Source organism: Pseudolysinimonas kribbensis (assembly GCF_030161895.1).
GTDB classification, from domain to species: Bacteria; Actinomycetota; Actinomycetes; order Actinomycetales; family Microbacteriaceae; genus Pseudolysinimonas; species Pseudolysinimonas kribbensis.
Genome location: NZ_BSVB01000001.1, coordinates 1791312 through 1903380, shown reverse-complemented (window position 1 = coordinate 1903380; position 112069 = coordinate 1791312). Strand labels below are relative to the sequence as shown.

The following is a 112069-nucleotide window of genomic DNA, read 5'->3' as shown; positions in this document are numbered from 1 at the left end:
CGATCAGCCGCGGCCCGAGCGGGGTGAATCCGTCGCCCCCTTGGAGCGGAGGTTCGATCCCCGGTCGGCGGTGCGCAGGTCGTAGAGCCCGAGGTCGTTCGCGGCGGTGACCGCGGCGACGTGACGCCAGCCGTCGGCGGGGGCGACGCGGCGGGCGGCGGTGCCGATCACGATCGCCACCTCGCCCTCGAACCCGAGCAGCTCGGTGCCCGCCGGGCGCTCGACCGTGCCGTCGCTCTCGGCGAGCGAGCTGGAGGGCTTCAGGAAGTAGGAGGGCTGGGACGGCGTCCTGCCGCGCTGCGCGGCCCGGCTCGCATAGTTCAGGTGGACCGCGACGACCTTGCCCGGTCGCGGGAGCTGCTCGGCCACGGCGCCTCCTCGGACGAGATCGTATACGACCCGAGCGGCGATTGTATATGATCCCCGCAGGAGGCGACGATGCAGTTTCACCATCACGGGTACGTGTCGGGCGACCCGCGGGTCCAGCCCGCGGCGGGCACCGGCATCGACCGGCCCGCGGAGCTGCCCGACACGGTGGACGTGCTCATCGTCGGCACGGGGCCCGCGGGCATGATCGCCGCCGCGCAGCTGTCGCAGTTCCCCGGCATCACGACGCGGATCATCGAGCGCCGCGAGGGCCGGCTCGTCATCGGGCAGGCGGATGGCATCCAGGCCCGCAGCGTCGAGACGTTCCAGGCCTTCGGCTTCGCCGGCCGGATCACCGAGGAGGCCTACCGGATCACCGAGATGGCGTTCTGGAAGCCCGACCCCGCCGCCCCGTCGAACATCGTGCGCACGGCGCGGCCGATCGACGACCCGACCGGCATCAGCGAGTTCCCGCACCTCATCGTCAACCAGGCACGCGTGCTCGACTACTTCGCCGAGGTGATGGCGAACTCCCCCACCCGGATGACGCCCGACTACGGCTGGGAACTCGTCGGCCTCGACCTCACCGACGACGCTGAGCATCCGGTGCACGCGCGCGTCGTCCGGATCGCCGACGGTGGCAGTGCCGCCACGGGCGGGGGCGAGGAGCGCACCATTCGCGCGCGCTACCTGCTCGGCGCCGACGGGGCCCGCAGCCGGGTGCGCGAGGCGATCGGCTGCACCCTCGACGGCACGCAGGCGAACCACGCGTGGGGCGTCATGGACGTGCTTGCCGTGACCGACTTCCCCGACATCCGGACCAAATGCGCGATCCAGTCGGAGGCCGGCAGCATCCTGCTGATCCCGCGCGAGGGCGGGCACCTGTTCCGCATGTACGTCGACCTCGGCGAGGTGCGCGAGGGCCACGAGGCCGCGGTGCGGGCCACCACGATCGAGCAGATCATCGTGAAGGCGAACGAGATCCTGCACCCCTACACGCTCGACGTGAAGGACGTCGCCTGGCACAGCGTCTACGAGGTCGGGCATCGGATCACCGAGCGGTTCGACGACGTGCCGCCCGAGCAGCGCGACCGCCGCACGCCGCGGGTGTTCATCGCGGGCGACGCCTGCCACACCCACAGCGCCAAGGCCGGCCAGGGCATGAACGTGTCGATGCAGGACGGCTGGAACATCGCGTGGAAGCTCGGGCACGTGCTCGAGGGGCGCGCGCCCGCGTCGCTGCTGGCCACCTACAACGCCGAGCGTCGGGTGATCGCACAGGACCTGATCGATTTCGACCGGGAGTGGTCGAACCTCATGGCGGCGCGGCCGGAGGAGCTGGCCGACCCGACCGAGCTCGAGGACTTCTACGTGCGCACCGCGGAGTTCCCGGCCGGCTTCCTGACCCGGTACGCCCCGTCGCTCATCGTCGCGGACACGCGTCACCAGGAGATCGCGACCGGCTTTCCGATCGGCCGGCGCTTCCGCTCCGCGCCCGTGGTGCGGGTGTGCGACGGCAACCCCGTGCACCTGGGGCATCACGCCCGGGCCGACGGGCGGTGGCGCATCTATGTGTTCGCTCCGGCGGACCGCGCACCGCTCGAGCGGTTGGCCGGATGGCTGGCCGACGACCCCGCGTCGCCCCTCGCCGCGACCCCTCCCGGGCTCGACCGCGACCACTGGTTCGACGTGAAGGTCGTGCACCCGCAGCCGCACACCGAGATCGACCTCCCCGCCGAGCCGGCGGTCTTCCTGCCGCGCAGCGGGCCGTTCCAGCTCATCGACTACGAGAAGGTCTATGCCGCCGACCCGCGCGACGACATCTTCGCGGCGCGGGGCATCCACCGCGACGGCGCGATCGTGGTCGTGCGGCCGGATCAGTACGTGTCGGCGGTGCTGCCGCTCGACGCGACCGACGAGCTCGCGGCGTTCTTCGCGCCTCTGACCGGGGCGCCCGTCGACTGACCGGCTCCCTGCGCGACGACCTCGTGCCAGAAGGGCGCGACGACGAGCGGCGAGATGCGGCAGTCCAGCAGGAGGAAGGGCCGTTCCGCGGGCGGCATCGAGGTCCAGGTGCGCAGCGGTTCGAGATCGGCGAGGTCGCGCACGACCACCCCGTGCGCACCGGATGCCGTGGCGAGCGCCGCGAAGTCCGCCTCCGGGATGCGCGTCGCCGCCTCCGCGACGCCGCGATCGGCGTAGGCGTGCACCTCGGCGCCGTACGCGGCGTCGTTGAAGACGACCGCCATGCCCCGGCCGCCGGCGACGCGCACCGCGGTCTCGAGGTCGGCCAGCGCCATCAGGCTGCCGCCGTCGCCCGCAGCGAGCACGATCGTCGTGTCGGGGCGGGCACGCGTCGCGCCCACGAGGCTCGGGAACCCGACGCCGATGGTCTGGATGGCGGTGCCGACCATGATCATCCGCTCGGGCGAGGCGACGGGCCACGCCGTGTTCGGCCAGCCGATGAAGTGGCCGCCGTCGGTCACCACGATGCGGTCCTCCGGCAGCAGAGTCGCCAATCGTTCCGCGAGGGCGCGCGGGTGCAGCCGGCCGTCGGCGGCGTGCTCGGGGTCGGGCTCGGGGTCGGCCTCCGGATGCCGGGGCACGACGCGCGCGTCAGGCGACCCTGCGCGCACCAGCTCGGTCAGCGCCTCGGCGGCCACGCGTGCATCGGCGCGAATGTGCACGTCGACCCGCTCGTCGCTCGACGCGTCGGCGAGGTCGATCCGGATCACGTGCGCAGCCGGGCCGAAGAGCCGACCGAACCGCGTCGTGAACGGGCTGAGCGAGGCGCCGACGACGAGCACGGCATCCGCGTCGTGGATGGCGTCCATGGCGGCCGGGTCACCGAACCCGCCGGTGACCCCGAGGTCGTGCGCCGCGTCGGCGAAGAGGCCGCGGCCGAGCGCCGTGCTCGACGTCGTCGCGCCGAGCGCCGCTGCGAGCCGGTTCAGCTCGGCTCCGGCACCGGCCAGCCAGGCGCCGCGCCCGGCGAGCAGGTGGGGACGCTCGGCGGCGGCCAGCACCGCGGCCGCGCGCCGCAGCCCCGCGTTCGCGGCCTCGTCGAGCGGCGGCGGCGCGAGCGGCGCGTCGGGCGGGACCGGCTCCTCGTCGCCCGCGGTCGCGGTCGCCAGGTCGTACGGGATCGCCAGCACGACCGGGATGCGCTCGCGCACCGCGCGGTCGAAGGCCTCGAGCGCGCGCCGCTGCGGCGTCGCGGCGTCGACCGTCACGGTCGGCACGCCGAGGGCGAGGGCGAGCGCGTGCTGGTCGAGGTCCCAGCCGCGCGGCCCGGTCGTCGGCGCCGCGCCGGTCAGGAGCACGAGCGGGATCCGGGCGTGCGCCGCCTCGGCCAGCGGCGTGAGCGCATTCGCGAAGCCGGGGCCGTACGTGGTGGTGGCGACGGCGATGCGGCCGGAGGCACGCGCGTAGGCGTCGGCGGCCACCACGCCGCCGGCCTCGTGGCGCACCGCGGTGAAGCGGGCCGTCGTGCGGGTCAGCGCGTCGAGGACGTGCGCGTTGCCGTTGCCCATGACGCCGAAGACGTCGTCGGCCCGCGCGGCGATCGCACGGGCGACGGCGGAGGAGACGGTGGATGACGATCCGGACATGGCGCTCCTGAGGGAGAGACGGGATCGCGACGCGTGACGGTCGCGAACGATCCGTATGTGTCTCCCGGCCCCGCCGGATCGCGCCCCTTTTCCGAGCGCCGGCGGCATGGCCGCCTGACCGGATCAGGCTACAGCGGGCTGAGCGCGCGCCGCATCGTGCTCATCAGGGTGGCGATCGCGGAGTCGAGGTCGGCCGGCGGCCGGGTGATGAGCCAGGAGTCCATCGCCTGCCCCATGCCCATCGCGAGAGCGATGATTAGGTCGGCGGCGAGGTCGGTGCGCACCGCGCCCACCCGCTGGCCCGCCTCGATCGTCTGCAGCAGCCACGGCGTCGTCGCCTCGGTCGCCTCCTGCTCGGCCTCGCGCAGCGAGGGCCCCCGGAGCCCGTGAGCCAGCCCCGCAGCAGCGCGGCGGTCTCCGGCGTCTCGCCCAACCGCCGCATGAGGCGCAGGTAGAGGCCCTCGAGCTCTGACCAGAACGCGTCGGCATCCGCCGGATCGGGTACCGAGATCGGCCCGGAGTGCTCGAGAAGCTGCTCCAGCTGCATGCGGATGACGTCCGCGTAGAGGTCGTCCTTGCCGTCGAAGTAGTAGTACATCGAGCCCTTGGAGATGCCGGCGGCATCGATGATCCGGTTCAACGATGCGGCGGCGAACCCGTGGGCTGCGAACTCCTCGAGGGCGGCGGCCATGATCGCCCGTTGCTGCTCGGCGGGGAGCCGGTGGAACCGCGGGCGGGCCATGACGCCATTCAATCGGACGGCGGCGGCAACTCGATCGGGTCGCGCAGGCTCCGGCCGGTCACGAGGTTCGCGACGAACGGGATGCCCATGAGCCCGACGAGCGCATCGCGCACGATCAGCTGGGCACGGGTGCGGGGCGCGAACGCGGTGCCGAGCCCGATCGCCGCGTCCTGCTTGGTGCGCACGACGGGAGCCAGGCGCTGCTCGTACGCCGCGAACGCGGCGGCATGGTCGCCGTGCGCGTCCCGGAGGGCGCGGGCGAGCACGTACGCCTCGACCATGGCGAGCGCCGACCCCTGACCGGCCAGCAGCGACGGGCTCGCGGCGGCGTCGCCGATCAGGGCGACCCGTCCGCGCGACCAGGACGGCATCCGGATCTGGCTGGCCTTGTCGAGGTAGAAGGTGCGGGCGGTGGGCATGAGCTCCAGGATGCGCGGCACCTCCCAGCCGAGGTGGCCGAGCCGCCGACGCAGCAGCTCCTGCTGGGCGGTCACGTCGTCGATCGGTACGGCGCCCTCGTGCCGGAACATGAAGCAGAACATCGTCACGTCGTCGCGCAGCGCGATTCGCAGCGTCTGAGCGCCGACCTGCGTGCGGGTGATCGCGATGAGCTCGTCGCGGGGACGATAGCCCCGGATGTCGAAGGCGGCGACGGCGATGCCGAGGTCGCGCTCGTACCCGGCCTCGGGCCCGAACGCGAGGGCGCGCACCCGGGAGTGCAGGCCGTCGGCGCCGATCACGAGGTCGAAGGCGCGGGATCCACCGCTCGTCAGTTCGACGCGGACCCGGTCGCCGTCGTCATCGAGCCGTTCGACGGTGTCACCGAAGAGCATCTCGATGCTGCCGGCCCCGCCGGCTTCCACCACGTCGCGGACCGCGTCGAGGATCGCGGCGGCCAGATCGGATCGGGCGATGGTGACGTAGCGCCCGTCCGCCCCCGCGATGAGACGCTCGGCGTCGAGCTGCGTGATCTTGCGGCCGTGGTCGGAGACCTCGCGCATGGTGCGGAAGTGGTACCCCTCGGCGAGGAGCCGGGGCACGAGACCCATCCGCTCGGCGACCGTGTACCCGGTGCCCCAGAAGTCGACGACGTAGCCGCCGCGGCGGGGCTCGGGCGCGCGCTCGAGCAGCGTCACGTCATGGCCGTCGCGCGCGAGCCAGTAGGCGAGGGTGGGCCCCGCGATCCCGGCTCCGACGATGAGGACCTTCATCCGCGCTCCCTAGTCCGGTGGTTCGACCGCTGGTCTAAGAATGGCACGAGGACGGCCGCGCCACCACCGTTTCTTGTGACGGCCGCTCGGGATAAGGTGCCCGCGTGACCGAAGACGCTCGCTCCCATGCCGAACTCGCCGCCGCACTGCGGGAACGCGTGCTCGCCTCGGGGGTCCTCGCTCCGGACCTCCGGCGCGGCATCCTCGCGCGCGGAGGCGGCGGCTCGATTCCGGTCGACGCGCCGTACGACGAGCTCGTGCGGCAGATCGCCGGCGCCTCCTTCCGCGTGGTCGATCGTCAGGTCGACGAGGTGCGCGAGGCGGCCGGATCGCAGAAGGCCGCATTCGAGGTCGTGCTCACGGCATGCATCGGCGCCGGGCTCTCCCGCTGGGACGCCGCGTCCGCGGCGATCGACGAGGCGACCGATGCGCCTGCCTGAGATCGAACGCGGCGACGACCTCCGGCACCGCGCCCTCATCCGGATCATCTCGGCCGTGTCCGGCATCCGGCTGCCCGACGCGGCCCGGGTCGCCTTCTACGACCGCGCCTTCGCCGGTCCCGCACTCGGCGCGTGGACCCAGCGAGCGCTGCGCGGTCCGAGCACGTGGAGCGTCTCGGAGCGCGAGCTCATGGCCTCGATGGTCGCGACCTGGAACAGCTGCCCGTTCTGCATCGGCGCCCACCGCGCGGTCGCGGTGAAGGGCATGGATCCCGAGATCGCGGACGCCGTCCTGACCGACTACCGCACCGCCCCGATCCCGGAGCGCCTGCGGGCGGCGCTCGCCTTCCTCGAGCGGATGACGACGGCACCGGCCGAGCTCGACACCGACGACGCGCGCCGCGCCCTCGCGGCCGGCGTCACGGTCGACGAGCTGCGGGATGCCGCCGCCGTCGGCACGATCTTCAACGTGATCGCCCGCTACGCCAACGCGCTCGACTTCGAGATCCCGAGCGTCGAGGAGTTCGACACGGCGGCAGGCATGCTGCTCAAGCGCGGGTACAGCTGACCGGTCAGGCGCCGGCTGCCACGTCGAACACGACGATGCGGGCGGCGTTCTCGCCGAGGAAGTCCGCCACGACGGCGTGCGACGGATCGGGCAGATAGGCGTCACGATCGGCGACCGTGGCGAACCGGACCACCATGCCCCAGTCGTGGTCGCGCTCGAGGCCCTCGGTGCTCACGCTCGTTCCACGATCGATCGCCGTCACCCCGCGGATGCCGCGCAGGTGCTCGTCGACGAGCGCATCGGCCCGCGTGCTCGACTCGGCGGCATCGCCGCGCCACCCGACCAGGACCACGTGCGTCACGCCGCTCATCCCTCGACGATACGTGCCGCGCGGTTGCCGTCGCGCGCATCCCGGATCGACAATCGGAGGATGCGCGCGGGACAGGTCTGGTCGGTCGCCGATGCGGAGCCCGAGACGTGGACCGTCGGGATGGGCGCCGAGCAGTAGATGACGTGACTGATGTTCTTGCCCGACGGGTGGCTGAAGGTCGTGGCCTGCAGACTCTCGACCTGGTTCCAGGTGGTGCCGGCGGCGTCCGCGGGGTACTTGTAGGTCGCGTTGCTGTAGTAGGCGTTGTTCTCCGCCTCGACGCTCTCGCCCGTGCTGCCGGACTTGATGACGACCTTGGTCCACTGGGAGCCGGCCGGCGGCTGCCCGAGCGTCCAGGTCGCGCCGCCCGGGTCGTCGATCTTGGCGCAGACCTCGTTCGTGCCGGGGGTCTGCCAGTAGGACGGCGCGTTGCTCTGATCGGCGGGCGGATCGGCCGCGGCCGGTCCCGTTGCGGCGAACACGAGGGCGACGGCTGCCAACACGGTGGCAGCGGCCGCGACGATACGGCGGGGCATGGGGATGCTCCTTGATGAGGGCGACCGCGAGCGCGCCGCATCGTATGCGGAGAGATTCGGGTCTCAGGGGGATGGGGGTGACGGTGGCCCTGGTCAAGCGGGGGTACGGGTTAGGCCACCGTGCCGCTGACGCTACGTGTCCGCCGAAAGGGGGACCACCCCTCGTTGGGTAAGACTTCTCTCACGCGGCGGTGTTCGCGCCCTCTCAGCGGGTCGGCCAGCTCCAGGACGGCTCGTCGAGGGTTCCCTGACCGGCCACCTGCGTCTCGCCGGCGACCTTCCGAAGCTCCGCGACGCGCCCACCGCCCTGCCGCAGCGCGTCGACGATGACCGCCGCATGCGAGACGACGACGAGCTGCGACTCCCGCGACGCCACGCCGATGAGCCGGGCGAGCGCCGGCAGCAGCTCCGGATGCAGGCTCGTCTCCGGCTCGTTGAGCACGATGAGCCCCGCCGGACGTGGTGAGAGCAGCGCGGCGACCCAGACGAGGTAGCGCAGCGTGCCGTCCGAGAGCTCGGCCGCGCTCAGCGGGCGCAGCAGTCCGGGCTGGGCCAGCGTCACCTCGAAGCGGCCGTCGTGCTCCCGGATGTCGAGCCGGCTGCCCGGGAACGCCTCGTCGACGGCGGCATCCAGTCGCTCGCGCATGCCGATCTCCCGGATCGTCTGGAGCGCGCCGGCGAGATCGCGGCCGTCGGAGGCGAGCACCGGCGTGCGGGTGCCGATCTCCGCGGCGCGCACGGGCGACTCCGGGTCGGCCCGGATGTGGTCGTAGAACCGCCAGCCGCGCAACGCCCTGCGCACAGCCCGCACCTCGGGCGAGTCGACCTCGTCGAGCATGCTCTCCCACGGCGCGAGCGCGCGATCGGCGGATGTCCACCCACCGTCGTCGCGCAGCCGCACGTGCGGCCCGATGCGCTCGGCGAGCGCCGTGGCCGGCCGCGGCACGGAGCCGTGCCAGATCGACTCGGCCTTGATCTCAGGGTCTCGTCCGAACAGCGACCCCTCCTGCGGGATCGGCAGACCGAGGTCCACCGCGTAGCCGAACTCGTCGCCGGCGAATCCCATGCGCAGCGAGACCGGGCCGGTGCGCACGGTGCCCTGAGCGGGGGCGCGACCGGCGCGCACATCCCGACTCAGCGTCTCCGGCCCCGCCCACAGCGTCGACGAGAGGCCCCTTCGCGCGCGAGCGCCGCGACCGAGCCGTCGCGCCCGGCGGCGGCCAGCAGGCGCAGTGCGCGGTACAGGCTCGACTTGCCGCTGCCGTTCGGCCCGGTGATGACCGTGACGGGAGCGAGATCCAGCCGCAGCCGCCGGATCGAGCGGTAGCCGTCGATCGCGAGCGCCGTGAGCACGCCCTCAGTGTAGGAACGGCCACGGACGCGCTCTCACAGGGCGAGGGCGACCTCGGTGAGATCGTGCCCCGCGACATCCGGACCGTGCGGCAGCATCGGGTGCAGCTCGAAGGTCATGCCGCGCTTGACGAGCATCGCGACGTACTGCAGCGCGCCCTTGCCGTAGACCAGCCAGCGCTCACGGCCGACGTTGATGAGCCGGTACGCGCCACGGCGACCGGTGAACTCCACCTCGGCCGTCTGGCTCGACGGCAGCTCCATCTCGTTCATGCTTCGATGCTCGCCCGTTGCGGGCGCGGAGGCATCGGTCTGGGGGTGGATTCCGCCGTACTCCCGCGGGAGTAGGGCGCCTCAGGCGCCCGCTTCCCGACGAGGGCCGCTTCGGCTGGGACGACCTTCGCATCGCCCGCGCACTCCGCCGCCGCACCGTTTCCGAAATGCAGGAGCAGACGGCCCTCGAGCCAGGCGCAGGCGACCTCTCGTCCGACGCCGCCCGCACGTTCTCCTGCATTTCGGAAGGGGGCGACGCGGCGAGAACGGAGGCGGCGCGCCTAGCGCTCCGCGGGGTGCGCGTCGCGCGCGAGCATCGCGGTGCCGCGCAGCAGCGTCCACGTGTAGAGGGCGTCCGCGACGACGTGGAGCACGGCCCCGAGGATCACGATCCCGAGGGCGAGATCGCGCAGCAGCAGATTGTCGGGCGCGATGGCCGCGACGAAGAGGATGAGCGGCATCCCGATCATGAGCAGCGCCGTGCGGATCCGGCCCACCCACCGCACCGGGATCGCGCGGTCGCGGCTGCGCGCGAACACCGCGATGCCGAACACGAGGTCCGGCACCATGATCGCCAGCAGCAGCCACCACGGCAGGTACCCGCCGATCACCATCGTCACCGCGATGACGATCTGGCTGAGACGGTCGGCGATCGCATCGAGCTTGCGGCCCAGCTCCGACACCTGGTGGAAGCGCCGCGCGACGTAGCCGTCGATCCAGTCGGTGGCGGCGAGCGCGAGCGCGGCCACGAGGGCGCCGAACGGCGAGTGCAGCGGCAGCAGCAGGATGACGAACAGCGGCGCGAAGAGCACGAGGCGCGCGAGCGAGATGACGTTCGGCACCGTCAGGACACGGTCGCTCGCCTCGGGCATCACCCCCGTATCCTGCCCCATCCCCCGATGCGGCGGACCGGTGCTCAGGCGGCGTCGAAGTGGCGCAGCACCCGCAGGGCGCGGAGGGTGACCATCCGGCTCGGCTCGCCCGACGGCTCCACCTCGCCGATGCCCGGCTCCGGCGGGGCGTTCTCGGCGATCCAGCGGCCGTCGGCGCCGCGGCGCGTGCGCACGATCTCGAGGGCCTCGTCCAGGCGCGGGTCGGTGCCGCGGCCGGCATCCCGCAGGTGGTCCAGGCCGCGGAGCACGTCGTAGAGCCAGCGTCCCGGCCAGCCGAAGCGCAGGAAGCCCTCGTCGACGAGCTCCCCGGTAGACCGGCGCCGCAGCATCCCGCGCTCGAGCAGGTACTCCTCGCCGCGGGCGCGGGCTGCCGCCGCCGGCTCCCAGCCCCCGACCGCGCGCTCGTAGGCGAGCAGCCCCTCGAGCACCCGGATCGTCGAGTTGAAGGAACCCCGGGAGCTCTGCGGCGCCTCGCAGTTCCAGCCGCCGTCGGCCAGCTGCTCCGACACCAGCCGTTCGGCCAGCGACCGGGTCGGCTCGCCGAAGAAGGCGCCCTGCGAGAGCACCTCCCCGTTGATGCAGGCCTCCACCTCGCCCTCGAAGTACGGGGGCGACCCGAACTCGTCGGGCCAGTGCACGAGGTCACGGGTGAGCTCGATCCGCCGGCGCACCTCCGGGTCGGCGGGATCGGGCCCGAGCAGCCGGATGATCTCCAGGATGTCGAGATTGAACCTCCACGTCGGCTCGCCCTCCCCGCCGCCGCCCCAGGTGCCGTCGGGGCGCTGGCGCGCCAGCCATCCGGGGCACCAGCCCTCGTGCGCCACGCGCGCCCGCTCGGCCGCCACGGCATCCGGGCTCGCGTCGGTCAGGTCGCGCATGGCCTGCCAGCGGACGGCGGGATCGCCCTCCAGCAGCCAGTCGATGACCTCGTCGTCGCGGCTCATGCGCCCCACCCTGCCGTGGACCGCCGACGGCCGGAAGTCTTTCGTTCTTCCCAAGTTCACCCATCGGGTGTCTCATGGGACTGTCACCTATCCGGGGGTAGAACCGTGTCCCACCTCATCCGCTCCATCGCCGTCGCCGCCGCCACCGGCGGACTCGTCCTCACCGGGATCGCCGTCGCGGCCCCCGCGAACGCCGCGAGCACCGACATCGTCATCAACGAGGTCTACGGCGGCGGAGGCAACAACGGCTCCACGCTGACCAACGACTTCATCGAGCTCAAGAACCTCTCGGGCGCGGCCGTCGACGTCGACGGCTGGACCCTCGAGTACCGCTCCGCGAGCGGCTCGTCCGGCGGCAGCACGACGCTCGCGGGGTCGATCGCCGCCGGTGCGACGTACCTCGTGCAGGAGTCCGGCGGCACGAGCGGCACCGTCGCGCTCCCGTCCCCGGATGCCACCGGCACCCTCGCGCTGAGCGCGAGCAACGGCACCGTGGTGCTGCATCACGACGCCACCACGGTCGACCTCGTCGGCTACGGCACCGCGACCGTCTCGGAGACCGCGCCCGCGCCCGGCCTGAACGCCGCGACCTCGGACGCCCGCACCGGCGCCGACACCGACGACAACGCCGCGGACTTCAGGGCCGGGATCCCGACCCCCACCAACGCCGCGGGGCAGACCGTCGACCTCGGCCCGGGCGACGGCGGCGGCACCCCGCCCACCCCCGGCGACGTGCGCATCCACGACATCCAGGGCGACTCGTGGGTGTCGCCGCTCGACGACCAGAAGGTGCAGAACGTTCCCGGCATCGTGACGGCCGTGCGCAACACCGGATCGAGCCGGGGCTACTGGATCCAGGACCCGACCCCCGACGCCGACACCTCCACGAGCGAGGGCGTGTTCGTCTTCACGAGCACCCCGACCGTCGCCGTCGGCGACTCCGTGCTCGTCTCCGGCACGGTCAAGGACTACTACCCGCTCGCCGACGGCGACACCCTCGCCACCACCTCCAACCTCTCGACCACCGAGATCGGCAGCTCGAGCGTGTACGTGCTCTCGCACGGCAACGCCCTGCCCGCCCCCGTGCTGCTGACGCCGACGACCGTGCCCGACCGGTACGCGCCGGACCTCGGCGGCGCGAACATCGAGACCACCGGCATCCAGCCCGCGCGCTCCGCCCTCGACTACGACGAGTCGATCGAGGGCATGCGCGCCGAGGTCGACGACGCGCGGGTCGTCGGCCCGTCGAACCCGTACGGCGAGACGTACGTGACGACCAAGCCCGACCAGACGGTGACGCCGCGCGGCGGCACCTTCCTCACGGGCGAGAACCAGACCCCGTCGGGACGCCTCGAGGTCGTGCCGATCGACGGCTCCGATCCGGCGGCGAACGTCGGCGACGTGCTCACCGGCGCCACCGTCGGCCCGATCGACTGGTCGAGCTTCGGCGGCTACCTCATCGCCGCGACGAAGCTCGGCACCGTCGCCCGGCACGGCCTCATGCCCACGGTCGCGTCGAAGCAGGCCGCCGATCAGCTCGCGGTCGCCACCTACAACGTCGAGAACCTCGCCCCCGGCGACCCGGCCGCCAAGTACGCGCGGCTCGCGGCGGGCATCGTCACCAACCTCGCCTCGCCGGATGTCGTGGCACTCGAGGAGGTGCAGGACAACGACGGCGCCGCCGACTCGGGCACCGTGGCCGCCGATCAGACCCTCCAGAAGCTCACGGCCGCGATCGCCGCCGCGGGCGGGCCGTTCTATCAGTGGCGCGAGATCGACCCGGTGAACGACCAGGACGGCGGGCAGCCGGGCGGCAACATCCGGGTGGCGTTCCTGTTCGACCCGTCGCGGGTCTCGTTCGTCGACGCCGGATCGGCATCCGTCGACCGCTCCACGACCGGCACCGCGGTCACCAAGACCCGCGGCACGGTCGGCCTCACCCTCTCGCCGGGGCGCATCGACCCGACGAGCCCGGCCTGGCAGGACAGCCGCAAGCCGCTCGTGGGCGAGTTCGTCTTCCGCGGGCAGCACGTCTTCGTGATCGGCAACCACTTCGACTCCAAGCTCGGCGACCAGAACGCGGACGGCCGGTTCCAGTACCCGGCGCAGTCCTCCGCCGTGCAGCGCAAGGCGCAGGCGACCGAGGTGCACGATTTCGTCGCCTCGATCCTGAAGCGCGATCACAACGCCAAGGTCGTGGTCGCCGGCGACCTCAACGACTATCAGTTCAGTCCGGCGTTGCAGACGCTCACGGGCACCGGCCCGCACCGGGTGCTGACCGACCTCATCACGACGCTGCCGCAGAACCAGCAGTACACCTACGTCTACGACGGCATCTCCGAGGCGCTCGACCACATCCTCGTCACGCGGGGCGCCGGCTCGGTGCGCGACGGCTCGGTGCAGTACGAGGTGGTGCACCTGAACGCGGAGTTCGCCGACCAGGTGAGCGACCACGACCCGCAGCTCGTGCGGCTCCGGATGGCGAAGCGGCCGACCCTGCCGATCTGCTCGCCGGATGCGCTGGCCGTCTCCTACACCGACGCGCTGAACAAGCAGCAGGTCGACGGCGCCACGGTGGGCGGGCTCTCCTCGCTCGCCTACGACGCGCGCACCCGCTCCTACGTCTCGGCGGTCGACAACCACGCGGCCGACCCCGCACGGATCTGGTTCATCGGCAGCCCGACGCACCCGACCGCGACGCACGCTCCGCTCGTGCTGAAGGCTCCGGATGGCACCCCGTACACCGGCGAGACGGCCGACGACGAGGGCCTCGCCGTGCTGCCGGACGGCGACTTCCTCGTGAGCTCGGAGACCGAACCGTCGATTCGGATCTTCGGGCGCGACGGGGTGCAGAAGGCGTCGCTGCCCGTGCCCGCGCGATTCGCGGTGACCGGCACGACATCCGATGGGCAGGCCACCGCCAATGCGACCCTCGAGGGCCTGACGATCTCGCCGGACGGGAAGACCATCGTCGCGGCGATGGAGGGCGCGCTCTCGGGCGACGTCTCCGCCTCGGGCGACGCGACGATGCACCGCTTCCTCGTCTACACGGCGGGTCGGCACGGCACGTGGTCGCTCTCGAAGCAGATCGCCTATCGCGCGGAGGCCGGTCAGCGGATCCCGGAGGTCGCCGCCTACGGCCGGGACTCCCTGCTCGTCGAGGAGGCGTCGTACGACCCGGCCACCGGCAACGCGGTCTCCCTGTACGCGGTGACGAAGGCGTCGAAGGCGACCGACGTCTCCGGCGTCGCCGATCTCTCCGCCGCGACCGGCGACGCCGTGGCGAAGAAGCTCGTCGCGGATCTCGTCACGTGCCCGACGCTCGGTGCGACCGCGCTCGAGCCGCAGGCGAACCCGCTCCTCGACAACTTCGAGGGCATGGCGGTCACCGGCAGCCTCGGCATCCACGGATTCCACGGCGCGGCCATCAGCCTCATCAGCGACGACAACTTCAGCGCGACCCAGCGCACGCGGGTGCTGAACCTCGTGGCGAAGCTGCCCTGACCCGCGGGGTGCGGCGCCGGGGCCCGACGTCGAGGAATGCGCCGCTACCTGCCGGTCATCCCCGTCAGCGGCGTCAGCTACCGATCGCGGCGTATTCCTCGACGCGGGGCGAGCGCCTCCGCGATGTCGGTGCAGATCCGCTCGAGGAAGGAGGCGGCATCCGGATGCGCGCAGTGGTCGAGCGCCGACATCCCGCTCGTCCCCGCATGCCAGGGGTTCAGCGCTTCGGCGCGGCGGCCTTCTTCTCCATCGTGGGCGCCGTGCCCGCCGCCTCCTGGGCCGCGAACCAGGCGCGGGCCTCGTCCTGGCGCTCGCGCTCGACGCCGCTCGCGACCGAGGCGCCGAGGTGGGCCTGCTCGAACTCGAACGCGTCGACGAGCGCCTGCGCGTGCGGTCGCAGCCGCGGCAGCAGCCGGTCGTCGATGTAGTCCGTGATCGCCTGGGCGCGCTGGCCGGAGATCCGGCCGTTGATGAGGTGCCACGCCGCGTGCTTCTCGATGAGCCCCAGGCCGAACAGGTCGCGCAGCCAGGTGAGCACCTTCCGGGTGCCCGGATGCGTGACGCGCGCGAGCCCGGCGGTGAACGCCTCCCACTCGAGCAGCTCCGCGTGCGCGTACGCCGCCTCGATGAGCTCGTTCTGGTTCGCGTTGAACAGGGCGGCGGCCTCGGTGGGAGAGAGCTTCGCGACGCCGCGCATGCGACCCGCGATGTCGCCGACCATCGTCTCGACCCGGTCGGTCAGCAGCGCGCGCTGCGCGGCCGCCGACTGCAGCCGTCCGATCGAGCGGGCCGTCGATCCCAGGTCGCCGATGCGCTGACCGAGCGCGCGGAGACCGGAGCGGTTGATCGCCACCTCACCCACCTGGGCGGCGACGAGTCCGGCGATGGCGGCGGCATCCGGCTTGGAGAAGCGGCGCGCGTAGTCGCTCAGCAACCGCTTCGCGACGAGCTGCAGGAGCACGTTGTTGTCGCCCTCGAACGTCACGTACACGTCGAGATCGGCTCGCAGCAGAGCGACGCGGTTCTCGGCCATGAAGCCCTGACCGCCCATCGCCTCGCGGGTCTCCTGCAGGATGTCGAGGGCCGCCCACGTCGAGAACGGCTTGAGCGAGGCCGCGAGGGTCTCGAGCTCCTGCCGGTCGGCGTCGGTGTCGTGGGCGCCCGAGAAGACGTCGTGGAACTTGGCCAGCAGCTCCTCGTGCGCGAACGACATCGCGTAGACGGTTGCGAGCCGCGGGAGCAGGCGGCGCTGGTGGCGCTGGTAGTCGAGGAGCGTGATCTCCTCGCCGTCGGCCGAGTCGGCGAACTGGCGGCGCTCGTTCGCGTAGCGGATCGCGATGGCCAGCGCCAGCTTGCTCGCCACCGTCGCCGAGCCGTCGAGCGAGACGCGGCCCTGCACGAGGGTGCCGATCATGGTGAAGAAGCGACGGCCGGGGCTGGCGATCGGCGAGCTGTAGGCGCCGTTCTCGTCGACATCCCCGTAGCGGTTGAGCAGGTTGGTGCGCGGCACCCGCACGCCGGAGAAGTGCAGACGCCCGTTGTCGATGCCGTTGAGGCCGCCCTTGAGGCCGTCGTCCTCACCGCCGATGCCCGGCAGGAACTCGGCGCCGTCGCGCAGCGGCACGTACAGCGCGTGGACGCCGTGGTTGACGCCCCGCACGATGAGCTGGGCGAAGACGACCGCGCCCTTCGCGTCGATCGCGGCGTTGCCGATGTAGTCCTTCCACGCCGCGCGGAACGGGGTGTCGATCACGAACTCGTCGGTCGCGGGATCGAAGGTCGCCGTCGTGGCGATGGAGGCGACGTCGGAGCCGTGCCCGGTCTCGGTCATCGCGAACGCGCCGGGGGTCGCGAGGCTCATCGCACCCGGCAGGAACGCGTCGTGGTGGCGCTCGGTGCCGAGGTGCATGATCGCGGCGCCGAACAGGCCCCACTGCACGCCCGCCTTGATCTGCAGCGACGGGTCGCCGATGAGGAACTCCTCGAACGAGGCGATGTTGCCGCCGTGGTCCTCCTCGCCGCCGAGGCGCTTCGGGAAGGCACGGTGCACGGCGCCGTGCTCGACGAGCAGCTCGAGCTGATGGAAGACGCGCTTGCGGTGCTCCGGCATCGGCAGCCCGGGCTCGCGCTGGAACTCCGGCCGCTTCACCAGGTCGCGCGAGTGGCGGCGGGCCGCGGCCCAGCGCCCCATGAGCAGCTCGCCGAGCTCCTCGACATCCACCTCGCCTGCGCCGCCCCCGGTCTCCACGCGATCGACCACGTCCGTCATGACATGCCTCCCGATGATCCTTCTCCGACGGTAGGTCGGCCGCCGCAGGGGGTCGAATTCGTGGTCCGACCCCACGAACCGGCCTCGGCGCCCGGTCCGGGCGGGATGGCGGAACCCTACAAATGACGGACGCCCCGCTTAGCGTGGCCGCATGAATGTGATCCTGATCCCCGGCTTCTGGTGGGATGCGTCGCTCTGGCGCGACATCGAGCCCGCGCTCCGCGATGCCGGCCACTCAGTGCGCTCCCTGACCCTCCCCGGCCTCGCCGCCGGCGACGACCCGACGGCGATCGGGATGGCGGACCAGATCGACGCGGTCGTGGCGGCCATCGACGCGGCCGGCTCGCCCGTCGTGCTCGTGGGCCACTCCGGCGGGGGTCCGATCGCGTGGGGCGCGGCGGACGCGCGTCCCGACCGCGTGAGCCGGGTGGTGTTCATCGACGCCTTCCCGCTGCCCGAGGGCGGCAGCATCAGCGACGAGTGGAAGGTCGTCGACGGCGTCATCCCCGTGCCCGACTGGAGCGACTTCGGCGAGGGCGACCTGCTCGACCTGACCGACGAGCTGCGCGCGGAGTTCCGGGAGCGCGCCCTGCCCGAGCCGGCACGGGTCGCGAGCGACGCGATCCACTACGGCGGCGACGCCGAGGTGCGGCACCGGATCCCGGCCACGCTAATCGCGACCGGATTCCCGGGCGACGACATCCGGGCCGCCATGGCCGGCGGTCACCCGTTCATGGCGGAGCTGAACGCGCTGAGCGATGCGCAGATCCGCGACCTGCGGACCGGCCACTGGCCGCAGCTCACGAAGCCCGCGGAGCTGACCGCCGAGCTGCTCGACGTACTCGGCTGAGCCTCAGAGCTCGCGGCCGGAGACCCCGAAGGTGTCGCACTGCACCCGGCCGCCGGTCTGCTCGTCGTAACCCTCGGAGAACCACCGGTCGCGCTGGGCGCTCGTGCCGTGCGTGAAGCTCTCGGGGTCGACCTGACCGCTGCCGAGAGTGGATTGGATGCGGTCGTCACCGACGGCGGCCGCGGCATTCAGCGCGTCGCTCACCTGGGCGGTGGTCGGCGGTTTGAGGAACGGCGTGCCGTGCTCGTCGGTGGTGTGCGACGCCCCCGCCACCCACGACCCGGCGAGACAGTCGGCCTGCAGCTCGAGACGGACGCTGTCGGACGTGGGGCCGGATGCGCGCAGATCGAGTCCGTCGGTGATCCCGGTGATGTTCTGGATGTGGTGGCCCCACTCGTGCGCGACCACGTACAGCTGCGCGAGCGGGCCGCCCGACGCGCCGAACCGGCTCCGGAGTTCGTCGTAGAACGCGGTATCGATGTAGACGGTCTCGTCGTTCGGGCAGTAGAAGGGCCCGACGTCCGCGGTCGCCGCGCCGCAACCGGTCGAGGTCGCACCGTCGAACAGGGCCAGCTGCGGCTGGGTGTACGTCGAGCCGAGGGTGTCGGCCCAGTAGGCGTCGAGCGAGGTCGCCGCGGCCTGCATCCGGCAATCCATGTCGTCATTGGCTTGGGCGCCGGTCGCGCACTGATTGAGCGCGGTCGCGCTCGAGTCGGGCACCGAGCCGGTCGTCGGCACGACGCCCGACAGGTCGACACCGAACAGCTGCGCGATGAGCACCACCGCGACGACCACGATGCCGCCGCCGCCGAGTCCGGCGCCGATCGCGACGTTGCGGCCCCGTCGGCTGACCCGTCCGCCCCGGATGTCGGCGTCGTCGTTGAACGTCATGGCGGGACGCTACTCCGCGGCTCGCCCGCCCCGGCCGCCTGCTCGGATGATCGCCAGCTCCGCCGCGCGGGGGCCCGTCGCCGGCTCAGAGGAACGGCTCGAGCAGACCCTCGAGCACGTGACGGGGCTTGGCACCGATGATCGTCTTGACGTCGCCGCCACGCTCGAAGACCTTGATGACCGGGAGGGCGAGCGCGCGGTAGCGCTCGACCGACTCCGGGTTCTCGTCGGCGTCGAGCGCGTACATGGTCAGGCGCGGATGCTCGGCGGCCAGCTGCTCCAGCAGCGGGCTGAGAGCGCGGCACGGCGGGCACCACGCCGCCCAGAAGTCGACGAGCACCGGCCCGTCGGCCTGCAGCACGAGCTCGTCGAAGGTCGCGTCGGTCACCTCGGGCAGGGCGGACGCATGCGCGGTCACGCGATCGCGTCCCGCGCCTCGGCCTCACGCAGCAACTCGGAGATCGTGTCGCGGCGGCGGCCGAGCTCCGTGATCCTCGTCTCGAGGTCGTCGACGACCGTCCGGTAGACGGCGAGCGGCGCAGCGCAGTCGTCGCCCTGCTCATGGCCCGAGATCAGGCACTCGACGAAGGGCTTCGCCTGCTCCGCCCGGATGCCGACGGCGCCGAGGGCCCGCACCTCCTTGACGAGGCGCACGTCGCGTTCGTCGTAATCGCGGTACCCGTTGGCCAAGCGCTGCGCCCCGAGCAGACCGACCTGCTCGTAGTAGCGCAGGGCCTTCGGGGTCGCGCCCGTCTGACGGGCCAGCTCGCCGATCCTCATGCCGCGACGCTAAACCCTGCCCCCGGGGTCAAGGTCAAGCACCCAGTTCCGCGTCGCGCGCCCGGCTCCCCGACGGCCCGCTACGCCGCCGGCTCCTCCGCGCCGACCACCTCGAGCACGCCCGCACCATACGACTCGAGCTTCTTCTCGCCGACGCCGCTGATCGTCGCGAGCTCGTCGCGGCTCGACGGGCGGGTGAGCGCGATACCGCGCAGGGTGGCGTCGCCGAAGACGATGTACGCGGGCACGCCGGCCTCGCGTGCCACGCCGGCGCGCCACTCGCGCAGCCGCTCGAACAGCGGACGCGCCTCGGCCGGCAACTCGGCGCCTGCCTTCTGCTTCGACGCGCGGGTCGGTCGGGGCGCCTCGCGTCGCAGCATCACCGTGCGGTCGCCCGACAAGACCGCCGAGGAGGCCTCCGTGATCACGAGGGTGCCGTAGCCGTCCGAGCCGACGGCGAGCAGACCCTGCGCGAGCAGTTGCCGCACGACGCCGCGCCACTCCTGGTCGCTCAGCTCCGTGCCGATCCCGTACGTCGTCAGCTCGTCGTGGCCGTGCTGGCGCACGCGGTCGGTCTCCTTGCCGAGAAGGATGTCGATGAGATGTCCGGCGCCGAAACGCTGGTGCCGCTCGCGCCACAGCCGCACGACCGTGGAGAGCAGCTTCTGGGCGGCGACCGTGCCATCCCACGACTCGGGCGGCGCGAGGCAGGTGTCGCAGTTGCCGCATGGCTCGCTCTGCTGCCCGAAGTAGCCGAGCAGCTGCTGGCGGCGGCACTGCACCGTCTCGCACAGCGCGAGCATCGCGTCGAGGTGCTGCGACTGCCGGCGCTTGTGGGCCTGGTCGCCGTCGCCCTCGTCGATCATCCGGCGCTGCTGCACGACATCCTGCAGGCCGTAGGCCAGCCACGCGGTCGACGGCAGGCCATCGCGGCCCGCGCGGCCGGTCTCCTGGTAGTAGCCCTCGACGCTCTTCGGCAGGTCGAGGTGGGCGACGAAGCGCACATCGGGCTTGTCGATGCCCATGCCGAACGCGATCGTCGCGACCATGACGATCCCGTCCTCGCGGAGGAAGCGGGACTGGTTGCGCGAGCGCGTCGCGGCGTCGAGGCCCGCATGGTAGGGCAGCGCCTCGATGCCCGCCGCGACGAGGGCGTCGGCCGTCTTCTCCACGCTCGCGCGCGAGAGGCAGTAGACGATGCCGGCGTCACCCGGATGCTCGGTGCGGATGAGCTGCAGCAGCTGGCCCAGCGGCTGGTTCTTGCTCTCGATCCGGTACTGGATGTTGGGCCGGTCGAAGCTCGCGACGAACTGCTCGGCGCCCTGCAGCTCGAGGCGCGAGACGATCTCCTGCCGCGTCTGCGCGGTGGCGGTCGCGGTGAGGGCGACGCGCGGGATCTGCGGCCACCGCTCGTGCAGCATCGACAGCTGCAGGTAGTCCGGACGGAAGTCGTGCCCCCATTGCGACACGCAATGCGCCTCGTCGATCGCGAACAGCGCGATGCCCGGCCCCGCGATCACCCGGTCGAGGAGGGTGCGCGTCGACTCGAGCGACAGGCGCTCCGGGGCGAGGTAGAGCAGGTCGAGGTCGCCGTCGAGGAGCGCCTGCTCGACCCGACGGCGCTGGTCGGCATCCTGCGTCGAGTTCAGGAAGGCGGCCCGCACGCCGACGGCCTCCAGTGCCGACACCTGGTCGTGCATGAGGGCGATGAGAGGCGAGACGACGACACCGGTGCCCGCACGCACGATCGCCGGGATCTGGTAGCACAGCGACTTGCCGCCACCGGTCGGCATGAGCACGAGCGCGTCGCCTCCGCCGATGACGCGCTCGACGATGGCCGCCTGCTCGCCGCGGAACGCGTCGTAGCCCCAGACCCGGTGCAGGGTCTCGAGCGCGGCGGGGCCGGCGGTGGCGGGAGCGGGGGTCATGGCCTCCAGGCTACGGTCCGCCGGCGACGGTTCGCCCGCGGGTCGACCCTCATGCGGGTGGCACCCCAAGACGTGATGCCGTGGAGGGATGGCGACGGGTTACGGTCGTCTCGGCTCGCTTCCCGTACGCCGCGTTCTTGCGCTCCGCGGTCCACAGCCTCCGACCCGGCCCCACCCGAAGGGGCCGGGTCTTCTGCTTTCGGCGCACCGGCGCCGTCCCACGTCGGGCAGAAACGGGTCCTTGTCGACGAGGCGCGCGGGAGCGTGGCCGGCTGCCCGACTTGGGCGCGCGAGCGTCGCTCGGGCCCCCGGACGCACGTCAGCGCCCGGCGAGCTCCGCGATGACGTCGTCACCCGGCACGACGGAGGTCCACTCGGCGTCGATCTCGGCGCGGGCGAGCAGCTCCTCGGTGCGGCGGCGGCGGTTGCGCGGCACGAGGGTCACGACGGTGCCCTCCTTGCCGGCGCGACCGGTACGCCCCGCGCGGTGCAGGTAGGCCTTGTACTCGTCGGGCGCGTCGGCCTGGATCACGAGCGCGATGTCGTCGACGTGGATGCCGCGGGCCGCCACATCGGTGGCGACCAGCACATCCACGCGGCCGCTCGTGAGCTTCTCGAGCGCGCGCGTGCGACGGGACTGGTTCAGGTCGCCGTGGATGCTCTCGGCGCGGATGCCGGCGTCGTCGAGCACGTCGGCGAGCTGCTCCGCGAACGCGCGGGTGCGCGCGAACACGAGCTTGCGGCCCGGGCCGGAGGCGAGCTCGATGAGCACCTGCTGCTTGTCGCGCTGCTCGAGCAGCAGCACCTGGTGGTCGATGGTCGAGCTGGCCTGGTCCTCGCCGGCCACCTCGAAGACGGCCGGGTCGACGAGGTAGCGGTCGACGATGTCGGCCACCCCTTGTCGAGCGTCGCCGAGAACAGCAGCTTCTGGCCCCCGGCGCGGTGAGGTCGAGGATCTCCTGCACCGGCTCGGCGAAGCCCAGCTCGCACATGTGGTCGGCTTCGTCGAGCACGGTGATGACGGTCTTGGAGAGGTCGAGCTTGCCCTGCGCGGCGAGGTCGCCGACGCGGCCGGGCGTGCCGATCACGATGTCGACGCCGCGTTGCAGCGCGCCGAGCTGGCGCGCGTACGGCACTCCGCCGTAGATCTGCGTGGTGAAGAGGCCGACGCTGCGCGCGATCGGCTGCACGGTGCGGTCGATCTGCAGCGCGAGCTCGCGGGTCGGCGCGAGGATCAGCGCGCGGGGTGCGCGACCGAACTCGCGGCGGGCGCCGGGGCGGTCCGCGTTCAGCTGAAGGAGGCGCTCGACGAGCGGGGCGCCGAACGCGATGGTCTTGCCGGAGCCGGTGCGACCGCGGCCGAGCACGTCGCGACCGGCGAGCACGTCGGGGATCGTCGCAGCCTGGATCGGGAACGGCTCGGTCGCGCCGAGCTCGTTGACGGCGCGGACGATGTTCTGGCCGAGGCCCAGGTCTTCGAAACCGAGGCCCTCGACCGCGGTGGCCTCGACGGCCTGCGCGGTCAGTCGCTCGAGGACGACGTCCTCGGGGAATGGGTTGGGGAGGCGGCACGGTCCTCATGGTCGCGGCGCGGTGCCGGACGGTCGTCGTACGAGCGACGCGGCGCGCGGTCGTCGTACGAGCGACGCTCTCCGCGCGCGGGGCGCTCATCGGAGCCGCGGCGGGCCGGACGGTCGTCATAGGAGCGGGCCGGGCGGTCGCTGCGGGCCGGACGGTCGTCATACGAACGGGCCGGGCGCTCGCTGCGGGCGGGGCGATCGTCGTACGAGCGCGCGGGGCGCTCAGTACGGGCGGGACGGTCGTCATAGGAACGCGCCGGACGCTCACTGCGGGCCGGACGATCGTCGTACGAGCGCGCCGGGCGCTCAGTACGGGCGGGACGGTCATCGTACGAACGCACCGGACGGTCGCTGCGGGCGGGACGGTCGTCGCGGGCCGGCCGGGCATCCCGGTCGAACGGCGGACGGGCGGAGCGGCGCCGCTCCTCGGGAGCGCGCTCCGGGCGGAACTTCGCGTCCTTGCCGCGGGGCTCCCACATGGGGCGGCCGTCCTCGGCGCGTTGCGGGCGACCGGGCCGGCGCTCGGCGGGGGCGGCACCGCCGCGCGGACGCTCGGTGGGAAGTCCTCGGGCGGAGCGCTTCTCGGAGCTCCAGCGCGGCTTCTTGGAGGAGGACGCGCCACTCGAGGCACGGGTGTTCTTGGGCATGGTCGATGTCATTTCGGATTCGCACTGCAAGGAACCCGAGCGAACGATGGTCGGGCCGTGGATGGACGGCCCGCACGACCTACAAGAAGAACGTGACGCGGACGCAGCCGCATGGTCGAGAGCCGACTGACCCACGATACACGATCGGATGAGCTGGATTCAGGCATCACGATTAGGCTCCCGCCGTGCCGACCCGACCGCTGCTCGTGACGGTCGTCGGCGTCCTCGCCGCGGCGACCCTCCTCGCGGGGTGCGCGACGGGCACCACGCCGAACGTCGAGATCACCCCCAGGACGCAGGTCAACAACCCGGCGCTGGCCACCCTGCCCGACATCGCGGTGATCTCGGATCTGGCCTACACGACCGACGCCGGGCAGCCCCAGCGTCTCGACGTGTGCATCCCGCCGCGCGACGTGGAGCGGCGCGACGCGGGGCCGCATCCGGCGATCATCGAGGTGCACGGCGGCAGCTGGGCGCGCGGCGACAAGGCCGACCTGGGCTATCGCGCGGTGTGCCAATGGCTCGCGTCGGCCGGCTACCCGACGTTCGACCTGAACTACCGGCTGGCGCCGCAGTTCCCGTTCCCCGCGGGGTTCGACGATGTACAGGCCGCAGTCCGCTGGATGCGCGAGCCCGCGCAGGTCGCGCGCTTCGACATCGATCCGGATCGCATCGGTACGTTCGGCGGATCGGCCGGCGGCAACCTGGTCTCCTCCTCGGCACGACCGGCAGCGGCGCCTGGGCCTCCGGCTCGCGCGTCGCGGCGGTGGTCGAGATGTCGGGCCCCGCCGACCTCTCCGGCGTCGACGTCACACCCGATTTCCTGCCGGCCCAGCTGAGCTACCTGGGCTGCACGAGCGAGGCCGACTGCCCCGCCGCGATCCGCGCCTCGCCGGTCGAACAGGTCGACACGAGCGATCCGCCCTTCTTCATCACGCACTCCAGCGAGGAGAGCAAGATCCCTCTCGCGCAGTCCAAGGCCTTCGTCGCGAAGCTCCGGCACGCCGGCGTCGACACGACGTTCGTCGTCGTGCAGGGGCGGGCGCACTCGATCGCCATGCTGAACGACGATCTCAAGAACCGGATCGTCGCCTTCTACCACCGCACGCTCGGCGCCCAGCCGGTGGGCGTGCTCAACTGACCGTTACATCCCCCGCGCCCCGCCCCGCCTTGCTTCGTCCCGCCCATGGCCCCGCCCCGCGGTCCCGCCCCCGGCCCCGCCTCACGACGCCCCCCGCGGTCCCGCCCCCGGCCCCGCCTCACGACGCCCCCCGCGGTCGCGCCCGCGGTCCCGCGTCCCCGTGGCTCACGCGGCTTCCGTCGAAAGTTCAGGAGGGCAGCGGCGCGGCGCGCCCGCGTGGGCACGGATCGCCGCGCGGCTCCTGAACTTTTGACCATGGGGCCGACACGAGGACGACCTCGAGCCGGCAGGGGGCCGAGACGAGAGCCGGCAGGGGCCGAGACGAGCGCCGACGTGGGGTTGGCGGCCGGGGCGCAGGGGCGCTACGCGCTCGGAAGCTCCTGCACGACATCCGGATGCTGCTCCCGCCGCGCCCGGCGGCGGTTCAGCCCGGCGCGCACCAGGTAGACGAACGCGGCCGCGACCAGCGCCGCGGCGCCGACCTCGGCGAGCAGCAGCGCCCCGCGGAATCCGCGTGACGTCAGCCCGAGCCCCCACGCCGTGCGGGCGAGCACGGCGAGCACGACGCCGGCCGCGAGCACCACGAGGCCGGCGATCGCGACGATGCGTGTGGCGATCGACCGCCGCAGCGGCGGGTACTGCCCGCGCCGCTCGCGCGCGCCCTCGACGAGCACGTAGAGCGACGGCAGCACGATGAGCGTCAGGAGCGTCGACGACACGAGACCGCCGATCACGACGATCGCGAGCGGCTGCGAGATGAACCCGCCGTGCCCGGTGAGTCCGATCGCCATCGGCAGCAGCGCGAAGATCGTCGCGAGTGCGGTCATGAGGATCGGCCGCAGTCGCCGGGCGGCGCCGTGCACGACGGCATCCTGTACGTCCATCCCGCGCCGGCGGTACTGGTTGACGAGGTCGATGAGCACGATGGCGTTCGTGACGACGATGCCGATGAGCATGAGCACGCCGATGAGCGACGCGGCGCCGAGCGGGATGCCGGAGAGGTACTGCAGCACGATCGCGCCGGTCGCGGCGAACGGCACCGACGCGAGCAGCAGCAGCGGCTGCCGCAGGCTGCGGAAGGTCGCGACCATCACCGTGTAGACGATGAGGATGGCCGCGAGCAGCGCGAGCCCGAGCTGGCTGAACGCGTTCGCCTGGTCCTGGGTCGCGCCCCCGAGCGACGCGGTCGTGCCCGAGGGCAGCTTCACCTTGTCGACGGCCTTCTGCACCTCGGCCGACGCGGTGCCGAGGTCCGCGGTCTTCGGGGTGACGGTGACGGTCGCGGTGCGCTGACCGCGCTCGGTGCTGATCGACGCCGGACCGTTCACCTGCTCCACCGTGGCGAGGTCGCCGAGCGCCACCGGCCCGGCCGCGGTGGGCACCTCGAACGCCTTCAGGGCGTCGATCGTGGTCGGCGCCTTCGGGTCGGTGATGTAGATGTTCAGCGTGCGGTCGTCGAGTTCGACGGAGCCCACCGACGTCGGCAGCATCGCCTGCGACACGAGCCGGCCGACCGCGACCTCGCTGAGGCCGACCTTCGCGGCCTGGGCGCGATCCACCTTGATGGCGAGGTAGGGCTGGGTGGCGGAGAGATCGCTCGTCACCTGCGCGGCCTGCGGGAGCTTCGTCAGCCTGGCCAGGATGTCGTCCGCCGCCGTCTGCAGATCGCGCGCGCTCGAGGACTGCACGTCGACCTCGATGTCGGTGCCGCCGAATCCACCGCTCCCGCTGGAGAGGTCGACCTCGCCGACGCCGTTCAGCTTCTTGACGGCGGAACGCACGTCGGACTGGATGCGGTCCTGGTCCTTCGACGGATCCGTCGTGATCGAGAACGTCACCCCGCCCCCGCGCCCGAACGCCGCGGCGATCCCGCCGCCGCTCGAGCCGATCGAGGTCTGCACCGTCGTCACGCCGTCGACGCCCCGGAGCGCCTTCTCGACCTTCGTGGCCGCCGTGTCGCTGGCCTCGAGGCTCGTCGACGGCGGCAGCGTCTCGGTGACGGTGAGGGTGTTCTGGCCGCTCGACCCGATGAAGTTGGTCGTCAGCAACCCGCCGAGCGCGGCCGAGCCGACCAGGACGACGACCGCCAGCACGACCGTCACCCAGCGGAAGCGGGTGGTCCACCGGATGATCGGCAGGTACCCGCGCTGCAGTGCGGTCGGGCGGTCGAGCTCGTCCGCGGCCCGCGCACCGCCGTCGTCGGTCGGCCGGCCTCCGGACTCGCCCGCCGCGGCATCGTGCCTGTGCGGATGAGCGCGCGGCGACTCCTTCAGGAACCAGAACGCGAGCACGGGCACGATCGTCAGGGCCACGAACAGCGAGGCGAGCAGAGCGATCGTGACGGTGAGCGCGAACGGGCGGAACAGCTCGCCGGTGATGTCACCGACCAGCGCGATCGGCAGGAACACGGCGACGGTCGTGACCGTGGATGCCGTGACCGCCACCGCGACCTCGCGCACCGCGGTCGTGATGGCCGTCAGCTTCTCCTCGCCGAGCGTGAGATGCCGCTTGATGTTCTCGATGACGACGATGGAGTCGTCGACGACGCGGCCGACCGCGATGGTGATCGCGCCGAGCGTCAGCACGTTGAGCGTGTAGCCGACGCCCCACATGACGACGAATGCGATCAGGAGCGAGACCGGGATCGAGATCGCCGTCACGATCGTCGAGCGGAAGGAGAGGAGGAACAGCAGGATCACGATGACCGCGAAGAGCAGGCCGAGCGCCCCCTCCTCGGCGAGCGAGTTGATCGACTGCTCGATGTACGGCGCCTGGTCGAAGACGACCGTGAACTTCGTGTGCGACCCGAGGTCCTTCTCGAGCTTCGGGATCTCGGCGTTCACCGCGCGCGAGACGTCGACGGTGTTGCCCGCCGGGGTCTTCGAGATCGAGACGGTGAGCGCGGCTTTGCCGTTGACGCGCGAGATGCCTGCGACCGGATTCGGCACCGTCTTCACGGTGGCCACGTCGCCGATGGTCGGCACGGCGGTGCCGGGCGCGACCCGCGCGCCGACGAGCGGCAGCGCCGCGAGCTGGTCGGTGGAGGCGATGCGCTGACCCGCCTGCACGTCGAGGGTCTTGTCACCGGAGGTGATCGAGCCGGAGGCGAGCAGGATGCCGTTCTGCTGCAGCGCCGATGTGATCGCCTGGGTGCTGAGCCCGGCCTGCGCGAGCTTCACCGTGTCGGGCGTGATGGTGATCCGCTGCCCGCGGTCGCCGAGCACGCTCGCCGCGCGCACGCCCTCGAGCTGCTGCAGGTCGGTGACAGCGGAATCCTGCAGCCGGGATGCCAGCGTCGCCGGGTCGAGGTCGCTCGTCACCGCGAGCTGGATGACGGGCAGATCGCTGATGCTGAACGCGATGACCTGCGGCGTCACCCCGTCGGGCAGCCGGGACTGCAGGCGGTCGACCGCGAGCTGCACCTTCTGCTCGGCGGTCGTGAGGTTCGTGCCGTAGACGAACGCGGCGGTCACGGTCGACTGGCCGGAGCGCGAGGAGGAGTGCGTGGAGTCGAGCCCCTCGACGCCCTGGATCGCGTCCTCGATCGGGGTCGACACGTCGTTCTCGACGACCTGTGGACTCGCGCCCTGGTAGCTGGAGATGACGGTGATCTGCGGCAGCGAGAGCGACGGGAAGAGCTCCTGCTTGAGCTGCCCGAGGGCGACCGCGCCGAACACGGCCACGACGATCGTGAGCAGGGCGATGAGCGCGCGGTTGCGGAGGCTGAAGACGGACAGCAGGTGCACGGGGAGTTCTCCTCGGTGGGGGGTCCGTCATCAATTCTGCTGAAGCGGCCGCGGGGCACCGTACTCCCCGTGGATGAAAGGACGCCCGTCCCTCCACCTCCGGGTGGAGGCGGGGGTGGATCTCGCGGACTCAGGGGTGCAGGCGTGCCGGCTTGGTGATCCGGTCGACCGCGTTGCGCGGTCCGTGGATGCCGGCACCCACGAGGTCGAGGTCGGCTGCGGCGACCGCGGCGACCGCCTCGCGATTGGCCGCGTCGTGCCCCGTCGAGAACAGCTGCGCCGTGTAGACGGCGACGCGCATCCCGCGTTCCACGGCCCGCGCGCGGGCCGTGGCGATCGTCGCGGCGTCCGCGGAGAAGACCAGGATCGGCTGGCGCAGCATCGGCAGGTAGGTCGTGCCGTCGGCGTCGCGATAGGGCTCGCCGATCAGCTCGGGATCGCTCGCGATGCCGCTCGCGAGGAACGCGGTCACGTTGAGCTCCTGCCAGGCGGGCAGATCGTCGCGCACCAGGATCGCGACCTTCGTGTCGAAGCGCATCTCGTCCATGGCGCCCATCGTCCCGGTGCGCGTCCCGCGACGTCTTGTACGTTTCGAGCATGCGGGAGCGGGAGCGGGTGCGAGCGTGGCGACCGGCGGTGCCCGGCATCCACGAGGTGCTGCATGCCGAGTTCCACGAGCACGCCTATCCGCTGCACACCCACGCCGAGTGGTCGCTGCTGCTGATCGACGCGGGCGAGGTGGCGTACCGGCTCGAGGGGCGGGCTCGCCGGGCGCCGACGGCGACGCTCACGATCCTGCCGCCCGGGGTGCCGCACGACGGACGCTCGGCGGGAGCAGGCGGGTTCCGCAAGCGCGTCGCCTACGTGGAGGCGGGCTGGCTCGACGACGACCTCGTGGAGCGCAGCGTCGACGCGCCGCTGCTGGCGCACCCCGCGCTCGCCGGCGCCGCCGCCCGCATGCACCGCGCGCTGGAGGCCGGCGGCGACGGGCTGCGCGCGGAGAGCGAGCTGCTCGCGATCCGCGGTGTGGTGCTGCGCGACCTCGGCGGCCGGCGGATGCGCGAGCGGCGCGACGACCCGCTCGCCGCGCGGTTGCGCGCGCTGCTCGACGCGCGGCTGACCGGGGCTCCCACGCTCGCCGACGCCGCTCGGGAACTCGAGGCGAGCGCCTCGCGACTCGTGCGGGCCTTCACCGCGGCGTACGGCATCCCGCCGCACCGCTATCTCACCGGGCGACGCGTCGACGCTGCCCGCCACCTGCTGCTGCGCGGCACGCCGCCCGCCGAGGTCGCGGCCGCCGTCGGGTTCTACGACCAGGCGCACCTGACGCGGCACTTCGCGCGCACGCTCGGGGTCACGCCGGCGCGCTTCCAGCAGGCCGCGTAGCCGGGCCGGCCGCGTACCTCAGACCACCGCCGCGAGATCCTCGACCCCGATGTCGAGCGGATGCCGCGTCACACCCGACCAGGCGGCGGCCAGCCCGCCGACCGCGTCGTCGAGCACCTGCGACGGGAAGCTGAACGGCACGCGCAGGAACCGCTCGAACACGCCGTCGATCCCGAACCGCGGGCCGGCCGCGATCACGACGCCCTCGGACCGCGCGGCGAGCGCGAGCTGCGAGCTGATCGGCGCGCCGAGCTCGACCCAGAGCGTCAGGCCGCCCGCCGGGTTCGGCGCGTGCCAATCCGGGATCCGGTCGGCGAGCAGCAGCCGCAGGTGGTCGCGTCCGGTGCGCAGCAGCTCGCGGCGCTCGAGCAGGATGCGGTCGTAGTCCGGCAGCAGCTCGTTGACGATGAGCTGCTCCAGGATCGGCGTGCCCAGGTCGCTGCCGAACCGCGCGCGCGCGAACCGCTGGATGAGGTCGCGGTCGGCGCGGATCCACCCGATCCGCAGCCCGCCCCAGAGCGTCTTCCCGACCGACCCGACCGTGACCACGCCGTCACTCGCGGCGTGCACGCCGAAGGGCACGACCGGCTGCCCGGGCTCCAGGTCGAACCCGAGCTCGCCCATCGTCTCGTCGACGATGAGGGTCGTGCCCTGGCGTGCGGCGATCGCGACGAGCTTCTCGCGCAGCTCCGGGCTCATCGAGCGGCCCGTCGGGTTGTGGTAGTCGGGCTGGAGGTAGGCGAGCGCGGGACTCGTGCGCTGCAGCACCTGCTCGAGCGCCGCGGCATCCCAGCCGTCGTCGGTGGTGACCGCGACGGGTTCGAGACGTCCGCCGGCCTGTCGGAGCGCCTCCATCGCGTGCGGGTAGGTCGGCGATTCGACGAGCACCCGGTCGCCGCGGCCGAGGATCGTGCGGGCGATGAGCGCGATCGCCGCTTGCGCGCCGTTTGTGACCAGGATCTCGTCGGGGTCGGTGGGGAGGCCGCGCGCGGTGAAGCGGTCGGCGAGGGCGCGGCGCAGCATCCGCTGACCCACGACGTCGAACCCGGAGTCGCCGAGGAACGACGGCAGGAGCGCGGCCGCCCGCACGGCGGCGTCGGCGACCTGCGGTACCGGGGGAGCGTGGCCTTGCTCAGGTCGATCATGTCGGTCTCGAGCGGCGGCGCCTCGGCCTCTGCTCGCGACGGCAGCCGCACGACGCTGCCCGAGCCCCGGATGCTGTCGAGGTATCCGGTGTCGCGCAGCTGTGCGTAGGCGGCAGTGACGGTGGTGCGGCTGAGGGAGAGGTGGGATGCCAGTTCCCGCTCCGCCGGAAGCCGCGCCCCCAGCGCGAGGCGGCCGTCGAGCACGAGCAGCCGCACCCGGTCGGCGAGCGCGAGGTACGCGGGCCCGCCGGTGCGCCAGCTGCCGAGGGACGCGGCCAGTTGGCGGGCGGTGAGGGTCGTCATCAGGCCACCGTACCGCGATTGGCCCTTTGTAACCAGTCCAATCGCTGGGTTGGATGGTCATGTGGCCCTCTCCATCGCGTTCCCCACCCGGGGCGACCGCCCCGCCATCCGGGCGCGGCGGTTCACCCAACTGCTGAGCGGACTCGTGCTCTACGGCATCGCGATCTCCCTCGAGGTGCGCGCGGGCATCGGGCTCTCGCCGTGGGACGTCCTGGCACAGGGCGTCTCGAATCGCACGGGGATCGCGTTTGGGCTGGTCACGAACCTGGTCGGGGCGCTGGTGCTGCTGTTCTGGATCCCGCTGCGTCAGCGTCCCGGCCTCGGCACCGTGCTCAATGTGCTCGTCATCGGGCCGAGCGCCCAGCTCGGGCTGTGGATCGTGCCCCAGCAGACCGAGCCCGTGGTGCAGGGCCTCGTCTTCGCGGCCGGACTGCTGCTGCTCGCGTTCGCGACCGGCCTCTACATCGGCGCCCGCATGGGCCGGGCCCGCGTGACGGGCTGATGACCGGACTGCGTGCCCGGACCTCGTGGCCGATCTGGGCGATCCGGACCGGTCTCGAGGGCTCCGTGCTCGTGATCGGCTGGCTGCTCGGCGGCCAGGTCGGGCTCGGCACGGTCGCGTTCGTCGTCTTCGTCGGACCGCTCGTGCACGTCGCCATGCCGCTGCTGCGGGTGCCCGGCGGCGAGCCGGAGAAGCCCGCCGCGCGCGCGCGCGCCCGTTCGTGCTGAGCGCGTGGAGCCCCGCCGGGCTGCTCGCCGGCGGTCGGAACGCGAACCGCGACGATGCGCGCGGCTATGCCGACCTGCGCGCGATCGCGCAGAGGGACGAGCGCTAGCAACTCGTCCCCCGGCGCGCCCTACAGGTTCGCCTGGGCGAACGCGTGCATCGCGTCGCGCACGAAGGTCGCGCCCTCGACGCCGCCGTAGTGCCGGCCGAACCGCGGGTCTGCGACGTACATGTCGCCGAGACCCATGAAGTAGGCCTTCGTCGGCCGGCCGTCCGCGGTCTGCGGGGTGCCGGGCATCCCGCTCAGCCAGTCGTACTGACGCTGCGCGAGCGCCTGGGCAACGCCGGAGTCCGGGGTCGCCCCGCTCTCCCACGCCTCGATCCAGTCGGACTGCAGCAGCGCGACCCGCGCCTTCCACGCCGCGCGCTCGTCGGCCGACAGGCCGCGCCACCACGCGTCGCTCTTCGCGTACGCCTCGGCGCCCCAGCGCTCGGTGACCTCCGCCTCGTACTGCGTGTGGTCGAATCCGTCGAACATCGTCTCCGCCATGATCTGTTCACCTCCTTCCATTCCTCGGATGGTGCGCTCGACGCTCGCGATCTGCCGCCCGATCCGCGCCTGCTCGTCGTGCAGCCACCGCAGGTGGTCGCCGAGGGCGTGCGCGTCGTCGGTCTGGCCCGCGAGCACCTCGGCGACGCCTGCGATGCCGAGGCCGAGCTCGCGCAGCAGCAGTACGCGCTGCAGCCGCACGAGCGCGTCGGCGTCGTAGTAGCGGTATCCGTTGGCGCCCACCCGGCTCGGTTGGACGAGCCCCACGTCGCCGTAGTGGCGAAGGGTGCGGCTCGTCGTGCCGGCCAGGCGGGCGACCTCCTGGATGCTCCACTCCCCCGTCGTGCGCTCCACACCCCGACGCTACAACTTGACGCAGCGTCAACCTCAACCCCCGGCACCCGCTCGCGAATGACCACGATTTGCAGGTCCGAGTGACACGGGCCTGCCAAATTCGGTCATTCGCGGGCGACGGGTTGCGTCAGGCGGAGGACGCGATATATCTTGAGTGGGACGAGACGCGATATATCGCGAAAGGAGGGCCGTGATGGCTCAGGACAAGTGGCTCCTCGAGGGGCCGAAGACCATCGACGTCGAGGGCATCCGCCGCCTCAAGGTGGGCCTCATCCGCGGTCAGGTCGACATCATCGGGCACGACGAACCCGGCACCCGCGTCGAGGTGCACTCGGTCAGCGGCCGCGACCTCAAGGTCGCCGTCACCGGCGACACCCTCGAGATCGACCACCCGCAGATCCGGTGGGACAACTGGATCGAGGCCTTCAAATCGTTTCGTGGGACAGCGAGTGCGGATGTGAGCATCATGGTGCCGCGCGAGGTCGCCCTGCGGCTCGGCGTCGTCTCCGCGACGGCGCTCGTGAGCGGCCTCCACGAGGACGCGTCGATCAGCACGGTGAGCGGCGACGTCACCGCCGACGGCGTCAACGGCGACCTGCAGGTCAACGCGGTCAGCGGCGAGATCGCCGTGCGCAACCACTACGGCAAGGTCGCGGTGCACACCGTCAGCGGCGACGTGACGGTCGCGGGCGAGGTGCTCGGGTTCACGTGCGACGGCGTGAGCGGCGAGGTCATGCTCGATCTCACCGGCACTCCCGACGAGGTGAAGGTCAACACGGTGAGCGGCGACACGACCCTGCGCCTGGATGCCGACGTGCCCGCCGCCTACACGATCAGCACCGTCAGCGGCCGGCTGCAACTCGACGCGACCCAGATCACCGGGGTGCGCGGGCGGTGGACCGGCAAGTTCGGCGAGCTCGACCGGCGCTGGCTCGACTTCCGGGTCAACTCCGTGAGCGGCAACGTCAGCGTGCTGCACGCGGTGCGCGCCACGGCATCGGCATGAGCCCGGCGGTCTTCGCGCACGGCCACCTCCGGCTGTACCTGCTCAGCCTCCTCGGCGAGCGCTCGATGCACGGCTATGAGCTGATCCAGGCCCTGGCCGACCGCTTCGGCGGCACGTACGTGCCGAGCGCCGGCACCATCTACCCCCGCCTGGCCAAGCTCGAGGAGGAGGGGCTGGTGACCAAGACCGCCGACGGCCGCAAGACCGTCTACGCGATCACGGATGCGGGCCGGGCCGAGCTCGCCGGACGCGAGAGCGACCTCGACGGCATCGAGAGCGAGCTCACCGACTCGGTGCGCCGGCTCGCCGATGAGGTGCGCTCGTCGGTCGACGACGCGATGCGCTCCTTCGCGCGGACCTCGCGGCCGCCGCCCGCGAGGCGCGCGGCGAGGCGAAGGCGGAGCGGGTCGAGCGGGTCGACGACGCCCGGATGCGATCCCGCGGCCGGCTGCACGAGGCCGAGTCGGCGGTCAACGAGTTCCGGTTCGAGCTGCGCTCGGAGCTGCGGCAGCTGGCCGCCGAGGGGCGGCTCGAATCCTCCGTCGTCGACCTGCTGCGCACGGGACTCACGTCCCTGCGACGCGAAGTGATCGGCGCCGCGCGCAACGGTTCCTGAACGGATGCATATACCCGCCTGAGTGCGCCGCGGCCGGGTGCGCGCGAGTGTACGCTGGCCACCCGTGACTGACGAGCGGTCGACCGATGCGTCGACGGCGGGCGACCAACCGGAGCGCCGCGCGAAGCGCTGGCTGATCGGCGAGCCGCTCCCCTCGGACAAGCTCGAGGGGCAGCTCCTGCCCAAGCACCTCGCGCTGCCCATCTTCTCCAGCGATGCGCTCTCCTCCGTGGCCTACGCGCCGCAGGAGATGATGCTCGTGCTCCTCGGCGGCGGGCTCGCGTTCCTCGCGTTCACGCCCTGGGTCGCGGCCGTCGTCGTCGTGCTGCTGCTCGTCGTCGTGCTCTCCTACCGTCTGCTGATCAAGGCGTACCCGTCGGGCGGCGGCGACTACGAGGTGGCGAGCAAGAACCTCGGCGAGAAGGCCGGGCTGGTCGTGGCCGCAGGCCTGCTCGTCGACTACATCATGACCGTCGCCGTCTCGGTCGCGTCGGGCGTCGACAACATCATCTCGGCCTTCCCGGTGCTCAACCCGTTCCGCGTGGAGCTCGCGGTCGGTTTCATCGTCGTGCTCGCCGCCGTCAACCTGCGCGGCGTGCGCGAGTCGAGCAAGGCGTTCGCGCTGCCGACCTACCTCTTCATCGCGAGCATCGGCGTGATGGTGGTCACCGCGCTCGTGCGCACGGCGCTCGGCGACGCGCCCGTCGCCGAGAGCGCCCACTACGCGGTCAAGGCCACCCAGGACGTCACGCAGGCCGGGTTCGTGCTCCTGCTGCTGCGCGCGTTCTCGACCGGATGCTCCGCCCTCACCGGCGTGGAGGCGATCTCGAACGGCGTCCAGGCCTTCCGCCGTCCGAAGATCCAGAACGCCCAGCGCACGCTCGTGCTCATGGGGTCGGCGGCGATTCTCATGTTCATCGGGCTCGTCGCGATCGGGCTCATCGCGAAGGTGCATTACGCCGCCGATCCCTGCAAGGAGTTGGTCGGCTTCGCCTGTAATGCGGGGCCGCAGCGCAGCATGATCGCGCAGCTGGCCTCGAGCACGTTCGGCGACAACTCGATCCTGTTCTTCTGCGTGCAGGCGTTCACGGCTCTGGTGCTGCTGCTCGCGGCCAACACCGCCTTCAACGGGTTCCCGCTGCTCGGCTCCGTGCTCGCGACCGACCGCTACGCCCCCAAGTCGCTCGCCACCCGCGGCGACCGCCTCATCTTCTCGAACGGCGTCATCGCGCTCGCGCTGGCCGCGGCGATCATCGAGGTGATCTTCCGGGCCGACGTCACCGCGCTCATCCAGCTGTACATCATCGGCGTCTTCGTCTCGTTCACCCTCGGGCAGACCGGCATGGTGCGGCACTGGCGCCGGCTCATCCGCGAGACGCCCGACGGTCGGGGCCTGCACCGCGCCTACATGGTGGTCAACACGATCGGCGCGCTCATGAGCTTCTCGGTGCTCGTCGTCGTGACGATCACGAAGTTCACGCAGGGCGCGTGGATCGTGTTCGCGATCATGCCGGTCCTGTTCGTGCTCATGCTCGGGGTGAACCGCTACTACCGCGACGTGAGCAAAGAGGTGGAGGCCGACGCCACCACGACGTTCGGCGCCACCGGCGACCACGCGATCGTGCTCGTCGGCCGGATGCAGAAGCCCGTGCTGAAGGCGCTCGACTACGCGATCGCCGCGCGGCACGACTCGATCGAGGCGATCCACGTGTCGATCGACGACGTCGCGTCGGAGGAGCTCGAGCGGGAGTGGGAGGCGCACAACATCAAGGTGCCGCTGCGCATCCTCGACTCGCCGTACCGCGATATCAGCCTGCCGCTGATCAAGTACATCAAGCACCGGCGGGAGGAGCACGGCTCCGAGGTCGTCACCGTGTACACGCCGCAGTACATCGTGGGCCACTGGTGGGAATCGATGCTGCACAACCACGCGGCCCGACGCATCCGGCACAAGCTCATGCTCGTGCACGGCGTCGTGCTCGCCCTGGTGCCGTGGCTCCTCGACTCGTCCGACATGATCTACGGTCGCCGCTCGCGCCCGCTGCCCGGTCAGGATCGCCGCGGCGAGCCGCTGCGCCCGGTGATGCGCCGGCCGATGCCGCCGGCCGCCACACCGACGGGACGCAAGCAGGCCGCCCGTCAGAAGGCCGTGCAGGATCAGGCCGTGCGCGCGAAGGCGGCACCGCCCGCGGCCGACAAGCCCGCGGCGAAGGGTGCCTCCGCCGGCGCCGGCACGCGTTGATGCCGATTCTGGCCGTCCTGCTGGGCGGGATCATCGGCACCGGGCTGCGACTCGGGCTCGACGCGCTCATCCCGCACGGCGACGCGCAGTTCCCGCTCTCGACGCTCGTGATCAACATCGTCGGGTCCTTCCTGCTGGCCCTGCTCGTCGCCCGGATCTGGCCGATCGCGGCCACCTGGCTGAAGGCCGGGCTCGGCACCGGGCTGCTCGGCTCCTTCACGACCTTCTCGGCGTTCGCGGTGTCGCTCGTGACCCTCACGCGCTCGGGCGCCGGCTGGCTCGCGGTCGTGTACCTGGTGCTCTCCGTCGCCCTGGGGCTCGCGGCGGCGTTCCTCGGGCTGCGCTTCGGCCGCCGACCCGAGCCGATCGAGGCCGACGAGTGATGGTCGTCATCGCCGCGCTCGGAGCCGGCGCGATCGGCGCGCTGCTGCGCTACGGCGCGACGCACCTGACCGGGATGCCGCGCCGCCGGCTCCCGTGGGCCGTCTTCGTCGTCAACGCGGTGGGCTGCGCGATCGGGGGCGTGGTGCTGGGGCTGTCGGACGCGCACCTGATCGGCGGCGACATCCGGCTCATCGTGCTCGGCGGTCTGGCGGGCGGGCTCACCACGTTCAGCACCTGGAGCACCGAGACGGTGCAGCTCGCGATGGCGAACCGGTGGCGCACCGTGCTGCTGAGCGTCGCGGCGAACCTGGTCGTCGGGGTCGCGGCGGTGGTCGTCGCCGACCTCGTCACGGTCGCCGTCGCCGGTTGAGCGGCCCCTACTCCTTCACCGCCCCCGTGCTCTGGTTGACGATCCGGCGCTGGAAGATGAAGAACACGATCGCGACCGGGATCGTCATGATGGCTCCCGCGGCGAGCTTGAGCGGGTACTGGGTGCCCTGACTCAGCTGCCCGTTCGAGAGCATCGCGACGCCCTTGGTCAGCGTGGTGAGCGACGGATCCTGGGTCGAGATGATGAAGTGCTCGAGCTCGTTCCACGATCCCTGGAAGCTCAGGATGATGATCGTGATGAGCGCGGGCATCGCCATCGGCAGCACGACCGACCAGAAGATGCGGAAGGTGCCGGCGCCGTCGATGCGGGCCTGCTCCTCCACCGAGACCGGGATCGACTCGAAGAAGTTCTTCATGATGAAGACGCCGGCCGCGTCGGTCAGCAGCGGCAGGATCATGCCGGTGTAGCTGTCGTAGATGCCGAGCTGGTTGATCACGAGGAACTTCGGCAGCATGAGCACGACGTTCGGCACCGCCATTACCGCGACGACGAGCGCGAACACGACGTTGCGCCCGCGGAACCGCAGCCGCGAGAGCGCGTATCCGGCGAGAGAGTCGAAGAAGACCCGACCCGCCGTGACGAGCAGCGTCACGATGAGCGAGTTCTTGAACCAGACCGGGAAGTCGGAGTTGAGGAACAGCTTCTCGTAGGCGGCGGTCGTCCACACCTGAGGGATGAGCGAGAGCGGGTGGGCCGCGGCATCCGGCTCCGTCTTGAACGACGTCGCCACGTCGATGAGGAACGGGAAGATGTACAACACCGCGATCGCCACGAGAATCACGTAGACCACGGCCTGGCCGGCGATGCGCCCCGGGGTCCAGTGCTCGCGGGTGCGCAGCGGGCGGGCGGGCCGGGTCGCGCCGCCGACCAGCGCCGCGCCCTCCGCGAGCTCGGTCGGCGTCGTCACGGTCATCGTGCCGCCCCCGTCCCGGAGCGCGCGGCCGTGCGCTGGTAGTCGGTGATCCACCGCATCCGCCGCTTCGACACCGCCCGCTCGGCGAGCACCCACCGCTGGATGAGCGTGAAGATGATGATAATGGCGAACAGGATGAAGGCGATCGCCGCGCCCTGTCCCCACTGGTTGCCCTCGAACGCCGCCTGGTACGAGAGGTAGGCCGGCGTCAGCGTCGTCTTCGACGGCGCCCCGCGGGTGCCGGTGTAGATCTGGTCGAACACCTGCCAGCAGCCGATGAGGCCCAGCGTGATGACCGTGAACAGGGTCGGCTTGAGCTGGGGAAGCGTGACGCGGAAGAAGCGCTGCCTGCCGTTCGCGCCGTCGACCATCGCGGCCTCCTCGACGTCGCCCGACAGGTTCTGCAGCGCGGCGAGGAACAGCAGCATGAAGGTGCCGCTCGTCGTGAACACGGCGAGCAGCACGAAGGCGAACATCGCGACGCTCGGGCCGCCGATCCAGTCCCACCAGCTCACGCCGAGGATCGTGTGGCCGGTCAGGAAGCGCGGGCCGCTCTGCGCGCCGAAGTGGAAGATGCCATCCGGGTCGTTGAACCAGTTCGGCCCCTTCACGCCGAACCAGCCGATGACCGCATTGATCGCGCCGCTCGTGGAGAACAGGAAGAGCCACAGCACCGTGATCGCCACCGAGCTCGTGACCGACGGGAAGTAGTACGCCGTGCGAAACGCCCCGCGCAGCCTGAGCAGGCGGCGGTTGACCATCGTCGCCAGGAACAGCGCGACGATCGTCTGCGTCGGCACGACCAGCAGCACGTACCAGAGGTTGTTGCGCAGGGCGACGCCGAAGTCCTGCTCGGCCAGGCCGCCCGCCCAGAGCACCTGCCCGTAGTTCTGCGCGCCGATGAAGTGCACGTCACCGGAGATGGGGCTGCCCCGCCCGGTCCAGTCCGAGACGCTCACCCAGAGCGCCATGAGCACCGGCACGAGCAGGAACAGCCCCAGGATGACGAGGACGGGAGCGGTGAACAGCCAGCCCGCGGCCGCCTGCCCGCGCGTGATCCCACGACCGGAGCGCCCGCGGCTCCGGCGCGTCGGCATGGTCGCAGCGGTCATGTCCGCCCTCCCGATCCTCGTCACCTGGGCTCGAGGCCGCTACTTCAGCAGCGCCTCGAGGTTCTTCTGCGTCGACGACAGGATCGTCTTCGGGTCGGCGGTCGTGAGCTTCGCGACCTGCGCGTTGAAGTCCGACACCACGTCGGCCGACCCCTTCGCCGCCGGCACGCCCTTCGCGTACGAGGCGGCTTCCAGGAACGGCGCCAGGTTCGGGAACTCCTTCTTCCACTCACCCGCGGCGGACTGGATCGAGGGCATGACGCCGAACGCCTTCGAGAAGGCGAGCTGGTCGCTCTTGCTCGTGAGCGCCTTGACCAGGTCGACCGCGCCCGACTTGTTCTTGCTGTCGGCCGCGATGCCCCAGCAGTTGGTGAACTGCAGGGTGCCGGCGCCGGCCGGTCCCTTGGGCAGCGGCACGACCTTGTACTTCACGTCCGGGTAGTCGTTCTGCTGCGACCCGGTGATCCAGTTGCCCTCGATCGTCATGGCGCCGAGCTGCTTGCCGAAGGCCTCGCCGCCCCAGCCGGCGCCCACGTCGGCCGCGTACTTGAAGTCGCCCGCCTTGAGGTTGTCCTGCACGTACTGCAGGGCCTTCAGGTTGGCCGCGGAGTCGGCGGTCGCCTTGGTGCTGTCCGCGTTCATGAGGTTGCCGCCGGCCTCGGTCATGAACGCGCCGACGCGCGCGTACTCGCCGCCGATCACCAGACCGGTCTGCGTGCCGGTCGTGAGCTTCTTGGCCACGGCGGTGAGCTGATCCCAGGTCGTCGGGTAGTCGGCCTCGGTGAGCCCGGCCTTCGACCACGCGTCGGTGTTGATGATGAGCTGGAGCGTCGAGAAGTCCTTCGGCGCGCACTGCAGCTTGCCGTCGTAGGTGAACGACTTCACCAGGCTCGGGTAGAAGTCGTCCTTGTTCGCCAGCTTGTCGCCGTAGGCGTAGATCGAGCCGTTCGAGGCGTACCCGGCGAGCGCGTCGGTCGACAGGTAGAACACGTCGGCCGGCTTGCCCGAGCTGAACCCCTGCGCGAGCTGCTGATTGAGGTCGGATGCCGCCTGCACCGTGGCCTTGATGCCCGACTTCTTCGACCAGTCGGCCACCGCCTGCTTGACGGCGGTCGTCTCGGCGGCACCCGATGAACCGATGAGCACCGTCAGCGGCTTCTTCGACTCCTGCTTGCCGCCGCCGGAGTTGAACCCCGACCCGCACGCGGCGAGCGTCACCGCGGCGACGGCGGCGACGAGGACCGCCCCTGCCCTTGTGATCTTCATTCCTCTTGCTCCCTTTCGTTGTGATCGAAGGCCTTGCTGCCTCCGGCCTCCTCGACGGGCGCCAGGTGACTCGACCGGCGGACGATGAGCTGCGGGGTGATCAGGCGATGGGCGGCATCCGCGGCGGCGCTGCCGTGCGGCAGCACACGCGTGCCCTCCGGTCCCATGAGCAGCTCGAGAGTCGCGCGCGCGACGACGTCCAGCCGCTGGTCGACGCTCGAGAGCCCGACCGCCTTGGCCACGGGCGTGTTGTCGAACCCGATCACGGGGAAGTGCGGGTGACCCGCCTCGCGGACCGCCATCATGGCGCCGAGGCCGAGTGCGTCGCTCGCGCAGACGAGCGCGTCGAGGCCGGCCCCGGATGCCAGGAGACGCTCGACCGCGATGCGCGCGTTCGGCACGCCCTCGGTCGCCTCGATCGTCAGCTCCGCAAGGGCCGACGCGCCCAGGCCGAACGCGGTGACCATCGCGGCCTCCCAGCCCGAGCGCCGGTCATCGCCGGTGCCGGAGCCGGCCGGCCAGCCGAGGAAGCCGATGCGGGTGAGGCCCCGGCCGATGAGATGCTCGGTCGCGGCACGCACGCCCGCGCGGCCGTCGACGTCGACCCAGAGGCGATCGGGATCGTCGGCCCGCTCGGCGCCCCAGGGCCGGCCGAATGCGACGAACGGCATCCGCTCGCGCGCGAGCCATTCGATGCGCGGGTCGTCGTACTGGGTCGCGGTGACCACGACGCCGTCGATGTCGGCGCCGTCGCGCAGCCGGGCGTAGTGCGCGATCTCGTCGGCAGGATCGCTCGCCGTGAACAGCGTGATGCGCATGCTGCGCCCGTCGGCGTGGGCGACGAGGGCGTGCAGGTAGCGGTCGAGGATCGAGCCGGAGATGCCGCCCGCGACCGGATCGAGCCGGATGCCGATGGTCGAGCTCTGCCGGGTGCGCAGCCGCCGGGCGGAGGCGTGCGGGCGGTAGCCGAGCTCGTCGATCGCGAGCTGCACCCGGTTGCGCGTGGCGGGGCGCACCACCTCGGGCGAGTTGAGCACGTTGGAGACGGTCTGCCGAGAGACGCCCGCACGCGCGGCCACGTCGTCGACGGTCGGCAGCTGCGCGCCGCCCCCTGCACCGTCGCGCTCGTCGGCATCTGGCCTCCTCGCCGGATTCGAACGATCAAACCTCGCGAGACCGAGAGTAGTTTGAACGATCAAAGAACGGGTGTTATGTTACCCCCGTCCGAGGGGTGTCAATCGGAGCCCCGGAGAACCGCGAGGTCGGGATGTCGTCAGCACCGCATGCACACGGGCTGCAGCCCCTGCTCCACGAGGCGGTCGTCGCCCTGCACGCGCCGGTCCAGGTGTGGTCCGGCGCCGACGGGGGATCGGCGCGGAACCGGTGCACGGCGTGTACGTCGGCGACATCCGGGTGCTGCGCGGGCTGCGGCTCACCGTGGGCGGTGCCGTCGGCGAGCACCTGCTCACGACCTCGATCGATGCCGGTACCGTCGAGTTCACGACGCTCTTCCGCGGGCTCGACGGACCCGGCGCCGACCCCGACGTGCGAGGCACGCTCACCCGTCGCGTCACCGCGGACGGCGTCGAGCACCGCTTCGAGCTGAGCTCGCGGCTGCCGCACGACCTCGCCGTCGAGCTCGTCGTGGAGCTCGAGCCCGACCTCACGCCCATGTCCGCGGTGAAGGAGGGCGTCATCCCGGGGGCCGGCATCTCCCCGACCAGGACGGATGAGGGAATCGAGTGGTCCGGCGGCGGCGTCCGGGCCCGGATCACGGGCGCGGGCTGGGACGCGACCCTCTCGGATTCCTTCACCCCTCCCGTGATCGCGATGCGCGGGCGGCTACGGGTGCCGGCGCACGGGGCGGGGTCGGCGGGCCTCGCGCTGCGGGTGCGCGACGAGCACGCCGTCGTGCGGGCCGCCGGTCCCGCGACCATCGCGCGGCCGGCATCCCGGCCCGCAGACGACCGGCTCGCGCGCTGGCTCGACCGGGCGCTCGGCGACCTCGACGCGCTGCGGCTCGAGACCTCCGACCTGCCGGGCGAGGCCTTCCTCGCCGCCGGCGCGCCGTGGTTCCTCACGCTGTTCGGGCGCGACGCGATCTGGGCGGCCCGGATGCTGCTCCCGCTCGACACCCGCATGGCGGGCGGCACGCTGCGGGTGCTCGCCGCCCTCCAGGGCACGCGCGACGACCCCGGGTTGGCCGAGCAGCCGGGCAAGATCCTGCACGAGCTGCGACGCGACGAGCTCGCGCTGCCGAGCCAGGGCATCCGATTGCCGCCGCGCTACTACGGCACCATCGACGCGACGCCGCTCTGGGTGTCGCTGCTCGCCGATGCCCGACGCGCCGGGCTGCCCGACGGCGAGGTGCGGGCGCTCACTCCGAACCTGCGCGCCGCCCTGCACTGGATGCGCGACGCCGGCGACAGCGATGGCGACGGTCTGCTCGAATACGTCGACACCTCCGGGCGCGGGCTCGCGAACCAGGGATGGAAGGACTCCGGCGACTCGGTGCAGTGGCGCGACGGACGTCTCGCCGAGGGACCGATCGCGTTGTGCGAGGTGCAGGCGTATGCGCACCGCGCGGCGCTCGACGGCGCGGAGCTGCTCGACGCGTTCGGCGATCACGGCGAGGGGGATGCCTGGCGGGCCTGGGCGGAGGCCCTCGCGCAGCGCTTCCGCACCGCGTTCTGGATCGACGATCCCGCCGGCGCCTATCCGGCGATCGCACTCGACGCGCACAAGCGCCCGGTCGACACCGTGACGAGCAACATCGGTCACCTTCTCGGCACCGGACTGCTCAACCGCGACGAGGCCGCCCTGGTGGCGCAGCGGCTGGTCTCCCCGAGCTCGCGTCGGGGTACGGCCTGCGCACCCTCTCGACGGACGCCGCCGGATACTGGCCGCTCAGCTACCACGGCGGCAGCGTCTGGACCCACGACACCGCGATCGCCATCACCGGACTCGCAGCGGAGGGGTTCGGTGACGAGGCGGCGGACCTGGCCGAGGGCCTGCTGCGGGCGGCGGTCGCGTTCGAGTACCGGATGCCGGAGCTCTACGGCGGCGACCCCGCGACCACGACCCCCGCGCCCACCCCGTACCCGGCCGCCTGTCGCCCGCAGGCGTGGAGCGCGGCCGCCGCGGTCGCGGTGTGGGCGGCGCTCGAGCGGGTCGAGTAGCGCCGCAGGCGCGCTGAGCGGTAGCGCCCGCTCTACCGGTCCAGCGAGGACAGGGTCGCGATGACCTGGCGCGCGATCGTGCGCCCCGCGCGGTTCGCGCCGATCGTCGACGCGGTCGGTCCGTACCCGGCGAAGAAGACGCGGGCGTTGCGGGTCGCCGCGCCCTGCCCCACGGTGATTCCACCGGCCTTCTCGCGCAGCTTCAGTGGCGCGAGGTGCCGCAGCTCGGGCCGGAAGCCGGTCGCCCAGATGATCGCGTCGGCGTGCTGGAAACCGCTGTCCGGGAAGCGCACGCCGTCCGGTTCGATGGAGCTGAACATCCCGCGCGGCGAGAGCAGGCCGCGCTCGATCGCGGCCTGGATGCGGCGCGAACGGGGCACGCCGGTCGTCGAGACGATGCTCGGCAGAGCCCGTCCCTCGCGCGCGGCCTCATCCTGCAGCGCGACCGCGCGGGCGCCGGCCTCGATGTTGAGATCCTGCGGCCCGTCGAGGTAGTTGACCGGCCGGCGCGTGCACCAGGTGATCGAGCCGGCGACCCCTTCGAGCTCGAGCAGGAAGCCGATGGCGCTCGTGCCGCCGCCGACCACGACGACGTCCTGGTCGCGGAACTCCTCGGCCGCCCGGTACTCGCTCGTGTGCAGGTGGCGGCCCGCGAAGTCGTTCATCCCCGGATACCACGGCACGAACGGCGCGCCCCAGGTGCCCGTCGCGTTGACCAGCACCGTCGTCGAGACCTCCCGCGAGCCGTACGACCCCTCGAAGTGGACGACGACGCCGTCGAGCGTCGGGTCGACGCGCGTGACGTCGGCCGGTCGCACGACCTGCAGGCCGAAGTGCTCCTCGTACCGCGCGTAGAAGTCGGCCACGACCTGCTTCGCCGGCACCTTCCGATCGGCGGAGTCGAAGCTCAGCCCCAGCTCGTCCATGCCGGGAAGGTCGTTGACGCGGTGGGCGTAGCCGAGCTTGAGGGCCTCCCAGCGCAACTGCCACGCGCCGCCGGGGCCGGGGCCGCGATCCAGGATCACGAAGTCGTTGCCGGGATCGAGCCCTAGGCGCCGCAGATAGAACGCCACCGAGAGGCCGGCCTGGCCCGCCCCCACGATCACCACGGAGGTGTCCGTTCGCGCCTCGGTCACCCGGTCTAGCGTACCGGTGGGGGATCGACTGTCCCGGGGTCGCTCTCCGACGGCTGACGGATGCTCCAAAGCGGCCGCGTGTTAGACTCGCCGCCAGTCTTTTCCACTCCCATTCGCCAGAAAAACACGAGGGGGTCACGCATGGGGCGCGGCCGTCAGAAGGCTAAGCACACCAAGGTGGCTCGGGATCTGAAGTACTTCAGCCCGGACACCAATTACGGTGCGCTCGAGCGTGAACTCGGCGGCAACCCCCGCCTCGAAGAGGACCTCGACAAGTGGCCCGAGTACTCGGCGTACGACGACGCCGATGAGGACTCCGTCGACGAGGACGAGACGAAGTCGGCCTGAACCGCTAGTCGGCCGATCCGCTCCGGCGGTGGACGATGTCCCGCGGCCGATCGTCGACCTCGAGCCGGAAGACGTCGCTCCGGCCGTAGTGGCCGGTGACGTCGAGGTCGCTGCTGCGCCGGTCGCGCTCGTCGAGATCGATGGTCGCGTGGATGATCGCCTCGCCGCGCACCGGTTCCACCACGAAGGTCCCATCGGGCCCGATCACCGACGACCCGCCGTCGAGGCATAGCTCCGGGTCGTCGACGAGGGGCCCGATACCCCTGTCGTACGCCTCGCGCAGCCCTCGGGCACGTCGGCGAGGCGCAGGTACGTCGCCGCGGACACGACGAAGCAGCGGCCCTCGAACGCGTAGGTACGGCTCGCCAGCACGTGCATCTCCGGCTGATCCGGCCATACGGCCACGTGGATCTGCTCCTCCTGAGCATGCAGCGCCTGGCGGGCGAGCGGATGCCAGTGCTCCCAGCAGACGAGTCCCCCGACCCTGCCGACCGGCGTCGCGACCACACGGAGCCCGCGCGCGTCGCCCGCGGCCCACGCGATCCGCTCGGTGTGGGTCGGCGTGAGCTTGCGGTGGAGGTTCAGCAGCGCGCCGTCGGGTCCGATCGTGGCGATCGAGTTGTAGACGCTTCCGGCCTCGGCGCCCGCGCGCTCGTTGAGGCCCGTGACGAGCGTGACCCCGTGATCGACGGCGATCTGCCGCAGCTCGGCGAACCGCTCGTCGCCGACGACGAGGCTCTCCTGCAGGAAGCGCGCGTACCAGTCGCGCCCCTCGGGGTCGTCCCAGCCGGCCATCGCGAACATCCACGCGGGGTAGCCTCCGAGCCACGCCTCCGGGAACGCGACGAGCTGGGCGCCCTCGGCGGCCGCCTGCCCGACGAGCCGTCGCGCGCGGCGCAGCCCTCCGCGACATCCAGCACCGCGGGAGAGTGCTGGACGACGGCCACCTGCCGCGTGCGGGTCACCGTCCTATCATCCTCCGGCGGGCTCAGCCGCGGTATGCGCCGACCAGGCGCACGGCGCCGCCCTCGACGCCCTTCGCACCGGCGACGAACCCGCCGAGGTCGCGCGCGGTCGTCTCCACTCGGCCCGCGACCCAGGCCGGCAGCCCGGCCGACGTGAGCCGGTGCGTCACCGCGCTCGCGGCATCCTGCGCCACGATCGCGAGCATGCCGACCCCGAGGTTCCAGGTGCCTTCGGTGTCCTCCAGCGCGAGCCCGCCCCACTCGGCGAGCACGCGGAACACCGGCTGCGGCGCCCAGGTGGAGCGGTCGAGCTCGACCCAGCTGCCGCGCGGCAGCACGCGCGCGAGGTTCGCGGCGATGCCGCCGCCGGTCACGTGCGAGAGCGCGTGCACCGCGCCGCCCACCTCGTCGATCACGCCGAGCAGGGGCGTCGTGTAGAGCCGGGTCGGCTCGAGCAGCACCTCGCCGGCGACGCCGCCGAGCTCGTCGCTGCGGTCCGCGTAGCCGACGCCGCGGTCGGCGAGGATCTTGCGCACGAGCGAGAACCCGTTGCTGTGCAGGCCGCTCGACGCGATCGCGACGACCACGTCGCCGTGCTGCACGCGCTCAGGGCCGAGGACGGCATCCGCCTCGACGACACCGACCGCGGCACCCGCCACGTCGTAGTCGTCGGGATCCACGAGACCCGGATGCTCGGCCGTCTCGCCGCCGACGAGCGCGGTGCCGGTCTCGGCGCACGCGCGCGCGATGCCGCCGACGATCGACGCGATCCGCTCGGGCACGACCTTGCCGCACGCGATGTAGTCGGTCATGAACAGCGGGCGCGCGCCGACCACGACGATGTCGTCGACGACCATGGCCACGAGGTCCTGGCCGATCGTGTCGTGCTTGTCGAGCGCCTGGGCGATCGCCACCTTGGTGCCCACGCCGTCGGTGCTCGTCGCGAGAAGCGGCCGGCGGTACGCCGTGAGCGCCGAGACGTCGAACAGGCCCGCGAAGCCGCCGACCCCGCCGAGCACCTCGCTGCCGTGCGTGGCGGCGACCGCCGCCTTCATGAGCTCGACCGCGCGGTCGCCCGCCGCCGTGTCGACCCCGGCCTCGGCGTAGCTGTCGGTCACGCCTTCAGGCTAGCGTCGGGGCCGTGTCGTTCATCCCGCCCCACGCCTGGGCGGCCTCCGAAGACGCGAGCGTGCCGGTGCTCACGGTGCTTTATCTGCGCGACGCGCTGGGAATCGTCGATCCCGGCGGCCTGCCCCGTCTGGAGGGCACCGGACTGCCGGAGGTCGATCCCCCGGACGTGCGCATCGGGTGGGCGTGGGCGCGGTGGTGGATCTCGACGGTCGAGGCCGACCGGCCCGGGTTCGCCGTCCTACCCGAACTCGACGGCGCATTCGGCGCACTCATCGGCCGGCACCTCGACAGCGCGCGGGCGTGGGCCCAGGTGGCGCATCAGGTGGCCGGCGAACGCGCGGCCGCCCGGCACGACCTGACGCTCGGGGATGTCGTGCGCGAACGCGAGGCGGAGCTCGGTCGCCACGCGCACCCGTTCCGCCTGCGGGTCGAGGTGCTGCCCCTGGCCGAGCCCGGCCTGTGGTGGATCGGCGAGAGCGCGATCGCGGTCGACGAGAGCGTCCGCGCCGAGCCGGTGCTCTACGCGGATGCGCTCCGCCCCGTGATCGAGCAGCTCGCCTGATGGGCGGTCAGCCGGCCAGCGCGGGATGCGGGGCGAGGCCGACGGCCGGCAGGAGGACGCCGTCCAGAACGGAGATCAGGAACGCGCGGTCCACCGGCTTGCGCAGCAGCAGGGTGCGATGCGCGACCATCGCGGCGGAGACCAGCGCGAGGGTCTCGACGTCGCAGTCCGGTCGGATCTCCCCGCGGTCGATGGCGCGCTGCAAAGGAACCGGTTGGCGCGCAGGCGCGGCTCGACGATCGCCTCGCGTGCCGCGTCGGCGAGCTCGGGGTGCGTCGACAGCATCGAGACGAGGCCGCCCATCACCTTGAGCTTCCTCTCCGCGTCCTCGATGGTGTGCGGCTCGATCATCGCGACCATGTCGCCACGAAGAGTGCCGGTATCGGGCAGCGCGTCGAGGTCGAGGAGGAGTTCTTGAGGCAGGCGACCGCGTCGATCACGAGCTCGCTCTTCGACGCCCAGCGCCGATACACCGTCGCCTTGCCGGCCTTGGCCCGCGCGGCGACCATGTCGATCGTCATGCCGTCGTAGCCGGTCTCGGCCAGCACCTCGCCCGCGGCGTCGAGGATCGCGCAGTCGCGCGTCGCGTCGCGCTTGCGCCCGGGGCGCGGGGCGTCGTGCTGCGTCATCGCGGCGTGCCCTCTCTCCTCGTCGGTGCCATGGTACGCCCTCGGCGTAATTCAGGAACTGGTCATTTCCGATACTAGCCGGTTCCGTATATGCTCGCCGGCATGCCCGATATCTCCTCCCCACGGACCACGCCGCGCGTCGCCGCTGGTGGACCCTCGCCGTCGTCGCGCTCGCGCAGCTCATGGTGGTTCTCGACTCGACGGTCGTGAACATCGCGCTGCCGGTGGCTCAGCGCGATCTCGGCTTCAGCGACGGTGACCGTCAGTGGATCGTGACCGCGTACTCGCTCGCGTTCGGCAGTCTGCTGCTCCTCGGCGGACGCATCTCCGATCTGATCGGGCGCAAGCGCGCGTTCATCATCGGGCTCATCGGCTTCGCCCTCGCCTCGGCCCTCGGCGGCGCCGCTCCGGACCTCGGCGTGCTGATCGCCGCACGCGCGCTGCAGGGCGCATTCGGCGCGCTGCTCGCCCCGACGGCTCTCGCGGTGCTCGCGACCACCTTCACGATCCCGCGGGAGCGCTCCCGTGCGTTCGGCGTCTTCGGTGCGCTCGCCGGAGCCGGTGGCGCGATCGGGCTGCTCCTCGGCGGCTATCTCACCCAGTACGCCGATTGGCGCTGGAACCTCTACATCAACGACGTCATCGCCGTCGTCGCCGTGATCGGCGCGATCGCGCTCGTGCCGGCGATCGCGCGCAGCGGCCCGCGGCCGCGGCTTGATGCGCCGGGGACGCTGCTCGTCTCGGCCGGCCTCTTCGCGTTGGTCTACGGGTTCTCGAACGCGGAGACCGACAGCTGGAGCGCGCCGCTCACCTGGGGCATGCTCACGGCATCCGGGCTGCTGCTCATCGCCTTCGTGCTGTGGCAGCGCCGCGCCGCGCACCCGCTGCTGCCGCTGCAGATCGTGCTCGACCGCACCCGCGCGGGCGCCTACGTCGCGATCCTCCTCGCGGGGGTCAGCATGTTCGGCATCTTCCTGTTCGTCACCTACTACCTGGAGACGAACCTGAAGCTCAGCCCGATGTCGACGGGGCTGGCGTTCCTGCCGATGATCGGCATGCTGGTGCTCGCCGCCCAGCTCGGGAACAACCTTTTCGTGCCGCGCTTCGGGGCCAAAGTGCTCGTGCCGATCGGGATGACGCTCGGCGTGGTCGGCATGCTGCTGCTGACCCGGCTCGACGTGCACAGCACCTACGCCGGCGGCGTGCTGCCGGCGCTGCTGATCCTCGGCACGGCGATGGGCACGATCATGCCGTCGTCGTTCCAGAGCGCCACTCTCCGGCTCGACCCGCGTTTCGCCGGCGTCGGCTCGGCCATGACCAACACGAGTCAGCAGGTCGGGGGCTCGGTCGGCACGGCGCTGCTCAACACGCTCGTCGCCGGTGCGACCACGGCGTACGCGACCTCCCACGTCGCGGAGGGGGCCAGCGTGACAGCGGCGGCCGCCATCCACGGCTACACCGTCGCGTTCTGGGTCTGCGCCGGGGTGTTCGCGGGCGGCGCGGTGCTGACAGCGCTCCTGTTCCGCCGGCACCGGCTCGCGCTGGGCCGCATTCCCACGGCGGCGGTGCCGACGATCACGGCGAGCCAGCAGGTCGTCGCCCACTGACGACGGATCGCCGGGTCGGGGTTCCCGACCCGGCGATCGTCCGGGTGAACCGTCGGCCTTCCGTCGGGGGCCGGTGCGGCGTGTGTCAGACCGCGGCAGCATCCTCGCGAGCGCGGATCGTCTCCTCGAGCTTCTCGCGCCCCTCGATCGGCTCCATGAGCGGCAGCACGATCACGCGACCGAAGCGCGCGCAGGGGTGCCGGGAGCCGATCTCGGTCGCCGCGGCGAGATCCGGTGCGGTGATGAGGTCGAAGCCCACGAACCACTCGGTGTACTCCGCGAACGGGCCGTCGCTCACGGCGACCGCTCCCGCGCGCTTGGTGACCATGCGCGCATCGGAGGGCGTCGTGAGGCGTTCGCCGAAGATCCGGATGCCGGTCGGGTCGACCGTGTCGAGCCAGTCGGCGATGTCGTCGGACTCGGCACTCCACGGCTCGCCGTCGGGCGCCGTCGTGTACAGCAGCAGGTACTGGTTGTCGGTCATGATGCTCCTTCTCCTGGGGTGGGTCGGTCGGTGGATGGGTCGGTGAGTCGTTCGGCCTGCGTCGCCAGCCAGCGGCGCTCGGACGAGTTGGATGCCCGCGACGCGGCCAGTGCATAGGCGGCGCGTGCCGCGGCGGTCGCCCCCGCGCGCTCGAGCAGGCCCGCCCGCACGGACGGCAGCCGGTGCCCGCCGGCGAGTCGCTCGTCGCGCTCCAGCTCGGCGAGCTCGGCGAGCCCGGCCAGCGGACCGCGGGCCATGCCGATCGCCGCGGCCCGGCCGAGCCACGACGCCGGGCCGGGCTGCAGCCGCACGAGCACGTCGTACAGCCCGACGAGCTGCGGCCAGTCGGTGTCGGCGGCGGTGCTCGCGGCGGCGTGCACCGCCGCGAGCGCCGCCTGCACGTGCATCGGCGTCGCCACGCCGTCCGCGAGTGCGGCCGCGGCGAGCGCGCGCCCCTCGACGAGCTGGTCGTCGCGCCAGAGCCCGCGATCCTGCAGCGCGAGCGGCACCGGCAAGCCGTCGGCGTCGGTCCGCGCCGGCGTGCGGGCGTCGGTGAGGAGGAGGAGGGCGAGCAGCGCCGTGGTCTGCGTATCGGCCGGGAGGGCGTCGTGCAGCATCCGGGTCAGCCGGATCGCCTCCGCGGTCAGCTCGGCGTGCACCGGCAGCTCGCCGTCGGAGGGCGCGTGGCCCTGGGTGAACATGAGGTAGAGCGTCGAGCGCACGGCGTCGGCGCGTGCCGCGAGCTCCGCGGCGTCGAGGGAGCCGAACCGGCGACCGGCGTCGTCGATGGTGCGCTTGGCGCGCGAGAGCCGGCGCGTCATCGCGGCCTCGGTCGCGTAGAAGGCGGACGCGATCTGCGCCGTCGTGAGGCCGCCCACCGTGCGCAGCGTGAGCGCGACCTGCGTCGTCGGCTCCAGCGCCGGATGGCAGCACAGCGCGAACAGCGCGAGCGAGTCGTCGCGCGCGGAGGCGGCGCCCTCGTCGCGCAGGTCGAGGGCGGCGTCGCGCTCCTCGCGATCGCGCCGCGCGGCATCCGAGCGGACGGCGTCGATGTAGCGGCGGCGGGCGACCGTCAGCAGCCAGGCGCGCGGGTCGTCGGGAAGGCCGGTGCGCGACCACGCCACCGCAGCCTCGGCGAGAGCCTCCTGCACGGCGTCCTCGCTGTCGGCGAGGTTGCCGTAGCGGCGGGCGAGCGCGGCGACGACGAGGGGGACGGCCGCGCGCACGGTCGCCGCGATGAGGGTGTCGTCGGTCGGCATCGTCGTCTCCTTCCCGGAACGCTGTCACACCATGGTCGGAGCCGACAGACGCAACCGGACATCGGATCGCGGATGTCCTCCCGCGTCCGCCGGCTTCGACCTCTGGGCATGACGAACAACACCACGATCGAGGTCCCCGCCGACCCGGAGGAGGCCGTGCGCCTGCTCCGTCACGAGCTGCGCGGCGCGCGCCGCCGGCTCGCCGAGGCACGGCACACCGCCGGCTTCGCGACCGTCCGTCTCCTGGCGGGCACCCGGACCGACGACGTCTCCGCCGTCGCACGGACCGCACCCGGCGTCGCGCTGGGTCACGGCGTCTCCGCCGGATTCCCGCGGTAGGCGTTCTCGAGGGACACCCAGGATGCGCGCGGGCTGTGGCGTCGATCAGGCGGCGCGGCCCGCGCGCTAGCGTCGGCTCATGAGCACTCCGAGCGAGGACCGCATCGCCCGTCTGCGCGAATTGCATGCCGACGGCACCTTCGTGATCCCGAACGCATGGGATGTCGCCTCGGCCAAGCTGCTCGAGGCCGGCGGCGCCGTCGCGCTCGCGACCACGAGCGCCGGGTTCGCCGCCACCCTCGGCCGCGAGGATCAGCGGGTCACGCTCGACGAGCTCGTCGCGCACGTCGAGACGCTCGCGGGGGCGACCAGTCTGCCGATCTCGGTGGACTCCGAGGACTGCTACGCCGACGGGCCGGAGGGCATCGCCGAGACGGTCCAGCGGCTCGCGAGCGCGGGCGCGGCCGGCCTCTCGATCGAGGACTGGGATGCCGCGACCGGCGCCGTGCGCGAGCTCGACGACGCCATCGCCCGGGTCTCGGCCGCGGTCGAGGCGGCCCGCGAGGCCGGCGGCCTCGTGGTCACCGCACGCGCGGAGGGAGCCCTCTACGGCACGCAGGAGCTCGACGAGGTCATCGACCGCCTCGTCGCCTACCGCGAGGTCGGTGCCGACGTGCTCTACGCGCCCGGCCTCACCGACGCGGTGCAGATCGCCCGCGTGGTGGCGGAGACGGGCGCCCCGGTCAACGTGCTCGCCCTGCCAGGCGGTCCCACGGTGGCGGAGCTCATCGTGCTCGGGGTCCGGCGGGTGTCGACGGGCGCCGGGCTCGCGTGGATCGCGTACGGCGCCGCCGTCGCCGCCGCGCGCGACCTCGCCCGCGGCCGCGGCATCCGGGGCGGTATCGACCGGGAGCTGCGCACTCGCGCGTTCGGCGACTGACCGCCTCGCTGTGGGAGACTGAGCCGTACCCGGTCGGGTGCGTCCTTCCTCGACACACGGAGTCCTCACCGCAATGTGCGGCATCGTCGGCATCGTCTCCGCGAGCCCCGTCAACCAGCAGATCTACGACGCGCTGGGGTTGCTGCAGCACCGCGGTCAGGACTCGACCGGCATCGCGACGGCCGAGGGCAACGTCATCCACCTGCACAAGGCCAAGGGCCAGGTGCGTGAGGCCTACCGCACGCGCGACATGCGCTCGCTGCTCGGCACCATGGGACTCGGCCACGTGCGCTACGCGACCCGCGGCGACGCCGGCAAGGAGCAGGAGGCCCAGCCGTTCTACGTGAACGCGCCCTACGGCATCGTGCTCGTGCACAACGGCAACCTCACCAACACGCGCGAGCTCACCGACGAGCTGTTCCGCATCGACCGGCGGCACCTCAACACGAGCTCCGACACCGAGCTGCTGGTCAACGTGCTCGCCAACGAGCTGCAGGCGCAGGCACGCGGGCTCGACCTCGATCCAGACCAGGTGTTCGACGCGATCGCGACATTGCACGAGCGCGTCGAGGGGTCGTATGCCGCGATCGCGCTCATCGCGGGGCACGGGCTGCTCGCGTTCCGCGACCCGTTCGGCATCCGGCCGCTGATCCTCGGCAAGCGCTCGGCGGGCCTCGTCGGCACCGAGTGGGTGGTCGCGAGCGAGTCGCTCGTGCTCGAGCACGGCGGGTACGAGATCGTGCGGGATCTCGCGCCCGGCGAGGCGGTCTTCATCACCCAGGCCGGGGAGCTGTTCTCGCGGCAGTGTGCGGCCGACCCGCGGCTCATCCCGTGCTCGTTCGAATACGTCTACCTGGCGCGGCCCGACTCGATCATGAACGGGATCTCGGTGTACGAGGCCCGGCTGCGGCTCGGCGACCGGCTGGCCGACACGATCGCGAAGTACGCGCCGAAGGGCGACATCGACGTGGTCATGCCGATCCCCGACTCGTCGCGCCCGGCCGCGATGCAGGTCGCGCGCAAGCTCGGCATCGAGTACCGCGAGGGCTTCTACAAGAACCGCTACGTGGGCCGGACGTTCATCATGCCCGGGCAGGAGCAGCGGGCGCGCAGCGTGCGGCAGAAGCTCAACGCGATGAGCTCGGAGTTCCAGGGCAAGAACGTGCTCATCGTCGACGACTCGATCGTGCGGGGCACCACCTCGCGCGAGATCGTCGACATGGCCCGGATGGCGGGGGCCAACTCGGTGACGTTCACCTCCGCGGCGCCGCCGGTGCGCTACCCGCACGTGTACGGGATCAACATGCCGACGCGCCACGAGCTGGTGGCGGCGGGCCGCAGCATCCCCGAGATCGCGACGGAGCTCGGCGCGGACCACCTCGTCTACCAGGAGGTCGCCGACATGGAGGCCGCGATCCTCGAGGGCACCGACATCGCGAGCCTCGAGATGAGCTGCTTCACCGGCGACTACGTGACCGGCACGGTCACCCCCGAGTACCTCGACTGGGTCGAGCGCAACCAGCTCAGCTGACCTCGCTTGCCGAATGACCGATTTGTGCGGGTCCGCCGCTCGCACGATTGCACATTTCGGTCATTCGTGAGCGGTGGCGTCCCGGAGGCGGGCGAGTTCGGCGTCCGGGAAGAGGGCGCGGGGCCAGGCGGCGCGCGGCGTCGAGGAGGCCATCCGGATGCGGAGCCAGACCAGGTCGCCGCGCGGCGTCACGTCGACGACCCGGTCGTAGTCGACGAGCATGCCGGGCAGGTCGTGACCGATGCGGAACGAGCTCTCACCGAACCCGCTGCGGGCGACGCTGCCGAGCGCCGCTGCCGCCTCGACCCGGCGGTGCGCCGCCACCGGCACCGCGACGACGAGTGCCACATCGACCGCGGCGGCCACGATGACGGGGATGACACTTCCAAGCAGCAGCGAACTGCCGATGCCCGCGACCAGCACGATCGCGATCGCCATCCAGATGCCCGCGGACCGGTACCCCGCGCCGATGAGGGCGCGGGTCAGCTCCCGGCGGTAGTGCTCGGTCACCGTGAAGGAGTAGCGGTACTCCGGGCCGTCGTCGGTCATCGTGCGCGGGGGTCGGGACACGCCGCTGCGCGGCTACTCGACCCGCTCATCCGGCTCGAGGTCATCGGGGTCGCCCTCGACGCTCGCGTGCTCGACCGTCACGAGGCGGGAGCGTCGACGGGAGACCTGATCGAGCACCAGCGCGACCACGGCGCCGACCACCAGTCCGGCCGGCACGCACAGCAGGCACAGGTAGCCCCAGGTCGCTCCGAAGCCGACGCGCGGGCTCACGTGGCCGAGTGCGGTCAGCACGAAGGCGACGATCGCGCCGAGCACGGCGCCGAGGACGAGGAACACCGCGACCCGCGGAGCGCGCCGGATGTGCGCCTGCGTCGTCTCGGTGCCCGGGTCGCTCGCCGCGGGGTCGCTCATGAGTCCCAGGCTAGGGGAAGCACGTCGGACAGATCGGCGCGCGATCCGGATGCCAGCACCCGTGCGGCGGCGACCGCGTCGTGCCAGCCGAGCGACCCGGTCGCGAGCGCCAGCCACGTCGTCGGATCGGTCTCGATCACATTCGGCGGCGTGCCGCGCGTGTGCCGCGGCCCGGCGATCGCCTGCACCGCTCCGTAGGGCGGCACGCGCACCTCGACCGTGTGTCCCTCGTGCCCGGATGCCAGCTCCTCGAGCAGGAATCGCACGGCCATCGCGAGCTCGGCGGCATCCGGCGGCGAGCCGGCGAGCACGGCGCGCACGGCGGCACGGCCAGCCTCGAGCGAAATCTTGCGCCGCACCGCCATTGCTCGATCCTCCCATCACGCGGCCACCATCCATATGACGCGAATGCCCGGTGCCGGTGGCCGGCGACGGGGCATTCGTGTCAGATCGATGGGGGTGCGGCGGGCGGGACCCGGCGTGGTCGGGCCGTCGTGCAGCCCCGGGTAGCCTGATCCGATGAAGATCCTCGTGCTGGGTTCGGGAGCCCGCGAGCACGCGATCGTCACCGCTCTGCAGGCCGAGGGTGCGGGCCACGAGATCATCGCCGCCCCGGGCAACGCGGGGATCGCGCGGCAGGTCGAGACGGTCAAGCTCGACGCCAGCAACGGCCCGCTCGTGGCGGGCTACGCCGCCGACAACGACGTCGACCTCGTCGTGATCGGACCCGAGGCGCCCCTCGTGGCGGGCGTCGCCGACGCGCTGCGCGCGCGCGGCATCCCGGCGTTCGGGCCGGGCCGGGCCGCCGCCGCGCTCGAGGGATCGAAGGCGTTCGCGAAGCGGATCATGGACGCGGCCGGCGTGCCGACCGGGCGCGCGATCACGGCATCCACCCACGACGCGGTGGCCGCCGCGCTCGACCGGCTCGGCGCGCCGCACGTCGTCAAGGCCGACGGCCTCGCGGCGGGCAAGGGCGTGCTGGTCACCGACGACCGGGATGCCGCGCTCGCCCACGCCGCCCATTACCTGCAGCAGGGCGACATTCTCATCGAGGAATATCTCTCCGGCCCCGAGGTCTCGCTGTTCTTCCTCGCCGACGGCCACGACGTCGTGCCGCTCAGCCCCGCCCAGGACTTCAAGCGCCTGCGCGACGGCGACCTCGGTCCGAACACGGGCGGCATGGGCGCGTACTCTCCGCTGCAGTGGCTCGCCGACGAGTGGGGCTCGGAGGCCGCCTTCGTCGATGAGGTGCTCGACCGGATCGCGCTGCCCACCGTGCGCGCGCTCGAGGCCGCGGGCACGCCCTTCGTCGGGCTGCTCTACTGCGGGCTGGTGATCACGCCATCGGGCGTCAAGGTCATCGAGTTCAACGTGCGCTTCGGCGACCCGGAGACCCAGGTCGTGCTGCCGCGGCTGCGCACCCCGCTGTCGCAGCTGCTGCTCGCGGCCGCGACGGGTGGGCTCGGCAAGCTGCCCTACCCGACGTTCTCCGACGATGCCGCGGTCGTCGTGGTGCTCGCGAGCGAGGGCTATCCGGAGGGCGCCGAGACCGGCCGGCCGATCACGGGACTCGACGATGCGGCCGCGGTGCCGGGCGTGACGATCGCCCACGCCGCCACCGCCGAGGTCGACGGCGGCTTCGTCGCGACCGGCGGCCGCGTGCTCGGGGTGGTCGCGACCGGCGACGGCATCGAGGCAGCACGCGACCTCGCCTACCGGGCGATGGACCGCATCCACCTCCAGGGCGGGCAGTTCCGCCGCGACATCGCCCAGAACCCATCCGCGACACGAGGGGCCGCACCACGATGACCGACTCCCGCCTCACGGCACTCGGCTGGACGCACCGCTATTCCGGCAAGGTGCGCGACCTGTACACCTCGGAGGCCGTCCCCGGACGCTTCCTCGTCGTCGCCTCGGACCGGGTGAGCGCGTTCGACCACATCCTCGAGCCGGGCATCCCGGGCAAGGGTGCGATGCTCACCCAGCTGAGCCTGTGGTGGTTCGCCCGGCTCGGCATGCGCAACCACCTCGCCGCGGCGCACCCTCGCTCGGCGAGCACCTGCCGCCGGGGATCGCGGAGCGCGCGATGCTCGTGCAGGAGCTCGAGATGTACCCGGTGGAGGCCGTCGTGCGCGGGTACCTCGTCGGCTCGGGCTGGGCCGAGTACCGGCAGACGCAGAGCGTGTGCGGCATCCCGCTGCCCGCGGGGCTCGGCGAGGGCGACCGGCTGCCCGAACCCATCTTCACGCCGGCCCGCAAGGCGCCGCAGGGCGAGCACGACGAGAACATCAGCTACGAGCGGATGGTCGAGCTGATCGGCTCGGAGGCGTCCGAGAGCATCCGGACGACGTCGCTCGAGGCGTTCGAGGAGGCGAGCGCGATCGCCCGGCGCCACGGGCTGATCCTGGCCGACACCAAGTTCGAGTTCGGGCGCGATCCGGCGAGCGGCGAGCTCACGCTCGCCGACGAGGTGCTCACGAGCGACTCCTCGCGGTACTGGGACGCCACGACCTATGCCGCCGGCGGCATCCATCGGCTCGACAGCTTCGACAAGCAGATCGTCCGCGACTGGCTCCTGGAGCACTGGGATCGCACGGGCACGCCGCCGGAGCTGCCGGCCGAGATCGTCGAGCGCACCGCGGCGCGCTACCGCGAGCTGCTCGAGCGCCTCGAGGACGCGACCGCGGCATGAGCCTCGAGGTCGTCCCGGTGCCGTGGGCCGATCCGGATGCCGTGCGCCTGCGCGAGGCGCAGCGCGTCGAGATCGAGGGCCGCTACGGCGGCGACACCGAACCGGGCCCGAAGCCGAGCGCCGACGACATCGCGTTGTTCGTGGTGGCGCGCCGCGACGGCGAGGCCCTCGGCTGCGGGGCACTCCGCGCGATCGACGCGGGGCACGGTGAGGTGAAGCGCATGTACGTCGCGCCCGCCGCTCGCGGCACGGGCGTCTCGACGGCGATCCTCCGCGCGCTCGAGGGCGCCGCTCGCGAGCTGGGCTGGACCCGGCTGCTGCTCGAGACCGGCACGCGGCAGCCCGACGCGATGCGGTTCTACACCCGCGAGGGCTACACCCCGATCCCGAACTACGGGCACTACGCCGACTCGCCCGAGTCGCGCTGCTTCGCCAAGGAGCTCACGCCCGGGGCGTGAAGCAGCGGCAGCCAGACCTCGTCGACGATCGCGACGATCGCGGCATCGGCGGCCGGCTTCATCGTCATGAGCATCTCGTGCCGGAAGAGGTCGAACGGCAGGTCGACCACGCGATCGGAGACCGGCTCGGCCGCCAGCTCGCCGCGCTGCACGGCCCGGCGCACCATGATCCGGAGCCCGCTCACGCGTCGCACGGGACCCCGCAGGATCTCGCGCAGCTCGCTGAAGCTCGATCCGGTGTCTCGGAAGTAGTCCATCAGTTGCACGCTGATCACGGCCATGAGCTGGGCGCGGCTCTCGTTGGCGCCGCGGAGGAAGGCGAGCGCGTCGTCGCGCAGGCTCCCGGTGTCGGGCACCTCGAGGGGCCGTGACCACCAGTATTTGCGAAGCGTGGCGAACAGCATCTCCTCGCGCCGCGGCCAGCGCCGGTACAGCACGGGCCGGCTGGTGCCCGCGCGAGCGGCGACCGCCTCGTAGGTGAACCCGGGGTAGCCGTCGTGCACGAGCACCTCCCATGCCGCGTCGAGCAGGGCGTCTTCGAGCTCGGGGCCGCGGCGGCGGGTGGGAGGTTTTAGATCCACTTGCGTATCTTAATGCGAAAGCGTACGGTGTCGAGCGTTAGATACGCTCTCGTACCTTAAGGCGGCGCTCCCATGGCATCCAGCAAGCTCGACCCGACGGTCGTGCGCACCTCCGTCGCGATCCTGGTCGGCGGCATCACGGTGATCCTCGACTCGACGATCGTGAGCGTCGCGCTGCATCAGCTCGCGCACGACCTGCACGCGACCATCGGCACGATCCAGTGGGTCTCGACCGCCTACCTGCTCGCCCTGGGCGTCGTGATCCCGGTGGTCGGTTGGCTGCAGAGCCGGATCGGGGGCAAGCGGCTCTGGATCGCCGCGATCGGGGTTTTCCTGCTCGGTTCCGTGCTGTGCTCGCTGGCCTGGGACGCGCCCAGCCTCATCGCCTTCCGGGCGCTGCAGGGCGTCGGCGGCGGCGCGATGATGCCGCTCATGACGACGATCATCATGCAGGCGGCCGGAGGGCGCGACCTGGGCCGGCTGATGTCGGTCGTCGCGCTGCCCACGGCGGTCGGGCCGATCCTGGGACCGGTGGTCGGCGGCCTCATCCTCGGCGCCGGCGACTGGCGCTGGCTCTTCCTCGTGAATGTGCCGCTCTGCCTCGCCGGCATCGTGCTCGCCGCGCTCCTCATCCCCGCCGATCGCCGCGGCGGCCGGGTCCGGCTCGACGTGGTGGGGGTGGTCCTCCTGTCGCCGGCTCTCGTGGCTCTGCTGTGGGGGCTGTCGAACGTCACGCGCTCCGGCGGCTTCGGCCGCGCCGACGTGCTCGCGCCGCTCGTCGGCGGCGCCGTCCTGCTCATCGCGTTCGTGCTCTGGGCGCTGCGGCGTCGTGCCGCCGCGCTCGTCGACCTCCAGGTGCTGCGTTCGCGCCCGACCTGGGCGGGCACCGCGCTGCTGTTCCTGTCCGGGGCGTCGCTCTACGGCGCGATGCTGCTGCTGCCGCTGTACTGGCAGGAGCTGCGCGGCACGGACGCCCTCGGTGCCGGACTGCTGCTGATCCCCCAGGGCGTGGGATCGCTCGTGAGTCGCAGCGTCGCCGCCCGGCTCATCGACGCCATCGGCGCGCGGTGGACCTCGGTGATCGGCTTCCTGTTCGTGGGCCTCGCGACCCTCCCCTTCGCCTTCGCCGACGGCCACACCTCGATCTGGTGGCTCGGCGCCGTGCTGTTCGTGCGCGGGCTCGGGGTCGGGGTGGTCGTCATCCCGATCATGACCGTCGCCTTCGTCGGGCTCGACCGCGCCGAGGTGCCGCACGCCAGCATCGTGACACGGATCGCGCAGCAGGTCGGCGGGTCGGTCGGCGTCGCGCTGCTCGCCGTCATCCTCTCGATCACGGCGGCCTCGTCGGGATCCCCCGCGGCGGCCTTCGACGCCGCGTTCTGGTGGGCGACCGGATTCACGGGGGTGGCGGTCGCCCTGTCGTTCGTGCTGCCGAGTCGCCGTGCGGTGCGCGAGACCGAGGCCGCGGCCCGAGGCGAGGAGCCTCGGACGTTCGAGTCCGCGGATGCGTCCGCGGGTGCGACGGCGACGGCGACGGCACGAGAATGAGCGCGTGACCCGGGCCCTCGTCGTGCTGCTCGCGCCTGTGGTGCTCGCCCAGGCGCGAGCCCTTCGCCGGCGCACGCCCGAGCTGGAGGATCCGCCCGGGGCGCGCCGCGGCGGCGCCGGCGCGCCGCGGGTGCTGGTCGTCGGCGACTCGACCGCGGTCGGGATGGGCGTGGACACGCTCGAGGAGGCCCTGCCGGCCCGCCTCGCCGCGCGGCTCGGGGCGCGCTGGAGCATCGCCGGCCGAAGCGGATGGACGGCGACGGAGGTGCTGCGCGGCGTGGGCTCCGACGCCGCCGCGCCCGCGGACGTCCTCGTGCTGCTGGTGGGCTGGAACGACGCGATGCGGGTGCGGTCCGGCCGCGCGTTCGCTCGGGCACTCGAGGGGCTCATCGTGGCGGCACGGGCGGAGCGCGTGGTGATCGTCGCGCCGCCCGAGTTCGGGCGCTATCCGGTGCTGCCGCAGCCGCTGCGCGCGGCGCTCGGCGCCGTCGCGAACGGACTGACCCGTCGGGCCGCCCGGATCGCCGAGGCGCACGGCGCCGCACTCGTGCCCGGGTTCGACGGGAGTCACGTGGCGCGCGACGGATTCCACCCCGATGCGTCCGGCTACGACGCGATGGCGGAGCGGATCGCGGCCGAGCTCAGTACCCGACGGTGAAGCGCGTCCGGCGGTGCGCCGGCCGCTCGAGCTCGTCGACCATGGCCGTCGCGAAGTCCGGCCCCGAGATGAACGACCGGCCGTCGGCATCCGCCACGATCTCGTCGCCGCCGGTGCGGTAGACGCCGCGCTTCTCGCCCGGCGCATACGAGCCGTAGCCGAGCGGGGGACTGAGGAAGAACCAGTCCACACCGTCGCCTGTGCTGCGCAGGGTGTCGAGCACCTCGGTCAGCGCGAGCGATCCCGGCTTCCAGTCGGCGGGAAAGTCGGGCTCGTCGTAGACGCGCGGACCGCCCGCCTCGCGGGAGAGCGATCCGGCGTTGCCGACGACGCCGAGCCTCGCGCCCTCCGCGGCGGCCGCCCCGACCAGTGCGGGCACGGCCTCGACGAGATGCCGTCCGCCCTCGTCGATCGCACCGACCGCGACGAGGATCGCCTGGGAGCCCGGGGTCGCGTCGTCGACGACGGCGGGATCGTGGATGTCGCCCGCGACGACGCGCACGCCGTCGGGGAGGCCGGTCGCGGCGGACCGGGAGACGGCGACCACGGAGTGACCGCGCTCGAGCAACTCGGCGAGGAGGTGGCGACCGGTGTAGCCGGTGGCGCCGAAGACGGTGACCTGCATGAACGGGCCAACCCGCCCGACGGCGCGGATGTTCCCGCGCGCTCGCCGCGTCAGCCCGGGAAGGCCACCGGCGGAATGCCCTCGCCGAGGCGCCCATCGACCCGCAGCCACTCGACGGCCTCGGCGACCGCCGCGAGCGAGGTGTGCGCCGGGGCGTACCCCAGCATCCGGCGCCCCTTCTCGATGCTCATCGCCTGGCTCCGGGCGATGTGCTGGTACGCCGCGTCGCGGTGCTGCTCGGGCAGCGACTGCACGAACTCCTCGAACGGCACGTACCGCAGCCGCGCACTCTGCCGGAACCAGCCCGCGGCAGCCTCGGCGAAGCCGCGCAGGGTGAGCGCGCGCTCCGAGACGGCGTGGAAGGCCTCGCCGTTCGCGGCATCCGGCTGCGCGATGCAGCGCAGCACGAGCTGCGCGACGTCGTCGGCGTGCACGTGGTGCACGGTCGCCAGGCCGAACTCGGGCAGCAGAAGTTCGCCGCCCGAGGCGAGGGCGCGCCACACGCCCGTGTCGATCGTGCCCTGCGGGGTGATGATCGGCCATCCGGGACCGGAGATGTGGCCGGGATGCACGATCGCCACGGGCAGGCCGCCGTCGCGTCGCGACTCGGCCAGCAGCAGTCGCTCGATGGCCTCCTTCTGCACGCCGTAGTCGCCCCACGGGTGCTTGGGGTCGGACTCGATCGCGGGGACCTCGGTGAGCGCACCGTGCACCCAGATCGTGCCGATGTGCACGAGCTGACGCACCCGGCCGCGCAGGGCGTCGACGAGCTGCCGCGCGGAGTCCTCGGTGAAGCAGATCATGTCGACGACGACGTCGGCCCCGAGTTCCGCGATGCGGGTGCCGAATGTGCCGGCGGCATCCTCGGCCTCGCGGTCGGCGACGACGCGCTCGACCTGCTCCCACGCCGGATCCTGCCGGTACGGCGCCGAGGTGCCGCGCGTGACCGCGACCACCTCGTGCCCCTCCTCCACCAGGCGCGGCACCAGGTACCCGCCGACGTGCCCGGTCGCTCCGATGACCACGATTCGCATGACTCGATCTTCGCGCTACTCTCCAGTCGTCATGGACCGCGTGCGCACGCTCATCGGCGTGGCGGGCGCGCCGGGGTCGGCAAGTCGACGTTCGCCGAGCAGTTCGCCGCCGACCTGCGCCGCGACGGCGTGCCGACGGCCGTGGTCGGCATGGACGGATTCCACCTCCCGCAGGCCGAGCTCGTGCGACTCGGCCGGCGCGACCGGATGGGCGCCCCCGACACCTTCGACGTCGCGGGATTCGTCTCCGCGCTCCGGGTGCTGCGTGACGGCCGGGGAGCGCCGCCCTCCCGGTGTTCGATCGCACCGTGGAGGAGGCCCGGCCCCGCGCGCTGCGGGTGGGGCCCGACATCCGGACCGTCGTCGTCGAGGGCAACTACCTGCTGCATGATGCCGGCGGCTGGGAGCAGGTGGCGCCGCTTCTCGACAGCGTGATCTACCTCGAGGCGGACCCCGGGGTGCGGCTCGAGCGGCTCATCCGACGGCACGTGGAGTTCGGCAAGACCCCGGACGAGGCCCGCGCCTGGGTACTCGGCACCGACGAGCGCAACGCCGAGCTCATCGCGCGCGGGCGCGAGCGGGCGTCGCTGATCGTCACCGTAGAATGACAGCGTGCCGGTGATCGTGGTCGAGGTGATGCCCAAGGCGGAGCTGCTCGACCCGGCCGGCAAGGCCGTGGCGACGGCGCTCGCGAAACGCGGTGACGGCGAGTTCACGGCCGTGCGCATCGGCAAGCGCTTCGAGCTGCACGTCGACGAGGTCACCGACGCGGTCCTCGCGAAGGCGCAGCACCTCGCCGAAGAACTGCTCAGCAACGCCGTCATCGAGAACGTCGTGCGCGTGTACGCGGCCGAGGACGCGGTGGCATGACCGCCCGGATCGGCGTCGTCACCTTCCCGGGGTCGCTCGACGACCGCGACGCGCAGCGCGCGATCCGGCTGGCCGGCGCGGAGGCCGTCGCCCTGTGGCACGGCGACCACGACCTGCAGGGTGTGGATGCCGTGGTGCTGCCCGGCGGCTTCAGTTACGGCGACTACCTGCGCTGCGGCGCGATCGCGGCACAGGCCCCGATCATGCACGAGATCGTCGCGGCGGCGAACGCCGGGATGCCGGTGCTCGGCATCTGCAACGGCTTCCAGATCCTCGTCGAGGCGCATCTGCTGCCGGGCGGCCTGATCCGCAACGAGGCGGGCGCGTTCGTGTGCCGCGACCAGACCCTGCGGGTCGAGAACGCGACCACCGCGTGGACGCACGGGTTCGAGCAGGGCGACCTGATCACGGTGCCCCTCAAGAACGGCGAGGGCGGGTTCATCGCCGACGCGGAGACGCTGAAGCGGCTCGAGGGCGAGGGGCTCGTCGCCTTCCGCTACGTCGACGTGAACCCCAACGGCTCGCTCGATGACATCGCGGGCCTCACCAACGAGCGCGGCAACGTGGTCGGCCTGATGCCGCATCCCGAGCACGCGACCGAGCCGGGCTTCGGCCCCGACACCCCCTCGGCGATGCGCTCGGGCGTCGACGGTCTCACCTTCTTCCGCTCGGTCATCGAGCGCACCCTCGCCGCGGTTTAGACGCGCGCTCCCGCCCGACCGCTCGTCGTTTTCAGGACTCGAGCGCAGGACGCGCCGCGCGCCCGCTCGGGACGCCGGCGCGCCGCGAGATCCGTCCTGAGAACCGATCCGGTCATTGCCCGGCGTCGGGCTCATCGGCGTCGGAGCGCACCACGGGGTTCGTCCCGGTGAAGTTGTGGGCGCGGCGCTCCGCCTCGTCGCTCCCGCTGAACACCCCCTCCGGCTCCGCCTCCTTGCCCGAGCGACGTCGCGCGCTCGTCGCGTGCTCGCGCTCGACCTCCACGCGCTGCGTGGGCAGCGCCTCCGGGGTCTCCCGCTGCAGCCAGTCGACGAGCCGCTCGCGCACGAGGCAGCGCAGGTCGAACAGGGCGGCGGCATCCCGCGCGGTCACGAGCACCCGCACGTGCACGTATCCGCCGACCGCGTCGGTGACCTGCAGCACCTTGGCGCGGTGATCCCACAGGCTCGCGTCGTCCAGGATGCGGTCGAGCTCCGCGCGCATGCGCCCCGGCGACACGCGCCAGTCGAGGTCGAATTCGACCGCGCCGAGCAGCTGGCTCGAGGTGCGGGTCCAGTTCTCGAACGGGTTCTGGGTGAACCAGGTGCACGGCAGCACGAGCCGCCGGTCGTCCCAGACGTGCACGACGACGTAGCTGAGCGTGATCTCCTCGATGCGCCCCCACTCCTGCTCCACGACGACGACATCGTCGACGCGGATCGCCCCCGAGAATGCGAGCTGGATCCCGGCGAACAGGTTCGACAGCGTCGACTGCGCCGCGAGCCCGGCGACGACGGAGATCACGCCCGCCGAGGCGAGCACGCTCGTGCCGACCGCCTGCACACCCGGGAAGGTCAGCAGCACCGCGCCGATCGCCAGCACGAACAGGATGACGTAGATGAGCCGCCGGATGACCGCGAGCTGCGTGCGCACCCGGCGCGCGACGCGGTTGTCGGGCACGTCGACGCGGTAGCGCCCCATCGCGACACCGATCACGAACCCGAGAACGGCCCCGATGAACCAGGCACCCACGACGATCGCCACGATCAGGATGACGTGGTCGCGGCTCCCGGCGTGATGCACCCCCGCCGGCCAGGTCGCCACGATGGCGGGCGACACGAGCGCCACCACGAGCGCGGCCCGGAACGGCAGCCGCAGATGCCGCATCGGGTCGCCCTGCCACTGCCGGCGGCGCGCGACCGCGCCGACGATCACTGAGACGATCCCGGCGACCAGCAGTGCGAGCACGATCGCCGCCGCCACCGCGACCGCGAGCGTCGGCCACGAGTGCTGCGTGAAGCCCATGGTGCACCTCCGCGTCCACGCTAGGCACCCCGCGCGAGCGCCGATCAGGCTCCGAGGTCATTGCCGGGCTGGCGCTTTTGACCTATCTGTTCTATAACTAGTGACACAGAAGGGAGTCGTCATGCAGATCGACATCGATCCCCGCTCCGACGTGCCGCTGTACCAGCAGCTGCATGATCGGGTCGTCGAGGCGATCGCCGACGGATCGCTGCCGGCCGGCACCTCGCTCGCGTCCGTGCGCCAGCTGGCCGGAGCGTTCGGGATCAACCTCGCGACCGTCGCCAAGGGCTACGACCTGCTGCGCCAGGAGGGGCTCGTCACCACCAACCGCCGCTCCGGCTCGATCGTGGCGCGGGATGCGGCATCCGGACCCGCGGCCGCCTCCTTCAGCGACGGCTGGGTTCCCCGGCTGCGCACCCTGCTCGCCGAAGCCGTCGCACACGGCATGACCGACCACGAAGTGACCACCGCGGTGAGCACCGAGCTCCACCGCTTCCGCTCCGGAGGAGACCGATGACATCCACGTTCGCGCCCGCATTCTCGGCGGGCCTGGTCGCACTGCTCGCGCTGCTGCTGATCGCCATGCCGGCGATCACACCGGCCACCGTGCCGCTCGGCGTCGCGGTCCCGCCCTCGCGCACCGGCGACCCGCTCGTGCGGCGCGTGATCACGCGCTACCGGATCGGCGAGGTCGTGCTGGCGATCGTCGCCCTGCTCGTCGATGCGGCCCTGCTGTTCGCGCCGCCGGTCGCCGGCATCTTCGTGCCGGTGTTCCTCTTCCTCGCGCTCTCGGTCGCCTGGCTGGTGCTGTCGCGGCGCACGATCATCGCGGCCAAGCGCGACCAGGACTGGTACGAGGGCGTCCCGGTGCAGCAGAGCGCCGAGGTCACGGCTCCCACCCACCATCACCCGCCCCTGGTCTGGGCGATCGTCGCGGTGCTCGCCTTCGTCGCCGCGTTCGCGATCGGAGCGGCCGTCTATCCGTCGCTCGCCGACCCGTATCCCGTGCACTTCGACCTCGCCGGCGCCCCCGACCGCTTCGAGCCGAAAACGCTGTGGGCGGTGTTCGGCCTGCTCATCGTGGGGGTCGGCGTCGCCGCGCTGCTGTTCGTGCTCGCGGTCGTCGTGCCGCGCACCGCGTTGCGCGCCACCCCGGGCGATGCGCCCCAGGGCGCCCTCGCACGTGCCGACGCGCGGCGCGGCGTGCTCGCGGCGCTGCTCGCCCAGCTGTCCGCCGCCATCGCGGTGGGCCTGTCGCTCGTCAGCGTGCTCATCTGGCTCGCTCCGCCGGCGGTCGCGACGCGCACGGGACTCATCGTGATGATCCTGCTCATCGTCGGGGTGCTCGCGGTCGCGGTCGTGCGATACCGACGCATCGTCCGCCGGACCAGCGCGTCCGCCCCCGGCCACGCGTCCGCCGCATCCCCTCCGGGCACCCCGCCCCGCGCCGCTGGCCCGGCGGCCCCCGACGACGACGCGCACTGGAAGGGCGGGATCATCTACGTCAACCGCGACGACCCGTCGATCTGGGTGCCGCGCCGGTTCGGTCTGGGCTGGACGCTCAACCTGGGCCGACCGGCCGGCGTCGTCATCGGGGTCGTGACGATCCTCGTGATCGTCGGGATCGTCGTGACGGTGCTGCTCACCACCGGGCACGGCCGGTAGCGCCGCCGCCACCCGTCATCCGCGGCGCGCCTCGATGAGATGCCGGGAGGAGTGCGCCACGAACGGTCCGTCGTGCCGCATGCGCGCATCGAGGGCGCGGAGGGTGCCGAGGTGCTCGGCGACCGTGAAACCCGGCACCCACCAGATGACCTTGCGCAAGATCCAGACGATCGCGCCGATGTCGCGGAACTCCATCCGCAGCCGGGCGGTGCGCAGATCGACGACCTCCAGACCCGCGGCCCTCGCGGCGGCCGCCTCGTCATCCGGATGCCGCCCCCGCCGCGCCGCCGCGCCGAGCGGCCCGAGGAACTCTTCGATCAGCTCGAACGCGCTCTCCGGTCCGACGTGCTGGCCCAGGTAGCTGCCGCCCGGGCGGAGCACCCGCGTGATCTCGCCCCAGTGCGCGCGCACCGGATGCCGGCTCGTCACGAGCTCGAACGCGCCGTCCGCGAACGGCAGCGGCGGCTCATCCGGGTCGGCGACGACGACGCCGCCGCGTGCGCCGAGGGCGGCCGTGGCCTTCGCGAGATTGGGCGGCCACGACTCCGTCGCGGCGAGCACGCGCGGCACGGCCGCCGCGGCATCTAGCGCACCGGCGAGCACCTCGCCCCCGCCGGTCTGGATGTCGAGCGCCGCCCCGACCGTGCCGAGGCGCTCGGCGAGCAGCCGCTGGTAGCCCCACCCGGGCCGCTCCTCGGTCGCCCGGCCGTCGAGCCACGAGAAGTCCCATCCGGAGACGTCGGCGGCCTCCGCCTCCGCCACGAGGTCGTCGAAGGAGCGCATGGATGGATGCTAGGCGGAGCCCCGGCGCGCGCGCCGGTAGGCTCGGTGCCGATGACGACAGCGCCGATGACGATCCCGCCCATCATCGACTCCGTCGCCGTCGCGGCCGCCACCCCCGAGAAGGAGCAGCCGTTCGCGGCGCTCGGGCTGCGCGAAGACGAGTACCTGCGCATCCGCAGCCTGCTCGGCCGCCGCCCCACGAGCGGCGAGCTCGCCATGTACTCGGTCATGTGGAGCGAGCACTGCTCCTACAAGAGCTCGAAGACGCACCTCCGGAAGTTCGGCCAGAAGGTCAGCGACGAGATGCGCAAGAACCTCATGGTCGGCATGGGCGAGAACGCCGGCGTCGTCGACATCGGCGAGGGCTGGGCGGTCACCTTCAAGATCGAGAGCCACAACCACCCGTCGTACGTGGAGCCGTTCCAGGGCGCCGCGACCGGCGTCGGCGGGATCGTGCGCGACATCATCTCGATGGGAGCCCGACCCGTCGCCGTCATGGACGCGCTCCGATTCGGTGCGGTCGATCATCCCGACACCGAGCGGGTGCTGCCCGGCGTGATCGGCGGCATCAGCTTCTACGGCAACTGCCTCGGCCTGCCGAACATCGGCGGCGAGACCTGGTTCGACCCGGTGTACCAGGCGAACCCGCTCGTGAACGCCCTCGCCGTGGGCGTGCTGCGCCACGAGGATCTGCATCTGGCCAACGCGCGCGGCGCGGGCAACAAGGTCGTGCTGTTCGGCGCCCGCACCGGCGGCGACGGGATCGGCGGGGCATCCATCCTGGCCTCCGACACCTTCAGCGAGGGCGGCCCAACCAAGCGCCCGAGCGTGCAGGTCGGCGACCCGTTCGCCGAGAAGGTGCTCATCGAGTGCTGCCTCGAGCTGTTCGCGGGCGACCTGGTCGAGGGCATCCAGGACCTCGGCGCGGCCGGCATCTCGTGCGCCACCTCCGAGCTGGCCAGCAACGGCGACGGCGGCATGGCGATCGAGCTCGACAGCGTGCTGTTGCGCGACCCGACGCTCACGGCGGAGGAGATCCTCATGTCGGAGAGCCAGGAGCGCATGATGGCGATCGTCGCCCCCGGCAAGCTCGAGGGCTTCCTCGCGGTGACGTCGAAGTGGGACGTCGAGACGAGCGTGCTCGGCGAGGTCACCGAGACCGGTCGGCTCGTCATCACCTGGCGCGGCGAGACGATCGTCGACGTCGACCCCCGCACGGTCGCGATCGACGGGCCGGTGTACGACCGCCCGATGGTGCGACCGGTGTGGCTGGATGCCGTGCAGGCCGACAGTGCCGCGTCGCTCCCCCGTGACGGCGATCTCCGCGCCCAGCTGCTCGCCCTCGTCGGCAGCGCGAACCTGGCCGACAAGAGCGTCATCACGTCGCAGTACGACAAGTACGTGCTCGGCAACACGGCCCTGAGCTACCCGGACGACGCGGGCATGATCCGCGTCGACGAGACCTCGGGGCTCGGCGTCGCCCTCGCCACGGATGCCAACGGCCGCTACTCCTACCTCGACCCGTACGCCGGGGCGCAGCTCGCCCTCGCGGAGGCGTACCGCAACGTCGCGACATCCGGCGCCGTGCCGGCCGCGGTCTCCGACTGCCTCAACTTCGGCAGCCCCGAGAACCCCGAGGTCATGTGGCAGTTCGCCCAGGCCGTCGAGGGGCTCGCGGACGCCTGCCTCGAGCTCGCCGTGCCCGTGACCGGCGGCAATGTGAGCTTCTACAACCAGACCGGCGACGTGCCGATCCACCCGACGCCGGTCGTGGCGGTCATGGGCACGATCGACGACGTCGGCCGCCGCATCCCCTCGGGCTGGCAGGATGCCGGCGACAACCTCTACCTCCTCGGCACGACCGCGCTCGAACTCGACGGCTCGGCGTGGGCGGGCGTGATGCACGGCCACCTCGGCGGGCGCCCGCCGGCGGTCGACCTGCCGCGCGAACGGGACCTCGCCGGGCTGCTCGCCGCGGCCGCGCACGAGGGCCTGCTCAACGGCGCCCACGACCTGTCGGACGGCGGGCTCGCGACGGCCCTCGTCGACGCGTGCCTGCGCTTCGGCGTCGGCGCGCGGGTGTGGCTCGACGAGTTGCTGACCCGCGACGGGATCGACCGGACGACGGCGCTGTTCAGCGAGACCGGCGGCCGCGTCGTCGTCGCCGTGCCGCGCGAGGAGGACGTCAAGTTCACGCGCCTGTGCGAGGGCCGGGGCTACCCGGTGGCGCGCATCGGCGTGACCGACGACGGCGCGGACGCCGAGCCCGTGCTCGAGATCCAGGACGTGCTCACCGTCCCCCTCGCCGAACTCCGCGCGACCTCGCGCGCGCCCCTCGCCCGCTTCGCGTAAACCCCTGCGCACCCGTTTCGCGTAGCGTCCACGCGCAGGTTTCGGCGGTCAAAGTTCAGGAGCATCGCTGCGCGACCGAGCCGATACGGTCACGGCGCGCGACGATGTCCTGCACTATTGACTGGGGGATCCGCAGGGGAGACCCCGCACGGCGACCACACGCGGCGACCACACGCGGGGGGACCCGGGGCGCAGCGGCTTACGCGATGGGGAACGCGACGCCGGTAGCGGCCTCCGCCTGCCGCCATACCTCCGCGCCGAACGCGGGGTCCGCGCTCGAGGCGACTGGCTTGGCGGGGGCGGGGCGACCGACCAGACCACGGTGCGGGCCCCAGAAGGTGCCGCCCTCGGCATCCGGATCGATCGCGGCGCGCACGACCGGCCACGCGCCGCGCTCCTTGCTCTGCAGGAACAGCGGGAACGACCCGCGATCCAGCGCGAACCCCGGATGCGCGACGAGCGAGCGCCGCGCCGATCCGGCCGCGCGCCACCGCCGATCGAGCTCGAATCCGAGCGCCTGCGTCGCGTGCTTCGACAGCCCGTAGGCGCGGAACGGCGCATACCGTCGCTCGGACTGCAGGTCGCTCACGTCGCCGCGCACGAGCTTCGTCGCGAAGCTGCCGAGCCACACGACCCGGCCGTCGTCGGCGAGCGCCGGGGCGACGAGCGCGGTGAGCGCGAACGCGCCGAACGCGTTCGTGCCGACGATGAGCTCGAGCCCGTCGTCGGTGGTCTCGCGCCGCCGCACGGCGTCGGTGCGGCCGGCGTTGTTGACCAGCACGTCGATCCGCCCGAGCGCGCGCAGCTCGGCCGCGGCGGTGCGGATCGAGTCGAGCGAGGCGAGGTCGAGGCGCACAAGGGCGAGTGCGGCGCCGGGCACGCGATCCCGGATGCCGTCGATCGTCGCCTGCGCCCGCTCCGGCGAGCGCGACGCGAGCACCACGCGCGCACCGGCGCCGGCCAGCTGCTCGCTCACGCGGGCGCCGATGCCGGCGTTGCCGCCGGTGACGACGACGGTGCGGCCGTGCTGGTCGGGCAGCCGATCGGGGTCCCAGCTCACCGCGGTGCGGGTCCGGCCGGCGTCTCGATGCTGCCCGTCGCGGCGATCTGCTCGTGGTGGTGGATGACCTCGGCGACCACGAAGTTGAACCACTTCTCGGCGAAGGCCGGGTCGAGGTGCGACTCCTCCGCGAGGGCCCGGAGCCGCGCGATCTGCTCGCGCTCGCGCTCCGGGTCGGCGGGCGGGAGGTCGTGCGCGGCCTTCAGGTGCCCGACGGCCTGCGTCGCCTTGAAGCGCTCCGCGAGCATGTGCACGAGGGCGGCGTCGATGTTGTCGATGGTGCGCCGGTAGGCCGAGAGCTGCGCCGTGACGTCGGTGTCCGTCATGATCCGAGCCTAGCTTCGAGCCCCGCGCGCACCTCGGGCCAGTCGTCGACGGTGATCGAGTGCACCGCCGTGTTGCGCCAGGTGCCGTCGGCGCGGGGGAGGTCGCGGCGCATGATCCCCTCGAACGTCGCGCCGAGTTTCAGGATCGCCGCCCGCGAGTGGGCGTTGACCTCGTCGGTGCGGATCGCGACGCGCCCGAACCCGTGCGCGAACGCGTGGGTCAGCAGCAGCAGCTTCGTCGCGGGGTTGACGTCGGTGCCCCACACGGCGGGCGTGTAGCCGGTGCAGCCGATCTCCACGTGCTCCTTCTCGAGCACGATGTTGAGCATGCTCGACGAGCCGAGGATCTCGCCGTCGCGCACGACCACCCAGCAGCGCCCGCCGGACCCGTGGCGGCAGTACTGCGGGAACCACGCGTCGAACGCCGCCTCGTCGGCCGGCAGCCCGCTCGGGCCGCCGCCGTAGCCGGCGGCGAAGATCTCGGGGCGTCCGAGCGCTCGCCACAGCCCCGGCAGGTGGCGGTGCTCGAACGGTTCGAGCCGGATGCCGTGCCCCTCGAGCACGACGGCATCCGGGAACGTGGCGCTCATCGCACCCCTTCTCTCCGGGAAGCGGCACGTCAGTCGACGAGGTCGTGCCGCACGACGATGCCGTCGCGCGACGGGCCGACCCCGATCGCCGAGATGCGCGCGCCCGACATCTGCTCGACCGTCAGCACGTACTCCTGCGCCGCCTTCGGCAGCTCGTCGAACGACCGCGCGCCGGAGATGTCGTCGTTCCAGCCGGGCAGCTCCTCGTAGATCGGCGTGGCGTGGTGGAAGTCGGTCTGGTTGACCGGCACCTCGTCGTGGCGCACGCCGCCGACGTCGTAGGCGACGCAGACCGGGATCTTCTCGAGCCCGGTCAGCACGTCGAGCTTGGTCATCACGAAATCGGTCACGCCGTTGATGCGGGCGGCGTAGCGCGCGATCGGGGCGTCGTACCAGCCGGTGCGGCGCGGGCGACCGGTCGTCGTGCCGAACTCGAACCCGGCGGAACGCAGGAACTCGCCCGACTCGTCGAACAGCTCGGTCGGGAACGGACCCGACCCGACCCGCGTCGTGTACGCCTTGACGATCGCGATGACCCGGTCGAACCGGTTGGGCGCGACACCCGAGCCGGTGGCCGCCCCGCCGCTGGTCGCGCTCGAGCTCGTGACGAACGGGTACGTGCCGTGGTCGACGTCGAGCATCGTCGCCTGGCCGCCCTCGAAGAGCACGGTCCGGCCGGCATCCAGCGCGCGGTTGAGCTCGAGCGAGGTGTCGACGACCATCGGCCGCAGCCGGTCGGCGTACTGCAGCAGGTCGTCGACGATCTCGTCGACCGCGATCGCCCGGCGGTTGTAGATCTTGACGAGCATCTGGTTCTTGAGCTCGAGGGCGCCCTCGACCTTCTGGCGCAGGATGTTCTCGTCGAACAGGTCCTGGATCCGGATGCCGACCCGGTTGATCTTGTCGGCGTACGCCGGACCGATGCCGCGCCCGGTCGTGCCGATCTGCCGCTTGCCGAGGAAGCGTTCGGTCACCTTGTCGAGGGTGCGGTGGTACTGCGTGATGACGTGCGCGTCGGCGCTCACGAGCAGCCGCGACGTGTCGACGCCGCGGGCGGCGAGCGCCGTGAGCTCGTCGAAGAGCACCTCGATGTCGACGACCACGCCGTTCGCGATGACCGGCGTGACGCCCGGGGTCAGGATGCCGGACGGCAGCAGGTGCAGCGCGTACTTCTCGTCGCCGATCACCACGGTGTGGCCGGCGTTGTTGCCGCCGTTGAACTTGACGACGTAGTCGACGCGGCTGCCGAGCAGGTCGGTGGCCTTGCCCTTGCCTTCGTCGCCCCACTGGGCGCCGACGAGAACGATCGCGGGCATGGGTCTCTCCTTCGAGAGAGGAGGGATTACGCCCCAGTCTAAGCGGCGGAGTGCCTCCGGACCCACTCATGCATGACGATCGCGGCGGCCGCGGCGGCGTTGATCGAGCGGGTCGAGCCGAACTGGCGGATCGAGACGACCGTGTCCGCGGCGGCGAGCGCCTCGGCGGAGAGGCCGGGGCCCTCCTGCCCGAACAGCAGGATGCAGCGCTCGGGGAGGTCGGCATCCACCACATCGACGGCGCCCGCCACGTTGTCGACCGCCACGATCGGCGCGCCCCCACCGCGGCCACCAGGTCGTCGATGGTCGGGTGGTGGGCGATGTGCTGGTAGCGATCGGTCACCATCGCGCCGCGGCGGTTCCAGCGCCGGCGCCCGACGATGTGCACCGTCTCGGCCAGGAACGCGTTCGCCGTTCGCACGATCGAGCCGATGTTGAGGTCGTGCTGCCAGTTCTCGATCGCGACCGAGAACGGATGCCGCCGGGCGTCGAGGTCGGCGACGATCGCCTCGACGCTCCAGTAGCGGTAGGCGTCGACGACGTTGCGTGCGTCGCCGTGCTCGAGCAGCTCGGGGTCGTAACGCGGGTCGTCGGGCCACGCCGCTCGGCCTCCGGGCCACGGTCCCACGCCGACCGATGCGCGCTGCTCGTCGTCCACCCTGTTAATCTCCCGCCATGCGATGGGATGCGGACGCCTGGCTCGCCGCGGAGCGTCCCGACACGATCGTGCACGGCGACAATCTCGCCCTCGCCGCGACTCTTCCGGACGGCGTCGCCCGCCTGATCTACCTCGACCCGCCGTTCAACACGGGCCGCACCCAGCGCCATCAACCGGTGCGCACGGTGCGCGATCCCGAGGGGCGCGGCGCGGATTCCAGGGTCGCAGCTATGCCGAGGTGCGCGGCGCGCTCTCCCGCTACGACGATCGCTTCGACGACTACTGGGCGTTCCTCGGCCCCCGGCTCGAGGAGGCGTGGCGCCTGCTCGACGAGCGCGGCACGCTCTACCTGCACCTCGACTACCGCGAGGCGCATTACGCGAAGGTCGCACTCGACGCGCTGTTCGGGCGCGACTGCTTCCTCAACGAGCTCATCTGGGCCTACGACTACGGCGCCAAGTCGACGACGCGCTGGCCGGCCAAGCACGACACGATCCTCGTGTACGTGAAGAGCCCGCGCTCCTATTACTTCGACTCGACGGCGGTCGACCGCGAGCCGTACATGGCGCCGGGCCTGGTCACCCCCGAGAAGGCCGCGCGGGGCAAGCTGCCGACCGACGTCTGGTGGCACACGATCGTGGGCACGAACGCCGCCGAGCGCACCGGCTACGCGACCCAGAAACCGCTCGGCATCCTGCGGCGCATCGTGCAGGCCTCGAGCGCCCCGGGGGATCTCGTGCTCGACCTGTTCGCCGGGTCCGGCACCGCCGGCGCCGCGGCCCACGCCCTCGGCCGGCGCTTCCTGCTCTGCGATGAGAGCGCGGGCGCCGTGGCCGTCATGCGCGAGCGGCTTCCCGAGGCGCGCGTCGTTACGCTGGAGCCATGACGGCGGCTACCCGCACCGACCGCGGCGAGATCGAGTGCTGGCTCACCGACATGGATGGCGTGCTGGTGCACGAGAGCACGGCACTGCCCGGCGCGCAGGCGCTCATCCGGCAGTGGACCGACACGCGCACGCCGTTCCTCGTGCTCACCAACAACTCGATCTTCACGCCGCGGGATCTCGCGGCGCGGCTGCGGGCATCCGGGCTCGACGTTCCGGAGGAGGCGATCTGGACCAGCGCGCTGGCCACCGCCGACTTCCTCGCCTCGCAGATCCCGGGGGCTCCGCGTTCGTGATCGGCGAGTCCGGGCTCACCACGGCGCTGCACGAGGTGGGCTTCATCATGACCGAGTCGGATCCCGACTACGTCGTCGTGGGCGAGACCCGCAACTACTCGTTCGAGGCGATCACGAAGGCGATCCGGCTCATCGACAGGGGCGCCCGCTTCATCGCCACCAACCCGGATGCCACCGGCCCGAGCGCCGACGGCGCACTGCCCGCGACGGGTGCGATCGCCGCGCTCATCACGAAGGCGACCGGCAAGGACCCCTACGTCGTCGGCAAGCCGAACCCGATGATGTTCCGCTCCGCGATGAACAAGATCGGCGCCCATAGCGAGAACACCGCGATGATCGGCGACCGCATGGACACCGACGTCGTCGCGGGCATCGAGGCCGGCCTGCACACGATCCTGGTGCTCACCGGTATCAGCGACCGGGCCGAGATCGAGCGGTACCCGTTCCGGCCGTCGGAGGTGCTCGCCGGCGTGCACGAGCTGCTGAGCCCGGAGCCCGTCGAGGTCGAGATCTAGCCGGTCGCGCTCGGCGACGGCGCGTGCGGGACGGCGACGCTGCCGGTGAGCGGATCTCTCGACGAGCGGCTCACGAAGCAGTAGTACCAGTGGTCCCCGGCGTCCCACTGCTTCGCGCTCACCGGATAGCTCGCCTCGATCTGCGCATCCCGGTAGGCCGCGGCGGCGGCCAGGCCGATGACATCGGGTTTCGAGCACAGCACGGACAGCTGCGAGGCGAGCACGTCGGCGCCCGGATATCCGGGCGCCGCGGGATCGGCGAACCGGCCGCGATACACGAGCTGAGCGGGATGCGGCGACGCGCAGTCGACGACCGTGTACCGCTGCGCCCACGGCCCCGGATAGCGTGCGAGGCACTCGCCGCCGAGCAGCTGGTCCCAGCGGTGCGGTCCGTTCGCGATCGGGCCCGGCGGCAGCACGGTGGGAGCGGGCGTGGGCGTGTGGCGGGTCGTCGGCGTCGGCGTCGCGCGCGGGGTCTCGGTGAACCCGGCGAGCCGGGTGCCGAGGAAGAACAGGGCCCCGAGCGCGATCAGGGCCACGAGGCTCCCGGCGAGCGCGAGCAGCACGCGATGCGCGCGTGTCATGTGCGGCGGCTCCTCGATCACGATCGCGGCGGGCGGCGGCGCGGGCGGCAGCGCCGGCGGCTCGGGCGTCGGCTCGTTCTCGTACGCGCGGAACTGCGAGTCGGCGAACAGCGAGTCGAGACCGGTGGTCGGGTCCGGCACCGCCGGCTCCGGCGCGGTCGTGGCGGGCATGGCGTCGGCCAGGAGCATGTTGGCCGCGGTGGGCGAGACCAGGGGCACGGGACGGGAGGGGGCGTGGTCCGGGCGAACGGGCCGGTCTCGGCGTTCAGCTCGACCGGCTGCGTCGCGTCGCCGACGTCGACCGGCTCGGTCGGCGGCGGCTCCTCCCCGTGGTCACTGCGGTTCGAGTCCCAGGTCGGCGAGGCCGATCGCGGCGCGATACGGGTAGCCCGCGCGCTCGATGACCGCCTGCGCGCCGGTCGCGCGGTCGACGACGACCGCGACGGCGACGACCGTGGCACCCGCGCGTTCGAGCGCCTCGGCCGCCTTCAGCGGCGAGCCGCCCGTGGTGGAGGTGTCCTCGAGCACCACGACGCGCTTGCCGGCGACATCCGGACCCTCGACCTGCCGGCCGCGGCCGTGGTCCTTCGGCTCCTTGCGCACGACGAAGGCATCGTACGAGCGGCCGAGCGCCGCGCTCTGATGCAGCACCGCCGACGCGATCGGGTCGGCTCCCATCGTGAGACCGCCCACGGCATCCACGTCGGCGATGTCCGCGATCAGCTCGCTCATGACGCGCCCGATCAGCGGTGCGACGCGGTGATCGAGCGAGATCTTCCGCAGGTCGATGTAGTAGGTCGCCTTCTTGCCGCTCGTGAGCGTGAAGTCGCCGTGGAACACCGCTTCACGGGTGATGTGGTCGATGAGCTGGGCGCGGTCGTCGGTCACACCCATACGGTAGCGGGCCGTGGATCGGCGCCGGAGGTCAGCGGCGGCCGAGCGGCTGGTGGCCGCGCAGGTCGGTCAGCGAGAGCGTCTGCAGCTGACCGCCGACGTACGGCGACGGCGACACGACGGCCGTGATCGGCGCGACGTGGGCGGGGCGGGGCGCGGTGAAGCCGAGCGCGCCCATCACGACGGCGCCCGCGAGCACGCCGACGGAACCCAGCGCGATCGCGCGACGCGAAAGGCGGGGCATGGGCTCGGGAACGGGGTGTCGGGGGTCACCGCCCCTCACGCTAATCGGGGAGCGCTCGCCGCGCGCTCCCCTGTTTTCGGGGTAGAACGCCACGGGTATCGGCGGTCCGCCCTAGCCTGCGTGCGAAGCGACGCGACCGCGCTCGTGTCGCGGAGCAGGCGCGCCGCAGGGGCGGCGGCGCGCGGGCTAGCGTGGTGGCATGCGCCTCGCCACCTGGAACGTGAACTCCGTGCGCTCCCGCGTCGGCCGCGTCGTCGACTGGCTCGCCCGGGAGGACGTCGACGTGCTCGCGATGCAGGAGATCAAGTGCACGGAGGCCCAGTTCCCCTTCGCCCCGTTCGAGGACGCCGGCTACCGCGTCGTGCTGCACGGCCTCAACCAGTGGAACGGCGTCGCGATCGCGAGCCGCTTCGAGCTCGACGACGTCGAGACCTCGTTCGCCGGGCAGCCCGGCTTCCTCAAGGGGGCCGAGGGACCGGACCTGCCCCTCGAGGCGCGGGCGATCGGCGCGACGACCAACGGCATCCGGGTGTGGTCGATCTACGCACCGAACGGCCGCGCGCTCGGCGACCCGCACTATGACTACAAGCTGGACTGGTTCGGCGCGCTGCAGGGCGCGATGACCGACTGGATGGCGGAGCACCCCGACAGCCCGCTCATGGTCGCGGGCGACTACAACGTCGCGCCGCTCGACGTCGACAACGGCGATCCCACCGTCATCGAGGGCGTCTCGACGCACGTGTCCGCGCCCGAACGGGAGGCCTTCCAGGCCCTGCAGGATGCCGGCCTCACCGACGTCGTGCGCCCCCTGATCCCCGAGGGCTTCACCTACTGGGACTACAAGCAGCTGCGGTTCCCGCGCAACGAGGGCATGCGCATCGACTTCGTGCTCGGATCGCGCCCGTTCGCCGAGCGGGTGACGGCGGCCGCGATCCACCGCAACGAGCGCAAGGGCGACGCCCCGAGCGATCATGTGCCGGTCACGGTCGACATCGACCTCGCGCTCGAGGACGACGACCGGCCGATGATCTTCTGAGCGGGGGCGCTCTCACCGCGGGGCGAGCAGCGCGGCGATCACGAACATCGCCGGCAGCGACAGCGCCGTCGTGATGAGCACGACGTCGCGGGCGACGGCCGCGCCCCGCCCGTAGCGCTGGGCGTAGTTGAAGACGTTCTGGGCGGCGGGGAGTGCCGCGAGCACGACGACGACGAACAGCGCGTGACCGTGCAGGTGCAGTACGAATGCGCCCACGACCCACGCGAGCGCGGGCATGAGCAGCACCTTCACGGCGGAGGCCAGGATCACGAGCCGGCGATCCGATCCGGCGGCGAGCGGTCGCCGCCCGCGCAGCGAGATGCCGAACGACAGCAGCACGACCGGGACCGCCGCCGCTCCGACGAGCGTGAACGGCTCGAGCACCGGTGCCGGGAGGCGGATGCCCGCGAGGTTGACCACGAGCCCGAGCGCCGAGCCGAGGATCAGCGGGTTCTTCACCGGCTGCAGCAGGATGCGGCCGAGGGTGAAGCAGCCGCTGGTCGAGATGTCGAGCACGGCGAGCGCGATCGGCGCGATGACGATCACCTGCAGCAGGATGACCGGCACCGAGCTGGTCGCATCGCCGAGGATGTAGGCCGACACCGGCAAGCCGATGTTGTTGGCGTTGACGTAGCCGGCGCCGAGGCCCCCGACCATCGACTCGGGCAGCGGACGGCGCCAGAGCAGGCCCGCGACGACGACGATCCCGATGCAGATCACCGCCGTGATCGCCGCGACCGGGAGCACCGAGGAGAAGACCCTGCGCAGGTCGGCCGTCGCGACCGTCGCGAACAGCAGGCACGGCAGCAGGACGAAGAACGCCAGCCGGGTGAGCACGCGCTGGCCCTCGGCACCGAGCAGGTCGATGCGGGCGATGAGGTAGCCGGCGCCGATCACGACCGCGATGATGGCGAACCCGATCAGCACGCCCGTCACGTGCTCGAGCGTACTGAGGTGGGTGAGCAGTGCCGCGGGCGGGTATCGGCCCGCCCGACGCAGTGATCCGGCCGTCCGATCGCGTGCGGCGGCGGAAGACGCGCGCCGCCGGCAGATCTGCGCAAGAGCCTTGCGCTGGGGGCAACCCTTTGCGGCGCGATCCTCCGTAGCGTCGTGGCATGACCATGACGACCCCCGCCGTGACCGCCGACGGCATCGAGCAGACGGCCGCCTGGAGCCGGCTCACAGCCGCCGTCGAGGTCGTCCGATCCGGGCAGACGACGGACGGCAGCATCCCGGATGCCGCGGAACGCCCGGAATTCCGGGAGGCCGTCAGCCGGATCCGCGAAGAGCTCCGTCATCTGTCACCCGCGTTCCCGCACGACGCGGCGTATCTCGAGGCGCTCGACGCGGATCTCGCGCGCTGGGCCGACGGCGGCTTCGGCATCCCGGACTTCCTCGACTCGCTCACCGCGTTCCAGCCGCAGGAGCACCGCGTCGACGGGCTGCGCCACCTCGTGCTGTTCCCGATGACCACCCAGAACGGCTCGCCCGACCGGCTGCTGGAGGCGGTGCTCGTCGAGGTGCTCTGGCCCGACTTCATCGCGGAGCTGCAGGAGGCCTACACGAACGCCCTCTTCGTGCCGATCCGCTTCGTCGACTTCACGGGCGGCTACGACACCAACGCCGCCGTGCTCTTCCCGGAGACCGTGGCGATGCGCGAGGTCCCGCGCTTCACCTGGGGCGCGATCTTCTCCGACCGCGAGGCGGCGCGGTTCCGCCGGGTCGTGCGCGCCGCCGCCGCGATCACCAAGCTCGACGTCACCGACGACCTCGAGCGGCTGCTGGGCGACCAGCGGCTGACCGAGGAGACGTTCGTGATGTGGGACCTCATCCACGACCGCACCCACATGCGCGGCGACCTGCCGTTCGACCCGTTCATGATCAAGCAGCGGATGCCGTACTTCCTCTACTCCTCGAGGAGCTGCGCTGCGACCTCACCGCGTATCGCGAGGCGACGAGGCTCGCCGCCGATGACGGGGTGAGCGACGCGATCCGCGACCACGCCCGCCTCGTGCGGGTCGCGATCCTGTTCGACCGCATCTTCCGCTTCCCGCTCACCGGCTCGCGGGTGCGCAACTACGACGGGCTGGGCGGGCAGCTGCTGTTCGCCTGGCTGCATCAGCGCGGCGTGCTGCACTGGACCGACGTGCAGCTGGCCGTCGACTGGGATGCCGTGCCGGCCGCCGTGGGCGCGCTCGGCGACGCGATCGACGAGCTGTACTGGCGGAGCATCGACCGCCCGAAGACCGCGCACTGGCTCGCGGCCTACGAGCTGGTCCGGGCGACGCTCGCGCCGAACCCGGCGTCGAACTGGGCCCGCGGGCTCCCGGACGAGACGCTCGCCGGCGCGCCGAAGGGCTACACCGACGCGGTGCTCGACGACGAGTTCCCGCTCTCGATGTTCTACGAGGCGCTCGGCAAGAAGCTCGGCGACGTCATCGCCTCGACCTCGGGCATCACCGCCTCCTCGGCCACGGCAGACTGAGACGCATGGACCGCACCTTCGCCTCCGACAATTACGCGGGGGTGCACCCCGAGGTGCTCGCCGCGATCGCCGCCGTCAACACCGGGCACGAGATCTCCTACGGCGAGGACTCGGTCACCGAGCGCCTCCAGGAGGTCGTGAAGCGGGAGTTCGGCGAGCGCGCCGAGGCCTTCCCGGTCTTCAACGGCACCGGCGCGAACGTCATCTCCCTCACCAGCGTCCTCCCCGCTGGGGCGCCCTCGTCACGACCTCGACGAGCCACATGCACACCGATGAGGGCGGCGCCCCGGAGAAGACGGCGGCGCTGAAGCTGTTCCCCGTGCCGACGCCCGACGGCAAGCTCACGCCCGAGCTGCTCGCCACCGAGGCGTGGGGCTTCGGCGACGAGCACCGCGCCCAGCCGCTCGCCGTGAGCATCGCCCAGACCACCGAGCTCGGCACGCTCTACCAGCCGGACGAGATCCGTGCCATCGCGGATGCCGCCCACGCGCTCGGCATGACCGTCCACCTCGACGGCTCCCGGCTCTGGAACGCGGCCGCGGCGCTGGGGGTGCCGTTCCGCGCGTTCACGACGGACGCCGGGGTCGACATCCTGAGCCTCGGCGCCACCAAGAACGGCGCCCTCGCCGCCGAGGCGATCGTCGTGCTGAACCCGGACAACGTCGACGGCATCGTCTACCTGCGCAAGACGGCGATGCAGCTCGCGAGCAAGATGCGCTTCCTCAGCGCGCAGCTGCTCGCGCTGTTCGACGACGGGCTGGGCCTGCGCTCGGCGCAGCACGCCAACGCGATGGCCGCTCGGCTGCGCGCGGCCATCGAGGGCACGCCGGGGCTCTCGTTCTCGCAGAAGACCGAGGCGAACGCGATCTTCGGGGTGCTCGACAACGCGGTCGCCGACCGCATCCGCGCCCGGTACCGCTTCTACGACTGGAACCGCGCCCGCGGCGAGGTGCGCTGGATGACGGCCTTCGACACGACCGAGGCCGACGTCGACGCGTTCGCCGCCGCGATCCGGGAGGAACTGGCCCGGTGACCGGGCCCGTGCGGATCGAGATCCCGACCCCGCCGGGGCCGCACCCGCCCGCCACCAACTGCTACGCGTTCCTCGCCGGCGACGCCGTCGACCTCGTCGACCCCGGCTGGGACGACCCGGCATCGCTCGCCGCGCTCGAGGCCGGTCTCGCCGGACTCGGCACGAGTGTCGACCGGGTGCGCACGATCGTGGCGACCCACTGGCACGTCGACCACCTGCCGCTCTCGGCGCGGGTGCGGGAGCGCAGCGCCGCACGGGTGCTGCTGGGGCGCGGCGACGAGCTGGACGCCGCCGTCCCGGTCGACGGCCTGCTCGCCGACGGCGACGAGGTCGTGCTCGGCGATCGGCCGGTGCGCGTCGTCGGCGCTCCGGGTCACACCCCCGGCAGCCTCTGCCTCGACCTCGGCGACGACGGCCTGGTGACGGGCGACACGCTGCTCGCCGAGATCAACCCGGGCATCGGACTGAGCTTCCACGTCGAGGGCAACCCGATCCGCGACTACCTCGCCACGCTCGAGCGCCTCGCACGCGACTTCGCCCACCGCACCGGCCTGCCCGGCCACGGTCCCGACCTGCACGACCTGCCGTCGCGATGCGCCGAGCTCGCGGCGCACCACCGCGCGCGCTCGGCCGAGGTCGTGGCGGTGCTGGCGCGTCATCCGGATGCCACGGTGGACGAGATCGCGCCGCAGCTCACCTGGACCGGTGGCTGGGAGAGCCTGCGCGACGTGAGCCTGCGCTCCGCGCTGCGGCAGACCGCCTGGCATCGCGAGCTCGCCGCGTCCTAGGCGGCGCGCGGCGCCAGCAGCGACCACAGCGCGTCGAGGGCGGTGGCCGCGAGGGCGGCGCGATCCGGTGCGTCGGTACCGAGAGCCCACTGATCGAGCGTCGTGAGGATGCGATCGCCCACGCCGACAGCAGATCGGCGGGCAGATCCGTGCGGATCACGCCGAGATCGCGCCCCGCGCGCAGCACCTCGTCGATCCATCGCAGAGCCGTGACGCGCACCCGGCTGATCGAGCGCTCCGGCGCGAGACCGATCGAGTTGTGGAACATCAGGCCGAGGTCCGCGAGCTGCGGATCAGCCTCGGCGGCCTGGGCGAATCGGGCCAGGACCGCGTCCAGTTCGGCGCGAAAGCTCTCCGCCGTCAGCGACGACGGGTCGGGCGCGCGCAGCGTGGTGCCCAGCCGCCCGGCGATCGCGTCGACCACCCAGTCATGCAGCGCGGCCTTGTCGGCGAACCAGTGGTAGAACGACCCCTTGCCCATCCCGGCGCGCTTGAGGACGTCGTTCAGCGACGCTCGCTCGAGCCCCCTCGCGCCGAAAGCGTCGGCGGCGGCGGCCAGGAGGCGGCCGGAGGCGGCGGCGTCGAGCGGGCGGGGTGGACGGGACATCACCGACAGTGTATTCCTGTACCATGTGGTACATGAATAGAGGCGCGCGGAATGAGTGAGCTCGTGGTCGTCGCGGGAGCCACCGGCTACGTGGGGCGGCACGTCGTCGCCGAGCTCGACGCGCGGGGATACCGGGTGCGAGCCCTCGTGCGGTCGCGCGAGAAGGCCGACGCGCCCGGTGCGTACGACGCGCCGGCGCTGCGCGACCGCGTCGCCGAATGGCGCATCGTCGACTTCGGCGACCCGGCCACGCTGACCGACGCGTGCGCGGGCGCGGATCGGGTCGTCTCGGCGCTCGGCGTCACGCGGCAGAAGGTGAGTCCGTGGAACATCGACTTCCTCGGCAACCTGCTCGTGCTCGCCGACGCGGAGCAGCACCGTCTGCGCTCGTTCGCCTACGTCAACGTCATGCGCTCCGAAGCGGGGAACTCCGTGACGATGCGGTCCAAGTTCGCGTTCTCGCAGGCCCTCCGGCGCAGCACGGTCACCCCGCAGATCATCAACCCATCCGGGTACTTCTCCGACATGACCGACTTCCTGCGCATGGCGCAGCGCGGGATCGGCTTCACGCTGGCAGATGGCGCGACGCGGATCAACCCGATCCACGGCGCCGACCTCGCCGCCTTCATCGTCGACCGCCTCGACGGCCCGGCCGGCAGCTGGGACGTCGGCGGGCCGGACGTCTTCAGCTACCGCGAGCTCGAGCAGCTCGCCTTCCGCGTGGCCGGCAAGAGGCCGCGGATCCTGCGCGTCGGGGAGGGGTCGGTCACGGCCTCGAGTGGCTGGCGCAGCGCGCGTCGCCGCGGGCCGCCAACCTCGCGCGGTTCTTCGTCGAGTCCCTGGCGCTCGACGCCGTCGGAACGCCGGTCGGCGAGCGCCGCCTTGAGCCCTACTGGACCTCGATCGCCTGACATCGCTCGCGGGCGGCGCACTGCCTAGGCTGACCCCCATGACGACGGACCCGGCCAAGCCCTGGCTCGATTCCTACGCCGAGGGCGTGCCGCACGAGATCCCGATGCCGACCGGGTCGCTCTCCGACCTCATGCGGGCGTCGGTGACCGAGTTCGGCGAGCGCCCCGCGATCGAGTTCTTCGGACGGGAGTGGACGTACTCGCAGCTCGGTGCGGAGATCGACCGGGCCGCCGAAGGCCTGCGGCGGCTCGGCGTGCGCAGGGGCGACCGCGTGGCCATCGTGCTGCCCAACTGCCCGCAGCACGTCGCGGCCTTCTACGCGATCCTGCGGCTCGGTGCCATCGTCATCGAGCACAACCCGCTGTACACGCCGCGCGAGCTGCGCCACCAGTTCGAGGACCACGGCGCGAAGGTCGTCATCGCGTGGGACAAGATGGTGCCCCACATCCAGGCCTTCCCCGACGATGTCGCCGTCGACCGCATCATCTCCGTCGACATGACGCGCGCGATGCCGCTGCGGCTCCGGATGCTGCTGCGCCTGCCCGTCGCGCGCGCCCGCTCCCAGCGCGCCGAGCTGACCCAGCGCGTGCACGACGCCCTTCCGTGGGAGGACCTGCTCGCGGACGTGCCGATCAAGGCGAGCGTGCCCGGACCGACCGTCGACGACGTCGCGCTCATCCAGTACACGAGCGGCACGACCGGCATGCCCAAGGGCGCGACGCTCACCCACCTCAACCTCGGGGTCAACGCGGCGCAGGCGCGCGCGTGGGTGCCGCAGATCACACGCGGCGACTGCGTGGTCTACGCCGTGCTCCCGCTCTTCCACGCCTACGGCCTGACCCTCTGCCTCACCTTCGCGATGAGCATGGGCGCGCGGCTGGTGATGTTCCCGAAGTTCGATCCGGATCTCGTCCTCCCGGCCGTCAAGCGGCATCCGCCGACCTTCCTCCCCGCCGTCCCGCCCATCTACGACCGCCTGACGAAGGCCGCCGCGGAGGCGGGCGTCTCGCTGGAGGGCATCGAGATCGCCATCTCCGGGGCGATGCCGCTCTCGCAGTCCGTGATCAGCCCCTGGGAGAAGGCGACCGGCGGCTACCTCGTGGAGGGCTACGGCCTGAGCGAGACGAGCCCCGTGCTCATGGCCAACCCGGTCGCCGAGAACCGCCGCGAGGGCACGGTGGGCCTGCCCCTGCCCAACACCGAGGTGCGCGTCGTCGACCCGGACGACCCGACCAGGGAGATGCCGCTCGGCGAGAAGGGCGAGCTCGTCGTGCGCGGCCCGCAGGTCTTCTCCGGCTACTGGAACAAGCCCGAGGAGACGGCGGACGTGTTCGTCGACGGCTGGTTCCGCACCGGCGACATCGTGCGCATCGACGAGGACGGCTTCGTCTCCATCGTCGACCGCATCAAGGACCTCGTCATCACCGGCGGGTTCAACGTCTCGCCCTCCGAGGTGGAGGACGCCCTTCGCGGATTCCCGGCGGTGGCGGATATCGCGATCGTCGGCATCCCGAGCGAGCGCGACGGCGAGCACGTCGCCGCGGCCGTCGTCGAGAAGCCGGGCGAGCACGTCGATGCGAACGCGCTCATCGCCTACGCGAAGGAGAACCTCGCGCACTACAAGGCGCCGAAGCACGTCTACGTCGTCGACGAGCTCCCCAAGTCGCTCATCGGCAAGGTCATCCGCCGCCAGGTGCGCGATCGGCTGCTGCAGCGGGACGACGTGCAGAACGACGGCTGACCATGCCCGCCGTGAGGGTCGCGATCATCGGCGCCGGCTTCTCCGGCATCGGGATGGCGTGCGGCCTCCTCCGTGCGGGCGTGACCGATTTCGTGCTCCTCGAACGCGCACGCGAGGTGGGTGGCACCTGGCGCGACAACGTCTATCCCGGGGCGGCCTGCGACATCCCGGCCGACCTGTACTCCTTCTCCTTCGCACCCAACCCGGACTGGAGCCACCGCTACCCGCGGCAGGAGGAGCTGCTGCACTACCTGCGCGACGTCGCCGACCGCTTCGGGGTGACGCCGCACATCCGGTTCGGTACCGAGGTCGAGTCGGGCGAATGGGATGCTGCAGCCGCCGTCTGGCGCATCGCGACGAATGCCGCGAGCTGGACGGCCGACGTGCTCGTCTCGGCGTCCGGCCCGTTCATCGACCCGGCCTGGCCGGCCATCCCGGGGTCGAGACGTTCCCCGGCCCGCGGCTGCACACGGCACGGTGGGATCCCGCCCTCGATGTCGCGGGAAAGACGATCGCGGTGCTCGGCACCGGAGCCTCCGCGATCCAGCTCGTTCCCGAGCTCCGGCCCCGCGGCGCGTGGGTGATCGTCCTGCAGCGCACCGCGCCCTGGGTGATCCCGCGGCACGACCCGCCGACCAGCGACCGCCGCCGCCGGGCGTTCCGTCGCCGGCCGTGGCGGCAGCGCCTCGCGCGCGCCCTGGTCTTCGCGGGAGCGGAGGCGCGCTTCCCCGGGTTCGCCACGCCCGTGATCGGGCGGGTCGCGGAGGCCGTCTACCGGCGGTCGCTGCGGCGGCAGATCACCGATCCGACGTTGCGGGAGCAGGTGATGCCGCGCTTCCGCCTCGGCTGCAAGCGCGTGCTCATCTCGAGCGACTGGTACCCGGCGCTCGCCTCACCCGAGGTGCGTCTCGTGACCGAGCCCGTGCTGAGGATCGACGGCGCCTACCTCGTGACCGCCGCCGGCGCCCGCCACCGCGCCGACGTACTCGTGGCTGCGACGGGATTCAACGTGACCGCCCAGCCCATCGCGACGCGAATCCGCTCGCGCGGCGGCACGCTGGCCGAGCACTGGCGACCGCACGCGAGCGCGCTGCGCGGGACGACGGTCGCCGGGTTCCCGAACCTGTTCCTGCTCGTCGGCCCGAATACGGCGCTTGCGCACAACAGCATGGTGTACGTCATCGAGTCGCAGATCCGTTACGTGCTCGCAGCGCTCGCCGCTCTCGAGGCGCGGCGCGCCCGGACCATCGAGACCGACCCAGTGGCTCAGCGTCACTACGCCGATCGCCTCGACCGCGCGCTCACGCGATCCGTCTGGCAGACCGGCGGCTGCGTCAGCTACTACCAGGATGCCGGCGGCGCCAACCCGACGATCTGGCCGCACGCCGCCGCGACCTTCGCACGCACCGTGCGCCGGTTCGATCCCGCGGAGTACCTCTGGGAGTGACCGGGGCTCCCCCGACCGTCACCCGTCAGGCCTCGAGGCGTCCCCCAGCGACGAGGGAAGCAGATCCGCGTGGGCTTCGGTCAGCTGATCGCAGAGCGTCCAGATCTGCTCCGGGGTGAGCGTCGAGCTCGCATTGGGATCGATGAGGACGGCCTGCCGGACCATCTCGGGGTTGCCGGTTCGCGCGGCCTCGATCGTGAGCGCGGCCACGGACAGGTAGGTGCGGTCCAGAGCGGCGCCTGCCGCCGGGATGTCGCCGAAACGGATGGGGTGCACCCCGGAGCCATCGACGAGGCTCGGCACCTCGACCACGGCCCCGTCCGGGAGGTTGGTCACATAGCCGTCGTTGACGACGTTGGCGTGGATCTCGCGTTCCGTTCCGGTCAGGATCGAATGGATGACCAGCGGCGCGTACTCGGTCGCGCCCTCATCCTCGAACGGGAGCGGCCGGCCGGCGTCGAGCGCCGCCTGCGCCTCCTCGAACTCGGCGATGTTGTGGAGCGAGATGTCGATGTACTTGAGCGGCTCGAGCCGGAACCTCTCGATCTGCTCGTCGGAGCGGAGGAACCAGGGGAGATAGTCGGCCGTCATCAAGCTCGACTCGGTGGGGTAGTACCCGATCCGCTTCATGACCTCCACCCGCACCCGCCGCTCCAGGCCGGGATCGGCTCGGATCGCGTCGCGGAACCGCGGGTAGAGGTCCTCGCCGTCGTGCGACCACTCCGTGAGCCAGGAGAGATGATTCACACCGGCGGCGCGGAAATGAGTGCCTTCCATCGGCACGCCGAGCAGCTCACCGAGGTCGTGCACGGTCCAGTAGACGCTGTGGCAGAGCCCGACAGTCTTGATGTCCGGGGCGACCACCGACATCCACCAGACGTTCATCGCCATCGGGTTCGTGTAGTTGAGGAACCAAGCGTCGGGGCAGAGCTCCCGCATGTCACGGGCGATCCCGGACAGCACCGGGAAGGTCCGCAGGCCGCGGAACACTCCCCACGCCGGTGGTGTCGCCGACGGTCTGGCGAAGGCCCATGGCGGCGGGCAGCTCGAGGTCGATCCGCGTCGCGGCGAACCCTCCGACCGCGATCACGTTGATGACGAACGAAGCGCCGGCCAGAGCCTCGCGGCGATCACTGGTCGTCACGATGTCGGCCACCCGGCCGAATCGGGCCGCCGCCTGCTCTGCGGTGACGCGCGCGAAGTTCAGCCGATCCGGATTGATGTCGTACAGCACGAGCTCCAGCGGAGGAAGGTCGTCGAAACGATAGAGATCCGTGGAGAGCTGGTGGGTGAATGTGACGCTTCCCGCGCCGATGAGGACGACCCGGACCCCAGACATTGTTTCGGACACCTTTGACCTTTTTCCAATTCGATTGTCGACGCGTTGACAGTGGGCACGGGGCAACTGATCGCCCGAGGGAGCGGCGGTTCGCCTCAATACGGATAGGCGAGCGAGCCGCGTTGCGCCGAGATCCAACGACGCTCCGTGAACTCCTCGAGGTTGGCGGCTCCCCCGATGCGCCCCCGAGTCCGGACCGGCCGAGGCCGCCGAAGGGGGCGGACGGCTCGTCGATGCACGTGGCGTCGTTGATGTGGACCATGCCCGATCGGATGCGGCGCGCGAGCCGTTGCCCGCGCTCTTCGTCGCTCGTGAGAACCGAGTTCACGAGGCCGTAGTCGGTGTCGTTGATCAACTCGATCGCCTCGTCGTCATCCGTGAAGGACATGATCGGAGCGATCGGGGCGAAGATCTCCTCCTTCCACAGGGGCATGTCCGTCGTGATCCCCGTGACGATCGTGGGACGGAAGAAGAGCCCGTCGATGACTCCGCCTTCGACAACGGTCGCTCCCATCGCCACGGAGTCGTGCAGGATGCGGGCGGCGCGGTCCGCCTGTCGCTGGTTGATCATCGGCCCGAGCCCGACCGGCTCCCGGCTCGGATCGCCCACCGCGATCGCGCGCGCTCTCTCGGCGAGCCGGTCCACATATCCGTCGAACAGGTCACGATGCACGAGGTGACGCCCGGCGGTGATGCAGGTCTGTCCCTGGAAGTGGAAGGTGGACCACGCACCGATCATCACGGCGGTGTCGAGATCGGCGTCATCGAGGACGGTGAGCGAGTTGTTGCCTCCGAGTTCCAGGGAGACCCGCTTCAGCTGGCTTCCCGCCACCTCGGCGATCTTCGCGCCGACCGCGGTCGAACCGGTGAAATGAACCATGTCGACGTCTCGGTGCGCCACGAGTGCCTCGCTGAACTCCTGATCACCGAGGACGACCTGGAGCAGCCCGGCGGGTGCGCCCGCCTTGGCAAAGAGGTCCGCAATGGCGAGGCCGCCGGAGAAGGGCGTCTCGGGCGAGGGCTTCAGCACGACCGAGTTCCCCAGCGCGACAGCCGGAGCGATGACTCTCGTGGCGAGGATCAGGGGGAAGTTCCAGGGTGTGATCAACGCGACCACACCGACGGGGATGCGTTCGCACACGCTGAATCGATGGGGATCGCTCGACGGGAGGATCTCGCCGGTGACGCTCGACGCGAGGCTCGCAGCGGTCAGGAGTTCCTCCGTCGCGAGCTGCACCTCGAACTCCGCCTTTCCACGGATCGAGCCCGTTTCGCGCATGATGAGCTCCGTGAAACTCTGTGCCGATTCCTGGAGCAGCGCCGCGACGGCACGCAGCAGCTCGGCACGTCTGGTGTACGGCTGAGCGGCCCAGTCCGGCTGCGCGATTCGCGCACCCCTCAGCGCTTCCTCGAGCTCGGCGACGCCGCCGAGACCGGCTACACCCAGGACGTCGCCCGTCGCCTTTTCGAGCACGTCGAGGCCGGAGCGCTGAGCGAGCGGACGGTAGTCGCCATCGACGAACACGCTGCCCCGCCATGAGTCCTTCACCAGGGTCGACCCATCCATGCGCCGCTGTTCCTTCCTGTCACCACCCTCGAGTGAGCCCCGGCAGGCCGGGAACGATCTCCCTCGATCTACGCCGACGTGCACCGGGCTCGGCATCTTCGTGAACCGCTGCCAGCAGCTGACCGCGGTCACAGACGCCTTGACGGAGGTATACGCCCATTTGTGATCGCTCACGGCCGAGACGATCAAATCGCTCACTCCGTTTGCACTCTTTGACCGGTTTTGTTGTCACTTGATCGGCCCTGGCGGACCATGACTCCCGTCGACGATGACGAAGCCCGACGTCGCGAGAGCCCTGTCCGACGCGGGACAGCAGGCGCGGTCCATCCGATCTCGACGCGAAGCAGAGCCGGGATGCACAACGAAGTGAGGCGAAAAATGAAACGTTCGGTCACCGCAAAACTGTTCACAGCGCTGGCGCTCTTCAGCGCCGTATCTCTCACCCTCGCGGGTTGCAGCGGCGGGGGCGGCGGCAGCTCGAAGCTCGATAAGAGCGCGCCCGTGACGCTCACCTGGTGGACGGGGCAGACGCAGACGGCCGAGAAGACCCTCGAGTCGCTGGCCAAGGAGTTCCATACCGATCACCCGAACGTCACGATTCAGATCTCCTCGGGTGCACCGACCACGACCGACCTGCTCCAGAAGATCTCGGCAGCCTTCGTCAGCGGCGACACGCCCGACATCTCGTACACGTACGGGTACTGGGGAGGGACCCTCGCCGCCAGCGGCCACATGCTGGACATCACCAAACAGGTGTCCGCACCCGATGTGCACTGGGACGCATTCCCCGTGTCGGCGAGGAAGATCGCCGCTCCCGCGGGGAAGGTCATCGGGATGCCCTCGATCGTGGACGTCGTCAGCCTCATGTACAACAAGGCGCTGTTCGACAAGGCGGGCCTCGCGTATCCGACCGATGACTGGACGTGGGACGACTTCCGGCAGGCGGCGAAGAAGCTGACCGACAAGTCCACACAGACGTTCGGGACGGCGTTCCCGGTCGATCCGGGTGATGCGGCCTACCGCTTCTTCCCCCAGTTCTGGCAGCGCGGCGGAACGTTGCTCAACGCCGATCAGACCAAGTCCCAGCTGAACTCGGCTGCCGGCGTCGGAACCCTCGACTTCATGAACTCGCTCGCCGTCAAGGACAAGAGCGTCTACCTGGATCAGACGGGATCGAAGTTCGAGCCCCTCTTCGTGGCCGGCCGGATCGGGATGATCATGGACGGACCGTGGCTGCTGTCGGACCTCAAGACCGGCCACACCGATTACGGCGTCGTCAACCTGCCGGGAGTCGACGGCAAGCACACCACGATCTCCGGTCCCGATATCTGGGCGCTCTTCGACAACCACGACGCCAACCGCGCCTACTGGTCGTACCAGCTCATCAAGTGGCTCACCGACCCCGCGCAGGATGCGCGGTACTCGCTGGCGCTCGGCAATCTTCCGCTTCGGCCGTCGCAGGAGAACGATCTGCCGGAGTTCAAGAAGGCCGTCGACACGTACCCGGGATTCCAATCGATGGCCGCGAACCTGTCGAACGTCCAGCAGGCGCTTCCTCCATCAGCGCATTCCCGGATCTCTCCGACGCGGTCGGGACGGCGATGTCGCATGCGATGCAGGGCCAGGGGACCAGCGAGGAGAACCTGAAGATCGCCGATGCGACAACCGATAAGGCGCTCGCGAAGAAATAGGGAGCGTCTTCATTGGTGACCACCGTCGGCAACAGTGTGAAGGGCCGGACGTCCGGGGTGCCGAAACGGCGCCCCGGACGGTCGCTCGCTGCCACCGTCCGACAGACCCTCGAAGGCTGGGGCTTCGTGGCCCCAGCCTCCGTGATCGTCGTCGGCCTGTCGATCTTCCCCGCCGGCTGGGCCTTCGTGCTCTCACTGCAGCACTGGAATGGATTCAGTCAGCCGGAGTTCGCCGGCGTCTCCAACTACGCGGGCGTCATCACCGACTCGGAGTTCTGGGATGCGGTCGTCCACACCGCGGTCTACGTCGTCCTCTTCGTGCCGCTGTCGGTGTTCGCGGGGATGATCCTCGCGGTTGCTCTCAACCGGAAAATCCGCTTCATCGGGCTCTACCGGACGCTCATCTTCGTCCCGTTCGTCGTCTCGGCCGCCACCACCGGCGTGCTCACCAACTACCTTTTCGACACCCAGTTCGGCATCGTCAACCATGTCCTCAACGTCCTCGGCCTCCCTGCTCAGGGATGGTTGACGGACCAGAAGCAGGCGATGGTCGTCATCGTGATCATGTCGCTCTGGGGATCCGCGGCGTTCACGACCGTGATCTACCTCGCCGCGCTGCAGGACATCCCGGCGGAACTGGTCGAGGCCGCCACCATCGATGGCGCGAATCGCGTGCAGACCTTCTGGCTGGTCGTCCTCCCGCAACTGAAGTCGGTCTCGACCTTCCTCGTCATCTGGCAGCTCGTTCAGGCGATACAACTCTTCGACCTCGTCTATACGACGACGCGCGGGGTCCGCTCAATGCGACCGAGACGATCGTCTACTACCTGTGGAACACCGCTTTCCTCAAGCTGGACTTCGGCTACGGGTCGGCCATCGCCTACGTGCTGTTCGGCGTCACGATCCTGATCACCCTGGGTGTCGGCGCCTATTCGCGCCGACGGGAAGCGCGCGTGCAATGAGTACGACAGTTCAGGCCGGCCTCCGGGCTCACGATGGCGAGGCGACGCGGCGCCGCAAGAGGCGCCTGCCGTTCAGCGGATGGCATTTCCTCCTCCTCCCGCTCGCGATCCTGTTCGCGATCCCGCTGCTGCAGATGTTCCTCGCGTCACTGTCGCCCGCGGCGGAGCTGTTGCGGTTCCCGCCGCCGTTCGTTCCCTCCCACCTGACCCTCTCCGGATATCAGAGCCTCTTCCAGCAGTCCAACATCTTGCTGTGGCTGGGCAATACGCTCATCGTTTCGGCGACGTCCATCGTCTCCAACATGATCCTGTGCAGCTTTGCCGGCTACGGATTCGCGCGGCTGAAGTTCCGGGGCCGGAACGTGCTCTTCGTGGCGATCGTCGGCACCATCATGATTCCGACCCAGGTGCTGATGATCCCCACCTACCTGCTGTTCTCGCGCCTGGGCCTGATCAATTCGCTCGGGGCGGCGATCGTTCCCTGGTTGGCGACCGCATTCGGCATCTTCCTCATGCGTCAGTTCTTCCTCTCCATTCCCGCGGAGCTCGAGGAGGCGGGCCTCATCGACGGATGCTCCCGACTGCACGTCTTCATCAGAATCGTGCTCCCCTTGGCCAAACCGGCCCTGGCGACACTGGCGATCTTCACGCTTCTCGGCGCGTGGAACGACCTCGTGTGGCCGCTGATCGCGATCAACAACGCCAATGCCTTCACGCTGCAGCTGGGTATCGCGAACTTCCAGGGAGTCCATCGCACCGACTGGTCTCTGCTGATGGCGGGCAACGTCATCGCCACCCTCCCCTCATCATCTTCTTCACCGTTGCTCAGAAGCAGTTCGTCGCCACGATGTCCGTCTCGGGGTTGAAGGGATAGCCGGCGGCGTCACCTCCTGAACGCGATCGGGAGCTAGGGGAGTCGGCGATGTGCACTCGCGTGCCGGCCGCCCGGATCGCCTCGAGCTCGCCGACGTCGGCCGACGAGTCCGTGACGAGATCGTCGATGCGATCGATGCCGGCGACGCTCGCGAGGGTGACCCGGCCGATCTTCGAGCCGTCCGCGACGACGATCACCCGCTGGGCATGGCCCACCATCGCGCCATTGGTTCTCGCCTCCGTCTCGTCATGCGTGGTCGCCCCGCGGACGGCGGTCATGCCGTCGACGCCGAGAACCGCCGTGCCGATGTTGATCGCCTGAAAGGTGTTCTCGGCGAGCACTCCCACGAGCTCGTGCGAGTGGGGCCGCATCACGCCGCCGGTCATGATGACGCGCAGCGTCGGGCGCGCCGCGAGCTGAGTCGCCGTCGTGAGCGAGTTGGTCACGATGGTGAAGTCGTGCCTCGTCGACAGCAACCGGGCGACCTCGGTCGTCGTCGTCCCGCCCCCGATCGCCACGACGTGGCGACCGGGACGGATCAAGCGAGCCGTCGCGCGGGCGATCAGGCGCTTCGCTTCACGGAATTGGCCGTCCTTCAACTGCACCGGCAGCTCGATCTCGATGTCATGTCCGACCTCGATCAGCCGGGCGCCGCCATGCGTGCGACGCAGCAGCTGCTGATCCTCGAGATCGGCGAGATCCCGCCGGATGGTGGCCGGCGAGACGCGCAGTTCGCCGGAGAGGCCCTCCAGTGTCAGGCTGCCGCTCTCCGTGAGCCTCTCGATGATCGACAGCATGCGTTGAGAGCGCCTGATCGAGGTCGAATGCGGTTGCCCGCGCCTCACCCTCTCCACGGGATTCACCGGCGTCTCCCGCTCCGGTCAGCATTCGACGACATTGACCGCCAGGCCTCCGCGCGACGTCTCCTTGTAGGCGTCCTTCATGTCGGCGCCGGTGAGACGCATCGTCAGGATCGCGGCGTCCAACGAGACCTTGTGCGAGCCGTCGCCGTGCAGCGCGAGGCCGGCCGCCGTGATCGCGGTGTTGCCGGCGATCGCGTTCCGCTCGATGCACGGAATCTGGACGAGTCCGCCGACGGGATCGCAGGTCAGCCCGAGGTGGTGCTCGATGCCGATCTCGGCGGCGTTCTCAACCTGCTCGGGCGCACCCCCGAGGGCCTCGCACAGCGCCGCTGCGGCCATCGAGCACGCGGATCCGATCTCTCCCTGACATCCCACCTCAGCGCCCGAGATCGACGCATTCCTCTTGAAGAGGCTGGCGATGGCCGCAGCGGTCAGGAAGAACCTGAAGACGCCCTCCTCCGTCGCGCCCGGAACGAACTTCACGTAGTAATGGAGTACGGCCGGCACGATGCCCGCGGCACCGTTGGTCGGCGCCGTGACCACGCGGCCCCCGCGGCGTTCTCCTCGTTGACGGCCAGGGCGAAGAGGGCGACCCACTCTCCGGCGTCGTGCCTCCCCCGGTCGCCACGCTCGCTGAGGGTCGACCACAGCGCCGGAGCCCGGCGGGGGACCCGCAGCCGCCCGGGGAGCACCGCCTCCCCGCTCTCGCACCCACGGATCACGCACTGGCGCATGGCCTGCCAGACACGAGCGATGCCCTCACGTACCTGTGTCTCGCTCCGCATCGCCAGCTCGTTCTCGAGCATGACCCCGCTGATGCTCAGCCCCGTCTCACGACAGATCGAGAGGAGCTCGTTCGCAGTCGAGAACTCATGCGGAACAGGCGCTCCGTCCTCCGGGTCCTCACCGGGGCCGCGCGACACGAATCCGCCGCCGATCGAGTAGTAGGTGTCCGATCGGATGACCGCCCCGTCGTGACCGTGCGCGGTGAAGGTCAGCGCGTTCGGGTGTCCGGGCAGCTCGACCGATCGACGGAAGGTGATGTCGCGATCGGGGTCGAACTCGATCGGATGGGTGCCGAGGAGCGTCACGCATCGTCGCACGGTCAGCCGGTGGAACCGGTCTTCCGTCGCCCCGGTGTCGACGGTCTCGGGATCATCGCCCTCGAGTCCCAGAACGACGGCCCGATCCGTGCCGTGGCCACGACCGGTCGCGGCCAGGGACCCGAAGAGCTCCACGTGCACGCGGCGGATCTCGCCGAGGCCCGGGCCGCGCGCAAGCTCGGTCACGAAGGCCTTCGCGGCCCGCATCGGGCCCACCGTGTGCGACGACGACGGCCCGATGCCGATGGAGAAGACGTCCAGCGTGCTGAGGCTCATCGACGTGCCATCGCCGCGTTCACCCGAGCCACCGATCGAGGTTCTCGGCGACGAAGGCGTCGTCGGTGAGCCACGGATACGCGCTCCGGACGCGGCTCAGCTCCTCCGCCTGACCGGGCGAGAGCACCTCCGCCTCCTCGAGGCACCAGTTCCCGGCCAGCAGGCCCTGCCGACGAAGGTGTTCGTTGATCCCCGCGATGCTGCCGGCGAAGTCGTGGGCGGTGTCGAAGAGAGCACTGTTGGCGTCGGTCACATCCGAGCCCCGTGCGATGGCACGACGCAGCGCCTCGTCGTCTCCGGTCGACGCGCTCCGGATGGTCGCGAACAGCTCGACGGCGGCGCGGGTTCCGACCGCCCACTGCCCCAGCAGGCCGCCCACGAACCGGCGCGTCTCGCCCGCCGCGCCCACGTGGAAATCCGTCACCAGGTCGTTGACGATGGTGTCGTCGTTGCCCGTGTACAACGCGACGTCGGCCCCGCGCCCGGATCGGACGATGCCGCGCACCGCCTCCAGCGTGCGGTAGCGGCTGAAGGGCGCCAGCTTGACGGCGACGACGGATTCGATGTCGGCGGTGCGCGTCCAGTACTCCTCCGAGAAGCGTCGTCCGCCGACGGCCGGTTGCAGGTAGAAGGCGATGACCGGAAGCACGCCCCCGACCGCCCGCGTCCGTCGCACGAGATCCTCCTCGCTCAGCGACGTGGTCGCGTTGGGCGAGAGCAGGACCGCGTCGTACCCGAGGTCCGCCGCGACCTCGGCTTCTGCGACGGCCTGGTCGATCGCTCCGGAGACTCCGGCGATCTTCACGAAGGCATCGCCGGGCGAGAACTCCGCCACCGTGTCGGCGGCGCACCGCAGCACGGGCTCGTACAGGCCGAAACGGGGATCCCGGATGGCGAACTGCGTCGTGTGCACCCCGACCGCGACGCCCCCGGCGCCGGCGTCGATGTAGTACCGCGTCAGGGCCCGCTGCCGCCGCTCGTCGAGAGCCTTGTCCTCGGTGATGGCGAGGGGTGCGCCGGGATCACGGTGCCCCGTGCCAGCGCCTCCGATGCCGCGCTCCTGGAGCCGGATCCCGTCACGTCAGAACCTCCCGTCATTGCGCTCGAACTTCGTCGGCTTGCCGAGCACCCGGCCGCCGGCGAGAAGCCAATCGGCCTGCATCTCGATCAGCGCGCCCGCCGCGAGGTCGGGGTAGCCGAACAGCGAGTGGCACGTGGCGGCGTTCGAGAGCAGGGCGGTCTCGCCCTCCTGTCCGGAGAACACGACCTCGCGGTCGAGCAGCTCGCCGAATCGAAGGGCGATCGCACGGACGGAGAGGATCTCGGGGCCGGCCAGATTGATGATGCGCGGCGGGCTGTCGGCGAGCAGGAGCGATCTCAGAGCGACCTCGTTCGCGTACCGCTGCGCGACGACGTTGACGAAGCCCACGGAGAGATCGACGGGGGAACCGGCGAGGACGCGTTGCGCGATGTCGCACAGCACTCCGTAGCGCGGCTCGACCGCGTAGTTTAGCCGGATGATGGACGCGCGGAGGCCGCCGCTCAGCGAGGCCGCCTGGATGACCCGCTCCCGTCCGAGGCAGCTCATCGCGTACTCGCCGACGGGCGCGGTCGGTGAGTCCTCCGTGGATCCGAGACCGGTGACGGGCGTGAACGGGTAGACGTTCCCGGTCGAGAACGCGGCGAGCCTGGAGGCGCGATAGCGGCGTGCGACCACCGACGGAAGCACGCAGTTGGTCATCCACGCTCCGCTCGGATTCGCGTCGCTGCCGAACTTGGCACCGACCATGTACACGACGTTCTCGGCCTCCGGCAATCCCGAGAGGTCGGCATCCGGACTCAGTTCGGCGCGGACGACTTCGACGCCCCCGCCTCCAGCCGGTCGGCGAGGCCTTGGTCGCTCCAGCGGGAGACCGCGATGACACGGGCATCCGTGCTGCCGGCGGTGTCGAGTGCGTTGCGGGCGGCGAGGCACAGGCTCGGTCCCATCTTGCCGCCGGCTCCGAGGATCACGAGATCCCCGCTGAGCCTCGACATGTCGGACACGAGCCCGGGTGAGGGGACGCCGAGCAGGCGGTCCAGCTGTTCCTCGTCGGCAGGGTGGCTGAGCAAGGGATTCTCCTTCACTGACAGGGTGGGGTCGGACGGGAATCGCTAGCCCAGCTCGGGAGCGACGGTGGCGTATCCAGTGCCCCCGTCGGGGTCGGGCAGCGACGGCCCGCGTACCATGCGGGCGAATGAGCGGGCGGTCGTCAGCGCGAATCGTTTCGCGAGATGCGCGCGCCTCGGACCCTCCGGCACATCGAGCTCGATCGGTGCGCCCGGGATGGGAGAGATCGCGGCCTGGAAGGCGAGATCGGCGGCCCGTTGATCGCGGGCTCCGACGGGGCCGATATGCCAGCGCCGTGCTCCGGGTCGACGGAAGGACCACGCGATCAGCCGGCCCTCGTCTTCGACGACAGAGCACCCCTCGGGGAACGTGCGGCACAGGTCCTCGAGCAGGGTGGCACGCGGCACGCCCAGCGCCGCACTCTCCATGGCCGTCACGGCTGGCAGATCCGTCGGCGACATCGGTCGCACCCCCACCAGGGTCGTCGCATCCACCGCACTCGCCTCCCCGTGCAGGCGATGCACCTGGTATTGCTCGACGAAGCCGTATCGGTCGTAGACCTGCTTGCCCAGCACGGTGGCGTCGAGAGCCACGTTCCGGATGCCGTGGGCCGAGTCGAGATGGTTCAGGGCGTGTTCGACGAGACGGCTTCCGATTCCGAGACGACGGAACGACTCGTCGACGACGACCATCCCGACCCAGGCCAGTCGCCCGGCATACGCGGTCGTGGTGGTGGTGGCCACGACGCGACCTCCCCGTGTGGCGGCGAAGCAGCCGTCCGGCGCCAGCCGGAGCAGTCGCTTCCAGTCGGCACGTGTCTGATTGAACCCGACCTGGCCGCTCAGCTCCTCCAGCCGTTCGAGGTCCGCCTCCTGCAGGGGCCGGATGGTCTCGCCCGACGTGACCTCAGCCATCCTGTCGACCTGCATCGAGCCACGGGGCACCCGTGCCCTGCATGCTCGAGTAGAAGGGGTGCCCGCCGCGATGTCGCCGGGGCGAATCGCCCCGCCGCCGAACGCGGATGCGTAGATCGCTGCCGCCAGCTCGAGCGACCGGCGGGAGTCGGCGAGGGTGACGGGGGTGCGTCGCCCCGATCGAGAGCGTCGAGCACCGCTCGCAGCTGGCTCACGTGGCTCGAGGTCTCGGCGCCCTCCCGGCTCGCCGTCAACGCGGGCAGCGCGCGCCCATCGAGGCCCGTCACCCTCCAGTCGGCGTCGGTGTACCCGTACAGATGCTCGAGCTCGACCGTCGCGTTCTCGTAGTCGATGCGCAGGTAGCTCGTCTCCCGGATCGACACGAGCGAGTTGAGGATCGTCGCGATCGCGCCGTTCGCGAAGCGCACCACCGCCGCGGAGACGTCCTCGGTCTCGGTCGGCCGCGACTGGCGTCCTGCCAGGGCCGTCACGAGCTGCCAGTCCCCGAGGATCGACAGGAGGAGGTCGAACTGGTGGATGCCGTGGCCCATCGTCGGACCGCCTCCCTCGCTCGCCCAGCTGCCTCGCCACGGAGTGGCGTAGTACTCGTCGTCGCGGAACCAGAGCGTGTTGCACGTCGCGACGAGAGGCCGACCCAGGGCGGCTCTCGTGGGCGCCTCACGCAGACGAACCGGAACACCGCCGAAGCGATGCTGGAACACCACCGCGACGGGCACCCCGGACCGCCGCTCGGCGTCGAGGAGGGCATCCAACTGCTCGAGCGAGAGAGCCGGCGGCTTCTCGAGCAGGGGGACGACCCCGGCACTCAGGCATTCGAGCGCGAGGGGCACGTGGGTCGAGGGCGGCGTGCAGATGTGGACCACGTCGAGCGTCTCGGACGCGAGCAGGCGGGTGAGGGCCTCGAACGAACTCGGCACGTCCCACCGGCGCGCGAACTCCGCGACGCGTGCCTCGTCGACATCGACGGCCCCGACCAGGCGTGCGCGGTCGCTCAGCCGCCGGAGAGCCGCCGCGTGCTCGGATGCGATCTCGCCGGTGCCGACGATCGCCACGCGATACGTGTTCACCGGGACCACGCCCGATCCACGAAGCGGAGCCTGCGGAGCGGACTGCCTCTCATGGACGGAGACGCGCCGCGATCCGGAGGGGATGATCGAAGGCCACGGGAAGGTCCCCCATCTGGTCGGCTCGGCGGTTCGCTCGGAACCGGCATCGACCCACCTGGCCTCGATGCCACAGGATTTGTCACACTACGACCGGCCGAATCGCCGCGGGGGCAAGACTGATCAATTGCTCATGCCGTATGAGCGTTTCGCTGACTCGATGAGGGCTTTCGCGCGGGATCGGGCGCTTGTCGCACTTTTCTCGGCCCGGCGGCCTCCGAAAACGCCCAACCGCGCACACGTGCGTCATCTCGGGCGTCTCCCCGGGACGTCTCCGCGTCTGCACGCCAGAAACCGTGGGTCGCGCGCCGCGCGACGAGCACGGATTCCGGTGATCCAGGCGGGGGTCGGGTCGCTCAGCTCCCGGAGACCGGCGCCAGAGCCTGCGGCGCGGCCCCGCTGGCACGACGCCCGCGACGCGGCGCCTCGACCTGGGCTCGTGCAGACCGGCGGACGAGCCGTCTGATCCGCGCGCTACTCCCAGCCGACGACGCGGCAGGTGATGCCGGGCACACGGGCCAGCTTTCCGTCGGCCGTCACGAGTGGACATCCGAGTTCCTCGGCCACCGCGAGGTACGCGGCGTCGTACGGAGCCGCGTCGTCGGTGAGTTCGACGATGCGCGGAAGGAGACCGGCGGTCGGCCAGACGTCGAACTCGAACTCCCGCAGTGCCACGACCGCCGATGCGAACTGCGCTCGGTCGATGTGATGTCCGAGCAGTCGCCCGCGGAGGGCGCTGATCACCTCGAGCAGGAAGTGCTCGGGAACGACCCAGTGCGGGTCGCTGCCAGCCGCACCCAGGATCGCGGCCCGGCGCCGGTCGTCATCGCCGGCCAGGATCTCGACGACCGCCGACGCATCGACCGCGACGGTCATGCCGTCTCATTCGGCGGCGGGAAGACCGCATCCAGGATCTGCTGCGTCCGCTCGTCGCGCAGGCGGTGGATCAGGCCGACCGTGCTCTCAGCGGACGAGTCGATCCGTGCGATGGGACCCTTCCGCATCTCGGCCAACCAGGCACGATTGCGCGCCATCTTCGCCTCGTGTGCGAGCACGTCTTGCAGGAGCACCTGCAACGAGACCCCCGCCGCCGTGCCTCGCCGACCAGCGCCTCGCGCACGTCGTCGGGGACGTCCCGCACCTGGATGGCCACCATGCATACAAAATAGCATGCACGATCGCATGCGCCGGTCAGACCGCGGCGGCCTCGAACCTTGACACCGCGAGACCGTCGGCCTCGAGGTCGACCCGCACGGTGTCGCCGTCACGGATGACGCCCTCGAGCAGGGCCTTCGCGAGGCGGTCGTCGATCTCGTGCTGCATGAGCCGGCGCAGCGGCCGCGCCCCGTAGATCGGGTCGTAGCCGCGCTCGGCCAGCCAGGCGCGCGCCTCGGGGGTGACCGCCAGCTGCAGCCGGCGCTCGGCGAGCCGGCGCTCGAGCCGGTCGACGTACAGCGAGACGATCTGACCGAGGTCGTCGTGGGTGAGCGGAGCGAACACGACGATGTCGTCCAGCCGGTTCACGAACTCGGGCTTGAAGGCCTGACGCACCAGGTCCTGCACGGCCTCCTGCTTCTGCTGCCACGGCATCGACGGGTCGACGAGGATCTGGCTGCCGAGGTTGGAGGTCAGGATCAGGATCGTGTTGCGGAAGTCGACGGTGCGGCCCTGACCATCCGTCAGCCGGCCGTCGTCGAGCACCTGCAGCAGGATGTCGAACACCTCGGGGTGCGCCTTCTCGACCTCGTCGAGCAGGATCACCGAGTACGGGCGCCGGCGCACGGCCTCCGTGAGCTGCCCGCCCTGCTCGTATCCGATATATCCGGGAGGGGCCCCGACGAGCCGCGAGACGGAGAACTTCTCGCCGTACTCCGACATGTCGATGCGCACGAGCGCCTTCTCGTCATCGAACAGGTACTCGGCGAGCGCCTTCGCGAGCTCGGTCTTGCCGACGCCGGTCGGCCCGAGGAACAGGAACGAGCCGGTCGGCCGGTCGGGATCCGAGATGCCGGCGCGCGTACGGCGCACGGCCTCGGAGACGGCGCGGACGGCGTCCTTCTGCCCGATGAGCCGCTTGCCGAGCTCCTGCTCGAGGTGCAGCAGCTTCTCCTGCTCGCCCTGGCGCAGCTTGTCGACGGGGATGCCGGTCCAGGCGGCGACGACCGAGGCGATGTCCTCGTCGGTCACCTGGTCGTTGACCATCCGCGGACCCTGCTGCTCGACCTGCTCCGCCTCGCCGAGCTTGTGCTCGATGCCGGGGATGGTCTCGTAGTTGAGCTTCGACGCCGTCTGGTAGTCGCCCTCGCGCATCGCCCGGTCGAGCTGGATGCGCGCGTCGTTCAGCTGCGTCTTCAGGTCGCCGACGGAATGCAGGCCGGCCTTCTCCGCGGCCCAGCGGCCCTGCAGCACGCCGAGCTCCGCCTCCATCGTGCGCAGGTCGTCGCGCAGCTTCTCGAGCCGCGCCTTCGACGCGTCGTCCTTCTCCTTCTTGAGCGCGAGCTCCTCGATCTTCAGCCGGTCGACGGCGCGCTTGAGCTCGTCGATCTCGACGGGGCTCGAGTCGATCTCCATCTTGAGCCGCGACGCGGCCTCGTCGATGAGGTCGATCGCCTTGTCGGGCAGCTGCCGAGCGGTGATGTAGCGGTTGGAGAGGGACGCCGCCGCGACGAGGGCGCTGTCGGCGATCGTCACCTTGTGGTGCGCCTCGTATCGCTCCTTGAGCCCGCGCAGGATCGCGATCGTGTCCTCCACGCTCGGCTCGCCCACGTACACCTGCTGGAAGCGGCGCTCGAGGGCGGCGTCCTTCTCGATGTACTCGCGGTATTCGTTGAGCGTCGTCGCACCGATGAGCCGCAGCTCGCCTCGGGCGAGCATCGGCTTCAGCATGTTCGCGGCCGCGACCGAGCCCTCGCCGCCGCCGGCACCCATGAGCGTGTGCAGCTCGTCGATGAAGGTGATGATCTGGCCGTCGGACTCGTCGATCTCCTTCAGCACGGCCTTCAGCCGCTCCTCGAACTCTCCGCGGTACTTCGCGCCGGCCACGAGGGCCGCGAGGTCGAGCGACACGAGCTGCTTGTCCTTGAGGGAGTCCGCGACGTCGCCCGCGACGATGCGCTGCGCGAGCCCTCGACGACGGCGGTCTTGCCGACGCCGGGCTCGCCGATGAGCACGGGGTTGTTCTTGGTGCGCCGGGTCAGCACCTGACTGATCCGGCGGATCTCGGCATCCCGCCCGATCACCGGGTCGAGCTTGCCGCTCTTGGCGATCTCGGTGAGATTCACGCCGTACTGCTCGAGGGCGCTCTTCTGGTCCTCCTGGCTGGAGGGCGCGCCCTGCATGTTGGCCACATCGTCTCCTTGCGCGACGTCGTCAAAAACTGAGTCTGTTTGACTCAAGTTTACCGATCGCGGCTATATTCCGCCACTGGCGGCGGCGACCGCCCGCGCCGATCGCGAAAGTTTTCGCGATTTGTCCGAATTTGTCGTTGACCGGCTCCCGGTTGACTGGTCTACTAAGAAGACCCGGCACCCGACCAGGGCGCCGGCTGATCCCTCAATGCAGAGAGGGCCGCCCTGGACGCGGTCCACCAAGATCAGAAAGAGGCGACGATGCCATCACAGAACGGTGCGAGTTTCACCCGACGCGGATTCTTCGGCGTCGCCGGTGGTGTGAGCGTTGCGGCGATCCTCGCCGCGTGCTCGCCCAGCGGCGCGGGCGGCGGAGGCGGAGGCGGCAGCAGCAAGCCGCTGAAGTTCTGGAACATGCCGTGGGGTGGAACGAAGTTCAACCCGACCGACAAGAAGATCACGCTGGCCTACAAGCCGAAGAGCGGCCTCCCGGCGGCGACCTACCAGGAGATCCAGTGGGCGAACTTCACCCAGACGTTCTCCTCCGCGATCGCCTCGAACACCGGCCCGGCGGTCAGCTCCGGCGGCGGCACGCAGGCGTTCCAGTTCGCCGCGCAGGGCAAGATCGCCTACGCCGACCACCTCATCAAGTCGTGGGAGTCGAACGGCCTCAAGGACGACTTCCTCGACGGCCTGCTCGACACCATGAAGACGGACAAGGGCTACGCGGCCGTCCCGTACAACCTCGACGTGCGCGTCGCCTGGTACAACAAGGCGCTCATGCAGCAGGCCGGCGCCGACGTGCCGACCACGTGGGATGAGTACAAGGCCGTCTGCGCCAAGCTGAAGAAGATCGGCGTGTACGGTTTCGGCCTCGGGTCGGGTGCGGGCTCCTTCACCGGCAGCCACATCATGACCGCCTTCATGATCAACAACGGCGGCGGCCTGTTCAACAAGAAGCAGGAGCCCGACGCGGTCACCGACGAGAACATCGAGGCGATCGAGTTCATCCTCGAGCTCGTGAAGAACGGCTACTCCGACCCGGCCGCGGCGACCTACACGTCCGACAACGTGCAGGCGCAGTGGAAGGCCAAGCGGTTCGGCTACGGCTGGGACGGCGCGGGCCTGCCGGCCGGCGCCGTGGGCGATGTCGCGAGCGACCTCGTCGTCGCGGACCCGCTGACCAGCCCGTCCGGCAAGAAGGGCGGTCTGTACTTCCCGAACAACATCATGATGTACACCAACACCCCCAGCCAGGAGGGGTCGGAGGCGTTCGTCACGTACTACTACAAGAACATGAAGGAGCTGTGGACCGAGAACACCGGTATCGGTCTGCCGCCCCTCAAGTCGATCGCGGACACCGACGAGTTCAAGTCGAACGCGAACAACGTGAAGATCCTCAACGACTGGAACCCCATCTTCAAGACGTGGGCGGCTCCGGGCGGCAACGGCCTCTTCGCCAACATCGCCAACACGGTGGACGGCACGCAGCCGATGCTCAACTTCACGCAGGCCATCCTGGGCGGCAAGACCGACGCCAAGTCGGCTCTGACCACGCTCCAGAGCGGCATCGAAGGGCTGATGAAGTAGTCCGACCTGCGACAGGTTCGCGATCGGGCTCCGCGGCCCCGGGGTATCCTCGGGGCCGCGGGCTTCACCGACGAGGAGTAATGCAATGACGCACGTGACCCAGCCCATCGCCGCCGAGAGGCGGCCCCATGTCGACTGAGACGATCACGCGGGGCATCGGGCGGGCCCGCCGCGGTGTCGGCAACGGCGGAGCGGGCCGGCCCGTCCAGTTCAAGCCGAGCAACTCGAACCGGATGCCGGGGCACCGTTCGCGCTCGACGACGTTGCTGCTGTTCGCCCTCCCCTCGCTCATCCTGCTCGTCCTCCTCAACGTCTACCCCGTCGGCTACGCCGGCGTGCAGTCCGCCCGCAACGGCGACCTGCTCTCCGCCGGCGACTTCGTCGGCGGGCAGAACTACCTCACGGTGCTGCAGCAGCCGGTGTTCTGGCACGCCGCCCTGTTCACGCTGATCTTCACCCTCGTCGGGGTGTTCGGATCGTGGGCCATCGGCCTGGCCCTCGCGCTGCTGCTGCGCACCAGGATCCCCGCCAACGGACTGTTCCGGGTGCTGCTGCTCCTGCCGTGGGTCGTTCCGATCGTGGTCTCCGCGACCGCCTGGAACTGGCTCGTGGCGACGCCGCAGTCGCCGCTTCCGGTCATCGCGAACTTCTTCGGCCTCGGCAACCCGCTGTTCCTCGCCGATCCGACGCTCGCGCAGATCCTGGTCTGCGTCTACAAGGTCTGGATCAGCTTCCCGTTCATGATGATGATGATGACGTCGGCGCTCGCCTCGGTCGACACCAACGTCTACGAGGCGTCGAAGGTCGACGGCGCCGGCCCGTGGCAGACCTTCCGTCTGATCACGCTGCCGATGATCTCGCGCACGACGTACATCTCGTGGATCCTCATGACGATCTTCTGCGTCAACGACTTCCCGACGATCTTCCTGCTGACCGGAGGCGGCCCCGTGCAGTCGACGCAGACGCTCGTCGTCATGGCGTACGTCACGGTCTTCCAGAACTACCAGACCGGTCCGGGTGTCGCGATCGCGTTCCTCATGACCCTGGTCCTCGTGATCATCTCGGTGGTCCTGTACCGCCAGATCCGGAAGGTGAACATCGAATGACTACCCCTGACGTCTCCCTGACCGGCAGGCTCGAGGTCGGAGTCAACACGCGCGCGCGCAAGCCGATGGTCCCGGGGGCCCGCGGCAAGTGGGGCCGGTTCATCGGCATCATCGTCATCACGGGCATCGTGCTGATCCCGATCGTCGCGGTCGTGGTGCTCTCGCTGACCCCGTCGCTCGGGTCTTCGGCGACCGGCTTCACGACCGAGAACTACGCGAAGGCGTTCACCGAGACGGGCGTGCTCACCTGGCTGACCAACAGCCTCACGGTGACCCTCGCGACCGTCGTCGTGGCCGTCGTGGTGGCGGCGCCGGCCGGCTACGTGCTCTCCCGCGGCCGCAACCGCTTCGTGTCGGGGTACTCGCTCGTGCTGTTCATCGTGCAGTCCCTGCCGGTGGTCACCGCGGTGATCCCGCTGTTCATCCTGTTCGCCCAGTTCGGGCTCGTCGACAACCTGTTCGGCGTCACGATCGTCTACGTCGGCAGCACCCTCTCGGTGGCGACCTGGATGATGGCCGCCTACTTCGACTCGATCCCGATCACGCTCGAGGAGGCCGCCTGGATGGACGGCACGAGCGTGCTGGGCAGCTTCACGCGGATCGTCCTGCGCAACTCGCTACCCGGCATCCTGTCGACGGCGATCTTCTGCTTCCTGCTCGCCTGGAACGACTACCTCATCGCATCGGTGTTCCTGAAGTCGGACACCGTGAAGACCCTGCCGGTCGGGCTCCAGAGCTTCTTCCAGCAGAACCAGGCCAACTGGGGCCTCGTCATGACCGTGGCGGTCGTGATGATGATCCCGCCCGTGCTGATCTTCGCGCTGCTCAACCGCTACTTCAGCGTCGGCGGCATCGGCGGCTCGCTCGCCGGAAGGTGAGCGAGCGCACCCTGCGCGCGGCCGTCGACCGGGTCATCCCGGCCGACGGCTGGCGCGCCGGCTGGGCAGGCGGAGTCGGCGCCTACCTGGAGTCGGCCGGCCCGGAGCTCGACTGGGCGCGTCCGTTGCTCTCGGCCCTCGCCGCGCGCCTGGGCCCCGGGTTCGCCGAACTCGATGAGGCCGATCAGGATGCCGCCCTCGCGGCCGCCGCGCAGCATCCGGAGGGCGCGATCGAGTTCCGGGCGCTCCAGCGGGTCTGCTGGGAGGGCTTCTACGCATCGTCGGGCGGCCGGGACCCGGAGGGCCTGCGCATGGTGGGCTTCCACGATGTGCCGGCGGGCGTCACGCCGATCGACGCCCCGGCTCCGCGCACCGTCGACTCCCGCCGCGTCCGGCGCCGCTACGACGCGATCGTCATCGGCTCGGGCCCCGGCGGCGGTGCCGTCGCGCGCTCCCTGACCGCCGCGGGCAAGCACGTGCTGCTCCTGGAGCGCGCGGCGTGGAAGCCGAACTCGGAGCTGCGCGGCGACCACCTCCACGACAAGCGCAACGCGGTGTACCGGCCGTCGGCGGGTCCCGGGGCCGGGCATCCCCGCATCCACGTCGATGACGACGGTGGCGAGACGGTCATCGACGGTGACGGCGATGCGGCCCGCTACGGCCTCAACGCGATGCTGCCCGGCGGCGGCACCCGGATCTGGCAGGGCATGGCCTGGAGATTCCTGCCCGAGGACTTCCGCATGGCCAGCGAGTACGGCAATCCGGCGGGCGCGAGTCTCGCCGACTGGCCGGTCGGCTACGACGAGCTGGAGCCGTACTACTCCCAGGCGGAGCAGGAGCTCGGCGTCGCCGGCTCCGAGGGCGCGCTGACCGCCCGGACGCGTCGCAGCACCCGCTACCCGATGCCCGCGATGGGCACCGAGCGGTCGCGCGAGGTGCTCGGCGCGGGCGCCGCGGCGCTCGGCTGGGGATGGGGACCGATCCCGCTCGCGATCAACAGCGTGCCCCGCAACGGGCGGGCCGCCTGCGTGCGGTGCCCGCAGTGCGTCGGGCACGCCTGCCCGGTGGATGCCAAGAACGGCGCCCACAACACCTTCATCCCCCTCGCGCTGGCGACCGGTCGGTGCGAGCTGCTGCTCGACGCGGAGGCGGTGCGCGTCGAGGACGGCGAGTCGACCGCGACGGTGCGCGTGATGGCCGACGCGTCGACGCCGACGCCGCGGGAGCTCGTCGTCGAGGCCGACGTCGTGATCGTGTCGGCGGGCGCCGTCGAGACCCCCGGCTGCTGATGGCGAGCGGGCTCGGCAACGACCACCTCGGCCGCTACCTGCACGACCACCGCTTCACGACCGTGCTCGGTGTGATCGACCCGCCCGCCAAGACCTGGATCGGGCCGGGCCACTCCGTCGCGACGCTCGAGCACGTGCACGCGGACACCATCCCGTGGGGCGGCGGGGTGCTGGTCGATCTCATGACGCTGCTGCCGCTCACGATGGCGTCCGACCCGCCCACCGACGGGGTGCCGGGCTGGGGCCTGGAGCACAAGCGGTGGATGCGCGAGGGGCGCCGCAACGTGTTCGGTGTGTTCGGGATGGGCCAGGAGGTACCGCTCGCGACCTCGCGCGTCACGCTCGCCGAATCGGCGCGGGACCGCTGGGGCGCACCCGGAGCTCGTCTGCGCAAGGACACCCATCCCGCATCGCTCGAGATCGAGGCCGGAATGGCGCGCGAGTCGATCACCTGGCTGGAGGCGTCGGGCGCGACCGAGGTCGCGCGACGCATGCAGCGCAGGACGGCGACGGCATCCGCGGCGGGAGAGCACTCCTCCGGCACCGCTCGGATGGGCGAGGATCCGGCGCACGCGGCGACGGGAGCCGACGGCCGCCTGCACGGCGCGCGACGGGTCTACGTCGCCGACGCCTCGCTGCACCCGACGAACGGTTCGGTGAACCCGACGCTCACGATCGTCGCGAACTGCCTGCGCGTCGCCGACCGGATCCTCGCCGACTGGCCCTGACGGAGCGGGTCGAGTAACCGGCGACAAGGCGTCAGAACGGGCGCCAGACCACCACCTCGTTCTGCTTCGGCACGCGCTCACCGGCGCGCAGCCGGAGCACGTCTCCGGACTCCCGCGCCGCGAAGACCCGCCGGCCGGGCCGGTTCAGCAGCTCGTCGGCGAGCGCCGTCTCGAGCTCGCGCACCCGCGATTGCAGTGCCGCGACCTGGTTCTCGAGGTCGAGGATGCGCCGGATGCCCTCCAGGTTCAGCCCCTCCGCGCTCAGCCGCGCGATCTCCCGCAGCTGCACCACGTCGCGCATGCTGTAGCGGCGCGACTGGCCCGCCGTGCGCCGCGGCGACACGAGACCCAGCCGGTCGTACTGCCGCAGCGTCTGCGGATGCATGTTGCTGAGCTCGGCCGCGATCGCGATCGCGAAGAGCGGGGAGTTCTCGTCGACATCGGCCATGGGTCGCTCCCGCCTAGCTCGCCCGGGCCTTCGCGAGCAGGTCGTCGCGCGGGTTCTCGGTCGGGAGCGTCTCGACGAACTCCTCGAGCTTGCGCTGCGCCTCGGCCGAGAGGTGGCTCGGCACGGCGATCTCGACCGTCGCGAGCAGGTCGCCCTGCCCCTTCGCGGTCGTGACGCCCTTGCCCTTCACGCGCAGCACGCGGCCGCTCGGGGTGCCGGGCGCGATCCGCAGCTTGACCGGCTCCCCGTCGAACGTCGGCACCTCGATCGTCGCGCCGAGCGCCGCCTCGGCGAAGGTCACGGGCACGTCGAGGCGCAGGTTGAGCCCGTCGCGCTCGAAGACCGGATGCTTGCGCACCTTGACCGTGAGGATCAGGTCGCCCGGCTGGCCGCCATCCGGGCTCGGCAGTCCCTTCCCCTTGAGCTTGATCTTCTGCCCGTCGGCGACGCCGGCAGGGATCTTCACCGTCGTCTCGCGCCCGGACTGCATGGTGAGCTTGACGGTCTCGCCGCGGATCGCGGTCACGAAGTCCAGGGTCGTATCGGCGGTCGCGTCGGCCCCCGGCTCGGGCCGCCGTAGCCGCGGAAGCCGCCCGTCGACTGGCCGAACCGGCCGCCGCCGAACATCCCGCCCAGGATGTCGTCGAAGTCGGCCTGCTGGTAGGCGGTGCGGCGGCCGCCGCCCTGCCCGAACATCCCGCCGAAGACATCCTCGAAGCCGCCCGCGCCGGCGCCGCCCGCGGTGAACCGGGCGCCCGACCCCATGGCCCGCACCTGGTCGTACTCGGCCCGCTGCTCCTTGTCGGAGAGCACCGAGTACGCCTCGCTGATCTCCTTGAAGCGCGACTCGGCGGCCGCATCCCCCTGATTGGAATCGGGGTGGTACTGCCGCGCGAGCTTGCGGTACACCTTCTTCAGCTCCGCGTCCGACACGTCCTTCTTGACGCCGAGAACGGCGTAGAAGTCCTTGTCGAACCAGTCCTGACTGGCCACGTGCTTCCTTACTCGGGAACGCTGACGGCGACCTTGGCCGGGCGGATCAGCCGGTCGCCGAGGGCGTAGCCGACCTCGATGACGTCGGCGATCGTCTGGCTGGTCGCGTCGGGGCTCGGCAGCTGCACGAGTGCCTCGTGGAACTTCGGGTCGAAGGGCTCGCCCTTCTCACCGAC

General features: G+C 71.4%; 103 protein-coding genes and 17 pseudogenes (2 of these 120 only partly in view). 51 read left to right on the top strand and 69 right to left on the bottom strand.

Features of this window, described 5'->3' with window-relative positions:
• Positions 1–369, bottom strand: a pseudogene (locus QQK35_RS10615) (fumarylacetoacetate hydrolase family protein); it reaches 1073 nt to the left of the window's first position.
• A 69-nt stretch (positions 370–438) separates the two neighbouring features.
• Here QQK35_RS10615 and QQK35_RS10610 point away from each other — a divergent pair.
• Positions 439–2331: an FAD-binding monooxygenase gene (locus QQK35_RS10610; protein ID WP_284254135.1), complete on the top strand. Its 1893-nt coding sequence runs from the start codon at positions 439–441 to the stop codon at positions 2329–2331.
• Here the strand turns inward: QQK35_RS10610 and QQK35_RS10605 are convergent.
• The 4 genes from QQK35_RS10605 to QQK35_RS10590 all read right to left on the bottom strand — a co-directional run bounded on the left by QQK35_RS10605 (position 2244) and on the right by QQK35_RS10590 (position 5930).
• Entirely contained in the window at positions 2244–3977 is a 1734-nt protein-coding gene (locus QQK35_RS10605) for a thiamine pyrophosphate-binding protein (RefSeq protein ID WP_284254134.1), read from the bottom strand. The two genes, QQK35_RS10610 and QQK35_RS10605, sit on opposite strands and share 88 nt — an antisense overlap.
• A 128-nt stretch (positions 3978–4105) precedes the next feature.
• Complete coding sequence (locus QQK35_RS10600) at positions 4106–4261, bottom strand: hypothetical protein (protein ID WP_284254132.1); 156 nt, start codon at positions 4259–4261, stop codon at positions 4106–4108.
• Positions 4234–4719, bottom strand: a complete 486-nt coding sequence (locus tag QQK35_RS10595; RefSeq protein ID WP_284254131.1) for a TetR/AcrR family transcriptional regulator — start codon at positions 4717–4719, stop codon at positions 4234–4236. The genes QQK35_RS10600 and QQK35_RS10595 overlap by 28 nt, the downstream gene beginning before the upstream one ends.
• An 8-nt stretch (positions 4720–4727) precedes the next feature.
• Positions 4728–5930, bottom strand: coding sequence for an FAD-binding domain (locus QQK35_RS10590; RefSeq protein ID WP_284254130.1), 1203 nt, complete (start codon positions 5928–5930; stop codon positions 4728–4730).
• A 104-nt stretch (positions 5931–6034) separates the two neighbouring features.
• On the opposite strand from QQK35_RS10590, the gene QQK35_RS10585 reads away from it, so the two are divergent.
• A complete protein-coding gene (locus QQK35_RS10585) occupies positions 6035–6370 on the top strand; it encodes a hypothetical protein (RefSeq protein ID WP_284254127.1) in 336 nt (111 codons plus the stop codon).
• Complete coding sequence (locus QQK35_RS10580; protein WP_284254126.1) at positions 6357–6938, top strand: carboxymuconolactone decarboxylase family protein; 582 nt, start codon at positions 6357–6359, stop codon at positions 6936–6938. The genes QQK35_RS10585 and QQK35_RS10580 overlap by 14 nt, the downstream gene beginning before the upstream one ends.
• Before the next feature lie 4 nt (positions 6939–6942).
• On the opposite strand, the gene QQK35_RS10575 is transcribed toward QQK35_RS10580, so the two are convergent.
• The 6 genes and pseudogenes from QQK35_RS10575 to QQK35_RS10550 form a co-directional block, all read right to left on the bottom strand.
• Positions 6943–7248, bottom strand: a complete 306-nt coding sequence (locus QQK35_RS10575; RefSeq protein WP_284254124.1) for a Dabb family protein — start codon at positions 7246–7248, stop codon at positions 6943–6945.
• Positions 7245–7784, bottom strand: a complete 540-nt coding sequence (locus QQK35_RS10570; protein WP_284254123.1) for a hypothetical protein — start codon at positions 7782–7784, stop codon at positions 7245–7247. The genes QQK35_RS10575 and QQK35_RS10570 overlap by 4 nt, the downstream gene beginning before the upstream one ends.
• A 205-nt stretch (positions 7785–7989) precedes the next feature.
• Positions 7990–9137, bottom strand: a pseudogene (locus QQK35_RS10565) (AAA family ATPase).
• 33 nt (positions 9138–9170) lie between these two features.
• The gene (locus tag QQK35_RS10560) at positions 9171–9407 is read right to left on the bottom strand and encodes a hypothetical protein (RefSeq protein WP_284254122.1); all 237 of its coding nucleotides are present in this window, start codon (positions 9405–9407) and stop codon (positions 9171–9173) included.
• 281 nt (positions 9408–9688) lie between these two features.
• On the bottom strand, positions 9689–10279 hold the full coding sequence (locus QQK35_RS10555; protein ID WP_284255674.1) for a CDP-alcohol phosphatidyltransferase family protein: 591 nt from the start codon (positions 10277–10279) through the stop codon (positions 9689–9691).
• Positions 10280–10323: 44 nt separating this feature from the next.
• Positions 10324–11244 (bottom strand): hypothetical protein, encoded by a 921-nt coding sequence (locus tag QQK35_RS10550; RefSeq protein WP_284254121.1) that lies wholly within the window; start codon positions 11242–11244, stop codon positions 10324–10326.
• Between the two features lie 105 nt (positions 11245–11349).
• Between QQK35_RS10550 and QQK35_RS10545 the strand changes: the two genes are divergently transcribed.
• Positions 11350–14748 carry an esterase-like activity of phytase family protein gene (locus tag QQK35_RS10545; RefSeq protein WP_284254119.1) on the top strand — a complete coding sequence of 1133 codons (3399 nt, stop codon included), beginning with the start codon at positions 11350–11352 and terminating at the stop codon, positions 14746–14748.
• A gap of 217 nt (positions 14749–14965) precedes the next feature.
• On the opposite strand, the gene QQK35_RS10540 is transcribed toward QQK35_RS10545, so the two are convergent.
• Positions 14966–17017, bottom strand: coding sequence for an acyl-CoA dehydrogenase family protein (locus QQK35_RS10540; protein WP_284254118.1), 2052 nt, complete (start codon positions 17015–17017; stop codon positions 14966–14968).
• A 151-nt stretch (positions 17018–17168) separates the two neighbouring features.
• Between QQK35_RS10540 and QQK35_RS10535 the strand changes: the two genes are divergently transcribed.
• Positions 17169–17867 (top strand): alpha/beta fold hydrolase, encoded by a 699-nt coding sequence (locus tag QQK35_RS10535; protein WP_284254117.1) that lies wholly within the window; start codon positions 17169–17171, stop codon positions 17865–17867.
• 3 nt (positions 17868–17870) lie between these two features.
• Here QQK35_RS10535 and ypfJ read toward each other — a convergent pair whose 3' ends face one another.
• From ypfJ to QQK35_RS10510, 5 genes and pseudogenes are all read right to left on the bottom strand, one after another.
• The gene (gene ypfJ, locus QQK35_RS10530) at positions 17871–18758 is read right to left on the bottom strand and encodes a KPN_02809 family neutral zinc metallopeptidase (protein WP_284254116.1); all 888 of its coding nucleotides are present in this window, start codon (positions 18756–18758) and stop codon (positions 17871–17873) included.
• An 85-nt stretch (positions 18759–18843) separates the two neighbouring features.
• The gene (locus tag QQK35_RS10525) at positions 18844–19176 is read right to left on the bottom strand and encodes a thioredoxin family protein (protein WP_284254115.1); all 333 of its coding nucleotides are present in this window, start codon (positions 19174–19176) and stop codon (positions 18844–18846) included.
• Positions 19173–19538, bottom strand: a complete 366-nt coding sequence (locus QQK35_RS10520; RefSeq protein ID WP_284254114.1) for a MerR family transcriptional regulator — start codon at positions 19536–19538, stop codon at positions 19173–19175. The genes QQK35_RS10525 and QQK35_RS10520 overlap by 4 nt, the downstream gene beginning before the upstream one ends.
• 80 nt (positions 19539–19618) lie before the next feature.
• Positions 19619–21466, bottom strand: coding sequence for a DNA helicase RecQ (gene recQ, locus QQK35_RS10515; RefSeq protein ID WP_284254113.1), 1848 nt, complete (start codon positions 21464–21466; stop codon positions 19619–19621).
• Positions 21467–21785: 319 nt separating this feature from the next.
• Positions 21786–23705 (bottom strand): annotated as a pseudogene (locus QQK35_RS10510) (DEAD/DEAH box helicase).
• Between the two features lie 173 nt (positions 23706–23878).
• On the opposite strand from QQK35_RS10510, the gene QQK35_RS10505 reads away from it, so the two are divergent.
• Complete coding sequence (locus QQK35_RS10505; protein ID WP_284254112.1) at positions 23879–24532, top strand: alpha/beta hydrolase; 654 nt, start codon at positions 23879–23881, stop codon at positions 24530–24532.
• Positions 24469–24834: an alpha/beta hydrolase family protein gene (locus tag QQK35_RS10500; RefSeq protein ID WP_284254111.1), complete on the top strand. Its 366-nt coding sequence runs from the start codon at positions 24469–24471 to the stop codon at positions 24832–24834. Before QQK35_RS10505 ends, QQK35_RS10500 begins: the two co-directional genes overlap by 64 nt.
• 362 nt (positions 24835–25196) lie before the next feature.
• On the opposite strand, the gene QQK35_RS10495 is transcribed toward QQK35_RS10500, so the two are convergent.
• Both QQK35_RS10495 and QQK35_RS10490 read right to left on the bottom strand, forming a co-directional pair.
• Positions 25197–28580, bottom strand: a complete 3384-nt coding sequence (locus QQK35_RS10495; protein WP_284254110.1) for an efflux RND transporter permease subunit — start codon at positions 28578–28580, stop codon at positions 25197–25199.
• A gap of 130 nt (positions 28581–28710) precedes the next feature.
• Positions 28711–29127: a DUF2000 family protein gene (locus QQK35_RS10490; protein ID WP_284254109.1), complete on the bottom strand. Its 417-nt coding sequence runs from the start codon at positions 29125–29127 to the stop codon at positions 28711–28713.
• A gap of 50 nt (positions 29128–29177) precedes the next feature.
• Between QQK35_RS10490 and QQK35_RS10485 the strand changes: the two genes are divergently transcribed.
• Complete coding sequence (locus tag QQK35_RS10485) at positions 29178–29966, top strand: helix-turn-helix transcriptional regulator (RefSeq protein ID WP_284254107.1); 789 nt, start codon at positions 29178–29180, stop codon at positions 29964–29966.
• Positions 29967–29984: 18 nt separating this feature from the next.
• On the opposite strand, the gene QQK35_RS10480 is transcribed toward QQK35_RS10485, so the two are convergent.
• Together QQK35_RS10480 and QQK35_RS10475 are read right to left on the bottom strand one after the other, a co-directional pair.
• The gene (locus QQK35_RS10480) at positions 29985–31055 is read right to left on the bottom strand and encodes an aminotransferase-like domain-containing protein (RefSeq protein WP_284254105.1); all 1071 of its coding nucleotides are present in this window, start codon (positions 31053–31055) and stop codon (positions 29985–29987) included.
• A 164-nt stretch (positions 31056–31219) separates the two neighbouring features.
• A pseudogene (locus tag QQK35_RS10475) lies at positions 31220–31414 on the bottom strand (GntR family transcriptional regulator); the annotation flags it as partial.
• A gap of 61 nt (positions 31415–31475) precedes the next feature.
• Here QQK35_RS10475 and QQK35_RS10470 point away from each other — a divergent pair.
• Positions 31476–31916 carry a YczE/YyaS/YitT family protein gene (locus QQK35_RS10470; protein ID WP_284254104.1) on the top strand — a complete coding sequence of 147 codons (441 nt, stop codon included), beginning with the start codon at positions 31476–31478 and terminating at the stop codon, positions 31914–31916.
• Entirely contained in the window at positions 31916–32143 is a 228-nt protein-coding gene (locus tag QQK35_RS10465) for a hypothetical protein (RefSeq protein ID WP_284254103.1), read from the top strand. Before QQK35_RS10470 ends, QQK35_RS10465 begins: the two co-directional genes overlap by 1 nt.
• A 128-nt stretch (positions 32144–32271) precedes the next feature.
• On the opposite strand, the gene QQK35_RS10460 is transcribed toward QQK35_RS10465, so the two are convergent.
• Positions 32272–33045 carry a MerR family transcriptional regulator gene (locus QQK35_RS10460; RefSeq protein WP_284254102.1) on the bottom strand — a complete coding sequence of 258 codons (774 nt, stop codon included), beginning with the start codon at positions 33043–33045 and terminating at the stop codon, positions 32272–32274.
• Between the two features lie 193 nt (positions 33046–33238).
• Between QQK35_RS10460 and QQK35_RS10455 the strand changes: the two genes are divergently transcribed.
• The 5 genes from QQK35_RS10455 to QQK35_RS10435 all read left to right on the top strand — a co-directional run bounded on the left by QQK35_RS10455 (position 33239) and on the right by QQK35_RS10435 (position 37663).
• Positions 33239–34051: a DUF4097 family beta strand repeat-containing protein gene (locus QQK35_RS10455; protein ID WP_284254101.1), complete on the top strand. Its 813-nt coding sequence runs from the start codon at positions 33239–33241 to the stop codon at positions 34049–34051.
• A complete protein-coding gene (locus QQK35_RS10450) occupies positions 34048–34641 on the top strand; it encodes a PadR family transcriptional regulator (RefSeq protein ID WP_431311806.1) in 594 nt (197 codons plus the stop codon). Before QQK35_RS10455 ends, QQK35_RS10450 begins: the two co-directional genes overlap by 4 nt.
• A 90-nt stretch (positions 34642–34731) precedes the next feature.
• Positions 34732–36909 (top strand): APC family permease, encoded by a 2178-nt coding sequence (locus tag QQK35_RS10445; RefSeq protein WP_425564938.1) that lies wholly within the window; start codon positions 34732–34734, stop codon positions 36907–36909.
• The gene (locus tag QQK35_RS10440; RefSeq protein ID WP_284254100.1) at positions 36909–37292 is read left to right on the top strand and encodes a fluoride efflux transporter FluC; all 384 of its coding nucleotides are present in this window, start codon (positions 36909–36911) and stop codon (positions 37290–37292) included. Before QQK35_RS10445 ends, QQK35_RS10440 begins: the two co-directional genes overlap by 1 nt.
• The gene (locus tag QQK35_RS10435; RefSeq protein WP_284254099.1) at positions 37292–37663 is read left to right on the top strand and encodes a FluC/FEX family fluoride channel; all 372 of its coding nucleotides are present in this window, start codon (positions 37292–37294) and stop codon (positions 37661–37663) included. Before QQK35_RS10440 ends, QQK35_RS10435 begins: the two co-directional genes overlap by 1 nt.
• Before the next feature lie 7 nt (positions 37664–37670).
• Here QQK35_RS10435 and QQK35_RS10430 read toward each other — a convergent pair whose 3' ends face one another.
• The 4 genes from QQK35_RS10430 to QQK35_RS10415 are packed head-to-tail and all read right to left on the bottom strand — an operon-like array spanning position 37671 to position 42054.
• Positions 37671–38597 (bottom strand): carbohydrate ABC transporter permease, encoded by a 927-nt coding sequence (locus QQK35_RS10430; RefSeq protein ID WP_425564937.1) that lies wholly within the window; start codon positions 38595–38597, stop codon positions 37671–37673.
• On the bottom strand, positions 38594–39709 hold the full coding sequence (locus QQK35_RS10425) for a carbohydrate ABC transporter permease (RefSeq protein ID WP_284254098.1): 1116 nt from the start codon (positions 39707–39709) through the stop codon (positions 38594–38596). The genes QQK35_RS10430 and QQK35_RS10425 overlap by 4 nt, the downstream gene beginning before the upstream one ends.
• Before the next feature lie 39 nt (positions 39710–39748).
• Positions 39749–40975 (bottom strand): sugar ABC transporter substrate-binding protein, encoded by a 1227-nt coding sequence (locus tag QQK35_RS10420; protein ID WP_284254097.1) that lies wholly within the window; start codon positions 40973–40975, stop codon positions 39749–39751.
• Positions 40972–42054, bottom strand: coding sequence for a LacI family DNA-binding transcriptional regulator (locus QQK35_RS10415; protein ID WP_284254096.1), 1083 nt, complete (start codon positions 42052–42054; stop codon positions 40972–40974). The genes QQK35_RS10420 and QQK35_RS10415 overlap by 4 nt, the downstream gene beginning before the upstream one ends.
• Before the next feature lie 304 nt (positions 42055–42358).
• Between QQK35_RS10415 and QQK35_RS10410 the strand changes: the two genes are divergently transcribed.
• On the top strand, positions 42359–44218 hold the full coding sequence (locus QQK35_RS10410) for a glycogen debranching N-terminal domain-containing protein (protein WP_348534925.1): 1860 nt from the start codon (positions 42359–42361) through the stop codon (positions 44216–44218).
• Here the strand turns inward: QQK35_RS10410 and QQK35_RS10405 are convergent.
• Positions 44187–45290 carry an NAD(P)-binding domain-containing protein gene (locus QQK35_RS10405; protein ID WP_284254095.1) on the bottom strand — a complete coding sequence of 368 codons (1104 nt, stop codon included), beginning with the start codon at positions 45288–45290 and terminating at the stop codon, positions 44187–44189. The genes QQK35_RS10410 and QQK35_RS10405 overlap by 32 nt on opposite strands.
• A 141-nt stretch (positions 45291–45431) precedes the next feature.
• Here QQK35_RS10405 and QQK35_RS10400 point away from each other — a divergent pair, with 141 nt between their 5' ends.
• Positions 45432–45638, top strand: coding sequence for a DUF3073 domain-containing protein (locus QQK35_RS10400; protein ID WP_284254094.1), 207 nt, complete (start codon positions 45432–45434; stop codon positions 45636–45638).
• A gap of 4 nt (positions 45639–45642) precedes the next feature.
• On the opposite strand, the gene QQK35_RS10395 is transcribed toward QQK35_RS10400, so the two are convergent.
• The 3 genes from QQK35_RS10395 to purM all read right to left on the bottom strand — a co-directional run bounded on the left by QQK35_RS10395 (position 45643) and on the right by purM (position 47721).
• The gene (locus QQK35_RS10395) at positions 45643–45846 is read right to left on the bottom strand and encodes a hypothetical protein (RefSeq protein ID WP_284254093.1); all 204 of its coding nucleotides are present in this window, start codon (positions 45844–45846) and stop codon (positions 45643–45645) included.
• On the bottom strand, positions 45843–46538 hold the full coding sequence (locus tag QQK35_RS10390; RefSeq protein WP_284255671.1) for a nitrilase-related carbon-nitrogen hydrolase: 696 nt from the start codon (positions 46536–46538) through the stop codon (positions 45843–45845). The genes QQK35_RS10395 and QQK35_RS10390 overlap by 4 nt, the downstream gene beginning before the upstream one ends.
• A gap of 88 nt (positions 46539–46626) precedes the next feature.
• Entirely contained in the window at positions 46627–47721 is a 1095-nt protein-coding gene (purM, locus tag QQK35_RS10385; RefSeq protein WP_284254092.1) for a phosphoribosylformylglycinamidine cyclo-ligase, read from the bottom strand.
• Between the two features lie 23 nt (positions 47722–47744).
• On the opposite strand from purM, the gene QQK35_RS10380 reads away from it, so the two are divergent.
• Complete coding sequence (locus QQK35_RS10380; protein ID WP_284254091.1) at positions 47745–48296, top strand: hypothetical protein; 552 nt, start codon at positions 47745–47747, stop codon at positions 48294–48296.
• A 7-nt stretch (positions 48297–48303) separates the two neighbouring features.
• Here QQK35_RS10380 and QQK35_RS10375 read toward each other — a convergent pair.
• Both QQK35_RS10375 and QQK35_RS10370 read right to left on the bottom strand, forming a co-directional pair.
• Positions 48304–48647, bottom strand: a pseudogene (locus QQK35_RS10375) (TetR-like C-terminal domain-containing protein).
• On the bottom strand, positions 48644–48925 hold the full coding sequence (locus tag QQK35_RS10370; protein ID WP_284254090.1) for a TetR/AcrR family transcriptional regulator: 282 nt from the start codon (positions 48923–48925) through the stop codon (positions 48644–48646). The pseudogene QQK35_RS10375 and the gene QQK35_RS10370 overlap by 4 nt, the downstream one beginning before the upstream one ends.
• Before the next feature lie 71 nt (positions 48926–48996).
• On the opposite strand from QQK35_RS10370, the gene QQK35_RS10365 reads away from it, so the two are divergent.
• Positions 48997–50532: an MFS transporter gene (locus QQK35_RS10365; RefSeq protein WP_284255670.1), complete on the top strand. Its 1536-nt coding sequence runs from the start codon at positions 48997–48999 to the stop codon at positions 50530–50532.
• Between the two features lie 85 nt (positions 50533–50617).
• Here the strand turns inward: QQK35_RS10365 and QQK35_RS10360 are convergent, their stop codons facing one another.
• Both QQK35_RS10360 and QQK35_RS10355 read right to left on the bottom strand, forming a co-directional pair.
• Positions 50618–51016, bottom strand: coding sequence for a YciI family protein (locus QQK35_RS10360; protein WP_284254088.1), 399 nt, complete (start codon positions 51014–51016; stop codon positions 50618–50620).
• Complete coding sequence (locus tag QQK35_RS10355) at positions 51013–52275, bottom strand: RNA polymerase sigma factor (RefSeq protein WP_284254087.1); 1263 nt, start codon at positions 52273–52275, stop codon at positions 51013–51015. Before QQK35_RS10355 ends, QQK35_RS10360 begins: the two co-directional genes overlap by 4 nt.
• 108 nt (positions 52276–52383) lie before the next feature.
• On the opposite strand from QQK35_RS10355, the gene QQK35_RS10350 reads away from it, so the two are divergent.
• The 3 genes from QQK35_RS10350 to purF all read left to right on the top strand — a co-directional run bounded on the left by QQK35_RS10350 (position 52384) and on the right by purF (position 55025).
• Positions 52384–52614 carry a hypothetical protein gene (locus tag QQK35_RS10350; protein WP_284254085.1) on the top strand — a complete coding sequence of 77 codons (231 nt, stop codon included), beginning with the start codon at positions 52384–52386 and terminating at the stop codon, positions 52612–52614.
• Between the two features lie 79 nt (positions 52615–52693).
• The gene (locus tag QQK35_RS10345; protein ID WP_284254084.1) at positions 52694–53494 is read left to right on the top strand and encodes an isocitrate lyase/PEP mutase family protein; all 801 of its coding nucleotides are present in this window, start codon (positions 52694–52696) and stop codon (positions 53492–53494) included.
• A 73-nt stretch (positions 53495–53567) separates the two neighbouring features.
• Positions 53568–55025: an amidophosphoribosyltransferase gene (purF, locus tag QQK35_RS10340; protein ID WP_284254083.1), complete on the top strand. Its 1458-nt coding sequence runs from the start codon at positions 53568–53570 to the stop codon at positions 55023–55025.
• A gap of 60 nt (positions 55026–55085) precedes the next feature.
• On the opposite strand, the gene QQK35_RS10335 is transcribed toward purF, so the two are convergent.
• Genes QQK35_RS10335 through QQK35_RS10325 form a run of 3 tightly spaced genes read right to left on the bottom strand, consistent with a single transcriptional unit; the run spans position 55086 to position 56311 of the window.
• Entirely contained in the window at positions 55086–55595 is a 510-nt protein-coding gene (locus QQK35_RS10335; RefSeq protein WP_284254082.1) for a hypothetical protein, read from the bottom strand.
• A gap of 12 nt (positions 55596–55607) precedes the next feature.
• Entirely contained in the window at positions 55608–55946 is a 339-nt protein-coding gene (locus tag QQK35_RS10330; RefSeq protein ID WP_284254081.1) for a potassium transporter Trk, read from the bottom strand.
• On the bottom strand, positions 55943–56311 hold the full coding sequence (locus QQK35_RS10325) for a sterol carrier family protein (RefSeq protein ID WP_284254080.1): 369 nt from the start codon (positions 56309–56311) through the stop codon (positions 55943–55945). The genes QQK35_RS10330 and QQK35_RS10325 overlap by 4 nt, the downstream gene beginning before the upstream one ends.
• A 154-nt stretch (positions 56312–56465) precedes the next feature.
• Here QQK35_RS10325 and purD point away from each other — a divergent pair, with 154 nt between their 5' ends.
• From purD to QQK35_RS10310, 3 genes and pseudogenes are all read left to right on the top strand, one after another.
• Positions 56466–57755, top strand: a complete 1290-nt coding sequence (gene purD, locus QQK35_RS10320; protein WP_284254079.1) for a phosphoribosylamine--glycine ligase — start codon at positions 56466–56468, stop codon at positions 57753–57755.
• Positions 57752–58638, top strand: a pseudogene (locus QQK35_RS10315) (phosphoribosylaminoimidazolesuccinocarboxamide synthase). Before purD ends, QQK35_RS10315 begins: the two are co-directional and overlap by 4 nt.
• Positions 58635–59096: a GNAT family N-acetyltransferase gene (locus tag QQK35_RS10310; protein WP_284254078.1), complete on the top strand. Its 462-nt coding sequence runs from the start codon at positions 58635–58637 to the stop codon at positions 59094–59096. Before QQK35_RS10315 ends, QQK35_RS10310 begins: the two are co-directional and overlap by 4 nt.
• Here QQK35_RS10310 and QQK35_RS10305 read toward each other — a convergent pair.
• Complete coding sequence (locus QQK35_RS10305) at positions 59039–59677, bottom strand: TetR/AcrR family transcriptional regulator (protein ID WP_284254077.1); 639 nt, start codon at positions 59675–59677, stop codon at positions 59039–59041. The two genes, QQK35_RS10310 and QQK35_RS10305, sit on opposite strands and share 58 nt — an antisense overlap.
• Before the next feature lie 72 nt (positions 59678–59749).
• Here QQK35_RS10305 and QQK35_RS10300 point away from each other — a divergent pair, with 72 nt between their 5' ends.
• Entirely contained in the window at positions 59750–61225 is a 1476-nt protein-coding gene (locus QQK35_RS10300) for an MDR family MFS transporter (protein WP_284254076.1), read from the top strand.
• 4 nt (positions 61226–61229) lie between these two features.
• The gene (locus QQK35_RS10295) at positions 61230–61883 is read left to right on the top strand and encodes an SGNH/GDSL hydrolase family protein (RefSeq protein WP_284254075.1); all 654 of its coding nucleotides are present in this window, start codon (positions 61230–61232) and stop codon (positions 61881–61883) included.
• Here the strand turns inward: QQK35_RS10295 and QQK35_RS10290 are convergent.
• Positions 61867–62508 (bottom strand): NAD(P)-dependent oxidoreductase, encoded by a 642-nt coding sequence (locus tag QQK35_RS10290; RefSeq protein WP_284254074.1) that lies wholly within the window; start codon positions 62506–62508, stop codon positions 61867–61869. The two genes, QQK35_RS10295 and QQK35_RS10290, sit on opposite strands and share 17 nt — an antisense overlap.
• A 50-nt stretch (positions 62509–62558) precedes the next feature.
• Complete coding sequence (locus QQK35_RS10285) at positions 62559–63542, bottom strand: NAD-dependent epimerase/dehydratase family protein (protein WP_284254073.1); 984 nt, start codon at positions 63540–63542, stop codon at positions 62559–62561.
• A gap of 293 nt (positions 63543–63835) precedes the next feature.
• Here QQK35_RS10285 and QQK35_RS10280 point away from each other — a divergent pair, with 293 nt between their 5' ends.
• From QQK35_RS10280 to purQ, 3 genes are read left to right on the top strand one after another with little or no spacing between them, the layout of a single operon-like run.
• Positions 63836–64150 (top strand): nucleoside/nucleotide kinase family protein, encoded by a 315-nt coding sequence (locus tag QQK35_RS10280; RefSeq protein WP_284254072.1) that lies wholly within the window; start codon positions 63836–63838, stop codon positions 64148–64150.
• Positions 64151–64154: 4 nt separating this feature from the next.
• Positions 64155–64412: a phosphoribosylformylglycinamidine synthase subunit PurS gene (locus QQK35_RS10275; protein WP_284254071.1), complete on the top strand. Its 258-nt coding sequence runs from the start codon at positions 64155–64157 to the stop codon at positions 64410–64412.
• Complete coding sequence (purQ, locus tag QQK35_RS10270; RefSeq protein ID WP_284254070.1) at positions 64409–65113, top strand: phosphoribosylformylglycinamidine synthase subunit PurQ; 705 nt, start codon at positions 64409–64411, stop codon at positions 65111–65113. Before QQK35_RS10275 ends, purQ begins: the two co-directional genes overlap by 4 nt.
• A 112-nt stretch (positions 65114–65225) precedes the next feature.
• Here purQ and QQK35_RS10265 read toward each other — a convergent pair whose 3' ends face one another.
• On the bottom strand, positions 65226–66416 hold the full coding sequence (locus QQK35_RS10265) for a mechanosensitive ion channel family protein (protein ID WP_284254069.1): 1191 nt from the start codon (positions 66414–66416) through the stop codon (positions 65226–65228).
• 121 nt (positions 66417–66537) lie between these two features.
• Here QQK35_RS10265 and QQK35_RS10260 point away from each other — a divergent pair, with 121 nt between their 5' ends.
• Both QQK35_RS10260 and QQK35_RS10255 read left to right on the top strand, forming a co-directional pair.
• On the top strand, positions 66538–66933 hold the full coding sequence (locus QQK35_RS10260; RefSeq protein WP_284254068.1) for a GntR family transcriptional regulator: 396 nt from the start codon (positions 66538–66540) through the stop codon (positions 66931–66933).
• Positions 66930–68081, top strand: coding sequence for a DUF5808 domain-containing protein (locus QQK35_RS10255; RefSeq protein ID WP_284254067.1), 1152 nt, complete (start codon positions 66930–66932; stop codon positions 68079–68081). The genes QQK35_RS10260 and QQK35_RS10255 overlap by 4 nt, the downstream gene beginning before the upstream one ends.
• 15 nt (positions 68082–68096) lie before the next feature.
• Here QQK35_RS10255 and QQK35_RS10250 read toward each other — a convergent pair whose 3' ends face one another.
• Positions 68097–68864, bottom strand: a complete 768-nt coding sequence (locus tag QQK35_RS10250) for a methyltransferase domain-containing protein (protein WP_284254066.1) — start codon at positions 68862–68864, stop codon at positions 68097–68099.
• A gap of 51 nt (positions 68865–68915) precedes the next feature.
• Here QQK35_RS10250 and purL point away from each other — a divergent pair, with 51 nt between their 5' ends.
• Positions 68916–71216 (top strand): phosphoribosylformylglycinamidine synthase subunit PurL, encoded by a 2301-nt coding sequence (gene purL / locus QQK35_RS10245; RefSeq protein WP_284254065.1) that lies wholly within the window; start codon positions 68916–68918, stop codon positions 71214–71216.
• 199 nt (positions 71217–71415) lie between these two features.
• On the opposite strand, the gene QQK35_RS10240 is transcribed toward purL, so the two are convergent.
• The 5 genes and pseudogenes from QQK35_RS10240 to QQK35_RS10220 all read right to left on the bottom strand — a co-directional run bounded on the left by QQK35_RS10240 (position 71416) and on the right by QQK35_RS10220 (position 75175).
• Positions 71416–72276, bottom strand: coding sequence for an SDR family NAD(P)-dependent oxidoreductase (locus tag QQK35_RS10240; protein WP_284254064.1), 861 nt, complete (start codon positions 72274–72276; stop codon positions 71416–71418).
• Positions 72273–72602 carry a chorismate mutase gene (locus QQK35_RS10235; RefSeq protein WP_284254063.1) on the bottom strand — a complete coding sequence of 110 codons (330 nt, stop codon included), beginning with the start codon at positions 72600–72602 and terminating at the stop codon, positions 72273–72275. Before QQK35_RS10235 ends, QQK35_RS10240 begins: the two co-directional genes overlap by 4 nt.
• Complete coding sequence (locus tag QQK35_RS10230; protein WP_284254062.1) at positions 72599–73192, bottom strand: GNAT family N-acetyltransferase; 594 nt, start codon at positions 73190–73192, stop codon at positions 72599–72601. The genes QQK35_RS10235 and QQK35_RS10230 overlap by 4 nt, the downstream gene beginning before the upstream one ends.
• Positions 73193–73221: 29 nt before the next feature.
• Complete coding sequence (locus QQK35_RS10225) at positions 73222–74508, bottom strand: adenylosuccinate synthase (protein WP_284254061.1); 1287 nt, start codon at positions 74506–74508, stop codon at positions 73222–73224.
• Positions 74509–74546: 38 nt separating this feature from the next.
• Positions 74547–75175, bottom strand: a pseudogene (locus tag QQK35_RS10220) (TrmH family RNA methyltransferase).
• A gap of 8 nt (positions 75176–75183) precedes the next feature.
• Here QQK35_RS10220 and QQK35_RS10215 point away from each other — a divergent pair.
• Together QQK35_RS10215 and QQK35_RS10210 are read left to right on the top strand one after the other, a co-directional pair.
• A pseudogene (locus tag QQK35_RS10215) lies at positions 75184–76052 on the top strand (DNA-methyltransferase).
• Positions 76049–76860 (top strand): annotated as a pseudogene (locus QQK35_RS10210) (HAD-IIA family hydrolase). Before QQK35_RS10215 ends, QQK35_RS10210 begins: the two co-directional pseudogenes overlap by 4 nt.
• Here the strand turns inward: QQK35_RS10210 and QQK35_RS10205 are convergent.
• From QQK35_RS10205 to QQK35_RS10195, 3 genes are all read right to left on the bottom strand, one after another.
• Positions 76857–77663, bottom strand: a complete 807-nt coding sequence (locus tag QQK35_RS10205) for a hypothetical protein (RefSeq protein WP_284254060.1) — start codon at positions 77661–77663, stop codon at positions 76857–76859. The pseudogene QQK35_RS10210 and the gene QQK35_RS10205 overlap by 4 nt on opposite strands.
• 114 nt (positions 77664–77777) lie before the next feature.
• Positions 77778–78338: an orotate phosphoribosyltransferase gene (gene pyrE / locus QQK35_RS10200; RefSeq protein WP_284254059.1), complete on the bottom strand. Its 561-nt coding sequence runs from the start codon at positions 78336–78338 to the stop codon at positions 77778–77780.
• Positions 78339–78369: 31 nt separating this feature from the next.
• A complete protein-coding gene (locus QQK35_RS10195) occupies positions 78370–78582 on the bottom strand; it encodes a hypothetical protein (RefSeq protein ID WP_284254058.1) in 213 nt (70 codons plus the stop codon).
• Between the two features lie 199 nt (positions 78583–78781).
• On the opposite strand from QQK35_RS10195, the gene QQK35_RS10190 reads away from it, so the two are divergent.
• Complete coding sequence (locus QQK35_RS10190) at positions 78782–79618, top strand: exodeoxyribonuclease III (protein ID WP_284254057.1); 837 nt, start codon at positions 78782–78784, stop codon at positions 79616–79618.
• Positions 79619–79630: 12 nt separating this feature from the next.
• Here QQK35_RS10190 and QQK35_RS10185 read toward each other — a convergent pair whose 3' ends face one another.
• Positions 79631–80554 (bottom strand): AEC family transporter, encoded by a 924-nt coding sequence (locus QQK35_RS10185; protein ID WP_284254056.1) that lies wholly within the window; start codon positions 80552–80554, stop codon positions 79631–79633.
• 179 nt (positions 80555–80733) lie between these two features.
• On the opposite strand from QQK35_RS10185, the pseudogene QQK35_RS10180 reads away from it, so the two are divergent.
• The 3 genes and pseudogenes from QQK35_RS10180 to QQK35_RS10170 all read left to right on the top strand — a co-directional run bounded on the left by QQK35_RS10180 (position 80734) and on the right by QQK35_RS10170 (position 83924).
• Positions 80734–82103, top strand: a pseudogene (locus tag QQK35_RS10180) (DUF6421 family protein).
• A 5-nt stretch (positions 82104–82108) separates the two neighbouring features.
• Positions 82109–83136, top strand: a pseudogene (locus QQK35_RS10175) (threonine aldolase family protein).
• Positions 83133–83924: an MBL fold metallo-hydrolase gene (locus QQK35_RS10170; RefSeq protein WP_284254055.1), complete on the top strand. Its 792-nt coding sequence runs from the start codon at positions 83133–83135 to the stop codon at positions 83922–83924. The pseudogene QQK35_RS10175 and the gene QQK35_RS10170 overlap by 4 nt, the downstream one beginning before the upstream one ends.
• Here the strand turns inward: QQK35_RS10170 and QQK35_RS10165 are convergent.
• Positions 83921–84046, bottom strand: a complete 126-nt coding sequence (locus tag QQK35_RS10165; RefSeq protein ID WP_284254054.1) for a hypothetical protein — start codon at positions 84044–84046, stop codon at positions 83921–83923. The genes QQK35_RS10170 and QQK35_RS10165 overlap by 4 nt on opposite strands.
• Before the next feature lie 323 nt (positions 84047–84369).
• A pseudogene (locus QQK35_RS20450) lies at positions 84370–84531 on the bottom strand (TetR family transcriptional regulator); the annotation flags it as partial.
• 51 nt (positions 84532–84582) lie between these two features.
• Here QQK35_RS20450 and QQK35_RS10160 point away from each other — a divergent pair.
• Genes QQK35_RS10160 through QQK35_RS10145 form a run of 4 tightly spaced genes read left to right on the top strand, consistent with a single transcriptional unit; the run spans position 84583 to position 88631 of the window.
• Complete coding sequence (locus QQK35_RS10160) at positions 84583–85470, top strand: SDR family oxidoreductase (protein WP_284254053.1); 888 nt, start codon at positions 84583–84585, stop codon at positions 85468–85470.
• Positions 85471–85480: 10 nt separating this feature from the next.
• Positions 85481–87184 carry a long-chain-fatty-acid--CoA ligase gene (locus QQK35_RS10155; protein ID WP_284254052.1) on the top strand — a complete coding sequence of 568 codons (1704 nt, stop codon included), beginning with the start codon at positions 85481–85483 and terminating at the stop codon, positions 87182–87184.
• An 11-nt stretch (positions 87185–87195) separates the two neighbouring features.
• Positions 87196–87768, top strand: a complete 573-nt coding sequence (locus tag QQK35_RS10150) for a flavin-containing monooxygenase (RefSeq protein ID WP_284254051.1) — start codon at positions 87196–87198, stop codon at positions 87766–87768.
• A complete protein-coding gene (locus tag QQK35_RS10145; RefSeq protein ID WP_284254049.1) occupies positions 87702–88631 on the top strand; it encodes a flavin-containing monooxygenase in 930 nt (309 codons plus the stop codon). The genes QQK35_RS10150 and QQK35_RS10145 overlap by 67 nt, the downstream gene beginning before the upstream one ends.
• An 18-nt stretch (positions 88632–88649) precedes the next feature.
• Here QQK35_RS10145 and QQK35_RS10140 read toward each other — a convergent pair whose 3' ends face one another.
• The 3 genes and pseudogenes from QQK35_RS10140 to QQK35_RS10130 form a co-directional block, all read right to left on the bottom strand.
• Complete coding sequence (locus QQK35_RS10140; RefSeq protein WP_284255669.1) at positions 88650–89408, bottom strand: family 4 glycosyl hydrolase; 759 nt, start codon at positions 89406–89408, stop codon at positions 88650–88652.
• Between the two features lie 69 nt (positions 89409–89477).
• Positions 89478–89970, bottom strand: a pseudogene (locus QQK35_RS10135) (family 4 glycosyl hydrolase); the annotation flags it as partial.
• Positions 89971–90151: 181 nt separating this feature from the next.
• Positions 90152–91537 (bottom strand): annotated as a pseudogene (locus QQK35_RS10130) (aldehyde dehydrogenase family protein); the annotation flags it as partial.
• A 501-nt stretch (positions 91538–92038) separates the two neighbouring features.
• Here QQK35_RS10130 and QQK35_RS10125 point away from each other — a divergent pair.
• The 3 genes from QQK35_RS10125 (at position 92039) to QQK35_RS10115 (ending at position 95056) form a co-directional block, all read left to right on the top strand.
• Positions 92039–93184: an ABC transporter substrate-binding protein gene (locus tag QQK35_RS10125; RefSeq protein ID WP_284254048.1), complete on the top strand. Its 1146-nt coding sequence runs from the start codon at positions 92039–92041 to the stop codon at positions 93182–93184.
• A 170-nt stretch (positions 93185–93354) separates the two neighbouring features.
• Complete coding sequence (locus tag QQK35_RS10120) at positions 93355–94137, top strand: carbohydrate ABC transporter permease (RefSeq protein WP_284254047.1); 783 nt, start codon at positions 93355–93357, stop codon at positions 94135–94137.
• 187 nt (positions 94138–94324) lie between these two features.
• On the top strand, positions 94325–95056 hold the full coding sequence (locus QQK35_RS10115) for a carbohydrate ABC transporter permease (protein WP_284254046.1): 732 nt from the start codon (positions 94325–94327) through the stop codon (positions 95054–95056).
• Here the strand turns inward: QQK35_RS10115 and QQK35_RS10110 are convergent.
• The 10 genes and pseudogenes from QQK35_RS10110 to QQK35_RS10065 form a co-directional block, all read right to left on the bottom strand.
• Positions 95016–95861, bottom strand: a complete 846-nt coding sequence (locus QQK35_RS10110) for a DeoR/GlpR family DNA-binding transcription regulator (RefSeq protein ID WP_284254045.1) — start codon at positions 95859–95861, stop codon at positions 95016–95018. The genes QQK35_RS10115 and QQK35_RS10110 overlap by 41 nt on opposite strands.
• Positions 95862–95945: 84 nt before the next feature.
• Positions 95946–97306: pseudogene (locus QQK35_RS10105) on the bottom strand (L-serine ammonia-lyase).
• Positions 97307–97325: 19 nt separating this feature from the next.
• Positions 97326–98219: a dihydrodipicolinate synthase family protein gene (locus QQK35_RS10100; protein ID WP_284254044.1), complete on the bottom strand. Its 894-nt coding sequence runs from the start codon at positions 98217–98219 to the stop codon at positions 97326–97328.
• A 168-nt stretch (positions 98220–98387) separates the two neighbouring features.
• Positions 98388–99095 (bottom strand): NAD-dependent epimerase/dehydratase family protein, encoded by a 708-nt coding sequence (locus QQK35_RS10095; protein WP_284254043.1) that lies wholly within the window; start codon positions 99093–99095, stop codon positions 98388–98390.
• 50 nt (positions 99096–99145) lie between these two features.
• A complete protein-coding gene (locus QQK35_RS10090) occupies positions 99146–99418 on the bottom strand; it encodes a hypothetical protein (protein WP_284254042.1) in 273 nt (90 codons plus the stop codon).
• Between the two features lie 42 nt (positions 99419–99460).
• Positions 99461–100330 (bottom strand): GNAT family N-acetyltransferase, encoded by an 870-nt coding sequence (locus tag QQK35_RS10085; protein WP_284254040.1) that lies wholly within the window; start codon positions 100328–100330, stop codon positions 99461–99463.
• Positions 100258–101427, bottom strand: a complete 1170-nt coding sequence (locus tag QQK35_RS10080) for a Gfo/Idh/MocA family protein (protein ID WP_284254039.1) — start codon at positions 101425–101427, stop codon at positions 100258–100260. The genes QQK35_RS10085 and QQK35_RS10080 overlap by 73 nt, the downstream gene beginning before the upstream one ends.
• A gap of 561 nt (positions 101428–101988) precedes the next feature.
• A complete protein-coding gene (locus QQK35_RS10075) occupies positions 101989–102390 on the bottom strand; it encodes a type II toxin-antitoxin system VapC family toxin (RefSeq protein ID WP_284254038.1) in 402 nt (133 codons plus the stop codon).
• Positions 102387–102569 (bottom strand): hypothetical protein, encoded by a 183-nt coding sequence (locus tag QQK35_RS10070; RefSeq protein ID WP_284254037.1) that lies wholly within the window; start codon positions 102567–102569, stop codon positions 102387–102389. Before QQK35_RS10070 ends, QQK35_RS10075 begins: the two co-directional genes overlap by 4 nt.
• 136 nt (positions 102570–102705) lie before the next feature.
• Positions 102706–104861 (bottom strand): annotated as a pseudogene (locus QQK35_RS10065) (ATP-dependent Clp protease ATP-binding subunit).
• Positions 104862–105122: 261 nt separating this feature from the next.
• On the opposite strand from QQK35_RS10065, the gene QQK35_RS10060 reads away from it, so the two are divergent.
• The 5 genes from QQK35_RS10060 to QQK35_RS10040 all read left to right on the top strand — a co-directional run bounded on the left by QQK35_RS10060 (position 105123) and on the right by QQK35_RS10040 (position 110452).
• Positions 105123–106451 carry an ABC transporter substrate-binding protein gene (locus QQK35_RS10060; protein ID WP_284254036.1) on the top strand — a complete coding sequence of 443 codons (1329 nt, stop codon included), beginning with the start codon at positions 105123–105125 and terminating at the stop codon, positions 106449–106451.
• A 128-nt stretch (positions 106452–106579) separates the two neighbouring features.
• Positions 106580–107557 (top strand): carbohydrate ABC transporter permease, encoded by a 978-nt coding sequence (locus QQK35_RS10055; RefSeq protein WP_284254035.1) that lies wholly within the window; start codon positions 106580–106582, stop codon positions 107555–107557.
• On the top strand, positions 107554–108435 hold the full coding sequence (locus tag QQK35_RS10050) for a carbohydrate ABC transporter permease (protein WP_284254034.1): 882 nt from the start codon (positions 107554–107556) through the stop codon (positions 108433–108435). The genes QQK35_RS10055 and QQK35_RS10050 overlap by 4 nt, the downstream gene beginning before the upstream one ends.
• The gene (locus QQK35_RS10045) at positions 108432–109724 is read left to right on the top strand and encodes a GMC family oxidoreductase N-terminal domain-containing protein (protein ID WP_284254033.1); all 1293 of its coding nucleotides are present in this window, start codon (positions 108432–108434) and stop codon (positions 109722–109724) included. Before QQK35_RS10050 ends, QQK35_RS10045 begins: the two co-directional genes overlap by 4 nt.
• Complete coding sequence (locus QQK35_RS10040; protein WP_284254032.1) at positions 109724–110452, top strand: GMC oxidoreductase; 729 nt, start codon at positions 109724–109726, stop codon at positions 110450–110452. The genes QQK35_RS10045 and QQK35_RS10040 overlap by 1 nt, the downstream gene beginning before the upstream one ends.
• A gap of 31 nt (positions 110453–110483) precedes the next feature.
• Here the strand turns inward: QQK35_RS10040 and QQK35_RS10035 are convergent, their stop codons facing one another.
• From QQK35_RS10035 to QQK35_RS10025, 3 genes and pseudogenes are all read right to left on the bottom strand, one after another.
• Positions 110484–110900, bottom strand: coding sequence for a heat shock protein transcriptional repressor HspR (locus tag QQK35_RS10035; protein WP_284254031.1), 417 nt, complete (start codon positions 110898–110900; stop codon positions 110484–110486).
• Between the two features lie 13 nt (positions 110901–110913).
• Positions 110914–111893: pseudogene (locus QQK35_RS10030) on the bottom strand (DnaJ C-terminal domain-containing protein).
• An 8-nt stretch (positions 111894–111901) separates the two neighbouring features.
• A protein-coding gene (locus QQK35_RS10025) for a nucleotide exchange factor GrpE (RefSeq protein WP_284254029.1) crosses the window boundary here: on the bottom strand, positions 111902–112069 show its end. Its footprint extends 453 nt past the window's final position; 168 of the gene's 621 nt are visible here — the last part of the coding sequence; the start codon falls outside the window, past its right edge; its stop codon occupies positions 111902–111904.

Excerpts from the sequence above, each read along its gene's own strand:
- ypfJ (WP_284254116.1), bottom strand. The coding sequence starts at position 18,758 with ATGACGTTCAACGACGACGCCGACATCCGGGGCGGACGGGTCAGCCGA.
- QQK35_RS10075 (WP_284254038.1), bottom strand. The coding sequence starts at position 102,390 with ATGACCGTCGCGGTCGATGCGTCGGCGGTCGTCGAGATCCTGGCCGGC.
- QQK35_RS10610 (WP_284254135.1), top strand. The coding sequence starts at position 439 with ATGCAGTTTCACCATCACGGGTACGTGTCGGGCGACCCGCGGGTCCAG.
- pyrE (WP_284254059.1), bottom strand. The coding sequence starts at position 78,338 with ATGGGTGTGACCGACGACCGCGCCCAGCTCATCGACCACATCACCCGT.
- QQK35_RS10190 (WP_284254057.1), top strand. The coding sequence starts at position 78,782 with ATGCGCCTCGCCACCTGGAACGTGAACTCCGTGCGCTCCCGCGTCGGC.
- QQK35_RS10360 (WP_284254088.1), bottom strand. The coding sequence starts at position 51,016 with ATGACCGACAACCAGTACCTGCTGCTGTACACGACGGCGCCCGACGGC.
- QQK35_RS10035 (WP_284254031.1), bottom strand. The coding sequence starts at position 110,900 with ATGGCCGATGTCGACGAGAACTCCCCGCTCTTCGCGATCGCGATCGCG.
- QQK35_RS10155 (WP_284254052.1), top strand. The coding sequence starts at position 85,481 with ATGACGACGGACCCGGCCAAGCCCTGGCTCGATTCCTACGCCGAGGGC.
- purD (WP_284254079.1), top strand. The coding sequence starts at position 56,466 with ATGAAGATCCTCGTGCTGGGTTCGGGAGCCCGCGAGCACGCGATCGTC.
- QQK35_RS10110 (WP_284254045.1), bottom strand. The coding sequence starts at position 95,861 with ATGCTGTCGATCATCGAGAGGCTCACGGAGAGCGGCAGCCTGACACTG.
- QQK35_RS10330 (WP_284254081.1), bottom strand. The coding sequence starts at position 55,946 with ATGAGCGACCCCGCGGCGAGCGACCCGGGCACCGAGACGACGCAGGCG.
- QQK35_RS10540 (WP_284254118.1), bottom strand. The coding sequence starts at position 17,017 with ATGACGGACGTGGTCGATCGCGTGGAGACCGGGGGCGGCGCAGGCGAG.
- QQK35_RS10425 (WP_284254098.1), bottom strand. The coding sequence starts at position 39,709 with ATGACCGCTGCGACCATGCCGACGCGCCGGAGCCGCGGGCGCTCCGGT.
- QQK35_RS10595 (WP_284254131.1), bottom strand. The coding sequence starts at position 4,719 with ATGGCCCGCCCGCGGTTCCACCGGCTCCCCGCCGAGCAGCAACGGGCG.
- QQK35_RS10535 (WP_284254117.1), top strand. The coding sequence starts at position 17,169 with ATGAATGTGATCCTGATCCCCGGCTTCTGGTGGGATGCGTCGCTCTGG.
- QQK35_RS10115 (WP_284254046.1), top strand. The coding sequence starts at position 94,325 with ATGTTCCTCGCGTCACTGTCGCCCGCGGCGGAGCTGTTGCGGTTCCCG.
- QQK35_RS10050 (WP_284254034.1), top strand. The coding sequence starts at position 107,554 with ATGACTACCCCTGACGTCTCCCTGACCGGCAGGCTCGAGGTCGGAGTC.
- QQK35_RS10420 (WP_284254097.1), bottom strand. The coding sequence starts at position 40,975 with ATGAAGATCACAAGGGCAGGGGCGGTCCTCGTCGCCGCCGTCGCCGCG.
- QQK35_RS10225 (WP_284254061.1), bottom strand. The coding sequence starts at position 74,508 with ATGCCCGCGATCGTTCTCGTCGGCGCCCAGTGGGGCGACGAAGGCAAG.
- QQK35_RS10575 (WP_284254124.1), bottom strand. The coding sequence starts at position 7,248 with ATGAGCGGCGTGACGCACGTGGTCCTGGTCGGGTGGCGCGGCGATGCC.
- QQK35_RS10550 (WP_284254121.1), bottom strand. The coding sequence starts at position 11,244 with ATGAGCCGCGACGACGAGGTCATCGACTGGCTGCTGGAGGGCGATCCC.
- QQK35_RS10370 (WP_284254090.1), bottom strand. The coding sequence starts at position 48,925 with ATGACGCAGCACGACGCCCCGCGCCCCGGGCGCAAGCGCGACGCGACG.
- QQK35_RS10560 (WP_284254122.1), bottom strand. The coding sequence starts at position 9,407 with ATGAACGAGATGGAGCTGCCGTCGAGCCAGACGGCCGAGGTGGAGTTC.
- QQK35_RS10485 (WP_284254107.1), top strand. The coding sequence starts at position 29,178 with ATGCGGGAGCGGGAGCGGGTGCGAGCGTGGCGACCGGCGGTGCCCGGC.
- QQK35_RS10490 (WP_284254109.1), bottom strand. The coding sequence starts at position 29,127 with ATGGACGAGATGCGCTTCGACACGAAGGTCGCGATCCTGGTGCGCGAC.
- QQK35_RS10055 (WP_284254035.1), top strand. The coding sequence starts at position 106,580 with ATGTCGACTGAGACGATCACGCGGGGCATCGGGCGGGCCCGCCGCGGT.
- purF (WP_284254083.1), top strand. The coding sequence starts at position 53,568 with ATGTGCGGCATCGTCGGCATCGTCTCCGCGAGCCCCGTCAACCAGCAG.
- QQK35_RS10095 (WP_284254043.1), bottom strand. The coding sequence starts at position 99,095 with ATGGTCGGTGCCAAGTTCGGCAGCGACGCGAATCCGAGCGGAGCGTGG.
- QQK35_RS10040 (WP_284254032.1), top strand. The coding sequence starts at position 109,724 with ATGGCGAGCGGGCTCGGCAACGACCACCTCGGCCGCTACCTGCACGAC.
- purQ (WP_284254070.1), top strand. The coding sequence starts at position 64,409 with ATGACCGCCCGGATCGGCGTCGTCACCTTCCCGGGGTCGCTCGACGAC.
- QQK35_RS10265 (WP_284254069.1), bottom strand. The coding sequence starts at position 66,416 with ATGGGCTTCACGCAGCACTCGTGGCCGACGCTCGCGGTCGCGGTGGCG.
- QQK35_RS10355 (WP_284254087.1), bottom strand. The coding sequence starts at position 52,275 with ATGCCGACCGACGACACCCTCATCGCGGCGACCGTGCGCGCGGCCGTC.
- QQK35_RS10300 (WP_284254076.1), top strand. The coding sequence starts at position 59,750 with ATGGCATCCAGCAAGCTCGACCCGACGGTCGTGCGCACCTCCGTCGCG.
- QQK35_RS10230 (WP_284254062.1), bottom strand. The coding sequence starts at position 73,192 with ATGAGCGCCACGTTCCCGGATGCCGTCGTGCTCGAGGGGCACGGCATC.
- QQK35_RS10455 (WP_284254101.1), top strand. The coding sequence starts at position 33,239 with ATGGCTCAGGACAAGTGGCTCCTCGAGGGGCCGAAGACCATCGACGTC.
- QQK35_RS10310 (WP_284254078.1), top strand. The coding sequence starts at position 58,635 with ATGAGCCTCGAGGTCGTCCCGGTGCCGTGGGCCGATCCGGATGCCGTG.
- QQK35_RS10465 (WP_284254103.1), top strand. The coding sequence starts at position 31,916 with ATGACCGGACTGCGTGCCCGGACCTCGTGGCCGATCTGGGCGATCCGG.
- QQK35_RS10350 (WP_284254085.1), top strand. The coding sequence starts at position 52,384 with ATGACGAACAACACCACGATCGAGGTCCCCGCCGACCCGGAGGAGGCC.
- QQK35_RS10060 (WP_284254036.1), top strand. The coding sequence starts at position 105,123 with ATGCCATCACAGAACGGTGCGAGTTTCACCCGACGCGGATTCTTCGGC.
- QQK35_RS10085 (WP_284254040.1), bottom strand. The coding sequence starts at position 100,330 with ATGGCTGAGGTCACGTCGGGCGAGACCATCCGGCCCCTGCAGGAGGCG.
- QQK35_RS10345 (WP_284254084.1), top strand. The coding sequence starts at position 52,694 with ATGAGCACTCCGAGCGAGGACCGCATCGCCCGTCTGCGCGAATTGCAT.
- QQK35_RS10520 (WP_284254114.1), bottom strand. The coding sequence starts at position 19,538 with ATGAGGATCGGCGAGCTGGCCCGTCAGACGGGCGCGACCCCGAAGGCC.
- QQK35_RS10325 (WP_284254080.1), bottom strand. The coding sequence starts at position 56,311 with ATGGCGGTGCGGCGCAAGATTTCGCTCGAGGCTGGCCGTGCCGCCGTG.
- QQK35_RS10555 (WP_284255674.1), bottom strand. The coding sequence starts at position 10,279 with ATGCCCGAGGCGAGCGACCGTGTCCTGACGGTGCCGAACGTCATCTCG.
- QQK35_RS10260 (WP_284254068.1), top strand. The coding sequence starts at position 66,538 with ATGCAGATCGACATCGATCCCCGCTCCGACGTGCCGCTGTACCAGCAG.
- QQK35_RS10450 (WP_431311806.1), top strand. The coding sequence starts at position 34,048 with ATGAGCCCGGCGGTCTTCGCGCACGGCCACCTCCGGCTGTACCTGCTC.
- QQK35_RS10605 (WP_284254134.1), bottom strand. The coding sequence starts at position 3,977 with ATGTCCGGATCGTCATCCACCGTCTCCTCCGCCGTCGCCCGTGCGATC.
- purL (WP_284254065.1), top strand. The coding sequence starts at position 68,916 with ATGACGACAGCGCCGATGACGATCCCGCCCATCATCGACTCCGTCGCC.
- QQK35_RS10440 (WP_284254100.1), top strand. The coding sequence starts at position 36,909 with ATGCCGATTCTGGCCGTCCTGCTGGGCGGGATCATCGGCACCGGGCTG.
- QQK35_RS10580 (WP_284254126.1), top strand. The coding sequence starts at position 6,357 with ATGCGCCTGCCTGAGATCGAACGCGGCGACGACCTCCGGCACCGCGCC.
- QQK35_RS10285 (WP_284254073.1), bottom strand. The coding sequence starts at position 63,542 with ATGCGAATCGTGGTCATCGGAGCGACCGGGCACGTCGGCGGGTACCTG.
- recQ (WP_284254113.1), bottom strand. The coding sequence starts at position 21,466 with ATGACCCCCGCTCCCGCCACCGCCGGCCCCGCCGCGCTCGAGACCCTG.
- QQK35_RS10435 (WP_284254099.1), top strand. The coding sequence starts at position 37,292 with ATGGTCGTCATCGCCGCGCTCGGAGCCGGCGCGATCGGCGCGCTGCTG.
- QQK35_RS10570 (WP_284254123.1), bottom strand. The coding sequence starts at position 7,784 with ATGCCCCGCCGTATCGTCGCGGCCGCTGCCACCGTGTTGGCAGCCGTC.
- QQK35_RS10400 (WP_284254094.1), top strand. The coding sequence starts at position 45,432 with ATGGGGCGCGGCCGTCAGAAGGCTAAGCACACCAAGGTGGCTCGGGAT.
- QQK35_RS10235 (WP_284254063.1), bottom strand. The coding sequence starts at position 72,602 with ATGACGGACACCGACGTCACGGCGCAGCTCTCGGCCTACCGGCGCACC.
- QQK35_RS10140 (WP_284255669.1), bottom strand. The coding sequence starts at position 89,408 with ATGGAAGGCACTCATTTCCGCGCCGCCGGTGTGAATCATCTCTCCTGG.
- QQK35_RS10590 (WP_284254130.1), bottom strand. The coding sequence starts at position 5,930 with ATGAAGGTCCTCATCGTCGGAGCCGGGATCGCGGGGCCCACCCTCGCC.
- QQK35_RS10500 (WP_284254111.1), top strand. The coding sequence starts at position 24,469 with ATGTCGGGCCCCGCCGACCTCTCCGGCGTCGACGTCACACCCGATTTC.
- QQK35_RS10290 (WP_284254074.1), bottom strand. The coding sequence starts at position 62,508 with ATGCAGGTCACCGTCTTCGGCGCCACCGGCTACACCGGTCGCCACCTC.
- QQK35_RS10195 (WP_284254058.1), bottom strand. The coding sequence starts at position 78,582 with ATGCCCCGCCTTTCGCGTCGCGCGATCGCGCTGGGTTCCGTCGGCGTG.
- QQK35_RS10160 (WP_284254053.1), top strand. The coding sequence starts at position 84,583 with ATGAGTGAGCTCGTGGTCGTCGCGGGAGCCACCGGCTACGTGGGGCGG.
- QQK35_RS10430 (WP_425564937.1), bottom strand. The coding sequence starts at position 38,597 with ATGACCGTGACGACGCCGACCGAGCTCGCGGAGGGCGCGGCGCTGGTC.
- QQK35_RS10250 (WP_284254066.1), bottom strand. The coding sequence starts at position 68,864 with ATGCGCTCCTTCGACGACCTCGTGGCGGAGGCGGAGGCCGCCGACGTC.
- QQK35_RS10255 (WP_284254067.1), top strand. The coding sequence starts at position 66,930 with ATGACATCCACGTTCGCGCCCGCATTCTCGGCGGGCCTGGTCGCACTG.